Genomic DNA, 115,343 nt, shown 5'->3' with positions numbered 1-115,343 from the left:
TATGGAATCTACTCCTGACCTGACACTTACTATGCTGTCGGGGCGTAAAATCATTGTCAAAAATTCCCCAGAAGATCTAATTGAAAAAATTATAAAATACCGTAGAGATATTGGTATTGAAAGACAAGAGGTCTTGTAATGGATATAGCTACTATACTGGGTATTGTCGGCGGTGCAGCCATGATTGTCATGTCTGTATTGACATCAGGTGGTACATTGGGCGGAATTATCGATATCCCGTCTGTCTTCATGACTATCGGCGGTTCTTACTTTGCCATGTTCATTGCCGCTCCTTTGAAAAAGGCACTCGGTATGTTCAAGATTATGGGAAAGTCTTTTAAGGTTCCGGACTTCGGTGAAAAAAACATCGTAATCAACATGCAGGCCCTTTCTGAAAAGGCTCGCCGCGAAGGTATTCTTGCCCTTGAAGATGGTCTTGATGATCTTGAAGATCCTTTTATGAAAATGGGACTTCGTCTTGTAGTTGATGGTACCGACGGTAACATCATTCGTGCAATCATGGAAAATGAAATGACTCAGGTTGAAAACCGCCATATGGAATGGATTGGACTTATCAATGCCTGGGCTGGATTCGCACCAGGTTTCGGTATGATGGGTACCGTACTTGGTCTTATTGGTATGTTGAACAACCTTGAAGATAAATCTTCCCTCGGTCCTAACATGGCCGTTGCTTTGATTACAACTCTTTACGGATCTATGATGGCCAACTGGTTGATTACTCCGTTCTCTACAAAGCTTGCAGCGCACAATGCTCAGGAAATGCGTTCTAAGGAAATGATTATTGAAGGTGTACTTGCCATTCAGGCCGGTGAAAACCCTCGTATTATGGCTCAGAAGCTCCTTACTTATCTTGATCCTGTTTCAAGAAAAGCAATTGAAGCTGATGTTTTGAAGGATTAATTAGTTTAAGGAAGAATTAGGTAAAAATGGGAAAGAAAGCAAAACAGCCCGAAAAACCATCAACCGCCTGGCTTGGTACCTATGGTGACATGATTACACTCATGCTCTGCTTCTTCGTTATGCTTTATAATCCTTCGGAAGTAGATGTTACTCAGATGGCAACAATTACTCAAAGTCTACAGATGCAGGAAACAGAAACAACATCTGGTGGACTTTCTTTGTCTGCCGGACAGCTTTCAGATCTTGGTAATAATATAAACTCTCTTCCTTCTCTGGAAAAAGGTAAATCTCTTGGTCTCGCAAAGAAAAAAGCTGTCAGCCTTTTTGCGCCTGATGTAAAATCAAATAAAATTACAATTACAAGTGATGAACGCGGTCTTATAATCACACTTCTTTCTGATAACTTTTTTGAAGAGGGAAGTGCAGAATTAAATATCAATGACACACGAGAAACCCTGCTTCGCCTGGCAGACTTTTTCCGTTCGGATGAGTTGAAAGGCAGACGATTCCGTATAGAAGGGCATACAGACTCTACTCCTGTGGCAGAAAATTCAATTTTTCCTAGTAATTGGGAACTTTCTGCAACAAGAGCTGTTAATGTTCTTCATTATTTAGCCGATTATGGAGTAAGGGAAAATGATTTTTCTGTGGCCGGATATTCCGACACCAGACCAAAGTTTTCCAATGACACGGCAGAAGGTCGTGCTTACAACAGACGTGTGGATATTATAATTCTAGACGAAGGACACTTTTAGTGTTAGATTATTTAGTGTGCTGGAGGGGATATGGCAGACGATGATGAAATCAACCTCGAAGAGGGTGGTGCTGGCACTGCGCCAGAAAAAAAACGTGGTATAGGCGGACTTTTGTCTGGCCTTCTTAAATGGATAATTATCGGACTCGCTGCAATAATTGTTATTGTAGTAGTTGTTGTTGTAACTGTAAAAATTACAAGCAAGAACTCTACACAGGTAACTGCAATCCCAACTTCAGAAGAATATGTTTCCGGCCAGCGTGAAATTTATGACTGGTATACTTCTTTAGGAATAATCCAGACAACAACCTGCGATGAGCCTCCAGCAACTGTACGTGTAGACGTTGCACTTGCCTATAAAAAAGATGATAAAGCTACATCTACTGAAATTACACAGCGTACTGTAGAGCTTAAGGCTTTTCTGCGTCGTTACTTCAGCGGTAAAACAGCTGCTGAACTTAGAAATACGAATAATGAAGATGCTCTGGAAAATGAGATTAAGAATGGAATCAATGATAAAATTCTTTCAAGCTCACGAATCCGAGACGTTGTTTTCCAGCAGAAAGACGTTATAGAGCAGAATTAATAAAGGTGGAGTTGAATGAACGAAGTTCTATCACAGGACGAAATTGACCAGCTTCTTACAGCCATAAGCTCGGGCGATACCGAAGCAGATGACTTTAAGCCGGTCAACAGTGCCCGAAAAATAAAGATATATGACTTCAAGCGTCCTGATAAATTCTCAAAGGAACAGCTGCGTACAGTCTCGAACATGCACGAGACTTTTGCGCGTTTAACGACAACTTCGCTTTCTGCGCAGCTTCGTTCTCTTGTTCATGTACACGTTGCTTCTGTAGATCAGCTTACATACGAGGAATTTATCCGTTCCATTCCAACTCCAACAACTCTTGCGGTAATCAATATGGATCCTTTGAAAGGAAATGCCGTACTCGAAATTGACCCGGCAATTACCTTCTGTATGATTGACCGCCTTTTTGGTGGACGTGGTGCCACAACAGGAAATAAAAACCGCGACCTTACAGATATTGAACAGGAAGTAATGGAAACGGTTATTGTACGTATTCTTGCGAATATCCGCGAAGCCTGGACTCAGGTAATCGACCTTCGTCCTCGTTTTGCTCAGATAGAAACTAACCCTCAGTTTGCTCAGATTGTACCTCCAACAGAAATGGTTGTGCTTGTAACTCTGGAAACTAAGGTAGGTGATGAGGAAGGAATGATGAACTTCTGTATTCCTTACCTCGTTCTTGAACCGATTATCTCTAAACTTTCATCTCAGTTCTGGTTCTCTTCTGTACGTAAGTCTTCTACTACACAGTATCTGGGAACTATCAAACAGCAGCTTACTGCAGTTGATATGGATGTTGTTGCAGAAATCGGAACAATCAATTTACCAATTAGAGACGTTCTTTCGTTGCGTGTCGGCGATGTAGTACGTCTTTCAAGCGTTAAGGTAGGAGATCCTCTGACTCTTAGCGTAGGAAATAAGAAAAAGTTTTACTGTCAGCCAGGTGTTGTCGGTAAAAAAATGGCAGTTCAAATTACAGGAAAAATTGAAAGCGTTGAGTCAGACGAATTTGAAGAGCTTTCTGTAGAAGGAGACGAAACATATGAGTGATGGTGCTATCTCACAAGATGAAATTGATGCTTTGCTTTCAGGTGTTGCAATTGACGGATTGAATTCATCTGGACACGTAGGAAATGGTCCTACATATCATTTTGATATTCCGACTCTCCAGTCAATGGCAGACGCTCTCAAGCCAAAGCTGGAAGAAAACATTAATAAAACAACAAGTGTAACCTTTACCTGTGAAGCACCTGTTGTAGAACAGACAAACCGCGACCACGTGCTTTCTAAGTTACCTGAAGTTGTAATTGGAATTAATGCAGACTATAACGCTGGTGTAAAGGGAAGTCACCTTTATCTTATGGCTCCTGAATTTGCCCTTAAGATTTTCCAGCTTGTAAGCTCAGAAGAAGCAACTGAAGTTGATGATATGGTTCTTTCTGTTGTTTCAGAATTTATTGCAACTCATATCAGTGCAGAAATTACAGAGGTTGAAAGCAAGGGCAATACAAAGGGCCTGGGCTATGCTACTCCTGAAACTTTAAACGAATCTAAAGCAATGATTATGTTCCCTCAGGGAGACTTCGTTCTTTCAAGCTATCCTCTTACTTATGATGGAAATGCCTATACACTCTGGGAATGTATCGGCGGTGATGCTGCTGAAGGACTTACAAAGGCTCTCGGTGGTGGTGCTGCAGATGATTCTGCAGGTCTTACACCAATCGATCTTGGTGGAATGAATGCTGCTGCCGGTGGTGCTCCTATGGGAGGCGCCGCAATGGGAGCCGCTCCTATGGGTGGAATGCAACAGATGGGCGGTGCAATGCCAAATATGGGAATGGGAATGCAGCAGCCAATGGGCGGAATGCCTAATATGGGAATGGGAATGCCTATGGGTGGTATGGGTATGGGAATGCCACAGAATATGGGTGTTAACATGGGAATGAATGTTCCTAACGTTCAGCAGTTACAGTATCCTAACCTTCAGGCTGGCTTGAATGCAGGCGAACAGGGCAATATCAGTCTTATCATGGACGTATTCATGGAAATGACTGTAGAACTTGGTCGTACAAAGAAAACAATCAAGGATATTCTTGGAATGGGTGAAGGTACAATTATCGAGCTGGATAAACTTGCCGGTGAACCTGTAGATATTCTTGTAAACCATAAAAAGATTGCTAAGGGTGAGGTTGTAGTCATCGATGAAAACTTCGGTGTTCGTGTAACCGAAATCCTGTCTCCAATGGAGCGCGTATCAGAACTTAACTAACAGATGTCATTGCCGCACTTGATGCGGCAATCTAGATTATCGGGTCAAGCCCGATAATGACAATAAATATACCAATTTATATAAGGGTGGGATCTTAAATTGGCTTATAAAAAATTACTTGCGGCTGTAATTATTTTTATGGCCGCAATTTTTGCATTAAATTCTCAAAATAATTCTAATCAGAATAATACGACTCTCACAGAAGAGTCTATCGTAATTTCAGATGATACAGGCACTGATTCAACATCAGCTTCTCAAACTTACAAAGGTCCTTCAACCGTCGGAATGTTTGTACGAATGATTCTTGTACTCATTATTGTTGTTGGACTTATTTATGGAGTCCTCTGGTTCATTAAGAAAAAGACAAACGTTGTAAAAACTGATGACGATTATCTTCGCCGTGCGGCCTATATAAATATTGCACCCGGAAAAACAGTAGAAGTCATTACGCTTATTGATAAAGCTTATCTGATAGGTGTTACAGAAGATAATATTACATTGCTTGGTGAGATTCATGATGATGAACTTATTAAAGCCATGAATCTTTCTGCAGATAAAAAGAATAACACAAAAAAGCCTGCTACCTTTGCCGATGTACTCGATATGTTCCTTGTAAAAAAAGAAGGACAGAAAAATGTTTTCAGCGATTCTGAAAAGCAGGTAGAAAACATGTTTAATAACGGGGAAAATAATAATGAAGTTTAATAAGCTTAAAAAAGTTTTTTTTCTCTTTTTATTAATCATGCTAACTTTCGTTAGTCAACCTTTGTTTGCTCAGTCTAACAATTTTCCGCAGGGAGCTGCCCAGGGAACGACAGAGATGAATCCGAATATAAGAACCCCTGTTGTTCCAAATGTTGACGTACAGATTACACAACCACAGACAGGAAGGGAAATAGCCTTTAGTGTAAGACTTCTTCTTCTGCTTACAATACTAACCCTGGCGCCAAGTATATTAATTCTCGTTACCTGTTTTCTGCGCTTTTCAATTGTTCTGGACTTTATAAAAAGAGCCCTTTCATTACAGCAGGTTCCGCCAACTTCTGTATTGAATGGTATCGCTTTTTTTATGACAATTTTTGTAATGTGGCCGACCTTTACAAGAATCTATGATAATGCATATAAGCCGCTTTCAGAAAATGCAATAACGATTGAAGAAGCCTATCACGAAGCAGAAGCTCCTCTCAGAATGTTTATGTATGGCCAGATGGCTGATGATACAAGTTATATTAAAATGTTCATGGGAATGGCAAAGTTAGAAAAGCCTAACACTCTTGCAGATGTGCCAACTTATATTCTTGTTCCATCTTATATTCTTCATGAACTGACAGTTGCTTTTAAGATTGGTGTAATTCTGTATATTCCTTTTATAATTATTGATATGGTCGTGGCAAGTATTCTCATGGCTATGGGTATGATGATGCTGCCGCCTGTTCAGATTTCCATGCCGTTTAAACTCATTTTATTTGTTCTTGTAGATGGCTGGGGACTTTTAACACAGCAGCTTTTCAACTCTGTAATAAGGTAGGGGTAGTTTATGTCTATTGGAGTTGTAATTTCTTTAATGCGTGGTGCTGTTACACAGGTTATTTCAATGGTTGCACCTGTGCTTGGACTTGCTCTTCTTGTAGGTCTGGTTGTTGCAATCTTTCAGGCAACAACTTCTATTCAGGAGCAGACTCTTACTTTTCTGCCAAAGCTTATTGTGATACTTCTTGTTATAGCTCTGCTTGGAGGGGCAATGTTTACTTCTCTCGGGGAGTATACAATTGAATTATTCAGGCGAATCCCGGACTTCGCAAAATAGGTAAGCCATGCTGAATAGTATTGTAATTCAGGCGCCTTTATATCTCCTTGTTTTTGTGCGATGCTTTGCACTTATTATGACTCTGCCAATGTTTTCTATGCGGGCAGCTTCACGTGTTGCAAAGGTAGCAATTGCCGGTTATATGGCATTTTTTATTTTTGGCAGTCTGGATACAAGCCTTTATTCTCCTTACATCGGTTCCGAAGGATCTTCTTCAATGATTTATTTTCTCCTGCTTGTAGGCGAAGGATTAATCGGAATCATAATGGGATTTTTTATTTCCATAATTTTTGCAGCCTTTAGTGCCGCCGGACAGTTTCTTGCCTTTCAGATGGGACTTTCTGCAGCCTCTTCTTATGATGCACTTTCACAGGTAGAAAACCCTCTCATGGGACAGTTTTTTAATCTTGTTGCCATGCTGATTTTTATGCAGACCCACTGGTTTCAGCGCCTTTTCCTTGGTGGCCTGGTAACAAGTTTTTCTTCGCTTAATGCTTTAAGTATTGCAACCGTTAATGAAAAACTTGCACGTTTTATGATAAGCGGCCTTACAAGTCTTTTTTCAGATGCCCTGATAATTGCCCTTCCTGTAATGGGAACTTTGTTTTTAATAACCGTCTGTACAGGACTTCTTACAAAAGCCGCTCCACAGATGAACCTTCTTTCAGAAGGATTTCCAATTATGATTCTTGTGGCCTTTACAATAATTGCTTTTGCAATGCCTAGTATAATTGATTTCTTTGTAAGGTCATTTAATAACGGTTTTTCAGATCTGGAAAAACTCTTTACATCAATTTCGGGAGGTGCCTAGTCTATGGCAGCAGAAGATGAAGGCCGTACCGAACAACCTTCCGAATACAAACTCGAAAAAGCCCGCAAAGAAGGACGTGTTGCAAAAAGTCAGGAAATCAGTGGTGCGCTGGTTCTGCTGCTTTGTGTCGTTACAATTGTTTTTCTTTCAAAGTTTCTCTTTAATGAAATAATTACAATATTCAAATTTTACTTTACTCAGTGTTCAAAATATGATGTAAAAAATCCCGCCTTTTTACCTGCATTTTTTGATGTATTTATCAAATGTGTTCTTCCGGTTGGACTTATAAGTGCTGTATCTGCGGTAGCTGCTAACATCATACAGACCAAAGGTTTTATTTTCAGTCTTAAACCAATAGAACCTAAGTTTTCGAAAATAGTTCCAAAATTTGGGGAATATTTTAAGAAGACGATTTTTTCTGCAAAAGGTCTTTTTAATGTTGCAAAGTCCATAGGCAAAGTAGCCATAATCTGTTTTGTCGGTTATTTGTATATACGAAAAGATTTATTTGTATTGATTGATATTATTGATAACGGAAATGTTGCAGGTGCACTGGGGCAGGTTGCTAAAATGGCTGCCCAGATTCTGATTACTGTAGCAGTTCTTTTTCTTGTTCTTTCAATTCCTGATTATTTTATTCAGCGTCATGATTTCATGGAAGAAATGAAAATGACCAAACAGGAAGTAAAAGAAGAATACAAGGAAATGGAAGGTGACCCGGAAGTAAAGGCAAAGCTTCAGCAGATGCAGCGTCAGCTTCTTTCTCAAAATGTTCGTAAAGCAGTTGCAGAGTCAGATGTAGTAATTGCAAACCCGACTCACTTTGCAGTTGCCTTAAAATATGACCTTTCAATGGCAGATTCACCTCCAATGGTTAATGCAAAGGGAGAAGACAGTCAGGCGCTTTTAATACGAAGGATAGCAGAAGAAAACTCAATTCCTGTAGTTGAAAATCGTCCGGTGGCGCGAGATTTGTATACAAATCTTGAAATTGGTGATATAATACCAGGTAATTATATATCTATAATTGCAGAGATATATTCTCATTTGGAAAAGTTCAGATATATGAAAAAATAAGTAGATTGCTGGGTGGGGACTGATGGCAAACGAAAGTAGAGGGACAATTCTCAGTTTTATTACAGGTAATATTGTACCTGTCGCAGTTGTTTTAACTGTATTCCTCCTTTTTGTTCCAATTCCTAAATTTATTATTGACTTGAGTATGATTCTGAACCTTGCGTTCGCTATAATCATCCTTCTTGTTGTAGTTCGCATTCCACGTCCATCAGATTTTCAAACCTTCCCGCGTGTAATTCTTTTTCAGACACTCTTCAGCCTGGGTATAAATATATCTTCAACTAGACTTATCCTTACAGGAAAAATGCAGGGTGGGGCTCTGGCAAACCAGAGTGACATGGTAAAATCCTTTGCCCGTATTGTTGCGGGAAATAATCTGGTAGTCGGCTTTGTAATCTTTATCATTCTGATTGTTGTTCAGGTTCTCGTTGTTACCAAGGGTGCCGGTCGCGTTTCTGAAGTTGCTGCACGCTTCTCATTGGATTCCATGAACCAGAAACTTTTTGATATTGATAACCGTTTGAACTCCGGTGCTATAGATGAAGCTCAGGCAGAGTTGCTGAAAGATGCTGTTCGCCGTGATATAGACTTTTATTCTAATATGGACGGTTCCTCAAAGTTTGTAAGCGGAAACGTAAAGGCCGGAATTTTCATTACAGTTGTAAACCTTCTTGGCGGCTTCCTTGTTGGAATGATAATGAACAAAATGCCTTTTACAGAGGCTCTGAATACCTATTCAACTCTTACAATTGGTGACGGTCTTACTTCACAGCTGCCTTCTCTTATCATTTCTTTTGCAACCGGTTTGCTCGTTACTGGTACTAAGTCTGATGAATCTCTGGATCAGCAGCTTAAAACTGAATTTACCGGAGACGGTCATATTTATGAAATTGTCGGTGGTGTTCTTATTGTTGCGGGGCTTGCCCTTCGCGGCGGAACCCAGCTTCTGCTGCTTCCGGTCGGCATACTCGCAATTTTCATCGGCTATAACATGACCCGTAATAAAGAGAAAAAGGAAATTGCAGAACAACAGGAAAAGGCACAGAAAGCTTCAACTCAGGCAGCAACTACAGAAGGTGAGCCAATCGTTATGCTTGATCCTCTTTCCCTGGAACTTGGTTATGCACTTATTCCTCTTGTAGATAAAGAAAAAGGTGCCGAACTTCTTGAACGCATTTCACGAATAAGAACAGAAGCCCGTCATGATATAGGACTAGATATTCCAAAAATTCGTATTCAGGATAATATGACTCTTGAGCCTAACGATTACAGTTTCAAGATTGCAGGAATTGAAGCAGGACATTCATCAGTCCGGGTTGGATACGTAATGTGTCTGGATACAGGTGCAGTAACAGAAGCCCTTGAAGGAGAAAAAACAAAAGATCCGGCCTTTGGTATGGATGCTATATGGGTTCCTGAAGATCGAAGAAATGAGGCAGAAAATGCCGGATACGTTATTGTTGATCCGCCGACAATTATTTCTACACATATTACAGAAATCATAAAGAACAATGCTGCAGAGCTTCTTGACCGTCAGGCAGTTGATGTTATTCTTAATACAGTTAAGAAGAAAAATCCTGTTCTTATTTCGGATGTTCTCGATACAGCAAAAATTTCTTACGGTACCATCGAGAAGGTTTTCCAGAATCTTCTGGAAGAAAAAGTTTCAATACGAAATTATGTGCGTATTCTCGAAACAATGGCAAACTATTCTGCCGCAACAAGAAATAATCCTTGGAGCCTTACAGAAAAAGTTCGCGAAGCCTTAGGACTCCAGATCTGTATGCAGTATGCAGATGATAATAAAAAACTTCATGTAATGCGACTTTCTCAGGAATTGTCAGAGCTTATTGCTGAGCATGCTTTCTATCCTGAAGACGGATCAAAACCTTATGTAGCCTTTGATCCTGTAGACAGACGCAGATGGCTGAAAGCAATAAATACAGCTTCTGCTCAGGTAGCAAAGCTTGGCTATCAGCCAATTATAATTACAGTAAGTAGTGTTCGTCAGCTGGTTCATTCTTCTCTTGAAAGAGAGATGCCGGGAATAGTAGTAATTTCAGATATGGAAATGTATCAGGCCGGTTCAAGTATTTCTCCAGAAATTATTGCAGAAATTGCTGATGACGAAAACGAGTAAAAAAGGAAAAGAAAAATGGCGTATGAAGATGAGATAGAGCAGAAAATAACCGGTAGCACCTACGAAGAATGTAAGGAAAAACTCTTTGCTCAGTATGGAAAAAATTTCAGAATCATAAATAAAGTAACAGATTTCAGACCTGCAGGAATTTTTCATTTGAAAAAGAAGCCGGTAACGATTGTTACATATACTGTAAATCATCAGAAATCTTATTCTGTAGATGAACCCCGCACTTCATATCAAAGTTCATATTCATCTTACTCAGAAGAAGAACAGTTAAAGAAAAACCGTGAAGCAATATTGCAGATGCAGGGTTCTAACAATGTTATGGTAAGTAAAAAAATTGATGATATGACAAATTCAATTGAAGCGCTTAAAAAAGAAATGAGTCAGCAGATGCAGCAGCTTGCCGCTTCAACACAGGATAAACATGAATCAATTAAAAAAATAGAAGAAATGCTTGAGCAGAACGAGTTTTCATTTTCTTACATCAACATGATTGTAGAAAAAATAAGAAATGATTTTTCACTGGAACAGCTTGATAATTTCGACTTAGTTGAAAGAAGAGTTGTAGACTGGATTGGTGAATCAATTTCAGTTGTAAAAGAAATGACCTTCCGTCCACCTCATGTATTTATCATTGTAGGCCCAACTGGTGTCGGAAAAACTACAACACTTGTAAAGCTTGCGGCACAGTTTGTAAAAAATTACGCTTTGAATCATGAAGGACAGAGACCAGAAATCTGCTTTATCACAACAGATACAATGAGGGTTGGTGCTATGGAACAGCTGGAACGCTGGGGAAAGCATATGGGTTCAAGAGTTTATAAAGCAGAACGTGTAGAAGATCTCAAAACCCTCTACGATGATAATCGTGCCAATATGGATGCAATTTTTATTGATACTTCCGGCTTCAGCCCTAATGATGTAACTCATATTGCACAAATGAAATTACTGCTTGAAGTTCCCGGAATGAATCCTGATATTTATCTTGCATTAACCGCAGGTACAAAAGCCAGGGATCTTCAGAATATAATGCAGAATTATGAACCATTCGGTTATAAATCTGTAATCGTTACTAAATGTGACGAATCTGAACAATTCGGAAATGTGATTAGTGTTATGTATGAAAAACACAAATCTATTTCATATATTACTCACGGGCAGGTTGCTTCGAGAGATATTACAAAAGCAAATGTTGTTGATTTTCTAATCAGACTTGAAAATTTCAAAGTAGATAGAATTCATATCGAAGATAAATTTGGAGAATAACAAATGGAAGAACAGGCAGAAGGATTAAGTGAATTATTTAATGAAGGTAATGCTAATGCTGCAGAAAAAACATCATCTGCAGTAAAGCGCGACCATAACACAAGAATCATTGCAATTACCTCTGGTAAGGGTGGTGTAGGTAAGACTAACTTTGCCGTTAATATGGCAATTGCCTATGCTCAGCTTGGTAAAAAAGTTATTCTTATTGATGGTGACTTAGGAATGGCTAACGTAAATGTTCTTCTAAATATTGTTCCACAATATAACCTCATGCACGTAATCAATAAGAAAAAGACAATGAAAGAAATTATTATGGACACAGAGTTCGGAATTAAATTCATTGCCGGTGCAAATGGTTTTTCTAAAATTGCTAACTTGAGTGTAGAAGAACTTGAATATTTTGCAAATCAGTTTGCAACCCTTGGAAATGCAGATATCATCATTATTGATACCGGTGCTGGAATTGCAAATAATGTACTTCAGTTTGTTGCTGCCGCAGATGAAGTATTTGTAGTAACTACACCAGAGCCTACTGCAATTACTGATGCATACGGAATCATCAAAATTATTACAACAGAAATTGTAGACCGTACTGTTAATATTAAGCTTATTGTAAACCGTGTTCACTCACCGGACGAAGGTAAGCGTATTTCTGAACGTATCATTACAATAGTAGGTCAGTTCCTTGGTTATAAGATTGAATATCTGGGATGTATTCCGGAAGACCCTCTGGTACAGGCTTCTGTAATCAGACAAAAGCCATTTATAGTTGTAAATCCTACATCAAAACCTGCTGTTTACTTAAAACATATAGTTGGAAGAATTGAAAAAACGGAACCTGACTTCAATGAAGGAGTTTCAAGTTTCCTTAAAAAATTCTTGAGTAAGAAAAAATAGTGGTGTATAATATTAACGGGTAATTATTATTGGGAGGAAAAATGCGGAGTACAAAAAGTATCGGACTGTTTGCAGCTTGCGGATTCATTTTGTCCTTCGTATCAGGTCTTTTTTCCCATACTTCAATTTTATCCGTTTTAATAAAAGCACTGATTTTTGCCCTTATATTTGGATTACTTGGATTTGGAATCTCATTTATTTTTAATAAGTTCCTTTCTGATGGTTCAGGCGGTGATTTTCAGGGCGACTATAATACAGATTCTTCCGCTGCTGGAGCTAATAATTCTGCATTAGGACAAAATGTTGATATTACCATCCAGGACGAAGAGTTAAGACCGAGTGAAAGCGAAAATCATTTTGTGGTTGGCGATAATCACCAGATGCTGAATGATTCTGATGTTCGTAATTCGGGAGCTGCTGCAAATGAAACAAATTCTTCAAAGGGTTTTGTCCCATTAAGGAACTTTGAAACCGTTAAGAATTTTTCAGGTAAGGAAGCTGTTATTCCAGCAGAAGCAGTTGCAGCAGAAAATAAAACTGCAGAAAGTGCTGCACCGGCAACACCTGCAGATGTAGTTTCAAATTTTGAAACAAATAACGCAGATGGTGGAATTGACACTCTGCCGGATATGGAAAACTTTGTTTTCAGTGAAAGTTCAGGTTCTGCTTCAGATGACGAATCAGATGCCGGATCAGATTCAGAGTTTGTTTCTTCAGCAAGTTATCATAAAAAAAATGATGGACCTGCAGAAGTACAGGACGCAGCCCTTATGGCAAAGGCAATCAGTTCTGTATTATCAGATGAAAATTCTTAAAAAGAGGAAGAGTATAGATGCCAATTAATGACGAAAAAGAAGAAGATGATCTCTGGGAAGAATTCAAAAAAACTAAGTCTCCGGCCCTGAGAGATAAATTTATACGGCAGTATATGCCTCTTGTAAAATATGTAGCCGGTAAAGTTGCGGTAGGACTTCCAGCTTCTGTTGAATTTGATGACCTGGTTGGTTACGGCCAGTTTGGTCTTCTTGATGCAATTAACAAGTATGATACTGCTAAGGGTGTAAAATTTAAGACTTACGCAGTTACCCGAATCCGTGGAGCAATTTTCGATGAACTCCGCCAGATAGACTGGGTACCTCGTTCTGTAAGGCAAAAGTCACGTGAAATTGAAGATGCAATTGTTTCTCTTGAATCTCGCCTTGGCCGTACTGCAACAGATTCAGAAATTGCCGGTTCACTTAATATGAGTGAAGACGAATACCACAGAACTGTAATGAAGGTTTCTGGAACAAGCGTTCTTTCTTTGAATGACGTATGGTATGCGGGAGACGATAACGACAATATGTCTATTGGCAATAATATTGAGTCTCCTTCAAGCCTTAATCCCGATGTTATTGCTGAACGTGAAGAAATCAAAAAGGTTATTGCGCAGGCAATCAGCGAATTACCGGAAAAAGAGAAAATGGTAATTGTTCTTTACTATCACGAAGATCTTACATTTAAGGAAATTGGTGAAGTTCTGGAAGTAAGCGAATCTCGAATTTCTCAGCTGCATACAAAGGCTAACCTTCGTCTGCGTGCAAAGCTTACGAACCTCAGAAAAGGTATTATCTGATAAAATTAAAAGTATAGAAAAATGGTAACGCTGGATAAACTTCGCGAGGACATGAAAACTCTTCTTCAGGTAGACAAGAATCTTCACTTTGTGGAGGTTAATGCGGATACTATCGATGAAGCACTTGCCGATGCCGTTGTTCAGCTGGATACAAAACTTGCAAATCTCCATTACGAAGTTGTAGAAAAAGGCAGTGATGGAATTTTAGGTCTTGGAAAAAAGCCATGGAAAATTATGGTTTACCAGGATCCTAATACAGTTAAGAAGACTGCAAAACTTGCCTCTGAAGGACTCTTTGATCTTGATGAAGAAAGCGAGGAAGCAAAAATCGTCAACAGAGACGGTCTTTACTACATACGTCATTTCAAATCAGATATCATGCTCAAGGTTATTCTTCCAGTGGGAGAAGGCCTGCCAATCGAAATCAAAGATGTACTTGATGAAATCAAACGTCCGGATACAATTAATTACGATGAAGAACTGATAAAAAAATATATTAAAAACGGTACAGACAACGATTACTGTATTGTTGGAGCCTATAAACATGTTCCAGCCGGTGATGTTGTTATCGGTGTAGAAGTTACCAAGGATGAAATGAAAGGTTCAATCGTTGTTTCTCCTCCATCAATGAGTGGAAGTGAAGCTTCCTTTGATATGATCCGCCGTGCAATTTTACAGCAGGGCGTTGTTGAAGCCTGTATCAATGATGATAAAATCCGCGAGTTTGTAGATAATCCGGTTTATAATAATCCTTATGAAGTTGCAGCCGCAATTGAGCCTGTAGACGGACACGATGCATACATTTCCTATAACTTTGAAACAGATCCTAAAAAACTTAAGGCTCAGGTTGATGAAGAAGGAAAGGTTGACTACAAGAAGCTTAATAACATTCAGAACGTTATCGCAGACCAGCCTCTTGCACAGAAAATTCCGGCAGAAAGAGGAAAGGGCGGAAAGACTTTATTTGGCCGCTACCTCGAAGCAAAGAACGGAAAAGACATTCAGATTCAGCTTGGTGCAAATGTTAAACTCGACCGCGACGGCGTAACAATAAAGGCTGAAATAGACGGTGAAGTTATGCTGGTTAATGGTAAAGTAACCGTAGAGCCGGTTAAATACCTCGATGCAGTTAATGTTAAAACCGGTGATGTTAAGTTTGTCGGTACAGTCATTATCAAAGGAAACGTACAGGAAGGTTATAAGGTTGAAGCAACCAACATCGAAGTTAATGGTATCGTAGATAAGTCCCGCCTTGAAGCTACCGGAAATATTATTGTTCGTCAGGGTGTATTTGGTAAGGGTGAAGGTTACATTAAAGCCGGTAAATCTCTCTGGGCTAAATTCATTAATGATACAACCGTTGAAGTTGAAGAGAACGTTATTGTATCAGACTCAATCGTAAACTCAAATGTAACTGCCATGAAGAATATTGTCCTTCGCGGAAAAAAGGCTCAGATTATTGGTGGACACCTTATGGCTACAGAGGAAATTTGTGCCCGTAAGGTTGGATCTCCTGGTGGTGGTACTGAAACAATTCTTGAAGTTGGTGTAGACCCACGAGCTAAAAAGCGTCTGGAAGAACTGCAGAATATGCAGGCTAAGGCAACTAAAGAATACGAAAACTGTGATCTTGATATTCAAACCCTTGAGCAGCAGAAAAAACTTCGTAAAAAGCTTCCTCAGGAAAAGGAAGAAAAACTTAAAACTCTTAAAGAACGCTGTGAACAGATAACCGAAGAACTCGAAAAGATGACAGATGAAATCAACAAGATTCAGGAACACTTACGAGATCTTAAAGCAATCGGTAAGGTTAAGGTTGAAGGCGATGTTTACGCCGGGGTTAAGATTTATATCCGCGATGTACTTGATGAAGTTAAGATAGATACTAAGGGTGTAACTTTCTATTACGACAAAGCATTCAGTAAGCGTGGTGCTTATGAACCGCCATCTTTAAGCGAGGAGCAGCCAGATGGGTATTCAGCCGATTGATTTGCAAACCATGTATACACAGTTATCAAATGTCTCAAAAAGTATGGCAGGAGCTCAGCAGGCTCAGCTTACAGAGGCAATGCAGCAGCAGGGAAATATACAGCGTAGCATGGAAAATGCTGCAAAGGTTCAGCAGACATCAAATGAAAAAGCCGATACAAATAGTGTAAATCAGAACGGTTCAAATGGTTCCGGAGCTTATGGACAAAAAAAACAAGAGAAACATAATCAAAATACACAGGAAGAAAGTGGAGAAATCCGCCCTCCAAAAAGTGACCTTTCATATCTTGGAACTATAATTGATATTACGAGGTAAATATGGCCACTTATATTGCTCTATTTTTTTCACTCGTTAGTCTGATTTTAATGATTATAATTCTCATCCGATTCAAAAAACTGTTTTCTACAGATTCGATTATTGAAAAAACAAAAGCACAGATGAATCGCGTAATAATGGATGTAAATGCAAATGCAAACCGCGATATAGAGCTTATAAATGAAGCTTCAAGAAGGCTTCGTGCTTTATTAAATGAAGCTGATAAAAAAATGGAAAGCTTTAGAGAAGCAACCCAGCTCTTACAGAATACAATTGCCGAAGCAGAAAAATCCGGTAGACAGCATCATACTAATACAGCTTCTCGTACAACAATAGATCCAGATTCTACATATAGAGTTCGAACAGTACCTCCGGCAACAGGAGTTCAACAATCCTTATTTGATGAACTTGATAAGGAGCCTGAAAAGAAATCTATAATCAAAGATGAAACTATAGTTACCAATGATGGGGCTGCATATAAAGAAGTGCATGTAATTAATGCTGCAAGTTATGATGAAAAAATTGCAATAATAAAAAGACAAAAGGACGCAGAGGAAGAACAGAAACAAAAATCTGACAGAAGTCTAAAAGACAAAGTTGAGCGGCTTTTTAATCAGGGAATGAAGATTGAAGATATTGCTCAGGAATTATCTTGTCCAGTATCAGAAGTACAGTTTATAATTGATATGTTATAAGATAATCGTCATCCCGAACTTGTTTCGGGATCTATAATAAAGATGCTGAAACAAGTTCAGCATGACAAAGAGAATTAGGAGAATTAAAATGAAAGTTACTAAATCAAAATTCGGAATGCTTTGTGATGGAACAAAAGTTAATTTGTACACTGTAAAAAATGGAAAGATGTCTTTTTCTTGTACAGATTACGGATGTACAATTACCAGTATTGTTCTAAATGATGAAAATGGTAAAAAAACAGATGTTGTTCTTGGACATTCCACACTTGAAGGATATATCAATGGTACAGTATTCTTTGGAGCCATTGTAGGACGCTTTGCAAATCGTATTGGAAAGGCAGAGTTTGCTCTTGACGGTAAAAAATATCAGCTTGATAAAAATGACGGCCCGAACTGTCTGCACGGTGGTTTTGATTCTTATAATAAAATGATGTGGAAGGGAAAGGTAATTGATGACGGTAAGCTTTGCGGCGTTCGTTTTACAAGAACTTCCCCGGATGGAGAGCAGGGCTTCCCTGGGAATGTAAAACTTACAATCACATATCTGCTCGATGAAAATAATAATCTTACCTGTCTTTACAATGCAGAAACAGACAAGGCAACTCCAATCAATATTACAAACCATGCATACTTTAATCTTGCCGGTAACGGAAATGTTGGTGAACATACAATGGTTATGAATTCTACAAAACGTCTCGAAGTAAATGCAAAGCTTATTCCTACAGGAAAACTTCTTGATGTTAAGGGAACTCCATTTGATTTCACAAAAGAAAAGAAAATCGGAAAAGACATTAAAGCTGTTGGAGTAGGTTATGATCACTGCTATGTAACTGAAAAATACGATCCTTCAGATGTACACTGCGGACTCCCTCTTGAAGATAATGACCTTGTAGAATTCTGTACAGTAAAAGATCCTGCAAGTGGACATGAAATGTCTGTTTTTACAAATATGGAAGGCTGCCAGTTCTATACAGGAAACTATATCAAGGGCATCATCGGAAAGAATGGCCGTCTTTACGACAGACACGATGCTTTCTGTCTCGAAACGCAGTGCTTCCCGGATACTCCAAATCAAACCTCATTCCCAAGCTGTATTCTGGAGCCAGGTCAGAAGATGAAGGCTAAAACTGTATATTCCTTTACATTTTAATCCTAATCTGATATATTAGTTTAAGTGTTTAATAACTTAAACCTATTTGCTCTATAATAAAATTTACCCCAGATATGAAAGTTTTCATTGAAAAACGGCATATTTGGGGTATAATTATTATATTATTCTTGACTAGTATAAGTGAGGTACTTTGATGGATGTACAATTGCAAGAACTGATTGATAAAATCAAGAAGGACGGCGTTGCTGCTGCAGAAAAAGATGCTGCAAAAATCATTGCAGATTCGGAGAAGAAAGCAGAAGCAATTATCGAAGAAGCGCAGTCAAAAGCTGCTGAAATTATAAAAAGTGCTAAGTCAGAGACTAAGAAAATGGAGAAGGCAAGTGAGGAAGCCATTGTTCAGGCTGGCCGTAACATGCTTCTTTCTTTTAAGGATGCTCTGATTGCTGAGTTTGACGGTCTTATTCAGGATGGAACCGAAAAAGCTCTTTCAAAAGATGTTCTTACTAAGCTTGTACCTGATACGGTAAAAGCCTGGGCAAAGAATTCAGATGCATCGGAACTTTCTGTTCTTTTGAGCGAAAAAGATTTAAAGGCTCTCGAAAAATCTCTTAAAACTTCACTCAAAGCAGAAATCAAAAAAGGTCTTGAAATTAAACCTGACAAGACTCTTACAGCCGGCTTTAGAATTGGCGTAAAGAATGGTGCAGCCTTCTATGACTATTCGGCAGAAAGCCTTGCAGAAATGTTTGCAGCTTATCTCAATCCTAAGGTTGCAGCTCTTATGAAAGTTGCTGCGGAGGATGCAGAGTAGTGGCTTACTATTATTTGGTTTCACAGTTACCAAATATCTCAGCTTCAGAAGGAAAATCAGCACTGCCTTTAAATACGGAATCTTTCCGCGAACTGGCAAGCCGTTTTATTTCTGATGAAGAAAAAGCCGTGCTTCAGGCACTCTCTCTGGTTCCGCCAATGGAGCTTGTTTCCACTGGCTCAGACTTCCTGGATGTTTGGTATGAAAAAGAAAGAAACCTGCGTTGTGCGCTCGCTCAAATTCGTGCGCAAAAATTAAAGAAGGACAGCATTCCGCTTCCACCAGGTTGTACTGCAGATATTATTTCTGCGGCACGTACTGCTGTTGGAATGGACAGCCCTCTTTCTGCAGAGCAGTTTCTTTATGAATACAGGTTACGTCTGCTTGATGATTTGCGTCCACTGGATGGCTTTTCTATTGATGCGGTGTATGCCTATGGCCTTCGTCTTATGCTGGTTGAGCGTATGCGTAAGTTCGAGGTTGAAAACGGAAAAACATCTTATCATAAGATTTACGATACGATACTTGATGGAGATAAATAATGGCAAATACTACTAAAGCAAAAGTAGTCGGCATCAACGGAAACATGGTCACGATTGAATTCGATGGCGCTGTTTCCATGAATGAAGTTGGCTACGTTAATGTAGACGGAAAGAAGCTCCGTGGTGAAGTTATCCGTATTCGCGGAAACAAAGCCCAGATGCAGATTTTCGAAATGACACAGGGAATTAAAGCCGGCGATAAGGTAGACTTAGTCGGCGACCTTCTTTGTGCAGAACTTGGACCAGGACTTCTTGGTCAGACTTTCGATGGACTTCAGAACCCGCTTCCTCTTGTTGCAGAAAAAGCAGGCTTCTTCCTTGAACGTGGTGTTTATGTAGATTCACTTCCACGCGATAAAAAATGGGAATGGACTCCAAGCGTAAAGGTTGGTGACAAAGTTCTTCGTGGTGACCCAATCGGATCTGTTCCGGAAGGACCTTTTACACATAAAATTCTTGTTCCTTTTGATATGCTCGGCATGTATACAGTTACAAAGGTTACAAAGCCTGGTGACTATACAATCGAAGATACTGTTGCCGAAGTAAAAGATGAAAAGGGTAAGACCTTTAAGCTTAAGATGGCCTTCAAGTGGCCTGTAAAGCGTGCCGTAGACTGCTATGCTGAGCGTCTTGCTCCAAGCGAGCCAATGGTAACACAGGTTCGTCTTATCGATACCTTCTATCCGGTTTCTAAGGGAGGTACCTACTGTATCCCTGGACCTTTCGGTGCAGGTAAGACAGTACTTCAGCATACAACATCACGTAACGCCGACGTTGATATCGTAATCATCGCTGCCTGCGGTGAACGTGCCGGTGAAGTTGTAGAAACAATTAAAGAGTTCCCAGAATTGAAGGACCCTCGTACAGGCCGTTCTTTGATGGAACGAACAATCATCATCTGTAACACATCTTCTATGCCGGTTGCTTCCCGCGAAGCATCTGTATATACATCTGTTACACTTGCTGAATACTACCGCCAGATGGGCCTGCACGTTCTTCTTCTTGCAGACTCAACTTCACGCTGGGCACAGGCTCTCCGCGAAATGTCTGGTCGTCTTGAAGAGATTCCTGGAGAAGAGGCATTCCCTGCTTACCTCGAATCTTACATTGCAGCCTTCTACGAGCGCGCAGGTATCGTACGCCTCCGCGACGGCAACATAGGATCTGTAACAATTGGTGGTACAGTATCTCCTGCCGGCGGTAACTTTGAAGAGCCTGTAACTCAGGCAACACTTAAAGTAGTAGGTGCTTTCCACGGACTTTCACGTGAACGTTCAGATGCACGTAAGTATCCTGCAATTGACCCGATTATTTCATGGTCAAAATATAAATCAGTTATCCGCGAAGATTGGGTAGCTTATGCACGCAAGGTATTCCTTTCCGGCGTTGAAGTAAACCAGATGATGAAGGTAGTAGGTGAGGAAGGTACAACAACCGAAGACTACATCGAATACCTCAAGAGTGAATTCCTTGATGCAGTTTATATGCAGCAGAACTCATTTGATGAAATTGATTCGGCTGTAAGCGTTGAACGCCAGCAGTACACTTTCGCTAAGGTTCTCAAGGTTCTTGGTGCTGATTTTGAACTTGCCGATAAGGATGCAGCACGAAACTTCTTCAACCAGATGCGTCAGAAGTTTATCGACTGGAACTATTCTCTATGGAACAGTGACAAGTTCAAGAAGGCCGAAAAGGATGTAGATGCTCACTTTGCTTCTGCAAATGGAAAAGTACGCGACGAAGTAGCAGCAATGCTCAAGGATGGTAAATAATGAACAAAGTATATAGTAAAATTGAATCCATCGTCGGAAGCGTTATTACCGTAAAGGCAGACAATGTTGCATACGGTGAGCTTGCCGAAATCGAAACACGCTTTGGTAAGTCTCTTGCCGAAGTTAATAAAATCGAAGGTGATGTAGTATCGCTCCAGGTATTTGCCGGCGGACGCGGTATTTCAACCGGAGACCACATTAAATTCCTTGGACATCAGATGGAAGTTTCTTTCTCTGATGATCTTCTTGGACGTATCTTCAATGGATCTGCACAGCCTCGTGATAACGGACCGGCTCTTACAGACTGCCTCGTAACAATCGGAGGACCTTCTGTAAACCCTTCTAAACGTATCATGGCTCGCCGTATGATTCGTACCGGTATTCCGATGATTGATATGTTCAATACTCTGGTAGTTTCTCAAAAGCTTCCAATTTTCTCTATCTCTGGTGAACCTTACAACCAGCTGCTTGCCCGCATTGCCATGCAGGCCGAAGTTGATGTAATCATTCTTGGTGGTATGGGTCTGAAGTATGATGACTACCTCTATTTTAAGAAGACACTGGAAGACGGTGGTTCTTTGAGCAAGACTGTAATGTTCATGCATACAGCTGCCGACCCAACCGTAGAATGTCAGAAGATTCCTGACCTTTCACTTGCAGTTGCAGAACAGTTTGCCCTTAAGGGAAAGGACGTTCTCGTTCTTCTTACAGATATGACAAACTTTGCTGACTCAATGAAGGAAATTGCCATTACACAGGAGCAGGTTCCTTCTAATCGTGGTTACCCTGGAGATCTCTACTCACAGCTGGCAGCCCGCTACGAAAAAGCCGTAGACTTTGATAGCGCAGGCTCTGTAACAATCCTTGCTGTAACAACAATGCCTGGTGATGACGTTACTCACCCGGTTCCAGATAACACAGGTTACATTACAGAAGGACAGTACTACCTTAAGGGTGGCCGTATAGAGCCGTTTGGTTCTCTTTCACGTTTGAAGCAGAATGTAAACGGATCTACCCGTAACGACCACCGTGCTCTTATGGATGGTATGATTCGTCTTTATTCAAACTATAAAGATACCCTTGAAAAGAAATCAATGGGTTTCAATATGAGTAAATGGGATGAAAAGCTCCTTGTTTACGGAAAGATGTTTGAAGACGGTATGATGGACCTTTCAAAGAATATTTCTCTGGAAGATGCTCTGGATTTGGGATGGAAGATTCTTTCTGACTGCTTTGAGCCTGAGGAAACTGGTCTTAAATCATCTCTTATTGAAGAATACTGGCCTAAGAATAAGTCTAAGAAGTAGGAGTTCTGAATGGCAAAAATCAAGCTGACAAAAAATGAGCTCAAGATACAGAAAGATGCGCTTAAAATGTACAAGCGCTATCTTCCAACCCTTATGCTCAAAAAACAGCAGCTTCAGACAGAAATCCGCACTATAGATGCCAAGGCAAAAGAAGTCCGTGCCCAGCGCGTAGCCCTTGAAAAAGAGTTCGAACAGTGGATTTCCGTATTCGGTGAGCGAGAAGCCTTTACTCCGGATATGGTAACTGTAAAGAACATCAAAAAGGGTGTAGGCAACATTGCCGGTGTAACAATTCCGGTATATGAAGGTGCAGACTTTGGCCGTGGTGACTACGATCTTTATAAAACTCCGCTGTGGATTGATATGGCAGCAGACCGAATGGAAAAGGCCCTGTCACTCGATCTTGAAGCAGAGGTTCTGGATGAGCAGGTTCGCTTACTCAGTCAGGAACTCCGCACAACAACACAGCGTGTAAATCTGTTCGAAAAGGTTAAGATTCCTGAAACTAAGGCAAACATCAAAAAGATTACAGTTTACCTTGGTGATGAACAGGTTGCAGCCGTAGTACGCAGTAAGATTTCTAAGAAAAAGCTGCAGGCAAAAATTGATGAAGAACAGGAGGCTGGCAAATGATTGAACCAATGAAAAAAGTCTCTGTAGTCCTTCTCAATAAGGAAAAAGAAGAGGCTCTTAAAGCGCTGAGAAAGATTGGTCTTGTACATCTTGAAAAAATAGACGGTGCAAGCGAAAAACTTACGGCTTTTAAGGAATATTCAAATAATGCAATGCTTACCGAGTCAATTCTCGGTGAAATAAAACTTCCAAAGCAGAAGAAGGGTACAGAACCTAAGCTTTCTGATGAAAAGGTAATCGAGCTTTGTAAAGAAGTTGTTGCTAAATCAGAACGTAAAAAGCAGCTTATGGAAGAAATTTCTGCAGATACTACAGAACTCGACCGTTTTGCGGCCTGGGGTGATGTTAGTAATGAAGATTTAGACTTCCTTGCAGAAAAAGGCATTGCACTTAAACTTTACGAAATCAATGCGGAAAAATACAGCCTCATTGATCCTGACCTGGAAACAATTCTTGTTAATAACGACAAGAAAACTGTTCGTTTCTTAATTGTAAACGGCGGGGAAGGTCGTCCGGAAAAACTTCTGCCGGAAGCCTTTGAAGTACCATTACCACGTATTTCTACAAAGCTTCTTCAGAAAGAAATTCTTGCGGATGAAAAAGAACTGGATCAGATTCAGGCTTTCTATGTAGAGAATGCAAAATACGTTCCTGCAATTTCTGCCTATAAAAAGGCTTTGGAAAGCGACATTGAATTTGAAAATATCAATAGCGGTATGGGCTGTGATAAAGAAGGAAGTGAAAACGACCTTGCATGGCTTACAGGCTATGTTCCAGTTGCAGATATGGAAGATTTTAAGCGCTGCTGTTCTGCCAACGAATGGGCTCTTGCTTATGCAGACCCAGAGGACGAAGATACAGAGGTTCCGACAAAACTTAAGAACAATAAGCTTGTAAGCTTGATTTATCCGCTTACAGACTTCCTGGGTACTGTTCCCGGCTATCATGAATTTGATATCTCGGGCTGGTTCCTTTTGTTCTTTACAATCTTCTTTGCAATGATTTTTGGAGACGGCGGATACGGTGCTCTTGTTGCAGTATTAATTCTTTTCCTGATGATTAAAACTAAGCTTTCCGGAAAGAAGATACCTGCAGCCTTCGGACTCTTCCTGCTTGTTTCTCTGGCAACCGTCGTTTGGGGTGCCGTAACCTGTACCTGGTTTGGAATCCCGGCTGATATGCTGCCTGAATGGCTTGTAAACCTTTCTATTCCTTATATTTCAAGTGCTTACGAAGATACTCTTTGGAAAGTTCCTTGGGTAAGTGTAGTAAATGGTAAAGCTGTAGGACTTACGAAAGATCAAAATCTTCAGATATTCTGTTTCTCACTTGCTTTAATACAACTTAATGTAGCGCATATAAAAGCTGCCATAAGAAATATTAAGGAAAGAAAAGGACTTAAGGTATTAGGAGATTTAGGTTCTATGTTACAACTTATTGGAATGTTCTGGATCGTTCTTTCAATGGTTGTAAATGATAAAGTATTTGTAATGACTGGTTATATTGGAACAGTTCCTGTTGGATTAATAGAAATCTCTTTAATCGCAATAGGTTTTGCAATGAGTTTTGCCTTTTCAAATTACGAAGGAAGTATTATTGCTTCAATATTGGAAAGCTGCAAAAATATCATTTCTGTACTTCTTGGTGTTGTAAATGTATTCAGTGATATTGTTTCTTACATCCGTCTTTGGGCTGTTGGATTAGCAGGTGCAGCTATTTCAGGTACTGTAAATCAATTATCAGAACAAATATTTGGAATTGGTGCAGGAAATATTATTGGACATGCAATAATGTTTATATTAGTTATTGTTCTTCTCGTATTTGGACATGGTCTGAATATGATCCTGAACGTGCTTTCAGTAATTGTACATGGTGTACGATTGAATACATTGGAATTCTGTACACACATAGGTATGAGCTGGAGCGGAAAAAAGTATCAGCCGTTTGCTGATCGTAATAAGTAATAAGGCATAGACGTCATCCTGAACTTGTTTCAGGATCTATGCTTAAAAGATGCTGAAACAAGTTCAGCATGACAAATAATTAAATAACCGTTGAATCGGTTTATATAAGGAGAATAATTATGGAAATTTGGGGTTACATTGGTGCTGCTATTTGTATGGGTATTGCTGCTATTGGTTCAGCAATTGGTATTGGAATTGCCGGACAGGGAGCAATCGGAGCATGGAAACGTTGTTATATTAATAATAAACCTGCTCCATTTATTTTAACAGTATTTGCCGGTGCTCCTTTGACACAGACAATCTATGGTTTCCTTCTTATGAAGGTTACCCTTGTTCCAAAATTTACAAATGGAGATATGAAACCTGGTACAGCACTTGGTCTTGGTATCGCTTCAGGTCTTGCAATGTGTTTCTCTGCAATTGCACAGGGTAAAGCTGGTGCTGCAGGTTCAGATGCTCTCGGAGAAACTGGTAAAGGTTTCGCACAGTACATTATGGTAGTCGGTCTTTGTGAATCTGTTGCTTTGTTTGCAATGGTATTCTCAATGATTGCATAAGTAATACACTTAATATTTTACAGAAATTGTTCTAAAAATAAAAAACTGTGGGACGCAGGCAAAACGAATAAGGAGGACCCAGGGTATATAAAAATCAAGCGTAGCGAGATTTTTATGGGGACCCTGGTGGATTCCTTATTCGATTTTGCCGTCGCTGGGACCCGCAGTTTTTTTGTTTTTAGAAGTGATTTAATTGATTATAAGTGATATACTTTGCATATGACTACAAAAACTGTTTATCTTGGCGGAAAGGGTGTAACTAAACGTATTGCGATTGGTGGTGGAGCACCTGTTTCTGTTCAGACTATGTGGAAGGAAGGGATAACTGACCTCGCCACGGATAATGAAAAGCTGGACAGGATTTTACGCGAACTCAATGATCTTAGCATGATTGGCTGTGACATTGTGCGCTTTGCGGTACCGGATGTGGCGAGTGCTCAGGGGCTCTGCCTGCTTGCTGAGCGAACTTCTATGCCTCTTGTTGCAGATATTCACTTTGATTATAAGCTTGCACTTGAATGCCTTAAGGGTAACGTTGCTGCTATCCGTATCAATCCGGGAAACATAGGTTCTGTGGAAAATACCCGAACTGTAGTTGAAGCCTGTCGTGAAAACGGAGTTGCAATCCGCATTGGAATTAACAGTGGCTCTCTTCCTAAAGACTTACAGGAACAGATTGCTGCCGGGCAAATCAGTCGTGCTCAGGGCCTCTGTGAAACTTCTGCACGCGAAGCTGCCATTTTTGAAGATCTCAAGTTTGATCAGTATGTAGTTAGTATGAAGTCTTCGGATGTTAACGAAACTATACAGTGTAATAAGTTTTATGCAGAAAAATATAATAATCCCCTGCATCTTGGGGTTACAGAAGCAGGTCCACTCATCGGTGGTATTGTAAAATCAAGCATAGCTTTTTCAACTCTTCTCAATCAGGGAATAGGAGATACTATTCGTGTAAGCCTTTCATCATCTCCAGAAAACGAAGTTGTAGCCGGAATCAATATTCTTAAAGAATGCGGTAAGAGAGCTGGAGGCGTAAAACTTGTAAGCTGCCCTCGCTGCGGTCGTATTGGCTTTGATGTTCATGCCTTTGTAGACCGCTGGCAGAACCGACTTCTTGCAATGGATAAAGATATAACAGTGGCAGTTATGGGCTGTGTTGTAAATGGTCCAGGCGAAGGCCGTCACGCAGATCTTGGAATTGCAGGTACAAACGATAAAGCAATTATCTTCAAAAAAGGCAAAATAGTACGCACGATAGACGCAAAAGATGCCGATAAAGTATTTGAAGAGGAATTGAATTCTTTATGAAAAAGACTGTCTTATTTTTTATACTTGCTGGAATTTGTTTTACACTCTCTGCTGCAGATAAAAAAGCAAAATTGGACGAAAGTGTAGAAGCTTACCGCATGGCCATAGAAGCTATGGATGCCCAGGATTATGGTAAGGCATTAAAGTATTCTGAAGATGCAATTCTATACAGAAAACAGCGTATTGAAAATCAGATAAATAAATTAAAAAACTCACTTTCTGCAAAAAGAGTGCAGGCAGCAGGGGACCATCTGGATCCTGTTCTAAACGTACTTAATAACAGAAAAGAATACGAAACAGCTGGTATAATCGAATATTATATTAAGAAAAAGGGAAAAGATTATTTTGACAATTCAATTACAAAGCTTCTTGAATATCTTGAAGATTCAAAAGATTTTCCGGAAGCTCACAAAATAATCGGCGATATCTACAAATTAGAAGGTGAGTATACCTATGCAGAAGAATATTACATGATGGCTCTTGAGCGATCTGATGTTCTTGATATACCTGATGAAAAATACGAAATCCTTTACATGCTGGCGGATATAAGCCGTCTGGAAGGTGATCTTCCTAAAATGGAAACCCGGCTTTTGAATATTCTTACAGAAGATAAAAATTATCATGACACTGCCTTAAAACGTTCAATGAAGGGAACTATTGCATCAAATAAAAAAGATTCAATGGAAAAATTCTTCAACCTCTATCGTGCAGATTCTTATAACTGTATAAATGCCTATAATCAGCTGGCAGAATATTATCATAATGAAGGGAAACTTGATAAAGCTCTTGATTTTGCCTGTCTTGCAGCAATTACTTCTTTTTCAAGAATTATAGAAATTCTTTATTCAAGAAACTCTGTTTATGAATATGAAAATCTCGAAGGTTTTATGCAGGAAGCCTCTTTTTACGATGATATTATTGAATGGGGAAGCCGTAATTCTGCCTGGAAAAGCTTTAATATTCTTGCAGCATATTCAACCGAATGCGGTTATACAGAATTTTCAAAAGAACTGTTAAAAGTTATTGCAAGATTCACACCAGAAGTATACTGGCAGCGCGATGCTGTTCTTCAGCTTGAAAACTTGTAAGATTTAATAGTGAAGTCCAAAGCCAAAAGAGAATTCAAGTGCTGATACATCTTCCCGCCAGTCTGTATTAAGGCGGGATGCAAGGAACTTACGGCCAACATCAACACCAATGCTTCCTCTTACTGTAATTCCGCTCCATTTTAACGGATATACAATTGCTTCTAATCCGGCAGTATAAAATCCATCTTTCAAATCAAAAAAACTCTCTGTAACTTTATTATAACAAAGGGCAATATCGATAAATGGAGAAAGCTGGAAATCAAAGTTCAGATATCTGAGAAATGATTTTGTAAAGTTTGTTCTGAATATGTGAATCGGCATATCCAGGTTTAAAACAATGGCACTTGTAGGTTTTACAGACAGTACATTACTTCCTTCATAATACTGTTTATCTCTGATACCTCTTAAGTATTCTCCAATTTTTTTACCATCATTAGCAATATAAGGATCTTTCCTTGGATCTATAAAATAGGTAAATGAATGTAAGTCTGCTGAAATGCCAAAGCAGCGGAAAAAGTTTGAATCTTCAAATAAAGTAAAACTCTTGTGAACCTGAGCATTCAATTCTGCTACAGGATAGAATTTATTTCTCTGAAAGTTATAAGAGTAATAATTATCAATTAAGAACGAAAAGCCTGTTCTTAAATTATCATACCAGTCGTAACGACCGAACTCAAACTTATGTCCGGCTGTTAATATAGGGCTTGAAAGTTCTGAGTTATCTTTTGATATACCGTCAAGATCCCAGTTAACTTCTGGAATTATGTAAGGAGTATATATAAGTTTTCCAAAATATTTAACTTCTGCAAGAGTAACAGGAACTGAGAAACGGACATCATTTACAAAGTAAAGATTATCATCAAATTCCTTGAATTCAAAATCATTTACAAATTTCTGGTTTGTTTCAAGAACAAGGGAACATTTTTCAAAAGGAAGGGTAAAGCGAATACCGGTTCCTAAGTCCCACTCAGGCATATCGTTACCAAAAGTAAAAGAAAACTCGAAATCGTTCATCCATAATGCATCGAAAATACCGGCTTTGAATGGATAATCTATATCAATATTAAAACCTACTTCTGAGTGTGCATTGTCTGACTCTGATGTAGGAAGTACAAAAAAGATATCTGTGGAAAGTGAACTGAGTGAACCAAGGAAATTTGAATCAATAATTTTAAGCTTTAAGGTAAGACCTGAGTTTGAGTCATATTTTGGACCTGGAATTGCAAAAAGATGAAATGAGTCTTTTACGTAAACTTTAAGATAAACTTTGTTAATCTGCTCAGAATCTTCATTTTCATCAGAAGTTTCTTCTGTAATGAGAGGTTCAGTTTCTATCTGAATGGATTCAAAAGCCCTTAAGTTTGTCAGTTTCTTTTTATAATCTTCAAGATAAAAGTTAAATTCTTCTTCAGTTTCAAAAACTTTACTTGTATTTACCGGAACTTCTCTTGAGAGACTGTAATCTTGTGTTCTGCCGAATATGGCAGAGCCGCATCCTTCAATGTTATAAATAACATCCTCGATCTGAAACTTTTGTGCATAAGCTGCGGAAGTTGTAAGAATAAGAATAAGCAGGGCAAGAACCGCGTTTTTTTTCATTAGTATGCACCTCTACCTTTTAAAACAACATAAACTGTTTTTATAAGAATCCATATATCAAGCCAGATTGACCAGTTTTGAATATAGTACAAATCGAGGGCAATTCTTTCCTCATATTCTGTATCTGAGCGGCCGGAAGTCTGCCACATGCCCGAAAGACCTGGTGTTACAGAAAGTACATAATCTTTGAATTCTCCGTAACGTGCGAGTTCAGGTTCTGTAACAGGACGAGGGCCAACAAAACTCATCTGGCCTAAAAGAATATTAATAAGCTGAGGAAGTTCATCAAGACTTGTTTTTCTTAAGAACTTTCCAAATTTTGTTACTCTAGGATCATTCTGGAATTTTCTTTCTTTTTCCCATTCTTCCCGCATCTGAGGATTATTTGCAAGTATTTCATCCAGCATTTTGTCTGCATTTATGCACATGGAACGGAATTTCCAGCATTTTATTTCTTTTCCATACTGGCCAACTCTTTTATGACCATAGAAAATTGGTCCCTTTGAAGTGATTTTTGTAAGGAACATAAGAAGAATGAAAACAGGCAAAATTACAGGAGAGAAAAGAAGAATTACAAAAATATCAATACATCTTTTTAAGAAAAGGTTGCTCTTAAATGTAAGGTTATGAGTAGAAGAGAAACCTATAATTCCTGCAATATCTTTAATATGCTGGTCACAAGTGAATGAATTCTGTCTTTTTGAGACTGTCATTGTATAACGGTAGGATGTCATTACCTGTGAAAAGTCCCCGTGATAATCAGACATGATTGCAGTTTTTATATTAAATTCTTTAATTGCCTTAAGAATTTCATTAGTTTCAGGAAAAATCGGTATGTCTTCATAATAGTTATTACATACAGTCGCTTCGCCCTCTTTTGGCAGGGGGAGGGAAGAATCAATAATAACTGCAGGTCTGTATCCAAGATATGGATTTTCAAGAAGTCTTTTAATAATGAAGTCTGCACTGCTGTCTGTACAGTAAATTACGGCAGGAACACCCCACCATCTTTTATGACTTATACAATGCTTGGTAAATTCTCTGAAACTTGGTAAAAGGAAAGTTGCGAAAATAAAGGCGATTAAAAAGGCTATAAAAATTGCATAATCATTACTATCTTTAATAATATAATTAGAAATAGGAGTATCACCATTTGGAATAAAGACTGTAAGACCAATTGCTACAAAAGAAAAGAATGTAGCAGCAGAAAATTTCTTAACTTCCTCGGTATGAGGAATCATAATTCCAGGGTAAAGACCAATACAGCCGAAAATAATAACAATTATAGGAAGATAAATAGAATAGTTAATGAATGATTTAAAGTTAATATCGTGTTTAAAGAAGATGTTTACAATAAAGAAACCTAAACCAATACAGAACATCAGCACACAAATATCTACAAGAAAGAGAATAAAACCAGAAGTAAAAGATGAGGTATGAGGGAACTTTTTAGTCAAATATTCCTTAAACTTATTTATATCCATAATTAACCTATTATACTATATAATATTAAAAAAATCCATTTAAATATATAACACCTGATACAAATAAAAGGTACACTATAAATACATGCTATATTCACAATCCGGTGGATGTTTGTTATATTTATTATATGAAAAAGATAATTTTACTTCTATTGTCCACACTTTGTTTAATAAGCGTAGTAAATGCGAAATCAATAAATGATTCTAAAATTGTTCCACCAGATTCCCAGGTTTACAAAGATTTTCTTGAACTTCAAAAAGCAGAACGTATTCTGGCTTTTACAAATAATACGCCAATATCAGTTTCTGAGTTAAAATTTTATCTCGAACAGTTTGATTCGGAGTCTTTAAGCGGATATTCGGCTGCTTTATATCAAAAAATTTATGATTATTTATATGAAAAAGAAAACCTTTTTAATATACCGGGTTTTGAGCTTGCAGCACACCTTTCAATGAACCTTGAAGGTTATTATAAAACGACAGATGATATTCCCTGGTCTTTCAATTATCATTTCAAAGATAATCTGATTTCGATTCCACTTGATGTCGGCTTTGGTAACTGTTTTGCAATGGGCGCTGACTTTTTCTTAGGAAAAAACTACATTGCGGCTGCAGATAACGAAAACTTCTGGAACGTACCTGTTAATGTAAATAATATTTCGGATGATGGACTGCTTGAGTTTAATTTTCCAACTTTTGCATATGCCTCTATCGGTAAAAGTTTTAATAACTGGGGTGTAAATTTTCAGATAGGAAAGCAGGGAAAAAACATATATCAGACTCTTACAGGAAGTATAATTTATAACAATACATTCGAAACAGATGCTTATGTAGAATTTGATATTTATACAAGGGCTGTTAAATTTACAATGGATGTAGTGCAGGTAAGTTCAAACAGAATGGATAATATTCAAATGGACAATACAGAGCGATATCTTTATCTGCATCAATTTGATATACGTCCTTTTAAGAATTTTAAAGTCAGTCTTCTGGAAGGCTCTCTGGTTGCAAATCCATTTTCATTAAGATTCTTGAATCCTATTCCTTTTATGCATCAGTTTGGAGGCTGGACAAATTATATCTCAGAAGAAAATGAAGATATCTACCGCGAAACAAACTTCTGCGCAGATTTTGCCTTTATGTTTGAATATATACCGGTTAGTAATTTAAGACTTTATGGTATTTATAATCAGATAGAACTTCAGCTCCCATGGGAAAGAAACAATAGCTGGGGCCGTTATTATCCTAATACTATCGGCCTGCAGCTTGGAGCAGATTATTCCCTCATATTCTCTGACTTCTCAAAATTAAAAATTGAAGCTGAGTATATTTATAATTCTCCTTACATGTACATAAAGCAGACACCTTCTGCTTCACTTTATAGAGTACGTATGGACATGCAGACTCATGAAAATGTTTATTCATGGATAGGTTCTCCTTATGGACCAGACTGTATGGGTGGCGAGTTAAAACTCACATATGACAGAAATACAAAATGGAAAGTTGAACTTGGCTATGCATTCATTGCAAAGGGTGAACACGATTTTTCAATTTTCGAAAGAACTGTTTATGATCCAGATTCTGATGCTGAGTATTATAATTATTATCCTTCGGTAATTTATAAGCTTCAGGAGGATGAAATAAGCGATAAAGAATATACCAATGACCAGCTTTATGATATGGCAATGGACTTTGGAATGTCAGGAGTTAAACAGTATAATAATATAATTAATTTAAAAGCTTCCTATGAAATAAATGAACACTTTGAACTCACAGGACAAATACAGTATAATTATATTATCAATAATCTTCATATTGAAAATAAAAACGATGCCGGACTAGAAGTAGATCTGGCTGTAACTTATAACATTTTCTAATCAGAGGAGATAAATAATGTTTTATAAGAATTTAAAAAAAATTATTTTAAGTATGGCTTTTATTTCAAGTATTACGTTACTTGGAGCTCAATCAAATAATACAGTTGACATAACAGATGATGTTTATGATCTTTTAGCAACTGCAGAAGTTCAGGGACTATGTGAACCGCTTGCAACAAGCCGTCCCTATACAGAAAAATATATTAACGCAATGTTAGACCAGATTCTCGAAAACCTTGAAAAGCTGGAAAACGAAGGTGCCGGTGATAATAAATTTCAAAATTTCTGGAAACCTCGTCAGACTGCTTTACAGAAAGAAGTTGTAGAAAACTATAAAAGCAGATATGTTCGTCAGGATGGTCTCTTTCTTAAAAATATGGCTTATAGAGTGTCTGGAGAAAAGGCAAATATTCCTGTTAATCTGACATTTGATCTTTCTACCGAAAGTTTTATTTCTGGTGGTTTATATTCTGATTCAGACACAAACAGTATAGGTTATGAAATCTGGGAAAACATCCATTTTTATGGAGATTTAGGAAATAACATTTCATATCGTTCACTTGCTTATCTTGAAGTAACAAAAATGGATATGCAGAAACTTGGTGACTACGATATAGGCTGGTGGTGGTATGATTATTATGGTGATGAAGAAGACTTTGTAAGAGAAGAGCACTTCAGCGACAGAACAATAAGCACATACAGAAATTATTCAGTTCTTCCTTACAGTTATAAAAAACACTGGGACGGTTCTGTTTACTATGCAAAAGGCGGCATTAATTCCAACGGTCTTACAGGCTGGCCATTTAAAACATCTCTGGCCTTTGGTATGCAGGGAGAACTTCACGGTACTTTCTTAGATAATTTAATTGATATTGGAATCGGCCGTTTGAACAGAGAGTGGGGGGCAATGGATACAGGTTCAAGTCTTGTACTTAATGCAAATGCACATCCATTCTTTGGCTTAGATACTTCTGTAAAACCATTTAAGTGGCTTACATTCTCTGTAGTAACCGGTTTTCTTGAATTTCCTAATCAGAACTTCATAAATGGAAATGACTGGTATCCAAGTGATGAACACGGAAATAAAAATCAGAATCTGGAAAATCTGGATAAAGATGTAAAAGATTCTTTCTTCTTCCATAATCTTTTTGCAATGGCAAAACTTGATTTAGATTTGAAATATGTACATTTTGATTTTGGAAGTACTGTAGTATATCCAAACAGAGCTGAATTAGGATATTCCTTCCCGCTGGTTGACCGTGTTGTTTATCAGAACAATGTTGGTGATTATGATAATCTCGCCTTATATTTTAATTTAAAATTCCGTTATCCGGGCTTTGGAAGCATCTGGGGTTCTTTCTATATGGATGAAATTAATGCATTTAAGACAGATATCTTCCACAATACAAGATGTATGTTTGCTTACCAGGGAGGAACAAAAATTAATATTCCTTGGCTTCCATTTGCTTCATTATCTTTGCGTTATACAAAAATCGAACCATATTGCTATACTCATGAAGCATTGAATGCCGATTCTGAACAGCCTTATTTCTCACATTATATTTCGGAAAGTTATACAAACAATGGAGAATCACTCGGTTACTATCTGCCTCCTAATTCTGATGAATTGTATTTGAAACTTGAAACAAAACCTCTGCCTGCAAGTTCATTTGGTCTTAAATATCAGTTTATCAGACATGGCGTAGACTGGGGCAGTGAATCTAACATTTACAGTGGCTCTTCAATTTATTCAGAACTGCCTGCCGGTAAATACGGTCCTGGAAGAAATAATCTTCATAAGTATTTCTTAAGAGACGGTGTTTATGAATGGATGAATATTGTAACTCTTGAAGCAGCTTATGACTTTAATAAGTTCGGATTTCCCCTGCAGCTTTGCGGTTCTATCGGATATGTTCATAACTGGTTTACTTCAATCGGAAATGACAGCCCATCCGCAAGCACAGGCTATGCAAAATATGAAAGCGAAGAATATAAAGAAAATCGCGGCGTAGTAATTTCAATGTGGGTAAAAGCCTTCACATTCTGATAAAATTACTTCTGAAATTTTGTAGTTTCAATGGAATATTTTACTCCATCAGACTGGAGTAAAATATATCCAGGCCTTCTTCTGAATAAAACTGGTACATTCTGCCTTTCATATCTTTTACAAATAACCTGACAAATATACTGTGGATCTTCAACAACTACATAATCGGGTTTTACAGTTTTTATAAGAGCTCTTGAGTTTGCAGTATAAAATTCGCCATGATGTGGTGCTTTTAGAATAGTAGATTTTAATTTATCCGGATACTTTTGAATAAGAGCCTTGTCTACAGCTTTATACATATCTCCTGTGAATAAGAAAGAAAAATCCTTATAAATCAATTTAAAAACTAGCGATGTTGAGTTTGCCTTTTTTTCTGTATTACCAGGTTTACAATAAACATCATAAATCTCATCTTCTGTAAGTGATGGCCACAGAAGTTCTATGCGGCAATTTGAACCATCATCAGTAAGATTTACAATGTCTCCTTCTTTTAATACATTTATTTTAATATTATTCAAGTCTAAGAGGTCAAGAAATAAATCGCAGGTTGTAGAATCAAAAGGAACTCCATTAGAATAAAAAGTACCAATTTCAAAATTGTTAATAAGGGCTAACATTCCGCCAATATGATCGCGATGGTAATGACTGGCAATAAGATAATCAATTTTTGTAATGCCTAATGATTTAATAAAGGCAGATAAGTCTTTTCCTGCTTCATTTGAAAAAGCATCTACTACCATGCATTTATTGTCTGGAAGAATTACTATAGTACAGTCCCCGGCAACAATCTGTTTTTTTTGTGTTTTCTTATTGGTATATTCAAATTCCGGGCAATAGATTTTTAGTAATTCCTGATTATTGGCAAAGTCAGGTTGTTCAATATTAATAACGGATTCAGGAATCCTTGTAGACTGGCAGCCGATAAATAAAATTGTTAATAAAACAAAAGTAGATAATAAAATATTTCTTTTCATTGCTTTTTAATTATTTCTCCTAATCTCTGGCATGAATTTTTTTCAGGACTATTTAATTTCAAATTGAGTTCATGAATCTGTTTAATATAATCTTCCGGATTCTCTTTCATCTTTTTTAATTCTGTAATGAAGTCTTTTTGTGTAGATGGTTTTGGTCCCGGAGTATTTTCCATATAATCCATTACAAAACCAGTTGCTTTTTCTTCTTCTTCAAGATCATAAGGTAAAAAGAGTAAAGGTCTTTCCAGAGGCATGTAATCAATATAAATCGAAGAATAGTCTGTTATTAATGCATCAAAGTTATTTATGTAATCCATTACTTCTGTATATTCTTTTGCAGAGAATAAGGAAATATTTTTCATTTCGAGAATGTCTGCAGGTATGCTTTCTTCGTAAGCAGGATGGAAACGAACAAAAATATGAATGTTATTTTTTTCAAGAAATTCTTCAAGTTCTTTTTTATTAAAATCTTCAAAAGGAAAAAGCTTTACATCTGCGTGCTGTCTCCAGGTTGGAGCATAAAGAATATTGAATTGATTTTTGTCGATAATACTTACCTTTACAGGTTCTTTGAATAAAGCATCTGTATATGGCTGGCCGCAGATTACAGTTCTTTTTACTGAAGTACCCATAGATTTTGCTACAAGGTGTGACATGAATTCAGATGTTGCAAGAGAGCAGGTTATGTTACTTCTGTTTAAGAAATAATAAAGCTTCTTTATAAAGCGGCCGTCTTTTTCGGTAAAGCCAAGGCCTTTTAAGAGAATGCCGTGTCCAAGGTGTATTACGTAACGTCGGAAGCGGAGAAAGAGACCGCCAAGCGGCAGGTCCAGCCAGGAAACAACCCAGGTTGCTGCGTGTATTGCAATTTTCTTTCCTTCCTTTGTGCGGGTATCTATGAAATGATCTCCATACTGAGAAATAAGTGCAGCTCTTTTTTCATTATCATTAATTACAAACTTTACTGTGTAATCTGGTTCATTTTTAAGAAAATAGAGAAAGAGATGTTTTGAATTGGAAATGAAAGTATCACAGTGCATTGCGCAGAATACAATAAGCTTTTTATCGCGTTTACAGAAAAGCGAGGCAAATGCGTAAGGCAGACTGTTTATTATATGAGAAAGTCTAGATGATGTATAACGGTGTTTATTTTTTGCGGCATCCATTTGTTTACTCATAATTAATTTACTCCTGAGTTAGTAGATCTTAGTAATTTCCAAAATCAAGTTCTTCTATAGTATGATAATTATTTACTCTTTTGTTTTCTGGTGGCGGAGTCATATAGTCGCCATATTGTTCTGTGAGGAACTTATTATAATCCTTTGGAATAGGGTAGAGTTTTCCTTCAAACTCTGCAGTGGTAAGTTCTGTTACAGTTGAACGCAGGTGTCGTTCCTTCTTGTAAGAAGTTCCGCCGGCAATAAGGAAAACCCATTTTGAATCTGGATTCTGATATTTCAAATGATAATTGTCGACAATCTTAATCATTTTTTCCAGAGGAATGATTCTGGTGAAGAAGGCGGCGGTGTTAATAATGATTTTGCGGATTGTACTGTCCCCACCGTATCGGTACCCCATTCTTTGACCAACAGCTTTTTTTAAGAGTCGGAATGAATCTCCAAAAAGTCTGCAATGTAATTGATTGTCAGGCAAGTCGTCATAAGGAAAAACTTCAACGAATATTCCATCATGAATATTTAAATTCTTTCTGTGTGCTTCAACATATTTTGTGCCGTTTATTCGGATACGGGCAAGTTCAAAATCTGCGCTTCCTTTTTCGGTTGAAGGAGTCTGTAAGAAAAAATGTTCAGTATCAAGGTCAGTTTTGCAGTACTCAATAAATTTATCATAGTCACTGCGCATCATTCCAATATCAATATCATCATCCCAGGGAATAAAGCCCTTGTGTCTTATTGCACCAATGAGATTTCCTGCAATAAGAAAATATTTCAAATTATGAAGTTCGCAGATGCGCTTAACTTCATCGAGTGCTTTTAATTCTATAAGCTGGAGTTTTCGTAAAGTTTCGGGTGTAAAATGTTCTTGATTATCCGATTTCATATTATTATATTTTATATCATCAAAATGTCTTTTACAAGGTATTATTAAAATCCAGAAAGTATTAGTTATTCATTTGCAGTATTTTTTTTATTCTGAGTTTTAAACTAGAAATTGGAATAGAGTAGGTACCACCCCAGATTATGTATAAAGAAGTTCCAAAGCACTTCTTAAAATCATTAAGTCCTTTATATTTTCCTTTTCTAAGATAGGGATAAGCACCACCAGTTTCAAAGAGGCCAGTTTTCTCAAAACTATCTCGTATTAAATAGATAACTTTGAAAAGTAAATATTTATTAACTCCTATTTCTTTTTCATTTTTGGAATCGCCCCACCAGTAATAAGCTGTTTTTTTGTAAATAAGTATTGCAACTGAGGCTACTACATTTTTGGTTTCTTTATCAACTAAAAAAAATACTCTACATATTTTTTTAGGAATAAGAGTAAAAAACATGTGGTGATGATAGGAGTCTTCGATAATATCACTTTTTGCATTAGTTCGGGTATAAGTTTCTTTGTGCAATTTAATAAAAATATTACAGTCTTCTTCACATGCTTCTGCTTCTCTTATAATGTATTTATTTGAAGCATCAAGTTTTCTTATGGCCTGTCTTGTAGTTTCTTCACAATCTGCAAGAAGTCTGTCGTCTGGCTTTGAAAGATCTACAACATAGGTATAACGAATTGAAGGTTTAAAATTAAAAAAGATTAAGGGATTAATTGCTTTTATGTTATTAAGATTTGCATCAGTTAAAGGCGGAAGATTTATTTCAAATGATCTTATATGATGTTCTTGTATATATGAATCAATATGATTTTCAAAACATTCCTTTATAAGACGCAATTGTTTTTTAGGAAGATTATCTTTAATTACGAAGCCCCAGCGAGAAGATAATTTTTTTTCTTTAATAAGAAAAGCTTTTTTTATCGGTCGTTCTTCAAAATAATGAAGCTGCATTATAAAAAGAATTTCATTGTTATTTTCAATATCTACAATTGCAAAAGAAAGATTCTTATAAGTAGATTCTCGGTCAACACCAATCATATCGTATAAATAATATGCCCAACCCATCGAATTACTTAAAACAAAAGTATCCCATAAATTTGAATCAAGATCTGATTGTTGTAATACCTTGCACTGCATTAAATGCTCCTGAGATAAACAATTTTTTTACTAGTTAGGCCCTTTGGAGGAGTTTCATGATTGTTAATTTAAAACTGGAATATGGTTTTGTATATGAACCTGCCCAGATAGGCCAGAGAATGGTTCCAAAACATTTTTTGAAATCATTGAGACCTTTGTATTTCCCATTTCTTAAGAAAGGATAAGCTCCTCCAGTTTCGAAGTAACCTGTTTTTCCGAAACTTTCTCTTATTATACAAATTACTTTATACATAAGATACCTGTTTATTCCGTTTTCCTTTTCATTTTTAGAACCGCCCCACCAGTAATAGGCAGTATTGTGATAGATAAGAATTGCAAACTGGGCTACAATTTCCTGGCTTTCTTTTTCTTTAAGAAAAAAGACTCGGCAAATTCCTTTTGGAATTAAGTTAAAAAACATGTGATAGTGATATTCATCTGCAATAATACCAGTCTTATCATTCGTTCTTGTATAAGTTTCTTTATGAAGTTTTATAAAAGTTTTGCAGTCTTCTTCTGTTGCTTTACCTTCAATTATTTCATATTTATCAGAAGCTTCTATTTTTTTTACTGCTCGTCTTGTTGCTTCTTCACAATCTGCAAGCATCCTGTCATCAGGTTTAGAAAGATCTACAACATAAGTATAACGGAGTTGTGGTCTGAAATTTAAAAATACAAGAGGGTTTATTGAATTCTTGTTATTAATATTTGCTTGAGTAAGAGGAGGTAAACTGGATTCGAAAGATTTGATATGATGTTTATTCATATAATTATCAATGTATGTTTCAAAGCATTCTTTAACTTTATTAAAATGTTTTTTAGGCAACTCATCTTTCAATACGAATCCCCAGCGTGATTCAAGCTTATTCTCTTTAATTAAAAATGCTTTCTTAGGAGAACGATCTGCAAAATAATGTAATTGTTGAATCATCAGAATTTCATCATTATTGTCTTTATCAACAATTGCGAAAGAAATATTCTTAAAAGACGAGTTACGATCAACTCCAATCATTTCATATAAGAAATATGCCCAGCCCATTGAACTATTATGAACAAAATCATTCCATTTTTCAGCTTTTATTTCTGATTGTTGTACTACAAGACACTGCATGCTAAAACTCCAATAAATTATTCAAATGCTGATTTATTTTATAATATGTATATATTAAATACAAGATAAATACATTATTATTCTTTTTTTATAAATTTATTGAATAATTTACTAAATAATTGCAAATATTTAAGAATAGTTTTATTTCTGAAAAGTAAAAGTACAAGTAAATATATTAAAGAACCTGAAATAAAACCTGTTATACATTGAAGAATTGTGCCATGTATAATTTTAAGAACAAATATAATTGTAATAAACATGATAGAAGATGCTATTAAAGAATGCAGAAAATTGATGATTATAGTTTTACGGAAGAAATCTTTTCGTAAAAATATTACTTGTACAAGCATAACAGTTGATTCTGCAAGAATAGTTCCAAGAGCAGCTCCCATCGCATTAAAACGAGGAATAAATATAAGATTTGAGGTTACATTTACAACAGCACCAGCAATATAAGATGCTAATGAAACTTTTTCCTTATTCATGGCAGGTAATAATTTAGCCCCTGCCAAATTTGAAATTGAAATAAAAAAAATGACTGGAGAAATAATCTGCATTATAGGAATTGCCGGCTCATATAATTCGCCACAAACTAAAAGGATAATAGGTCTTGACAGAGCAATAAAACCAAATGTTAATGGAATCGAAAGAAGAATGATAATTTCAATTATAGAATCTTTAAGTTTTTCAAATTTTTCGGATTCACCATTTCCTTTGTAATATGAAAGGCGAGGTAGTATTACTGCAGTTACAGCAGAAAGTAAACCAAGCACAATATTATTAATCTTTATTCCTGCAGCATAATACCCAGTTTGTTCGTCATTTGAAAGAATGCCAATCATTGTTGTATCAAGCATTTCATATATACTTGTTACCAGAGTCATTCCAAAAAAAGTAAATATATATTTTATATGTTTTTTAATTTCCAGTTTAACTTTTACACGTAAATCAATAAAATGACGAGCATAAATTATATTACAAATATCATAACCTGTACTTAAAATTACTCCATAAATAGCATAGAGCCAAACATCTTCTTTTGAATGTACGGAAATAAAGAGAAAAGCAATTGCTGCACACTGAACAAAAAAGGATCTTATTGTTGTGTATTTAAACTCTTCTATACCATAAAAAAACCAGTTTATTCCAATTACATTAAAAAGAATTTTAGTACTACATATAAGAAGTATTGTTCTGTAGGCCTGAAATTTAGGAACAAATAATATGGTAATAAAAAACATTGAATATGCAAATAGCATAGAAATCAAGTTTATAATAAGCATTTCTTTGACAAATTTAGAGAGTGCAATTTTATCATCTTTTATGCGGGCAGTTTCTCTTTCTGCATAGGTTTCAATTCCTAAAAGGGCAAATAGATTGAAATATGATACTATTGAATTTGAAAAATTAACCTGACCAATTCCTTCTGGAGACAAAATTCTTGAAGCATATGGAAAAGTAATAAGAGGAAATATTAATTTTAATGCAGCTCTCATAAAAGAGTACATTGCATTTATTTTTACAGACTTTTCTTTTGCCATAGTATTATTAAAAAGTTTTCCAGGTTAGTAAACCTTTTCCTTTTGATGAAAAGATTACTACAATTTTATACAATTGTTTATTGCTCAAATTATAACGTGTTGTATATTCTTTTTCCTGAATTTGCTGAATAGCTTGTGTTATTGCTTTTTGTACATCAGGAATATCAAGTTTAAGTTCAAATATAAAGTTTGATGTTGCGGTACTAACAACAATATCACTTCTGCCATTTATAGACTGTAATTCAGAAATTGTGTAATATCCTGTTAATCTAAAAAGAACATGCATAATTGATTCATAATAATTTTCACAGGAATTCTTTTTCATAATTGTAGGAATGTCAGAAATTGCGGTTTTAATTATATTCATCATCATTTCAATATTATTCTCTGCAAGTGATGTTTTTAATTTGTCAATTGTAATTCCCAGTTCATTTTCTGTTATTGGTGTAAAGCGTGGAATAATGATATTAAATAAGCCATTTTCAACTTCTTTGTTAGGAATTTTTAATGTATATAGATTTGATTCTTCGTTATAGGATTTAATTGTAAGATAGCCACTTTGATATATTACTGGAAGCAGAGTATTAGTTTCTGGATCATAATTTGTAAAAATTGATTCATAAATTTTTGTTTCATTAACAAGTGAATAAAAATCAAAAGGATTTTTTTCTAAAACTTTAAGAAGTACACTTGGCGTACCTGTCTCAAACCAATAGGACCCAAATTTCTTTTCGTCAAAAGCTTTAAGTAAACTAAAAGGATTATAAAGTCCTTCGGTATCTGGACAAAAATGATAACCATCATACATTTCTTTTAGTTTTTCAAGTGTGTCATTTATGGATAAGTTTCTTCTTTCTCCTAATAATGTAATTTCTGGTGTGAAATTATTCTTAAGTTCGTCTTCTGTAAGTCCACAGATATATGCATATTTTTCATTCATGGTAATATCATCGAGCTGATTAAGACCACTAAAAATATTGATGTGGGCAATTTTGGTAATTCCTGTAATAAAAATAAAGCGTATATAATGATCAAGTTCTTTTAAAGGTCCATAAAAACCTTGTAATATTTCACGATTTTTATTTTCTGATGGTGTAAATAAAGCATCAAGAATTGGTTTATCATATTCATCAATAAGAATTACAACCTGTTTACCTGTGTCTTTATATATTTCTTTTATAAGCCTGTATAAACGTTCAGAAGGATCTTCGCTTTGTTTATTTATATTAAACTCAGATTCATATTCAGAAAGTAATGTATTTAATTTTTCAAGAAGTTTTTGAGATGAAGAATAATTATTTGAAGCAAAACCAATTTTAATAATTGGATAAGAAATCCAGTCTTTTTCTAGTTTTTCAATTTTTAGATCATGGAATAATTCTTTTTTTCCCTTAAAATAAGCCTCAAAAGTAGAAATTAAAAGACTTTTACCAAAGCGACGAGGACGGCTAATAAAGAATGGACGTTTTTCCTGTGCGAGATTATAAATGTAATCAGTTTTATCTACATAAATATATTTTTCTGTGCGAAGTTTCTCAAAATCCTGAATACCAATTGGTAATGGTCTATTTAATTCTGTCATAATTTAAAACTTTTCCCGGTAATCAATAATATCCTGGCCTTTATCTTTAAGATAAGCATTGATATCTTCAATTGAGTGAGCAATTCCTATATCATTAGGAAGTCTCATATAATCACCATAAATACACTGAAGGGCTCTTTCCGGGTTATTTGGTACATAAATATTAACCCCTTCAAACTTTGTTTCTTTGAGAGGGAAGAGTTCATCATATTTGAGAAAGCCTCGGAATTTGTATTCAATAAATGCAAAATTTCCTAGACCATCAGTTATTTTATTAGTTTTTTCTTTGCTGAAGACTGAATTTTCTGCATTCAATTCCTGCTCATAAAAATCAAATATTTTTTTAAGACCAAAATTTTTTAATTTTTGTATTTTCTTTTTAGATTTTTCTTTATAGTTATAATATTCTTCTTCTGTTACAGATTCCCTAACATAGTCATATGGAAAGATTTCTACATTTACAGCATCTTTTAAGGATGTTCCTTTAAAAATGTGAATACAAGTTGTTGAAAGTACTACAGCAATTTTACCAGGATTTTCTGTAATAATTTTATCATATATTGATGAAAATGGATGTTTCAAATCTGTAAGACTATTCATCTCAAAGAAAAGCATTTCATTTTTCATAATTTTAAGGAGTCTGTCGAAATCTTGTCTCATAAGTCCTAGATCAATATCATCATCCCAAGGAACAAAGCCTTTATGTCTGCAATAACCTAAGAGACAACCGCCATCAAAAAATGGGGTAATGTTATATTGTTTCAGAAGCTTCATAACTTCATCAAGAAATTTTAATTCTGCTAACTGATATTCACGTAAAATGCCAGTAGCAGGTTTAATATTGTCTGGATTTATATGATTTTTAAGATAGTTTAATTGATATTTTAATTCTTCATTTTCGGCTTTAAGAATCTTCTTACTGGTTAGAATTTTATATAATGGACGAAATATCTTTCTAAATGCTTTTTTAACAATATATAAATTCATATAGCCCCCAATTACTATGCTGCTTGTTTCATAATAACATATAATGAATTGTAAAACAATTCATAAAAAAATTCTTTAAAATAAAAGGTATAATTCTGGTTATTGCTGTCCATAAAGTATTTATGTTATAATTTAATATACTATAAAATTTATTTGGAAGTTATTATGTATTATGTAAATCCTATAATTAAAGATTTTTTAAGAACAAATCAGCCAGAAGATAGAGGTTCGTATATCCGCCTTGATCAAAATGAAAATCCAGACGGATTACCAAAATGGCTTTTTAAGAAAGCAATGAAAAAAATTACACCTTCCTATCTTTCTTTATATCCAGAAGAAATTCGTTTTACTACAAAATATGCAAAATTACTTGGACTTGAATATGAAAATGTTACTCTCACAGACGGTTCTGTAGTAGCAATGGGATATGCATTAAAAGTTTTTGGTGAACCAGGTAAAAAGCTTTTGTGTGTAACACCAACCTTTGGAATGTATAAAGTATATGCAGATATGCAGCAGATGGAAACAGAGTTTATTCATTATGAAGATGATTTTACTTTTGATATTAATAAGCTCATTGATAAGATTGATAATCAAACCGGTTTAGTTTCTTTGGTAAATCCAAGCATGCCTATTGGTAATGTTTATGAACAAGCAGATATTGTGAGAGTTGTTGAAAAAGCAAAGTCTGTAGATGCTGTTGTAATTATTGATGAAGCATATCATTATTTCTATGAAAAAGGATCATTAGATTTACTTAAAAAATACGATAATGTTGTAATACTTAGAACTTTCTCTAAATTCCTTTCTATACCAGGTCTTAGAATGGGAGCTGTAATTTCTACAAAAGAAAATGTTCAATATATAAAGAATTATAAGCCTCATTATACAGTAAACAATGTTGCTCTTGCTTTTGGTGAGACAATCGTAGATAACTTTGATAGACTCTATTCTGATTTACAGGCAACCTTTAAGGGAGGAAAAGAATATCTCTTGAATGCACTTGATAAAGAAGAATATTCATACATTCCAACAGAAGGATGTTTTATCTGTATCAGACCAAAATACAAAACACCAGAAGTAATTACCGAGGAATTGAAAAAACATAATATCCTGATATTCTGCGGAAAAGGTGACAGTGCAGGCTTCCTTCGTGTAACAATCTGGGATAAAAAATATATGAAAATTTTCATGGATGCATTAAAAGTAATTGATGTAAAGGAATAAAATTGATGAAGAACCATGTAATTATTCTTGCCGGAGGTATTGGTTCACGAGTTGGTGGACCAATGCCCAAACAGTTTCTTTCACTAAATGATAAACCGGTTATAGTTCATACACTTGAAAATTTCGAAAGAAATCCACAAATTACAGGAATAACAATCGTTTGTGTAAAAGAATGGATTGAATATCTTAAAGAAATGTTAATTGAATATAAAATCGAGAAGGTAACGGAAATTATTGAAGGTGGAGAAACTGGACATGATTCAACCCGAAACGGTATTTTTTCTCTGCGTTCAAAACTTTCAGCTGATGATTTTGTAATTATTCATGATGCTGCCAGACCAATATTACCTCAGGCTGCAATTAACAATATGCTTGAAGTTGCACATGAAAAGGGTAATGCATCTCTGGCTATCCCTTGTTATGAGACTGTTATCTATACTGATGACGGAAAATGCGGCGATAAGCAGCTTGATAGAAGTTCAATAATGAGAATACAGACTCCTCAGGCTTACAACTATTCATCAATTTTGAAATTATATGAAATGGCAGAAAAAGAAAATAAACATGATTTTGTATATGCAGATTTAGTACTGATTTATTATGGTCAGACTGTTTATTTTTCTAAAGGCTTCCCGAATAACATCAAAATCACCAGAAAGGAAGATATTCCTTTATGTAAAGCTTTAATGCATTTTTCTGAGGAGGAATTATATTCATGAAAATAGCAATTGGTTGCGATCATGCAGGTTTTGAATATAAGGAAAAATTAAAGGAATGGCTTATTCAAAATAATTACGAAGTTGATGATGCCGGCACATATACTGCAGATGCTGTTGATTATCCTGTATATGCAAAAGCAGTTTGTAATAAAGTATTAAATAAAGAAGTTGATTATGGAATTCTCTTCTGTGGAACCGGAATTGGAATGAGTATTGCGGCTAATAAAATAAAAGGAATTAGAGCTGCTTTATGCTCAGATATAAAATCTGCAGAACTGACAAGACAACATAACGATGCAAATGTTCTTTGTATGGGAGCTCAAATCATTGGTTTTGTTACTGCAAGAGAAATTACAAAAACATTTTTATCTAACCCCTTTGTGGGCGGTAAACACAAAGTACGTGTTGATATGTTAGAATAAAAATGTTTTGATAATCGTATCTTTAGATACTATATTTTATCCTTAATTGGATCTGGAAATTATGATATAAAACCGGATCCATATAGTATTCTTCTTCTTCATTTGGCTTTTTAGGATTATAATATGGATTAATAATCATATTATAAACAAGGCCGGAGAAGATTGATAAATCTTTTGTTACAAAATAATTTGTATTTATACCAATATTAAAATTTGCTTTATATGCAACATAGTAGCGATGATATACTTCTGCATCGCTGGAACTAGTTGTTATAGTCTGCTTATAAATAAAGTTGTTATCAGGATTATTTCTCCAGATAAATAATAAAGTATTACCTTTAGGGTAGATAATATTAAATTCAAGAATCTGACTGTTACCACCATAGCCGTAACCTGAACCAAGCCATTGTCCCTTATTTGTATAACCTTGTGTTATGTTATGATGAAAACCGAAGTTATAAGGCCATTCAAACTGGAAATCCTGAGACATTTCTGTATTATTCCATTCAAAAAGAAGTTCTCCATAAAGATTCTTTTTTTCTGATATTGTTACAGACTTCTTAAATCCAAATGTATAGGTCATAGTATGAAATGGATTTCTTATTGCACTAAGGAGAGGCATGTCATGATGATATCCTACAATATAATCATCAATTCCTAATTCTCCATAAAAATCAAAACCAGCTTTTGGTAATATCCAGTTAAATGAGATGGACATTTTCTGATCTTCGTTATAATTAGTGTCGTATAATGGATTAAAATATTTTAAATAATTATCTGTGGTAGTTTTAATTAAACAGACTTTTGTAAAGCCAAGTGAAAGTCCCGGCAGGAATGAAGGAGCATAATAAAAACTCCATCCACTAATATAATTATGGTCATTCTCATCATTAGAATCAAAGAAATCACTTTCTGTTGTTTTTCCAACCCATAAGCGTGTTTCTATATCGCCAAGATTCCAGTCAAGGAAAGGAATTCTTACATTTGTTTTTCTTAATCCAAAATCAAGTTTTGGATAGCTTGGAGCGTTGTTTGAGTGTAAAAGAGAATTAAGCCATGCAGGACCAATCCATGGACTCTGAGTTCCATAACCGATTGTGAATGAATGCCAGCTCCAGCGAATTTCTGAATCACCCCAATCAAAGGCAGTAAAAGCTTTGTCACCAAAACGCTGAGGAGCATCAGCCCCAATGTCTCCTCCATAGCCCCAGATATACGCGTATTTGTTTGAGTAATACTGGGAATTATCCATCAGTTCAAAATCTTTGTTTTGTGAAAAGTTGAAGTTTGGTTTTAAGGTTAATTCAAATCCGTAGGCTTCGAGACGTGCACCGGTACTTATAGAAGTATTATAACCACGGCCCTGCCAGAGAGCGCCGTCATTTTGTCCATAAGGGGCAAGAGTATTATAACTGTTGTACCATTCAGGTCCATAGAATTTTAGAGTTAAATTTTGATTAATTCCTTTGAAGAAAAAATTATCAAACTGAGTTTCAGGTTCCCACAAAGTTTTAGTAGTTCCCAGATTGTTATTTTTCCAGACGTGCGATGTATCTTCTGGAATCTCCCATACAGAATCACTTAGTGTTCTGTAGCCAAGAGTAGGGGGAGTTACGATTCCGGAAAGAGAAAGAAAGTCGTAATATTCTTCTTCTGTGCTTTTTAAGGCTTCCTGACCAAATGTAAAAAATGATAAAGAAAATAAAATAATGATATAGGAAAATAATTTTTTCATGATTTATTTTTTATCCCTTACATCAGTATCATTTGAAAAGTGGCTGTCGGCTTTTTTCTTCATCTGTTCGTAGTTTTCGTAGATGCGCTGCTTGAGGTTTGTTGAACTTACACCAGCTCCGTAAGGGAAGTATACTACATCTACTCCTAATTCCTTGAGGTAGTCATATTTTCCAGCCCAGTCGTCGCCAACAACGAAAACATCAAAGTTGAGCTTTTTTACTTTGTCGGTATGATCAAGAGAATGCTGTGGAATAACAATATCAGGATATTTAAGTGCTTTTACAAGTGCAATTCTTTCATCAAAAGGAATGATTGGCTGGCTTTTGTAAGATTCAACTAACTCATCTGTGTTTACACCAACAATAAGAATGTCGCCGAGTGAGCGGGCATATTCAATCATTTTAATATGATTTGCATGCAGCATATCAAAAGTACCGCTTGTATATACAACTGTTTTTCCTGCTATCATAAAAGTTCTCCTCTCTACAAAAGATTGCGTTTCTGCAAATCTTTAAATGCTTTTACAAGTTTATCAATTTCTTTATTAGTGATATTTCCGATGTGACCAACACGGAAAACTTTTTCTGCCATGTCGCCGCCGTTTGGACAAATCCACATATCATATTCATCTTTTATAATTTCAAAAATCTTATGTGCGTTTACACCAGGCTTTGTAGGGCACAATGCTGTTACACAATTAGATGAATCTTTTGCGTCTGAAAAAAGCTTGAATGGTAAGTCTTTGATTTTGTTTCTGAAGTATTGAGCTCTTTCTTTTGCAAGTTCATTCTGATGTTTAATTCCGCCTGTCTTTTCAATTCTTTTAAGTTTTTCGTTAAGCATAAGAAGAGTTGCAACTGCCGGAGTAAAAGGTGTTTGACCGCGTTCTCCATCTTTAAGATACATAGGATAATTAAAATAAAGGCTTTTTACATTTATTTTCTGGGCTCTGGCAATTGCAGTTTCATCCATAACAGTAAAAGACATTGAAGGAGGCAGGGCCAGGGCTTTCTGACTTCCTGTAATTGCGGCATTTACATGCATATTTTTCATAGAAAACTCATCAGCCATAAAACCGCTTACAGCATCTACAAAAAGGAAAATATTATTGCGTTTACAAAAGTCACCTATTAAGTTCATATCATAAAGAACGCCGGTTGAAGTTTCACACAATTGAAGTGCAAAGCCTGTATAACCAGCATTTTCAAACTGGGCAAGGCCTTCTGCTGTCAGTGGTTTTCCATAATCAAGTTTAATTTCTGTATAAGGAATATCATGAATCTGACAGATTTCAACCAGACGATGTCCAAAGCTTCCACCGTTTACAACAAGAACCTTGTCTTCGCTGGTAAAGAAATTCATTATACCGCCTTCCATACTGGAAGTTCCGCTGCCTGTCATAAAAATAACTCTTGAATTTTCAGGGGCATCAAAAAAACTACAGAGAAGTTTTTCATTTTCCTTCATAATTGCGGAAAATTCTGGAGTTCTGAAATATGGAATTTCTTCCATTCCGATTTTTCTGGTTTCTTTGTCCATCTGAACTGGACCAACTGTAAAGTTAATCATTTAATACCTTCTATATCAGATTAAATCTATCATTCTTAATAAATTTTTCCAGACTGTTCTGCCATTCTGGAATTTTGATTTTAAGAGCCTTAGCAATTTTTTCCTTGCTCAAAACAGAGTAAGCAGGGCGCTGAACATTAGCTCCATATTCTTCAGTAGTACAAGAATTTACCTGACATTCCTGTGTAATTCTTCCATATTTACGACCAAGTCTATAAATCTCTTTTGCAAACTCATGCCAGTTTGTCTGACCTTCGTTTGTAAAATGATAAATACCGTAAGCTGGAGCACTGTTCTTGCCAAAGAAAGATTTTGCATTGTCACTTTTTTCAACAAAGCGAAGAATAGCAGAAGCCAGATCAGGTGCGTAAGTAGGTGTTCCAAGCTGATCATTTACAACACGAATCTGATCGTGGCTGTTCATAAGCTTTGTCATTGTATATACAAAGTTGCGGCCATCAAAACCGTAAAGCCATGCAGTGCGGATAATGTAATAAGTATTCATTTCTTTCATTATTGCATCTTCGCCGGCTGCTTTTGTACGACCGTATACTCCAAGAGGTGCTTTAGGCATATCTTCTGTATATGGCTGATTTCCATTTCCACCAAAAACATAGTCAGTTGAAATATGAATCAGTTTGGCTCCAATTGAGCGGGCCGTGCGGGCAATGTTAAGTGGGCCTTCTGCATTAAGTTTTTCGGCAAGCTCTGTTTCTTCCTCTGCCTTATCTACGTTGGTATAGGCAGAGCAGTTAATTATCCATTTGATTTTTCGATCGCTTTTTGGTAAATCAGAAGGAAAGTATGCGGCTGTCTCAATTTTATTTGTAAAATCCAAAAGTGCCTGAGGGTTGGTAATATCAACTTCCTTATCAGTTCCAACCCATGGCAATTTTTTTTCATCAAGCTGCTTTGCTACTTCACTTCCAAGCATTCCCTTGCAACCGATTAACCAGATCATAGTTTTTCCCCTTAAAACTTCTTAAATATGAATGAACAGAAGGTTTGAATTCTGTTTATAAATGATGTTTGAATACGTTCTGTAAAGAATGGTACACGAGGTGCATTAACTCCACCAATACCATAAAGAATCCAGTTATCACCATCTCGTAACAAAAGAATATTAATCTTCATTTTTCTTGGCCATACACAGTCAAATTTATCAAGATAACGAAGTTTGTTTGTGTTAACTGCAGTATAGAGAATAGAATCCTGATCTCTTGTAAGCTCAATATCTTCTTTTACGAGCTCAAATGGTTCCATGTACAAATTTGCTTTAAGACTTTTTCCATTTTCATTGTCTACAGTTTCAATAATTTCTGCAGAATCATACAGATTATACCACTTGGCAGAGTGAACTGAATAATATGGAATACCTGCATACTCAGGAACATTATTTAACAAAGTCTCAAGACGCTGAGGAAGATCTTCATTTCCGGCATAAGGCTTAATCTGAATAACTTCTGCCAGATATTTTGGATTTAAATCGTGAATTTCGCCTATAAGTTTATCACCTAAAACTGATTCACCTTTTTTAAGGCACATAAATTTTTCATAATTGATATTTTTGATAAGAAGCTCACCAGTTGCAATGGTATCTCTTTCTTCTGAAGTGAGTTTGCTGTTAAAAGGGTCGGCAAACAATGCAAAGCTAAGAGAAAGTAAAACAATAATAGAAACAATAATTCTTTTCATAATTTGTCCTCCTATTATATTCTAAAACACCTAACTATTCAATTAATTACACTTTAAATATCATCTTTGTGAGCCGCAGATAAAGCAATGTGTTTTGCAAGTAAACGTAATGTGTGGTATAATATTTAATTATGATTTCAAAGAAAGTTAAAGATATAGTAGAAAGTCCTTCGAACGGTGTAATCCGCAAGATGTTTGAAGAAGGCGCCATTCTTAAACAGAAATATGGTGCAGATAAAGTTTATGATTTTAGTATCGGTAATCCCGACCTTGATCCCCCTCAGAAAGTAGTAGATGCAGTTCGTGAGGTTGCAGCTGATACCACACACCTCCGCCACGGTTACATGCCTAATGCAGGTTACCCGGAAACTCGTGCCGCAATGGCCGCAAAAACAAGCCGCGAGCAGGGCGTCGAAGTTACTGCCGACTGCGTTGTTATGGAAGTAGGTGCGGGTGGTGCACTCAATGTTGTATTGAAGTCTCTTCTTAATGCCGGTGAAGAAATTATTATTCCTTGCCCATATTTTGCTGAATATAACAATTATGTTCATAATCATGACGGTGAAGTAGTGCCTGTAAAGACAAAAGCTGATTTTTCTCTTGATGTTGATGCTATAAAGGCTGCTCTTGGTCCAAAAACTGCTGCTGTCCTCATCAATTCACCAAACAATCCAAGCGGCCGTATTTATGATGATGCTGATATTATCGCCCTTACAGATGCTCTTAAAGAGTTCGGTGCAAAAACAGGCCGTTATCCTTACCTGATTTGCGATGAGCCTTACCGCGACATTACTTACGGCAAGAAGGTTGCTACCGTTTTTGATAAGTATGAATATGCTGTAATAGCCACTTCTTTTGCTAAGAACCTTAGTGTTCCTGGCGAGCGTGTAGGTTATGTGTGTGTAAATCCTGCCTGCCCTGAAAAAGCTGATTTTATTGCGGCTGCAATTTTCTGTACCCGTGTTCTTGGTTTCGTAAACTGCCCGGCCTTTTTCCAGAAGGTTATTGCAAAAAGCTGGGATGCTGAATGCGATTTTTCTACTTACGAAAAGCGCATGAAGGAAATCAGCGAGGTTATGGATTATGCCGGTCTGCAGTATGCAAAGCCTGAAGGCGCCTTCTATCTCTGGGTAAAGTGCCCGGATAAATGGAATGATGATGATATGGCTTTTACAAATCATCTTAAAAAATACAATATACTCTGTGCACCGGGAAGCGGCTTTGCCGGCAAAGGCTGGTTCAGAATCGCTTACTGCTGTTCAGAGCAGTCAATATTGAATAGTAAAGAAGCCTTCTACAAGGCCGTACATGAAAACTAACAAAAAACGTGGTTTCGATACGATAGGTGCTTTAGCACCGTACTACTCAACCACCGGTGAACATATTACGGTGGTTGAGTAGGCCGTAGGCCGTATCGAAACCACCATTCAGGAGATCTCTATGAAAATCTTAATGGTAACTTCGGAAACAGTTCCTTTTGCAAAAACAGGCGGACTCGCAGATGCAGTTTCTGCCCTCGCAATAAATCTTAGAAAACAGGGCCACGACGTTCGCATTGTAATGCCGCGTTATTATAAAATTGACCGCAGTAAACTTAAGGCAATAGAGGCCCCTCTGGCTGTAGCCGCTGGTACCATTGAGACCTGGGTAAAGGTATATGAAGCTCCTCTACCAGGAAGTGATGTGCCTGTTTATTTTATTGATCACGAACAGTGCTTTGGCCGCGACGGTATTTACGGTACCAAGGCTGAACCTGATTTCCACGATAACCCATACCGTTCGGCAGTTTTGTGTCACGGTGCCTTCCAGCTCTGTCGCCTCTTAGGCTGGTATCCTGATATTATGCATGCCCACGACTGGTTCTGCTGTCTGGTTCCTGTTCTTCTTAAGCATGTTTGTCGTAACGGCTATTTTGCCCACACAGCAAGCGTTCTAACAATTCATAACCTTGGATATCAGGGCTGGTATGGAAAAGACAACTTCCCGGCTCTGGGCGTAGACTGGAATCTATACCATGGTGCAGGCTTTGAGCGTAATGGCAGCATAAACCTCCTTCAGGCTGGTATTTCCTGCGCAGATATGATTACAACTGTTTCTCCTACCTACGCCGGCGAAATGCAGAGCGTAGAAGGCGGCTTTGGTCTTGACGGGCTCCTGCGTGTACGAAGCGATGTCGTTCGCGGAGTTCTCAATGGCTGCGACCTTGAAACCTGGAATCCTGAAACAGATAAGCTGCTTCCTGCCAACTTCAGCTATAAAGACCTTGCCAACAAAGCAAAGTGTAAGGCAGAACTGCAGAAACGTATGGGCCTGCCTGTAAAAAAGGATGTGCCTGTAATTGGAATTGTTACCCGACTTGCAGACCAGAAGGGTATAGCAGAGGTATTTGCTCCTGGATATGGCAGCATTTATTCAATGTGCGCTAATATGGACCTTCAGTTTGCAATTCTTGGTTCCGGCGAAAAGTGGTGTGAAGATGAAATTAATGCCCTTCAGTCAAAGCTGCCGAATCTGCGTGCTTACATCGGCTATGACGAAAGTCTCAGTCATCTTATTGAAGCTGGTTCAGACTTCTTCCTTATGCCTTCGCGCTATGAGCCATGCGGCTTAAATCAGATGTATTCAATGCTTTACGGAACTCTGCCAATCGTTCGCCGTACAGGTGGCCTTGCAGATACAGTAGAGCAGTATAATCAGGATAATGGGGACGGAACAGGCTTCTTATTTGATGCACTTACCCCAGGAGCTGTTTACGACACTGTCGGCTGGGCTGTATGGGCTTACTACAATAAGAAAGATCACATCAAAAAGATGCAGCTGCGAGGTATGCAGAAAAATTTCAGCTGGGATACAAGTGCCCAGAATTATGTTGGAGTTTATTCAGATGCCCTCTGGCGTGGCTGCGGAATCAACACCGCAGACTGGAAATAATGTGATTTCGATACGGTAGGTGCTTTAGCACCGTACTACTCTAATCACCGGACCTGCGAACAGACGGTGGTTGAGTAGCACATAGTGCGTATCGAAACCACCTTAGAACTCGTACCAGTTATCATCCTTGGTCAAATACCAGTCGCCAAGAAGTTTTGAATCTGCTGTACCACACCAGGAAATACTTCCGTTAGAGTTCAAAATAACTGCTCTTCCGCTGTTCATACAAAGAGTTTTTGGAATGGAAGCAGAGCGGTTATATGCAAATCTCTTTTTAGTAGAAAGGTTGTAGCAGTAAACTTTGTTGCGGCCAATATTTGTAAACAAATTATTTCCATTCAAATAAGTAAAGGCCTCAGCATCTTCTTCTGCAAACTTAAGGATGTTTGTCATCTGCTTTGTATAAATATTGAATGAGAATACGTATGTATTGCGTCCTGTTTCATCAGAAATAATATTAAGACCGTAAATTGTTTTTCCGTCGGTGCTCAAAGCATAAGTAACGTTTCCTTTTATGCTTAATGGAACAGTTTCCATTGTTTCAGGATTAACTGTAAGCAGAGGAGTTTGTGGATTCGTGGCAGCGGATTTTGCAATATATATAAGTTTATTGTTCATATATACTGCATCCTGAATACCGGTTCCAGAATATATTTCACGGAAAGTACCAGTCTGCAAATCATAAAGATTTACAAGAGAATTACTTTCTATTTCAACAAGATAATCTTTATCTTCTACAGTGCAAAGTCTGACTTTTTGAAGGGTAGTCTTTGGAGTAAAAAGAATGCTGGAAGATTTACGGTCAAGGTTCAAAAGTTTTACTGGTGTTTTTTCCGACTGGCTCCAGAGAATAACAGAATTATCTTTATAAGATATTATGTTAGTTTCTCCTTCTGTTGAAATCAGCTTAGAAATAACTCCGGTATCATAAGATGTAGAGTAAACTGCATTTGTAGTAAGAAAATAAAAATCTGAATCAGCAGGAGCTACATCATAAATTTTTGAATAAGTATTATCTGTAAGCTCATACATTGTGTTTGTTGTAATTGTTGCTTCAACTTCACTTTTATAAACCGAACCGTTTTTACCGCCAAAATAAATGTTTACGGCATCTTTTCTTGCAGCTGTAATAATTCCGGATCCTCGCGGTCCTTTGAGAATTTTTACAAGTCTTGGATTAGAAACCTTGTTTTCTTCCTGGCTTTCAATCATTTTTACTTCGTAGTTACCACGACCATCTGTTTCAAGATAGTAAAGGTTGTAATCTGCTTCTGTAGAAATAATCAGAGGATTGTTAGCAGGAATAGATGCAATTGTTTTTCCGGAAGCTGTAATGTAAATTGAGTTATCTCTGACTCCGGCAAAAAAACGGTTTTCATCATACATTACTGTCTGTGAAAGTCCTTTTAAAATCTGCATTTTCTGTTTGAGCTTTCCAGTCATAAAATCATAAAAGGAAAGTGATCCGGAAGGTGAATAGAAAACACATGTTTTTTCCGTATTGCTTGTATGAATATAACTTACAATTCCGGTATTGGCTTTAATTTTATCTACAATCTGCCAGCCCTGAGTTCTTATGAATACTGCTCCATCAACTGTAGCAGTTCCTGCAATAAGATAAGTTCCTTTAGAAGAGTAAGAAAGTGATGTAATAGAATCTGAAAACTTTTTAAGATATTTTCTTGTGAGGGTTTTCCAGTCCCATACGGTAATTCTGTTAATTGAACCTCCGTCTGTTTCATACAGGGCAATTTCGCTGCCATTAGGTGAAACAGCAATCAGTTTTATTGAAACATCAGAAAACTGGTAGTGTTCGCCTTGACCATCAAAAGTCCATTTAATTACAAATCCATCATCAGAAACTGTATAATAAGAACCGTCTGTTCCACGGGCGGAAACAGGTGCAACTTGAGTTACCTGTGCCTGGTGAGACTGAGTTGAAATGTGAGACTGAGCAGAAAGTGAAACTGCCAGCAAAGCTGCCGCAAAAAGGCCAATGTATTTTTTCATCATTTACCTCTGTTTAGAAAATAAAAAATATCACCTTTAATTCCAATGATAAATATAAAAGCAATAAATGCCAAGCCTATGAACTGAACATAGTATTGAAAACGAGGACTAAGCCGTCTTCGAATAATAATTTCAATCAATGCAATAAGAATCAGACCGCCGTCCAAAACTGGTATGGGAAGAAGATTCATTATAAAAAGTGAAATACTGATAATTGAAAGAAGACTCATGAGACTTACAAAGCCAACTCTAAATCCTGCAGAAAACCCGTCTTTTACAGTAGAACCCAGCATTTCAGTAACACGGGCAGGACCAGAAACTGCATTGTTCAGGTCAACGCCCTTAAAAAGAATTCCAATGCTTTTAAGTGTAAGACCTACGGATTTTACAGCATCAATAAAGCCATGTCCTATTGCTTCAAAAAATCCATATCGTGGAGATTCTTTTTCAAGTATTTCAGAAGTGTCCGCAGCTACACCAATCTTCCCGCTTCCTGTAGATTTATCGAGTTCTGTATGCAGTGGAAATGAAATAATTTCGCCGGCACGATCAATTGTAACGATTATATCTTCATCCGGGCGTACAGAAATTTCTTCCAGTAAATCGGAAAAATCAGAAATCTCTTTTTCATTAATTTTTATGATTTTATCCCCGGATTGTATTCCTGCATCTCTGGCTGCAGAATTTTTAATTTCGTCTGTAATTAAAATCTTATTTGAATATGTGTAATAAGTATAACCTATGCCGTTTATAAAAGCACATGCTATTACTGCAAAAATAAAATTAAAAAAAGGACCGGCAAATCCTATTAAAGCACGTTTTAATGGATGTATTCCATAAAGAGAGTCTGCTTCGCCTTTAATTTCCGGCAGTTTTTCTTCAATTGCTTTTTGAAAATCTTTTTCACCTTTCATTCCGCAGTAGCCGCCGAGAGGGAAAAGAGAAAGTCTGTAATCTGTTCCCTTTATTGTGCGATGCAGCAGAACAGGTCCAAAGCCAATAGAAAAACTTTCGACTTTTACACCAAAAAGTTTTGCTGCAAGAAAGTGTCCGAATTCATGAAATAAAATTAAAAAAAAGAGACAGAGAATACCGTAAAGCCATTTCATCAGATAAGCTCCGAAGCATATTCGCGGGCCTTTTTGTCGGCTTCGAAAACAGTTTCAAAAGAATCAAGATATTTATTCCAGTCACGGTCAAGTACGGCTCGAACAATTCTGGAAATTGAAGGGTATGTTATTTTCCCGTCAATAAAGGCATGAACTGCAACTTCATTGGCTGCATTAAATGCTATAGGATAACACTTGCCGAATTTTACACATTCAAAGGCATAAGAAAGAAGAGGAAAGTCATTCATGCGTGGACGGAAAAAGCTCATCGTCTTATCAAACAAATCAAACTGCTCCATGTAACAAGCTTTATTTTCCGGCCAGTTAAGGGCACATAAAATAGGATGCTTCATATCCGGTTCACTGATCTGCGCATAAAGTTCACCGTCGTTAGTTCGAACTAATGAATGAATAAGGCTTTGAGGATGTACAACAACTTCAATCTGATCTGCCTTTACATCAAAAAGAAAAGCGGCTTCAATTACTTCAAGACCTTTATTTGCAAGGGTAGAAGAATCTATGGTGATTTTCTTTCCCATATTCCAGGTTGGATGTTTAAGTGCCTGCTCAAGAGTAACGTTTTCAAGTTCTTCTTTGGAATAGGTTCTAAATGGTCCACCACTAGCTGTAATAACAATTTTTGAAATGTTTTTCATTCCAATTCTTTGAGTGAGATTGAAAATCGCTGAATGTTCTGAATCAACAGGAAGAAGAGCTGCTCCCTTATCTTTTGCAAGGTCCTTGATGAGGGGGCCTGCCATTACGATTGTTTCTTTATTAGCTAAGGCTAAATCAATTCCGTTTTCAAGAACAATTTTTGAAGGAAGAAGACCTGCGGCACCTGCAATTCCATTTACAACAATATCAGGTTTTGATTCATCAATAAGTTTTTGAAAAGCCTGGGCTGAATTATCCTCGCTTGAAAGAAGAGATGGACATTTAAAATCTGCTGCAAGCTTTGAAAGTTTATCTTTGTTAGAATGAGCCTGAAGACCGCAAACAGAAAAATCTTCAGGTGTATTATTAATAATATCAAGTGTGCTGCTGCCAATTGAACCTGTGCAGCCAAGAACTAAAACCTTTTTCATATTAAAACAGAAAATTATATCCGATATAAAAAACTGGAGCGGCAATTATAATTGAGTCGATTGAATCAAGAATGCCGCCACGACCAGGAATTAAATGTCCGCTGTCTTTTACGTCACAAGAACGTTTAAAAACGGATTCAACTAAATCTCCGATAATTGCTGCAAGTGCAGTAATAAAACCTAAAATTACAAGGTGAGAGTTTGAAATTGAAATTTCATTTGGGAAGAAATACTTAAAAAGAAAACCGCAGCCGATAGAACAGATAGTTCCGCCTGCAAAACCAACAAGACTTTTGTTTGGACTTGCAGCTACATAACCTCGTGTTGATTTACCAAAAAGGATTCCAAAGAACCATGCGAAAGAATCACACATAAAAACAAAAATAAGGAAAAGACTGATTACATATCTTGAATCAGGAAGAATAGTCATTCTTGAAATAAAGGTTAAAAGAAATCCTGTATAGAATAATGTAAGGCTTGTATATGCAATTTTGGAACAGGAATTTTCAAAGGTTTTTGCAGTAAAGCTTTCAAAGCCTAACATTAAAATTATAAGACAGATATAAAGCCATGGAGTAATGTCCAGGGAAAGACCTGAAAGAATAAATATATAACATGCAAAAGGTAAAAGTGCAGTACCGATTAAAACAATTTCTCTGGTAAAAAGAATGCATCCTTTTTTGCTCAGCATGTTGTAAAATTCATTAGCGCCAAGAACGGCAAATATTCCAATTACAATCTGTAAAGGAAGATGATTCAGATAATCACAGAATACAATTGCGAGTACAAGAGGTATTCCGATAAAGAATGTGAATAATCTTTTTATAACTTTACTCATTTTATTTTCCTTTTTTTACGGCCGGTTTTTCAGCACCAAAACGTCTGTTTCTATGTTGAAATGCTTCTATATGAGAATAAAATTCATCATTAGAATAATCAGGCCATAATGTATCAGTATATATCTGTTCGGCATAAGCAACATGCCATAAAAGATAATTGCTAAGTCTTTGTTCTCCGCCTGTTCTTATAAGAAGGTCTACATCAGGACATTCTGGCATATCAAGATAAGTAGAAAAAGTTTTTTCATCAATCTTATCTTCAGGAACTTTTTCATTAATGATTTTTTTAATACCGCGTATGATTTCGTCACGACCACCGTAATTTATTGCCAGATTTACTGTCATTCCAGTAAAATCTTTTGTGTCGTCGATTGCTTCCTGAATATCTGCGCGGATTTGAGGGGGAAGGGCGTCAAAGTTTCCTATATGGCGGACTCGTATGCCATTTTCTTTATAAAAGGCAAGTTCGCCGCAAAGATGTGTATGAATAAGGTTCATAAGGAAACCGACTTCCTGTTCTGCACGTTTCCAGTTTTCAGTTGAAAAAACATAAAGTGTAAGATATTTGATACCAAGGTCACTTGCTGCTTTTACAATTCTTTTTGCAGTACGAAGGCCTTCATCGTGGCCAGAAGTTCGGGGGAGTTTTCTTTCTTGTGCCCATCTTCCGTTGCCGTCCATTGTAATGGCAACATGCAGCGGAAGATTTTCCTTATCTACATCAACAGCCATAATGCCTTTAGTTCTGCATGATGTCCTTTTCTTTTGCATCGTAAATCTTGTTGATTTCGTCGATGTATTTATCTGTAAGCTTCTGAAGCTTGTCTGTTTCTGTTTTAAGTCCGTCCTCTGTGAGTGTACCGTCTTTCTGCTGTTTCTTGAGGTCGTCGTTTCCGTCGCGGCGGATGTTGCGGATTGCTGTTCTTGAGTTTTCTGCAACTGTCTTAGCCTGTTTTACAAGCTCCTTGCGGCGGTCTGCTGTGAGGGCAGGAATTGCAATGCGGATTACCTTACCATCGTTTGATGGGTTTAATCCGAGGTCTGCCATCTGAATTGCTTTTTCAATTTCAGAAATAAGTGATTTGTCAAAAGGAGTGATGATGACAGAACGAGCTTCAGGAATTGCAATTGTTGCAACCTGATTCAAAGGTGATTTTGTTCCGTAATAATCAACACGAACCTTATCAAAAATTGCGGCATTAGCGCGTCCAGTTCTGATTGTATTGAATGAATCCTTTAAAGAATCGATAGTTTTAGTCATTCTTTCTTCGATATCTGCCATTTCTAACTCCTAATTAAAACGTGTAATGTCCAGTGGTTTCGATAAACCGCTTCGCGGCACTCAACCACCGGACACATTTTATGATGGTGGTTGAGTAGCCCAAAGGGCGTATCGAAACCACCTTATTAAACTACTTGCCCAAAACGAACAATTTAGCTGTAGCGAAGCTCAAAGTAGCACCAGCTTCCTTTCCAACTTCTGCAAGTTTAGCTGTTACAGTTTTCTTGTCGTCCTTTACGAACATCTGGTCTTCGAAACAGATTTCTGCAAGGTGCTTGTTAATCTTACCCTGGAGAATTCCTTCCTTAACGTTCTCAGGCTTACCAGCCATCTTTTCGTCCTGATCCATCTGTGCCTTGAAGATTTCTTTCTGTTCAGCAATATAAGATTCTGGAACATCTTTCTTTGAAAGATAAGATGGTGTGAAAGCTGCAATGTGGAGACAGCAGTCATAAGCAAAAGTCTTAACTGCATCTGCAGTAGAACCCTTAACTACAACTACAGCACCAGTTTTCTTGTCTGAGTGAACGTAGAATGAAGCAACTGCATCAGCTGGTACATCAATTACCTCAACCTTTGCAACCTTCATGTTTTCACGGATAGATACCTTGAGTGGTTCAAGAATAGCTTCGTGATCAGCTTCAACCTTTGTGTAACCCTTTTCGAAAGTTACGTCGAGGAGCTTTTCACCTACAGCGATAAAGTCTGCGTTGTTTGCTACGAAGTCTGTTTCACAAGTAAGCTCAACAACTGCAATTTTATTGCCGTTCTGGCGGATGAAAAGACGACCTTCAGTTGTAGCACGCTCAGCGCGTTTTGCCATAGCTGCAAGTCCCTTTTCCTTAAGATATTTTTCTGCTTCTGCCATGTCGCCGTTACATTCTGTAAGGGCTTTTTTGCATTCCATCATGCCGGCACCAGTGGCTTCGCGAAGTGCCTTTACGTCAGCTGCTGTAATTGCCATATATTAGTCCTTATAAATTTTGTCTTCGTCAACGTCGTCAGCAAGGCTTTCTTTTTCGTCTGCTTCAACATCTTCTTCTTTTGGTTCAGTTGGCTGATAGTTAGAGTAATCAACGATTTCCTGATCTTCTGTTTTTGTAGAAGCATCAGTCTGAACATCTTCTTCGTCGTTAAGGTTCTCAAGAATCTTAAGACCAGCTTCATTGTCAGATTCAATTACAGCGTTAGCAATAATAGAAGTAAACAAAGAAATAGCGCGGATAGCGTCATCGTTACCTGGAATAGGGTAGTCGATTCCTTCTGGGTTACAGTTTGTATCAACAACAGCGATGATTGGGATACCCATTCTGCGTGCTTCTGCAACTGCAAGCTGTTCCTTGTGTGTATCGATTACGAAGAGAGCTCCTGGGAGTTCCTTCATCTCTTTAATACCACCGAGGTTCTTTTCGAGTTTTGCCTTTTCCTTCTGGAGGGCAGCTACTTCTTTCTTTGTAAGATTATCGAATGTGCCGTCAATTTCCATCTTTTCGATTTTCTTGAGGCGCTGAAGTGATTTTTTGATTGTAGCGAAGTTTGTAAGCATACCACCAAGCCAGCGGTTGTTTACATAGAACATACCACAGCGTTCAGCTTCTTTCTGTACAGCCTGCTGTGCCTGTTTTTTAGTTCCTACGAAGAGGATTGATTTGCCAGATGCAGTAACTCTGCGTACTTCATCATAGCCGTCTTTGATTGCAGCAATTGTCTTCTGCAAGTCGATAATGTGGATACCATTGCGTTCTGCGAAGATGTACTTCTTCATACGTGGATCCCAGCGTTTTACCTGATGTCCGAAGTGTACTCCAGATTCCAACAGGTTCTTCATGGTTACTACTGCCATGATTAACTCCTTCACTGCGTATTTTTCCTTCGGAAAAATACTACCAAACTCTATTTCTCGTACCCATACGGGCCGGAAGATAGTAATTATTACGTCATTCCGAACTTGTTTCGGAATCTATTACAAGATGCTGAAACAAGTTCAGCATGACTAAAATAATTACATTATTCAAGGATAGAATATCCCTGTTCTTTTAATATATCGTAAAGCTCAAAAATAGGCAAGCCGACGGCTCCTGAATATGAACCTTCAATATTAGATATAAAACATGACGCAAGACTCTGGATTCTGTATCCACCTGCAGCCCCATGCCATTCTCCTGTTTCTACATACCATTCAATTTCTTCGTTAGTCATTGGAGCAAAAGTTACCTTTGTCTTGCAAAGACGTGAAACTGTCTTTTTTTCACGGCCGTTGTAAAGTACAATAGCAGTAAGTACAGTATGAGTTTTTCCCTGAAGGGCAGAAAGGTATTCAATTGCCTGGTCGTGATTTTCAGGTTTTCCAATAATTTTATCTTCAAAAAGAATTACAGTATCAGCACCCAAAACCCACTGAATCTCCTGTCCTGCCGGAAGAGAGCGGATTACAGCTGCTACTTTTTCGCTGGCAAGTAATTCCGGAATCTGTTCCTTTTCTACTGCGGAAGAAAGTGTTTCATCAATATTTGGAATGATTACTCTGAAAGGAATCTTAAGCATTTTTAAGATTTCCTGTCTGCGGGGTGATGAAGATGCAAGTATTATAGGTTCCATATCTGCTCCAACGTTATCGTGATTTTCTTTGAGCGCTAAAAAAGGGCTGCCTTACGGAAGCCCTTTTTTACAAAATTATTGTTTTATAAAATTATTTTGCGTCAGCTTCTGATTTTTTCTTATTGCTGCTGTCACTTGAACTTGAAAGTTTTTTCAAGAGCTTGTAAGCCTTCTGTCTAACAGGAGTTACGTAGTGGTAGTCTGTAGAAATGCGGGCTACAGCATCAATCATTGTCTTTTTATTTTCAGTTGAATCAGCAAGGAGTTCAAAAGCATTGAGAACTTCAAGTGCAAGAGAACTTGTTGGATTCAAAACCTGATTTCTGCGGTTAGCAAATGCAATTGCATCTACAGCTTCGTCATTTTCGTTAATTCCGATTTCACCAAGAGATTTACATGCAGCGGCAATTACCATTGGTTCATTATCTGCTACAGCAATAGAAATAAGCATATTTTTAGAATGTTCAGTAGGAACCTTAGCCATAAGCTTACATGCTTCGCGGCGGATTTCTGGGAAGTTGTTCATAAGACGTCCGTTTGTTCGGTTCTGTGTTGTAAGACCATCACCGGCAAGGCGGTCGAGTGCCTGAATTACAGCATCTGAAGTGTTTCCGTCTTCAAGAGCTGCCTGAAGATACTGAATGGCAACAAGTTTATTATCATATTCATCAGATTCTGCAAGTGTCATAATGATGTCGCCATCAACATCGTTAAGATATTCACTTTCAACAGATGATTCTTTTTCCTGAGCAAAAGCAAATCCGGCTAAAAGCATCAGTGCAGATGCAGCAAAAACTTTTCTTGAAAGTTTCATCAAAATTCCTCCGTGTAAGGTTCTAGACCTATCTTTATAATTATAGAATATACTTGATAAAAAATCAACGGAAATTAAACACGGTCAAGTTGAACGTACCACTTACCGTTTACCTTAATAAACTGATAATATCTTGTAATACTGTGGTCTTCATTTACCTGAACGGCTTTAGTATTTGTTTTAGAAATATATCTGATTTCGGTAATTTCACGATTCTTTCTTGATGGAATGAATACATACTTAAAATAGTCGCCGATTCCATTCAAAACAATAGCCTTGTTAGGAAGCTTTTTCTGAACCTTACGGATATTTGCCGGGTTAGAATAGAAATTTTTAGAATCTTTATCTACATATTTTAGCCAGTCTTCCACATCTTCCTTTTCCATAACCTTCTGAAGTTCTTTGATGATTCTGAGAATTTCAGCTTTATCTTCAGCAAATTCATCTTTGGTTACTAATTCTTCTGCAGAAAGAGCTTGTGTTGAACGAAGATATTCTTCATCATCTTCTTCCTGTTTTACTTCTTCATTTATAAGTTCAACTTCATCTTCTACATCCTGAACTTCATCTATATCCTGAACCTGTTCTTCGCTTTTAGGTGCTTCAACTTTCGGAGCTTCAGGTTGTGAACTTTCTGCTTCAGGTTTACTTCCACATGAAATCAAACAAACTCCGAGAATAACTGTGAATATTAGGTATATCTTTTTCATAACAAGTAATTTTACATCTATTGCTCGTTTTCGTCAAATAAGATAAATTATTTATATATGGTAAAAGCAGTATTTGCCGGATCTTTTGATCCTCCTACAAATGGTCATCTTGATATTATAAAAAGAGCTTCCGGACTTTTTGAAAGTGTAGATGTTGTCGTGTCTGTAAATCCGGAAAAAAAGACTATGTTTACAGAGGAAGAAAGAGTTGAATTCTTAAAGGAACTTATAAAGCCTTTCAAAAACGTATCTGTACACTCATATAAAGGAATTATTGTAAACTACGCAAAAGAAGTAGGTGCAAAAGTTCTTGTAAGGGGAGTGCGTTCTGCAAATGACTTTGGCTATGAGTTTGAACTGGCCCTTATGAATCAGAACCTTAATCCGGAAATAGAAACTGTATTTTTGCAGTCAAAAGAAAAATATGCAATTGTAAAATCTTCGTCGATTAAGCAGCTGGCTCAGTTCGGTGGTGATATTTCCCGTATGGTACCTCCGTCTGTCGCTGACGCATTAAAGATAAAATATAACAGTTAGTTTTTAAATGACAAAAATCGATTTTTTGTTTGACAAAGACTGTTAATTTGGTATAATAGATTGACATTCAGATTGGAATTGTTGTATATTAAACTTCAGTTATATCTGATAAATTATAGTGAGGTTACATATATGGCAGTACCAAGAAGTAAAACATCAAAGGCCGTAACAAAAAGACGTCAGACAATCAATATGAAGCTTAAGGCTCCACAGCTTGTTGAATGCAACAACTGCGGAAACCTTGTACAGTCTCATCACGTTTGTCCAAAATGTGGTTTCTACCGCGGACGCCAGGTTATCACACCTGAAGTTAATGGCTAATTCTTAGGAGTAAAAGAATGGACGAATTGTTCGAAAAAATCCAGAAGCTTATTGCTGACAAATTGGAAATCGATGAAGGAAAGATTACATTGGATTCTTCTTTCAGAAACGATCTTGGAGCTGATAGCCTTGATACTTATGAATTGGTATACGCTATCGAAGAAGAATTGGGAGTTAGCATCCCAGATGAAAAAGCAAACGAATTCGAAACTGTTCGCGATGCTTATGACTTCATCAAATCTGAACAGGGCAAATAAGTCTTATAACTAAGATAAAGAGCAAAAGCACAAGATTAAGTCTTGTGCTTTTTTTTTGTGGTTTCGATACGCTTTCTTACGAAAGCTACTCAACCAACGGTGGTCGAGTGCCGCGAAGCGGTGTATCGAGACCACCTTTACGAGGAATTATGGAATTAACAAAAAAACGTAAAAAACAACTGTCTGAATTTTGTGACAGAGTGAGAATAAGTTTTAATAATTTAGAACATTTAGACCAGGCCTTTCATCATCGTTCACTTACAAACGAAGCGCACGGAGTGAAAAATAATGAACGGCTTGAGTTCCTGGGAGATTCAGTACTTGGAATGGTCACTGCATCTTATCTGTATACAAAATTAGACAATCCGGAAGGAGACCTTGCAAAAATTAAATCAGTTGTAGTTTCAGAAAAGGCACTGGCCCCTGTAGCACTTAAGTTTGGAATCGACAAGCTTTTGCTTCTTGGACATGGTGAAGAGATGAGTGGGGGACGTACAAAGCCTGCAATTCTTGCGGACTGTATGGAAGCAATTATAGGAGCCTATTATCTGGAAGCAGGCTATAAAGCTGCCGAAAAATATGTACTTTCTTTTATAGCGCCTGCTGTAAACGAAGTAGTTTCAAACGGCGTTAAAGATTTTAAAACCCAGCTTCAGGAGAAATTCCAGAAAAAGACAAAGATGTGTCCTGCATATGAACTTATTGCAAAAACAGGACCAGACCACGACCAGACCTTTAAGGTAAGTGTGCACCTTGGCGATAAAACCTTTGGCCCTGTATCAGCAAAATCAAAGAAGGAAGCAGAGCAGCTTGCCGCAAAACTCGCACTGGACAAGTATAGTTTTTAATTCTTTTTACTTATTTATATATATCTGATATAATAAATTTATGAAGAATAAAAACATATTTATCAGCTTTATAATTAAAATAATTGTTTTTCTTGTATTCGGAGTTTTATTTTATTCAGGTATATTTGCTAAATTAGACTTCCGTCTTTACGATTCTCTTCTTGGACGCAGAAAAGAACCTGCTGCAGATAAAAATATCATGCTTGTAAAAATAGATGACCCTTCAATCAAAGAACTTGGTGAATGGCCATGGAGTCGTGATATTTATGCAGATGCACTGCTTCGAATGAAAGAGCTTGGTGCTGCCTGTGCCATATTCGATATTGAATATATTTCACCTACTAAAAACGGTATTGCGCCCTCTGCAGAAGATAAAATCTATAAAGAAGTTTATGCAACAGAAGATACGGTAAATCAGTTAATAGGTCAGCTTTCTTCTGCAATTGATGCAGGCTATATCCGGGCATCTGAAGTGCCAGCCCTTGTAAATGAAATGATTTCTGAAAACATAGAACCTACCTTTGAAAATCTTCAGAATTATATTGCAGACAATATGTCGCGTGATAACGACGAATACTTTGCCCGTTGTATTCAGTTTTTTGGTCATACCTATCTTACTATAAATCATGATGACCTTGGCTATGATATTACACCGGAAGAAAACAACTACATCTTGAGCCGTATTCTTACAGACAAGGTTACAGATGCTTCTAACCTTGTTCAGATTGGAAACGACTATACTTCTTACACAACCGGAGAATCACGGGGCTTTAATCCTGCAATGCACAAGCTTATGACCAGAGCTTATGGTGCTAACTATACTAACTCTGTAGTTGATGAAGATGGAATCCGCCGAAGAATGCAGCTGCTTGTAAAGTATGGAGATAAATATATCAATCAGCTGGCTTTTGGACCATTCCTGGATCTGGTAGATTCAAAAGAACTGATTCGTGAAAAAGATTATCTTATTGTAAAAAATGCAAAAAATCCTTATTCCGGAGAAAGAAAGGATTTAAAAATCCCGCTTGATCCTTATGGCCGTCTTCTTATTAATTACCGTCATGGTTCCAGCGATGCTTCTTTTAAGAATGATTCAATTATAAATCTTATAAGACTCGATTCTTTTGAAGAACAGATTGTTGCCATGCTTAATTATATTGCTATGCATGCAGTGGCAGAAGATGATGGTTCTGAAATGGAATATACTGCTCAGGCCTGGGCTTTGCTTGATGAATATGATGCTATAAGTCAGATGAAAGAAGAGCTGCTTGCAAAGTGTACAGGCTATAATTCTGACGGTTCTGTTATTGATGGTGTAAGTGATGAAGAATATAGAGAATATTTTGATTTAAGAAATCTCTTTTATTCGGATGTAGCGCAATACTGTAATGCAGGTTATCTGGAAAGTGTAAACTCAAGACTCGACGAACTTATGGCAAGATTCAATGATCCTGCCCTTGAAGAAATGCGTTCTTATCTTGAAGAAGATTTTGACAACCTGAAATATTTTTCTGATGCCTTTAATGATTTTATGCAGGAACTCAAGCCTCTTTATAAAAATGCCTACTGTATTATTGGAAATACTGCTACATCTACAACTGATATTGGTGCTACTCCTTACGAAACAAAGTTTATGAACGTAGGTATTCACGCTAACGTTTTGAATACACTTCTTAAAGAAGATTTTATCTGTACAATAAAATGGCAGTGGGGCTTTTTGCTTGCACTCCTTCTTTCTTTATTAACTCTTCTTTTGATAAAGGCTTCAAATACAAAACAGAACATTATAGGCTTTGCTGCATATTTCGTTTATTGTCTTGTATGGGGAGGACTCTTTGTTTTCAGCAAGTATTACATTCAGTTTGTAGGAACAATTCTTTATCTTTTTGTTGATTTGATTGCAGGCATTGGCTTCCGTTTCTATTTAAGTACAAAAGAAAAACAGTTCATTACTCAGATTGCTTCTTCTTTTGCAAACAAAGATACTGTAAATGAGCTCCGCAAAAATCCGGATGCCTTTAAGACAGAAGGTCAGAAAAAGACAATTACAGCCTTGTTCTCAGATATTCAGAAATTCTCAACTCTCAGCGAAAGTATCGGTAAGCTTTATGGTGATGAAGGACCAAACAAACTGATTGAGATTTTGAATGAATATCTTGGTCAGATGTCTAATGAAATTCTTCGTAACAGCGGAAACATAGATAAATACGAAGGCGATGCAATTATCTCTATGTTCGGTGCCCCGGATCCAATGAATTCCCACACACCGGAAGAATGGGCTTATCTTTGTCTTGATTCTGCAATCCGCATGAAAAAGGTTGAAGTTGAGTTTAACAAAACTCATGCAGATTTGTTTGAACCTAAAGAGATCACACATGAAGACGGCAGCAAAGAAACAATTCAGCTTAAGCCTCTGCAGACTCGTATCGGTGTAAACTCAGGAGAAGCCTTTGTAGGTCTTATGGGAAGTAAAACAGATACCTTCAGTAAATTGAATTACACTATGATTGGTGATACAGTAAACCTTGCCAGCCGTCTGGAAGGCGTAAACAAGGCTTACGGTTCATGGATTATGTGTTCTGATGATACCTGGAACATGGCAGATTCTGGAGTACATAAAGGAGCCATTGCCGCAAAGAGACTGGATCAGGTTCGCGTAGTAGGCCGTTCAACACCGGTTCAATTGTACAGCATTGTCGGCTTTACAAATGAACTTACAAGAGAACAGAGTGAAGAAATTGATATTTTCCACGCCGCCCTGGACAAATACTTAAACCGCGATTTTGTAAATGCCGGCAAACTTTTTATGCAGGCTAACTCAATGGGCGCCGGCGATCCGATTGCCCTTGTATTCGCAGACCGCTGCAAAAACTTTATAGAAAATGGTGTCGCCGACGACTGGGACGGCGTAATTAATATGACATCGAAGTAAGGAGAAAAGTTATGAAGAAACTGAGTTTATTATTTATTACAGTATTTCTATTTTCTGTAACATCCTGTTTTTTTGGAAGTTCATATACAAGTTATGATTTTCCAGATAACACATATTATTATACAATTCCTCAAGATGCTGAAAAGATTTATTTTTCTGATTTTCATGATGGCAAGAAATGTTATTTAATTTATTCTAATGAAACAAATCAAAATCTTTATAGCTCAGAAGATACTATTGATTTTAATTTTCTAAATAAAGGCGAGTCTCGTTCTGCAGTGTCAGATTCTAATATTATAATTGATAAACATGTGGTTAAACTTGATAATGGAATTTATAGGGATGAAGTTCGGTTCAAAAAGCCTGAAATTAAAATAAATAATTCTTCAAGAAGTGCGGTTTCTGGATTCTCCAGAAATTATAATTCTTTATTAACTCAAAATCTGACAACTGGTGACCAAGGCCAGTTCTTTGGAATAACAGGTGCAAATGATTCAATTACTTCAAATACATATACATTAAAAGCAATAGGTAGCCACTGCCGGATATGGTACTATCATAATTCCAACTTAGTTTCTATACCAGATCAGAAATTTGTTGATCTTGCACAAACACTAGATAGTGTATTTGTTGAAGAAACAAGTATTTTTGGTTCAAATATAATCAGTCCGCAAGTAGCGAGAAATGAAGCGATTACGGCAGATTCAAATACAAAACTTGAAGTACTTGTTTATGATTTATTTGGTGATGCAACTTCAAATCAGACTAGTGGTGTATTTGGATTTTTTAATCCGACTGATATTTTCTTAAATTCTGCTCTTGCTTCACAAAGGTATAGTCAAACAAGTAATGAATGTGAAGTTATTCATGTTGATTCTTATTTCCTTCAAAAAGATTTAGAGGGATATACAGCAAATGGCAGAAATATTCAAACTTATTATGTAGAATCAACTTTAATACATGAATTCCAGCATCTCTTAAATTTCTGTAATAAATATGGTCAGTATGAAACCTGGTTTACAGAAATGCTTTCAATGTGTGCAGAAGATGTATTTAAATTGGACGATTTATCTGCTCCTAAATCAAGATTTGATATTTATTTTGATAAACCATACCAGGGATTTGGAAACTGGCCGGATGATGATAATGATACTGTATTATACTCATATGCAAATGCCTATGCTTTTGGTGCCTACCTTATGAGAAATTATGGTGGCATAAATCTCATAAATAAAATTGCAACAAATAATTATACCAATGAAGGGGCAATTACAAAGGCCTTGCAGGATTTAGGATATAATGAAACTTTTTACACAGTGTTTGAAAAATTCGGAAGTGTATATGCTTGCACTGATAGTTCAGGATTATCTTTAAATAAATCAATTACATCATCTGTAAATGGCATTAGTAAAACTCTAGAAGCTATAAATCTAACAGATTATGCATTTCATGAATATTCAAGCTTATATGCCTTGAAATCAGATGTAAATAATAAATTGTATTATGATATTAATAATTTAGGCTGGTTTGAAACTTCTGATAAAACAAAATTTTACCTTCGTGGCCCTAGAATATTTAATAATGAATATGAATTTTCTGAAGCAATTCAACCTTATGGTTTTATAGTTCACTATGTAGGAAGGGTATCTTCTGGAGATTATGTAATAATTGATCGGGAATCTGAATTAAATGTAACTCTTGTCTTAAAGGATTAATATATGAAAAAAAGAATTAATAAGATTATTTTTATTTTTTCAATTTTAAGTATTTCTATGATTTTGTGTTCATACAGTAAGAATAACCAGAAAACTATAAAAGGTTATATTCATGTTTATGGAAATGAACCTTTTACTTATATTGGTATAAAAACAAAAGAGAATAAAGAATATTCAATAGCAGCAGAAGAGAAAATCTATAAAGAATTAAAAAGTACCCAGGGAAAAGAAGTTGAACTTTCAGGAATAATTATTCTCCCCGAAAAAGATGGTCTTGAACCTGGAATGCTTAAAGACGGCAAAATAGAAGTAATAGAATGGAAGTTTGTTAAATAAAAAATGGTGGTTTCGATACGATTTGCTTCGCAAATCACTCAACCACCATTTTAACTGTCTTTAGACTATCGGAAGATAATAATCAGGAACTGAGAAACAAGAACAACTGCTACAAGGGCAATCGGGTAAGTAGAAGCGTATGCGCCTGCTACTTTTTCTGTTCCTGCAGTACCAATCAAAGTTCCAAGAGCTGGAGTTGATGTCATACCACCACAGATAGAACCAAGGTTGTTCAAAAGATTCAATTTAAGAACAAACTTAGCAAAGATATATCCGATAATCATTGGAAGCAGAGTCATGATGATTCCGTAGATGAAGTAAACCCATTCAAAGTATTTAACAAATGAAGCACCACCAGCAACACCGGCACCAATCAAGAAGAGCATAAGTCCAAGCTCGCGGAATACCTTAAGAGTTGCTTCCTGCGGCATAATGCTTACTTTTCCAAGCTTCTGGAAGTGACCGAAAATCAAAGAAAGAATAAGACAACCACCTGTTGTTGTAAGAGAGAAGTTTCCAAACTTGAATGAACCAAAGAATACACCAAGAACAGCTACAAGAGAGAAGGCACAGAATCCAAATGGATCAAGGTCAAGTTCTGAACCTGTAAGCTTTGAAGGAGCTTCTGGAGCAGATTCAGAAAGTTTTGCACGTTCTACATCCATATCAGCCTTAGCAAACTTTGGAACAAGCTGTACAAAAAGTACAACACCAACTACACCAAAAAGGTAAGCAATTCCGTGACCTACAGCAACGATTGCTTCATAGTCAATTGCTCCGCCCTGTGTTACAGTTGCTTTTGCAGCAGAGAAGGCTGGAGTAGAAGTAAGGGAACCAGAAAGAAGACCTACGAGCATTGCGGCAACTTCTTCAAGATCGCGGCCGTAAACCTTGTTATCAAAAATGATACAGCCGGCACAAGAAAGCCCACCTACGAGGATGATAATTACACCAAGCAGAATGTAAGACTTAAAGTTCTTCTTCAAATCACCAAAGAAACTTGGACCAGCAATAAATCCAACAGATGTAACAAACAAAATCAAACCAAGATTTTCTACAATCTTGAGGGCGTTTGAAACGTATGTTGATCCACCAACTTTAAGCTGATTTGCCAGTGGTGTGTACAAAAAAGCACCAAAAAGAAGAGCTACGATAAATACACCCGCAGTTCCCAAAGAAACACCTTTAATTGTGATTCTACCAAGCAGGTATCCTAATCCGGCAATAACGAATACACAGAATACCAAAAAACTGATTGTCTTAATTGATAAGATTCCACCAAAAAGAACCATTGTAATACCTCTATATACAGTATAATGAAAAAGCAGGCATTGTTCAAATACCTGCTTTTTAGATGCTTTTTTAGATTGTCGGGTCAAGCCCGACAATGACAATAGTGTCATCCTCCGGCTTGACCGGAGGATCTAATATTAAAGTGTAGCTCCAGGGATTGCCTTGTCGAACTCTGGGTTACCGTGGTGGTAAGTTGGGAGTATCTTTGGAGAAACAGCGTTGCCCTTAATCTTGGCAGCAGCTCTTTCCTTTTCAAAGTCCTTTACGTGCTGGAGAGAAAGCTCTTTTGCAAGCTTAATCTTCTTGAACATCTTACCAGCTTCGATTCCTGCTTCACGTCCGAATACAACTACATCGAGGAGTGAGTTACCCATCAAGCGGTTTGTGCCGTGAACACCACCAGATGCTTCACCTGCAACGAGGAGGTTAGCAACATTAGTGTGACAGGTCTTGTCAATCTCAATACCACCATTCTGATAGTGGAGTGTAGGGTAAACAAGAATTGGTTCCTTGCGGATATCGATTCCGTACTTAATGAACATGTTGTACATAGCAGGAATTGACTTAAGGATTGTTCCTTCTCCGTGAATCATATCGATCATTGGAGTGTCGAGCCATACAGCATCCTGTACGTCGTTATGAACACCACGGCCTTCACGTACTTCGCGGATAATACCAGAAGCGTTTACGTCGCGTGTCTCAAGTGGGTGAATGTAAACTTCACCGTCTTTATTGATAAGTTTAGCTCCAAGAGAGCGAACCTTTTCTGTTACGAGCTTACCAAGGATCTGTGTTGGGTATGCAGCTCCAGTTGGGTGATACTGCAATGAATCCTGATAAAGAAGCTTTGCACCAGCGCGGTATGCAATTACAAGACCGTCTGCTGTAGCACCGTAGTGGTTAGAAGTTGGGAATCCCTGATAATGCATACGTCCGGCACCACCAGTTGCAATGATTACAACCTTAGCCTTAGCAATGCGGATTTCTCCAGTTTCGATGTTCATAAGAACTGCACCGGCAGCTTCGCCTTTTTCGTTCTTGATGATTTCGATAGCTGCAGTAAAGTCTACTACAGTAATCTGGTCTGCGCGGTTGAAAGTTTCATCGCGGAGTGTACGCATGATTTCAGCACCAGAATAGTCCTTACATGCATGCATACGCTTGCGGCTTGTTCCACCACCGTGAGTTGTTACCATTGTACCGTCTGGCATCTTGTCGAATTCAACACCAAGGTCGTTAAGCCATTTGATTACGCTTGGCGCCTTATTTACGAGTGTATATACGAGCTCTGGTTTTCCGTCAAAGTGTCCGCCACCAAAAGCGTCGAGGTAGTGCTGAGCAGGTGAGTCGTTTGGCTTATCTGCAGCCTGAATACCACCTTCAGCCATCATTGTGTTAGCATCACCAACGCGGAGCTTTGTTACGAGGAGTACTTTAGCTCCAGCTTCAGAAGCCATGATTGCAGCTGATGTACCAGCTCCACCACCACCAATTACGAGAACGTCTGTCTCATAGTCAATGTGGTTAAGGTCAATCTTTTCTGGCTCGAGGCGTGGTTTTGCCTGAAGCATTTCTGCGAGCTCAATAGGAGCCTTCTGTCCCTTGTTAGGACCAATCTTGAGTTCTGTGAACTGCTTCTTAATGCGGTCCGGATGGAACTTCAAGAGCAAATCGTCTTTTTCTTCTGCAGTAAGACGAGCATGTTCAAATTTGAGGTTTTCTTCGCGTTTTTCAGCTACGATTTTCGCAGCGTCGTCAAGGTAATTTCCGTACATATTCGTCTTTCTCCTTATTTCTCGATTTCGCGTGTGTTATAAAGTTCCTTGATTTTGTCAAGGTTCTTAGTAGACATAGTTACAAAGTTCTTGATGTCCTTTTCGCACTTGCCTTCCTCAATTTCCTTAACACGGTCGATGAGGTGCTGGCTCTGTGGCTGAATGTATTTACCATTCAAGCGGCGTGCAAGCTCTGCAACCTGTGGGTGAGAGATTCCAGCTGGACAGCGTGAAGAACAGCATCCGCACATTACACAGTCGAATGAAAGGTCTGCACACTTTGCAAAGTCGCCGCGCTGAGCGTAAGCGATGTACTGCATTGTCTGCAGGCTCTGAGGGCAGGCACGAGTACATGCGTTACAGCCTACACAAGAGTAAATCTCCGGGTAGAGCTGCATCATAATCTGCTGCTCAGGTTTGATTTTATTGATATCGTAAATCTGCTTTACGAGTGGGAAGAATGGAAGAGTAGCGATATACATATCGTTCTCAACCTTCTTAGAACAAGCAAGACAAGTCTGAAGCTGGTTCTGTCCCTTAATGCGGTAGATTGTAGCACAAGCACCACAGAAACCGTTACGGCATCCGCAGCCTCTCTTGAGCTGGTATCCGGCATATTCCATTGCATTCATAATGGTAAGTTCAGCCGGAACATCATATTTTTTACCAAAAATGTAAATAGTTGCCATTTCTTTTTCTGACATTATTTTCTCCTTAATATGTCATTCCGAACTTGTTTCGGAATCTTTTTAATTAGATCCTGAAACAAGTTCAGGATGACATTTGACTTAGTACTCTGGAGGTAATTCTCCTAACTGGTCAAAGCTAAATACCGGACCGTCTTTACAAACGAATTTATCACCGATATTACATCTTCCACACTTTCCAATACCGCACTTCATGCGCATTTCCATTGTGGTGAAAATCTGTTCGTCCTTGAAACCAAGGTCTTTAAGAATTCCAAGAGACATATGGATAAGGATTGGAGGTCCACACATGATTACTGTCATGCCGGCATCTGGTTTAAGCTCAGTGATGAAAGGTGGAACGAATCCAACGTGTCCATCCCAGCCTTCTTCTGCACGGTCGATTGTGATGTCGATAGAGCAGTTTGGCTGTTTCTTCCATACGTTCTGCATCTCGTCCAGACGAACGAGGTCTGCCTTTGAGCGGGCACCATAAATTACCTGGATTTTACCGTAGTTTTCGCGGTGATCCATCATGTAATTTACTACAGAGTGTACAGGAGCAATACCAATACCTCCGGCAATTACGAGGATATCTTTTCCTTTAAGAGCACCTTCAACAGGGAATCCGTTTCCGATTGGTCCGCGGAGACAAATCTGCTGACCAACTTCTGCGTTATGAAGCCATTCAGTTACACAACCACATTTTTTGATTGAGAATTCCATGTGAGATTCGAGGGTAGGTGAAGAAGTGATGGAAATCATAGATTCACCAACGCCCGGTACAATGAGCATAGCACACTGTCCAGGAATGTGGTTAAACAATTTCTTTCCGTCAAGACCAACTACGCTGAAAGTCTTAACATCAGGAGTTTCCTGTTTAATGTCAATAATTTTTCCTACATAAGGAATGAATGATTCTTTTGTTTCCATTAGAGTTCACCCGCCTCCTGTATCATTTTAATAACTTTTACGATGTTCATGTTTACAGGGCAGCTGGTCAGACAGCGTCCACAACCTACACAAGAGAAGAGACCTTCGTGTGCCATCGGGTAGTAAACAAGCTTGTGCATAAAGCGCTGGCGGCTTCTTTCTTTCTGAGTGTGGCGTGGGTTTTCTGCAGCCATCTGAGTGAAGTCGTTATACATACATGAATCCCAGCAGCGTACCTGACGGATTCCCTTGTCTGTTCCTGTAGCAAAGTCGCGAACATCGAAACACATACAGGTTGGACAAACGTAAGTACAGGTTCCACAACCAAGACAAGCTTCTGAAGCCTTTTCCCAGATCTTTGTTTTGTTGTCTTTATCAAAAATCTTGTTCATCTGCTCTGGGGTAACTTTTCCGAGCTTAGAAAGGTCAAGGTGAGCAAATGGAAGTTTTTCAATCTTTTCAGAAATTGATTTCTTTGTTGCTTCTACGGCTTTGTCGTCTGAATCTTTCAATACAGATTTAGCAGCTTCGAGGAACTTTTTACCCTTGTCTGTATTTGCAGCAAAGTAGAAAGTACCGTCTGCGCACCAGCTAGAAACGTCTCCGCTTGCCTTAGCAAGTGAAGCGTCGATTCCGTAAGTTGAACAGAAACATTCTTTTGCCGGTTCGTTGCAGGCAAGTGTAATTACAGTTCCGTGTTCGCGGCGGTTTGTATAGTAAGAATCCTGAGGATTCATATGCATATAAACATTGTCAATGCATTCAAAACCTTTTGCATCGCAGGCACGAACACCAAAAATTACAAAGTCTTCTACATCTTTTCTTGGGTCTTCAACTTCAATTTCCTTACCAGAAACCTTATATGAAACCATATGCTCAGTTTTTGGGAAGAAGAAGTCTTTTGCAGAGCGAACAGTTTTAAGGGCAGAAGAAAGCTTTGTGCCTTTTTCCCACTTCTTAAAATCAGCCTTGCCGGAGTTGTTGTCTACAGGCAGGTAAAGAGGCTGCTTTGAACCGATAAGCTCAAACAATGAATCAATTTTATCAGCACTGATACTAAGCATTATTCAGCCTCCTTGTCGTGTGAGCGGTCGTAAACGATAGTTGTTTCAGGATCGCCTTCTGCATTAAATGTAAGCATTGCAGGCTTTGTTTCCATGTCGCTTCCAGCCTGATATTCGCCGTAAATCTCGTTGATATCTTTGATGAACTTGCGGTTCAAAAGATACAATGGTATGTGCTGAGGACAAACGCGTGAACATTCACCACAGTCTGTACAGCGGCCGGCAACGTGCCATGCACGGATAATATGGAAGAGGCTTTCTTCAAAGTTAGTTTCTGCAACCTTCTGTGAAGTGTAGAGCTTGTTGTTGTCGAATACACACTTTTCGCAGGTACAAGCCGGACAGATGTCGCGGCAGGCATTACAGCGGAGACAACGGCTGAACTCGTTCTTCCAGAAGGCGTCGCGCTCGTCTGCAGTCATAGCTTCAAGTTTTGAAACTTCAGCCATGCGTGTAGATTCAACTGGCTCTACATCAGCTTCAATTCCGATTAATTCGTCGCAAGAAACAGGCTTTTTGTTTTTACAGTTATCACAAACTTCTCCACCGTCGAGAGTGTCCTGACAAGGAACTCCGATTGCATATACGTCGCCGCGGGTAATGCGGTTTTCTTTAAGAAGCTGTGTGAATGAATATGTATCACTTGGCTTAAGGAATACGAGAACAGTTGCCTGTGGAATAGGTTTATCCTGGGCATTAGGATCTCTCTGCTTAGCCATTGTGTTGTTCATTCTTGTTGTGCTCTTGGCAACTTCAATTTCTCTTGTGATTTTTACAAGATACTTAGAAAGGTTAGCCTTACAGAACTTGTTGAATACAAAGTCTTTGTCGAGTTCTTCTGCAGAGTTGAATACTGCAGGAGTAATATCATCTTCAAAAAGACCTTTCTTCCATCCAACTACTTTCTGAACTTTTCCTTCTGCAAGGAGTTCTTTTGCACGTGCGATTAATTTGTCTTGCATCTTACATCCTCCAGCTTTTTACATTCGCCAAGCTCAGTAATCTGCTTTACGAAATCGTTCATAATTCCTGCAAAGCGAACACCTTCTGCAGCAGAACACCATTCAACACGTGTGCGGCCTTTTTCAATTCCCAAGAAGTCGAGCATAGAGAAGAGAAGGGTCATACGACGACGTGCGAAGTAGTTACCTGTAGAATAGTGACAGTCACCAGGGTGGCAGCCACACAAAATAACTCCGTCAGCTCCGCGCTGGAATGCACGCAAAATAAAGAGCGGATTCAAGCGGCAGGAACATGGGATACGAATAATCTTTACATTTCCAGGATACTCGAGACGGTTGTTACCAGCCAGGTCGGCACCTGCATAAGAACACCAGTTACAGCAGAATGCTACAATCTTTGGCGTCCAGTTTTTGTTTTCACTCATAATCAATTTTTAGTGAGTATGTAACGATGGTGGTTTCGATACGCCCTTCGGGCTACTCAACCACCGTGGCTACTTACAGTACACTATCTACCTCCGCCAAGATTTGTTTGTTGCTGAAGCCCTTAAGATCCATAGCTCCGGAAGGACAAGCAACTGTACAAGCACCACAACCGTGACACATAGCGCTGTTTACCTGCGATACGTGACGTGTAATTGTAGTTCTGTTTGGACCACGGAAATCCTTATCAACATAAGAAATAGCTCCGTAAGGACAAACGTTTGCACACTGTCCACAACCGTTACAAGCATTTTCATCAGGCTGTGCAGTACAAGGGTCGTTCTTGAGCTTGTCTTTTACGAGTAAGCAGATTGCCTTTGCAGCGGCACCAGATGACTGAGCAACAGTTTCCGGAATATCTTTTGGTCCCTGACAGCAACCTGCAAGGAAGATACCTGCAGTTGGAGATTCAACAGGACGAAGTTTAGCATGAGCTTCGAGGAAGAAGTCGTTGTTGTCCATAGAAGTTGTAAGCATTGTAGCAAGCGGGCGGGCAGATTTGTCTGCTTCGATAGATGCTGCAAGTACAACCATGTCGGCATTGATATGAACCTGTTTGTTCAAAATCAAATCGCTTCCCTGAACATCAAGAGTTCCATCGCTCTGAGGAGTAACTTTTCCTACCTGACCTTTGATGTAGTGTACACCATACTGTTCAACGGCACGGCGGTAGAACTCATCAAAGAGCTTACCAGGAGTACGAACGTCAATATAGAATACATAACAGTTTGTATCAGGATAGTGGTCACGTGTAAGGATTGCGTGCTTAGCAGTATACATACAGCAGATCTTTGAGCAGTACTCGTGACCTTTTGTAGAATCAGCTGAACAGCGCGAACCAACACACTGAACGAATACGATAGTCTTTGGTTCTTTTCCGTCTGATGGGCGGAGGAGGTGACCGTTTGTAGGACCAGAAGCGTTGCAGAGACGTTCGAACTCAAGAGATGAAACAACGTCCGGGCTCTGGTTGTAAGCGTATTCATCAAATTTTTCAAGAGAAATAGGATTGTAACCTGTTGCTACAATGATTGCACCATACTTCTCTGTAATGATTTCTTCTTTCTGGTCAAACTTGATGGCTCCTGCAGCACATGCTTTTTCACAGAATCCACAAACGTTATCTTTACCGTTTGCAAGTCCCTTCATGTGGAGACAGTAGTTAGCATCAATATTTGCAACCTTTGGAACAGCCTGAGCAAAAGGAATATCAATTGCCTTGCGGTTATTCAAGCCAAGGTTGAAGGCGTTTGGAACCTTCTTGTTAGGACACTTTTCGATACAAGCACCACAACCTGTACACTTTGTTTCATCAACATAGCGTGGGTGACGTTTGATATCGATTTCGAAGTTTCCGATATATCCTGAAACTCTGCAAACTTCAGAAGCTGAAAGAATGCGGATGTTAGGATTCTGGCTTACTTCTGTCATCTTTGGAGTTACGATACAAGATGCACAGTCCAAAGTAGGGAAGGTTTTATCCAATTTTGCCATCTTACCGCCGACAGTGTAGTCTTTTTCTACAATATCAACCGGGAAACCGGCATCTGCAATGTCGAGGGCAGCTGTAATTCCGGCAATACCACCACCAATTACCAGAGCGCGCTTTGTCATTGGAGTTTCACCTGCGATAAGAGGTGTGTCAAGGATTGTCTTTGCAATGGCAGCCTTACCAAGAGCAATGGCCTTTTCTGTAGCCTGCTCCATATCTTTCATTACCCATGAAGTCTGTTCACGGATATTTGCAACTTCAACTTTGAATGGGTTGAGACCAGCACGTTCTGCACATGAACGGAAGGTTTTTTCGTGCATACGTGGAGAACATGAACAAAGAACAACACCAGTAAGCTTGTCGTTCTTGATATGGTCTTCAATCATCTGCTGACCGGCAGAAGAACACATATAAGTGTAGTGGGTTGAGTAAACAACTCCGTCTACCTTTCCAAGCTCTTCTGCAACTTTAGCTACGTCTACTGTTCCGGCAATGTTAGTACCACAGTGACATACAAATACACCAATTCTTTCCATTTTCTATGTCACTCCTTAGCGTTTATATTTTCTGAAGGCACTAACGATAGCCTGCTGTGGCATATCGTCATCCAGATGCTCTGGAACCTGAACAGGGTCGAGACGGTGAGGACCGCGCTGACCTTCAACATATGCTCTTACACCGTCAATCAGTTTTGCAGGTTCTACCTGGCGTGGACAACGTTCAAGGCAGGCAAAGCATGAAAGACATGCATAAATTGATTTAGACTGCAAAAGCGGCTCAATGTCGCCGTTTTCTACCATCTGTACAAACTGATGTGGATGATATTCCATGGCATCGTAGTTAGGGCAGGTAGCAGAACACTTTCCGCAGACCATACATTTCTTAGGATTTACGCCGCTTTTTTGAAGGATGATTTCTTTTACAAGTTCATTGTTTTCCATTACTTTTCCTCCTTCAAGCCGAGGGCTTCTGCAAGCAGTTCTGTAAAGTAAATTACATCGAGCTTTGAATCGCCCTTATTCTTAATAAGATTATAGCGGCAGAGAGGACATGAGGTTACAAGGAAATCAGCTCCCATATCTTCTGCATTTGAAAGAATCTTCTTAGTTCTGTTTTTTGGGATAGACTCATCTTCAAACATTGTGTAGGCACCGCAGCACTCGTTTCTCTGAGCATAGATAACTGGAGTTGCACCGATTGCCTTGATAAAGTCTTCGATAAGCTGTGGATTTTCAGGATCATCCAGCTGAAGAACTTTGCCAGGTCTCAAAAGAAGACATCCGTAATAAGCACCAATCTTTTTGCCGGTAAATGGCTTTTTAACTGCTGCTTTTACTTTGTCCCAGCCTACAACATCGCGCAGGATTTCGAGATAGTGAAGAACCTTTGCTTCACCATGATACTCAATCTCGTCCTGTTTGAGATAATTATTCACCTTGAAAGCTACTGTCTCGTCTGTTGCAACATCGTTATTAACCTGTTTAAGAACGTTGTAGCAGGCAGAACAGAGAGTAACAAGATCTTTTCCAGAATCGCGGGCATTTGCCAATGCTCTTACAGATGAAAGCTTTGATGCAATTTCATCCTTTGCCATAGGGTATTCACCACCACAGCACTGCCATTCAGGAATTTCTTCAAGTGTGAATCCTAACGCTTCCGCAGACTTACGAGCCCAGATATCAAGGTCAGTTGCCTTATTCTTGAGCGTACAGCCTGGAAAATAAGAATATGTCATACTTGCTCCCATATAAATATATACATTTATAGAAACTAAAGAAAAAATTGTTAAACGATTTTTCCCCTAATTATCCAAAAAGTATACTCTCTTTTCGTGTTTTTGTGAAGATTAAAAATTGAGTTAATTAGTCTTTAAAGGCCCGGTTCTTAAAGAAATCTTCTACGGCTGCCTTTATTTCATCAGGAGTTTTACTCTTAAGAATGTAGCCATCGGGCTTATACTGCATTGCGGTTATAACACTCTGACGGTCGTTGTTGGCAGTAAGGAAAATTACCGGAAGGTCTTTGAGTCTGTAGCTTGAACGGATTGCTTCGAGAACTTTTGGTCCGTCCATTGTCGGCATTTTATAGTCAAGAAGAACCAGATCTACAAGATGGGTATCAAGGAATTCAAGGGCAGTTTCACCGGAATTCACAAGGAAGAGGTCGAACTCGTTATCCAGCCAGATTTTAATGCTTCTGAGAATTATAGGTTCATCATCTACAACAAGAATGCGTTTTCTTGTGCAGTTATATGTATTCATAAGCGTTAAAAGTTTTTCTACATCAACTGTATAAGATTCAAGTTTGACTGAAGGAATTTTTTTAAAGAAATTATCATCTTCGAGAGAAAGGTTTGCTATACGACCAATAAAGCAGATGTTGTAATTATAGTGAGCCTGCATACTGGCAATTTTTTTTATTACAAGAAATTCAATGTCTTCGGAAAGGAGAACGAGAAGTTTTATTGATTCTCCCGGTAATTTATCTATTTCATCAACCAGAGGAGGATATACATTTAAGCGGCAGTCCGTTTTAATTAATTGTAGAATCAGATTTTTTACTACCATTCGTGACTGATCACCAATAATATAAAGTTCATTACTCATTATTTACTGCTCCCTTCGGTTAATAAATTACGTAATTCCTTAAAATCAACTTTTTCTACACTTATGCGAATTTTATCAAATTTATCTGAAAAATCAAGCGGGAGTTTTACCGATTGTAATTCTTTTATCAGGTTATCAAGTCCATCAATATCAAATGAATCTGCATATTCCTGAATAAGTTTTATTTTTTCGGATAAAGCTTCCTTTGAGATTTCGGGTTTTTCGATATAATTATTTTCATGGATAAGAGGTTCGAGAGTATGCTTCAGACTTAAAAAGGTATCCATAAGGGTTTTATGTTTTTCATTAATCTCATCTATTGTCTGATTATTTGCACACTCTTCTAAATGTTCTGCAAGTTTTGAAAGCTTTAATGCACCTATGAGGCGGGAAGTGCTTTTAAGGGCATGAACTTTAATTTCGTAGTTTTTCCAGTCCTCAGCTTCGAAGAAGTTCTGGAGTTCAAGAGCTTTTTCATCAATTGAATTGTAATACTGTCTGATTGTTGAAAAAAGAAGTTCTTCTGAGCCGCAGTTTTTCAGGGCCGACTCTGCATCAAGTTCATCAATCTTATATAAGTTATTTAGGAAGTCAGAATATTCATCAGCTTTAATATTGTCAGAAGTTTCATCGCCGGGAACTTCTTCAATATATTCTTGCGGCAAATATTGTTTTATAAGTTCTTCGAGTTTTGCCGGATTTACAGGTTTTGAAATATAATCATCAAAACCTTCGTTGAGATACATTTTTCTTACACCGCTGATTGCATTTGCTGTGAGTGCAATACAAGGTTTTCCTGCAGAAAGATTATCTTTCATTTCTTTCATTGCATGAAGGGTTTCTATACCATCCATTTCCGGCATGCGGTGATCTATAAAGAGAATATCGTAGGTATTATGTTTTACTGCTTCAAGAGCTTCTTTTCCGCTAAGAGCAGTGTCAATTTTAATTCCTGTATTTTTAAGAAGGCCTTTTATTACATCGAGGTTCATTGCTGTGTCATCAACAAAAAGAAGATGTGCACGAGGGGCGTGAAGCTTCTCTTTATAATTGGCCATTTGCTTTACACTTTCAATATAGGCTTCGTTTAAGTCTCCGGCTGGTGTCCAGTCTATAACCTTCTGTTTTATCTGGAAAGAAAAGTCAGAACCTTTACCGTATGTACTTTGAACTTCAAGCGTACTTTCCATCATACGCAGAAGCTTGCGTACAATGCTGATACCAAGACCAGAGCCTTCAATTGTTCTGTTTTTACCTTCTTCGATGCGTTCAAAAGGTGCAAAGAGTTTTTCCATATCTTCGCTTTTAATTCCGCAGCCTGTATCAATTACGTGCACTTTTAATAAAAGTTCATCATTGTTTAATTTATCAAAATTGATTGTGAAGGTGATTGAGCCTTCTTTTGTGTATTTGATTGCATTTGTAAGAAGATTTAATATGCACTGTTTTATACGTATGCTGTCGCCGAATAAGGTTTTAGGAAAGTCGGGAGAAACATTAAGTTCATATTTAAGCCCCTTGTTATGAGCTCGTTCGCGGGTCATGTTCATTAAATCAATAATAAGAGATGACATTTCGTAATTGTCAGAAATAAGTTCCATTTTACCTGCTTCAATTTTAGAAAAATCGAGGATGTCATTTACAATTGAGAGCAGGTTAGTGCCCGCCGTTTTGATGTTTGCTGAATATCCGAGAATCGTTTTATCTTTTGCTTCACGAAGAATCATTTCGTTCATGCCAAGAACGGCATTGATAGGGGTTCTGATTTCGTGGCTCATGTTGGCAAGGAAAGTAGACTTAGCCTGAGAAGCCGCAGCGTTTATCTGACTTTCTGTAAGAGCTGCTTCTTTTGCTTCCCTTTCTTTTTTTGTCTGTTCGCTTATATATTCAATATATTCTTTAAGCTGAGTCGTCATTAAACGGATATTGTTAGCAAGGGTTCCGATTTCATTTTCAGACTGATAAGGAATATCAACAAATAATTCTCCACGAGCAAGCCTGTTTGTTGTTCTTGTAATGATTTTTATAGGCCGGATTATTTTTGTGTTAATAAAGAAAATTAAAACTATGGTTAAAAGACTTACCATAAAAAACGCAAGTATAAGTAAAACAATCTGACCATAAAGATTTTTGAACAATTCGTTTTGTGAAATTGCCGTAATATATGACATTCCATTGTCTAGTTTTGAAAGGTTTCCGTAATATTTATTTCCTTCCCAGGTAAATTTCTGAAGTGCATTATTTTCTGAATTCTGGAACTGCTCAAGAATAATGGAAAGCTCGGCAGAACGTTCTACAGCCTTTGTAAGTTCATAACGGGTGTTGATGTGAATAAGGTTATTTTCTTCGCCTAACAAGATTCCTTTAGAACCTTCCAGTTGAAGAGAGTTTACCATATCTTCAATCATTGCAAGATTCAATTCAATTCCAACTACGCCTAAAAGATTTCCATTTTTATAAAGGGGAATGGAGTAAGAAATCATTTTCTGACTGATATTTGTTTTATTATATGGAGAAGTCCATGCCGGTGCTTTTTTCCATATCGGTAAATAATACCAGCCGACATTTTCTGTGTCGGTAGGGGAGTATTTTGAAAGATTTGTCGTTCGTGTGATTACAAAACTTTTCTGGTAGCCGCCTGTAATATAAACGCCTCTTGAAGGTCCATACTTTGAATTCTCCATTCGGAAAAAAGCACCTACTGCTCCCTTTTGAAAAACAGCAAGAGAAGACATTACCTTAGACAAGTTTTCCATGTATTGTGCTTCATATTCGGCATCGTTAAGAATTCTGTCTTCCTCAATTGTGCCCATAATATAGGCTTGAAATTCTTTTACAATATTTTCTGATGAATTAAAAAAAGTATTTAATTCAATTATTTTCTTTTCGGTAGCAAGCGAAATTGTTTTGTTCTGATTATCACGGGTGAGATTACTGAAATAAAAATAAATTACAAAGGCTGATAAAAAATATACAAAAGCCATTGTTGATGCGATATATAAAATTGTCTGTTTTTTTAAGATGTTTGTAGACCTGTTTTTCATCTTATTCCTACGCCATTACCGCCTGCTTCTTTTCTTGCATAACAGGCCTGAACGGCACGATAGTAATTTGTTTTTATTGAAACGGACAAGTCAACTTTTACAAGACCTGCAGAAATCGTTACATCAAAATTTTCTTTTGCTTCTTTACAGAAAGTCTTAAACCTTTCTTCAGTTTCAGCAAGATCCATTTCAATAAAAAGAACAAACTCATCTCCGGAATAGCGGAACATTATTCCTTTTTCATCAAGAGCTTTTTTTGCAAGCTCTACAATTCCAAGAATAATTTCATCACCGTTACGTCCTTCATTTACCGTTTTAAAATGGTCAATGTCAAAAACTGCGAGAGTTTTGTAACGGGTTGTGTTAAAGACTCCAAGTTCTCCATAAGCTTCTTTTATGTAATTGCGGTTAGGAAGTCCTGTTAATTCATCTTCCGGTAAAGAAGATTTTATAAAATCATGACGAAGCTTTTTTTTATGTTCAAGAAGTAAAAGAATTAGTGAAGTTATTAGAAAAATATTTATAAGGATGATTATCAGGGTACCTTCAAATTCCGCTTCAATTACATTGCTTCCCTGAATTACCAGAAACCATTTTAAGCTGGTAAGATATCTGGTCATTCTAAAGCCGTTTCTGCCTTTTTCAGTATGAGTAAAGCCATGTGCATTAGTAGAGTCAGAAAGAGCATCAGATATATAGGCGTTCTGGATATTATTGTAATCTGTATCAACCTGAACAAGCCCCTGAGAATCTATAAGATTAATTTTAACCTTGTATTCTTTTTCAACCGACAAAAGCATTTTCTGCCAGTCATCCATTGGAAGAGCTATGCCACAAACTCCTTCAATCTTACCCTCTGTATTTCTAATTTTTCCAGTTACAAAAATACTCCAGCGATAATCAAATTGCTGATCACGATAAGTTTCTACATTAATGTTATCTGCAGTATCAAGAAGAATAGGATACCAGTTGTCATAAGGATCTACCTGAGGGTTTACAATTTTAGCAATGCCATTTGAAGTGTAAAATCTTTTGCTATTTTCTGAAATTACAAATACAGACTCATAACCAAATTGATTTTTTACAGCTGTAAGAAAAGAAGACATCATGTTTTCCATTTCTTTTTCATTTGTCTTTTCTTCACGTTCAAGAGCCTGAATAAGAAATTCGTCAGAACTTAAACCGCTTGTAATTCCTATTGGACGTTCAATATTTCCTGCAATGAGTCCGTGAATGTGAGAGGCAACTAACTGGTTATTTGAGATTTCGTGTGATTTGTTATGTAAATAAGATGGGGTAATTACTGCTAAAAGAATAAGAGAAACAGTAATTAAAATAAATATAGGGAATTTCTGTTTCAATAAATAATCCTGAAATATTACAAGGATGACAGGCATAGCCTGCCATCCTTATATGCATTAACGAGGGAAAGCCATTGCTTCTGGTTTGAATACCTTGTCAAACTCTGCAGCTGTGAGGAAGCCGAGTCCTACGCAGGCATCTTTGAGCGAGATATTTTCATCAAAAGCTTTGTGTGCTGTTTTAGCTGCGTTTTCATAACCAATATATGGATTTAATGCTGTTACAAGCATCAAAGAGTTGTAAAGGTTATGGTGCATTTTGTCTTTGTTTGCTTTGATACCAACCGCACAGTTCTTATTGAAGCTGAGCATAGCCTCTGCGAGGAGGCGGGCAGACTGGATAAAGTTGTATGCGATTACAGGCATAAATACGTTCAGTTCAAAGTTACCCTGGGAAGCAGCAAAGCCGATTGCAGCGTCGTTACCCATTACCTGAACAGCAACCATAGTTACAGCTTCGCACTGAGTTGGGTTTACCTTTCCTGGCATGATTGATGAACCTGGTTCATTTTCAGGAATGTGGATTTCTCCAAGACCGTCACGAGGACCGCTTGCTAACCAGCGAACATCGTTGGCAATCTTCATCATATCTGCGGCCAGAGCCTTGATTGCACCGTGGGCATATACAAGTTCGTCCTTGCTTGTAAGGGCATGGAACTTGTTAGGTGCAGTTACGAACTTCTTTCCTGTGAGTTCAGAAACGCATTCAGCAACTTTCTTGTCAAAGCCCTTTGGTGTGTTGAGTCCGGTTCCTACAGCAGTACCACCAAGAGCGAGCTGCTTAAGGAATGGAAGTGAAGACTGGAGCATCTTTTTATCCTGCTCGAGAGATGTTCTCCAGCCGGAAATTTCCTGACCGAAAGAAATAGGTACAGCGTCCTGAAGGTGAGTACGTCCAGACTTAACAATCTTCATATTTTCTTTTTCGAGCTTTTTGAAGGTCTCTACAAGAGTATCGATTGCTGGGAAGAGCTTGTCTTCGATTGCATATACTGCCGAAATATGAAGGGCAGTAGGGAAGGTGTCGTTAGAAGACTGGCTCATGTTGATGTCGTCGTTTGGATGGCAAAGTTTTTTACCTGCAATTTCGTTAGCGCGGTTAGCGATAACTTCGTTAGCATTCATGTTGCTCTGTGTACCAGAACCTGTCTGCCATACAACGAGAGGGAAGTGATCGTTGAGTTTTCCGGCGATTACTTCGTCACAAGCCTTTTTGATTGCGCTAAGCTTTTCTTTTGTCATCTTCTCAGGCTTGAGGGCATTGTTAGCCATTGCAGCTGCCTTTTTGAGGTAACCGAAAGCCTTTGTAATTTCACGAGGCATTGTTTCAATGCCTACACCAATTTCAAAATTTTCGTGGCTGCGTTCTGTCTGGGCCCCCCAGTATTTATCTGCAGGAACCTTTACTTCGCCCATTGAGTCATGTTCAATTTTGTATTCCATTCTCTGCTCCTAGAAATTTACCTGTTTAATAACCTCTTTGAGGCAGTCTGCACTGTGGCGGAGAGAAGCAATTTCTGTATCTGTAAGAGGTGCTTCAATTCTGCCCTTAATTCCGTTACCACCTATAACAGTTGGAATAGAAAGACATACGTCTTTGATTCCGTATTCACCATCGAGCATTGTAGAAATTGTAAGAACTGAATCTGTATCGTAGTTCAAAGCTTCACAGAGAGTAGCTGTTGTTACACCAATTGCGTAGTTTGTGCACTTCTTTGCAGCAATGATGATTCCGCCTGACTTGCGGATATAGTCTTCAACATCATTTTTATCGAAATCTGGAAGTTTTTCTCCGCGGTAAGATTTAGCAAAATCATCAACAGGAATAGAACCGATGTTAGCGAGAGACCAAGGTACGAAAGAAGAATCTCCGTGTTCACCGAATACATAACCGTGAACATTTTCCTGAGCTACCTTGTAGTTTTCTGCAATGCGGGCACGGAAGCGTGCAGTATCAAGCATTGTACCTGTACCGAAAATGCGGTTTGCAGGAATACCAGAAGTCTTTACAAACTGATATGTAAGAATATCAACTGGGTTAGCAACGATAACATAAAGTGCATTAGGAGCAGCCTTTGTAATCTGAGGAATTACAGATTTTGTGATATCAACATTTGTCTGTGTAAGGTCAAGACGTGACTGTCCAGGCTTGCGTCCAACACCTGAAGTAAATACAACGATATCAGAGCCTTTTGCATCCTCATAATCACCGTCGTGAACATAAACAGGGCCGATAAATGGAGTACCCTGGCGGATATCCATTGCCTCTCCCATAGCCTTTTCTTTAATGATATCGATGATAACGATTTCTGAAGCAATCTGCTTCAAGGTAAGGGCATAGGCAACAGTAGAACCAACCTGTCCTGCACCGATGATTGTAATTTTTCTTGACATATTTCTGTCTCCTAAAATAAATATTCTGTGAAAATTATGTAAGGATTTTTTTTGACGAAAATCCCCTGATTATCTTATCAATTATAATCTATTAAACGTTTTTTGTTAATACAAAAGTACTTTTTAAAATCATCTTTTATACATAAAATTTATAAACAAAAAAGGCTGCCAAAGGTGTCCGTCTCTGGCAGCCAAAAAAATAATAAGAGGAAATAAAACTTATTCTTTTACACCGCCGGCAGTTGTTCCGCCAATGATGTAACGAGAAAGGGTAAGGTACATAACCATAAGAGGAACAATTGCGAGTGTCATAAGCATGTAGTTAATACCCTGGTCTCGGTTCATGTAGTCTGCATTTCGTGCAGCTGCAATTACAATTGGAACAGTCCACTTAATCTTGTCAGTAATAACAAGAGCTGGGACAAAGTAGTTGTTCCATGATGAAACGAAAGCAAAAATAATCTGAACTGCAAATGCAGGCTTCATCATAGGAACTACAATCTGATTGAAGGTTCTGAACTCTGGACAACCGTCTACACGTGCTGCTTCTACGATAGAGTATGGAAGGGTTGCTTCCATTGACTGATACATATAGAAGAATACGATAGGGGCCGCAATAGAAGGAACTATAAGACCTACGAAACTGTTCATAAGATGCATTTTCTCAAGAAGTCTTATAAAACCAAGAGTTGAAACCTGAGTTGGAACCATCATGATTGCCATAATGAAACGGAATGAAAACTTCTTAAGTTTGAAGTTATACATATAAATTCCGTAAGATGTCATTGCAGAGAAGTAAGTAGTGAAGAGAGCTGTTAAAGCTGCAATGAAAAGTGAGTTTAACATACCACGAAGAACAGGATAGTTTTCTGCGTAGTTACCCTTATCTGCAATTTCATATTTCTGAATCAAAGACTGCCAGAAACCACTTGTTGTCTCTTTGTTGATTGCAAGGTTTGTAAAGTTCTTGCCAAATGCTGAACCTGGCAGGAATGAGAAGCCCTGCTGAATCTGTGAATGCAATCTTGTACAGTTTATAAGCATAGTATAAAGAGGAAAAAGAGAAATGATTGCAAGAAGAATTAATACGATGTAACAGATTATTCTCTTAACTCCAACATTTCTGCTCTGACTTGCTATTTTTTCCATAATATTATTTCTCCTGTATTCCTAGCGTTTATTTGTGTATTTCTGCATTGTTGTTTTATATACAATGCCGCTAAGTACACCTGTAATTGCAAAAATAAGGATAGAGGTAATACCTGCAGGTCCGTAGTTTTTACTGAACAAGTGGTTATTCAACTTCATGATAATTGTCATGGTAGTTCTGTTAGGTGTACCTTTACCATTTGTCAAAATCTGAGGTACATCGAACATCTGGATACCACCAATTAAAGAAGTAATAAGTACGTAAACAAAAATAGGAAGCAGAAGTGGAAGTGTAATTTTGAAGAAAGTCTTGAAAGGACCAGCACCATCAATACGGGCTGCTTCAAAAATACTTGTGTCAATTCCCATTACACCAGCCATAAGCATGATTGTTGTGTTTCCATACCACATAAGGAAGTTCATTGTTGCAACAAGACCTCGTGTCCAGCCTGTAGAAGAGAAGAATCTGATTGGTTCAAATTCAGCTCCGGTTGCAGCAGTGTTAGACATGCTTGCGTAGAACCTTGCAATAAGACCGTTTACAGGACCCGATGGAGAGAACATAGCATAGAAAAGCATTGAGAATGCTGCAGCCATGATAAGGTTTGGCATGTAAATTACAGTTTTAAAGAATCTCTGGAATTTTAGATTCAATTCTGTGTTTGTAAACCATACAGCAAGCAAAAGGGAAATTAAAATCTGTGGAACGAATCCCATAATCCACATAATCATTGTATTTAAGAAATAGCGTCCCATGTTGTCATTTTTATTGAAAACAACAGAGATGTTTTTCTTAAAAGCAGAAATTTCTTTTGTGATGAGAGCTTTTGCATCTTCTGCAAAGGCCTCTACTGATTTACCGTTTTCGATATCTTTTTCGAGCAGCTTTACAAGGTCTTTTTCATAAGCATCGTAATCGATTGTGCCGTCAACCTCATAAAGTGCATCCATGATTTCGTCTTTTATATCGAGAGTGAGTGTGTCGCCTTCATATTCTGCAACGAAGGTGTCGAGAGCCAAAGGAAGTTCTTCGAGTTCCCACTCAAAATCTTCTTTGTTACCATCAAAATATCTATAAACTTTAGCATAAGGTCCTACTGTATCAAGACCAATGCGGTAATTTTCAAAAAAACTATAAACAAAAGTTGTTAAAAGGGGAATTAATGAAAAAACTAAATAAACAAGGAAGAAGGGAGCAATGAAAAAATAACCCCATCTATCATATTGTACTGAATGTTTTTTTTTGTTCTTTTTTGTTGAAACATTAGTGTCCATAACACCGTCCTCTTATGTATTTTTTTTACTAAAAAAAGGGGGAAGTGCAGAGCAATTCCCCCTTTTGAAGGTTAGTTATAAACTATCTCTTCAAGTTTGGATACAATTCAATTACTGATGTATAGAAGTTGTCCCAAGCTTCTTCAAGAGTTACTTTTCCTTCATAGTAATCTTTCATTGCAGCCTGAATGTTTTCAGACATACCCTGATCGTACTTAGAAATAGTATTCTTGTTGATAGACTGTGCGTTCTTCAAGAGAAGAGCATATGGGTTCTGTCCACCAAGTACTGAGTTGTGGAATGACTTGTCGTTAGCCAAAGCTGTCATAGCAGGAACGTTGTTAGCGAAGTCGCCTGTTTCCTTAGCAAGTTTTGTCATGTTAGCCTGATCACATGTAAGAGTCTTCATGATGTCTTTGATCAACTCAATGTTGTCTGTTCCGTTAGCAGCACAGATCCATGTTCCACCCCAAGAGAAGCCCTGTGGACCTTCACAGAATCCCCAGTCTCCAGCGTTAGCAGCAGAAGCAGGATCGTCTTTAGCCATACAGAAGTCGATGAGCCAGCCTGGTCCGAAGTAAGCGAATACTTTTCCGTCCTTCATCATACCAGAAGACCATTCAGAAGCCCAGAGAGAAGTCTTGTTGTTATATCCCTTGTCTGTGAATTCTTTAGTCTGTGAAATCCATGTGTTGATAGCTGGATCAACTACAATCTTGTTACCCTTTACCCAAGCTGACTTTCTGTTGTCATCGAAGATACGGTATGTATCATCATAACCAGATACCATGTAGTATCCCTTTGCCTTAGCCTGTGCAGCAACAGCGTTGAACTTAGCCCAGTCAGCAACCTTTTCCTGTACCTTTGCTGGATCATCTGTTCCGAACAAAGCCTTAGCATATGAACGGCGGTAGATCATTCCAGCAGGACAAGCCTGCCAAGATACACCACGGAGAACTTTCTTAGAGTCTGTTACAACATCTTTTGTGTACTGGTACTGATTTGCGAGATCTTTCTTTGTAAGACCGATATCTTTAATTACATCAAGAGCATATCCCTCTTTTGTAAATTTAACAGCATAGTCTGCTTCAACGAGGAAGAGGTCAACACGATCATTAACCTTTACTTCTTCATTCTTAAGAAGAGCAAGAGTAAGCTTATCCTGATAAGCAGAACCCTGGTTTGGAGTCTGGATGAAGTTTACAGTTACGCCTTCCAAAGCCTTAGGATTCTTAGCCTTGTAGTAGTCGTTAAAGCGTGATGCAAACTCATCGTTCCAACAATAAACATTAAGAACTTTTCCCTCTGCGAACAATGAAGTTGCAGCGAGAGCCAACATAGCAGCACCAATAATAAATTTTTTCATTATGGTTTCTCCTTCTTGTTTTGCCTTATGGCAAGTTTTTTTTATTTACAACGTTTTCGTAAAACACTACAACGTTGTCGTAATTTATAATAACATATTAATATTTATTGTCAAGTTTTTTTTTTTAATATTTAAAGGCCTCATTATTAAAAAAAATTTTTAACAAAGGGCTCCGGAAATTTTTGCTGCTACAATTTCATTTGCTGAGGCATTGCTGTCGATTTCTGCAATTGCGTCTCTAATGTTTGAAAGAAGTCCTTCCAGGCTGCTTACCTTCTGCTGAAGTTCTTCTGTTCCGTTTGAAATATTCTGCAGGGCAGAGTTCTGCTGAATAATTTCTCCGGCAACACCTTCGGCAAGTTGGGTATTTACATTTGCATCGTCTACAATCTGGGTAAGGGCATTCATTACATCCCTGGTTCCTGTATCAATTTCGGAAACTCCGGTAAGAATTTCTTCCATTACGCTGATTGTTTTTCTAAGTTCATCTGTAATTGTTTTTGTATATTCTGAAAAGGATGTTACTGATTCTGAAGTTGTATTTACAATTGCTTCATTTTCTTCGAGTGTATCTGTAATCTTCTGGGCATTCTTTGTTGTTTCTTCTGAAAGTTTTCTGATTTCTGAAGCAATGACGGAAAAGCCTTTTCCTAAAGTTCCGGCATGGGCCGCTTCGATTGAAGCATTCATGGCAAGAAGACCTGTCTGGGCAGAAATCTTATTAACTGCTTCAACAAAAGTAGATACCTTATCAGAAGACTCTTTTACCTTCATCATATCATCTACAAGGTCGTGAAGAAGCTTCATCTGAGAGTCAAGATTGCTTACAAGTTTACTCATTCCGGCCCGCTGATTATTTGCAATGCTGCTGATATTTGTAAGACTTGCAGACATTTCGTTAAGGGCTGCAGAGGTAGAAGTAATTGCATTACTCTGGTTTTGAACGCTCTGCTTCATCTGATTAGCTTTATCATTTATCTGGAAACTGGAATCTTTAATTGTAACTGCTTCAGAGCTAAGAGATGTTGTTTCATTGTTAATAAAATTATACAGTTCGTTAATTTCTTCTACACTGTTTGCCGCTTTTGCGGTTGATGCAGAAAGCTGCTGACCAATATTAAGTCCTTCAGCTGTTTCTATAATTACGTTTGAAATTTTATTAAGGGCAAGCGAAGATTTTTTTTCATTTTCATCTGCAAGGGTAATTACACGGTTTGTAAAATTATTAAAAAGAAGAATACAAATATTTGTAGTTACAATTCCAAGTGTACAAATAATTACATTCATAGAAGCAGTAGAAGGATTAGCCTTGTAGAGAGGCTGATAAAGTAAAGCATTTGATGCTAACCATATTAAAAGGCCGCCAATTAAAAAGCCATAAAGCTGTTTTCTGCGAAGACTGACTACATAATTACAAACCGCCATTACACATATAAAACAACAGTCTCTGTATGGCAAATAGTTTGAAACTGCAAAAGGTCCGCCATAACATTCAACAGCACATATAATAAGAATCGCTATAGTTGTTGTCCATGCACCGAAATGAATATGACATTTTTTTATCAGAATTAAAGAAGTTATAAAGAAGGCAAGAAGAATTAATCCTCCAATTCCTATTATATAATATTTGAAAGAAAAAAGAGTAATTCCGAAAATTGCGAAGAGAATCATGAATACAAGATTTGATCCTACAACTAAAGAAAGTTGTTCCTGTTCACGGATAGGAAGATTTCGGAAATAATCTTTTGGAGGAAAAAATTTTGATTTAATAGAATTAAGCATACAAATATTTTAGATGATGTTTTTAATTATAGCAAACAAATTTAAATTACAGTATTATTAAAAATCATGAATATAAATAATAATGCTTCGAATGTAAAACGTGAACTTCTGGTACGAATTGCAAAACTTCAACTGGAAGGAGAACTCGACAGCCGTAAAATAAATAAAATCCCAACAGAAATGAGACCCGCTAACAGTCAGCCTATTGGCTGTTGTATTTATCATGATCGCGAGCTTTTAAGAATGCGTATTCTTGCCCGCATGGGTATTTCTGTTGAAAACTATAATGATATTAATGACCTTGATGATTATGCAAGAGAAGCATTGGCTCGAGAGAAGCCAACGTGGCCAATGATTACAGTTTTACATGAAGCCTGTAATGGATGTGTTAAACAGAATTTTATGGTTACAAATGCCTGTCAGGGCTGCTTTGCAAGACCTTGTATGGTGAACTGTCCTAAGAAGGCTATCCATATTATTCACCATGCACATATTGATGCATCTAAATGTATCCACTGTGGTATTTGTGAGCAGAACTGTCCTTATCATGCAATCATCAAAATTACAGTACCTTGTGAGGCAGCCTGTCCTGTTGGTGCCATTTCTAAAGGTGAAGATGGTCACGAAGTTATTGATTTTCATAAGTGCATTTACTGCGGTAAATGTATGCAGGAATGTCCTTTTGGTGCCATGATGGATAAGAGCCAGCTGGTAGATGTAATTAAACACATTATGAAGGGAAGCAGGGTAAGTGTAATGTATGCGCCTTCTATTGCATCACAGTTTAAATGTAGTTCCGGTCAGCTTGAGAAAGGCTTGGAACAATTAGGCTTTGCTAACATTTATGAAGTTGCCCAGGGAGCTGATATTTGTGCTGAAAAAGAAGCTGCAGAGTTTTCTGAGCGAATGAAGCGGGGAGATAAGTTAATGACGACATCCTGCTGTTCAGCTTATGTAAGGGCTGTACATATTCATGTTCCGGACCTGGATCCTTGTGTCAGTGAAACCCGCAGTCCAATGCATTATTCTGCAGAGCTGGCTAAAAAAGATGACCCTTCATGTGTAACGGTTTTTGTCGGCCCTTGTCTTGCAAAGAGACGTGAAGGTTTTGATGATGATTTAGTTGATTATGTAATTACAGCAGAAGAACTTTCGGCCTTTTTTGAAGCAAAAGGAATTGAGGTTAGTAAACTTGACGCAGTTAAGAAAGATGTAGTACCTAGTTCCAGTGGCCGCAATTTTGCAAGAAGCGGCGGTGTGGCAGAAGCTGTTCGCTGCAGACTTGCTGACCCTTCAATTTTAAAGTTAGACGTAATTAACGGACTTGATAAAGAAGGTATGAAAAAACTTCGCTACTATGGCGAGATAAATGCAGGACGTGTGCAGGCTAAAGAAGGTGATGGAAATCTTGTTGAGGTAATGAGCTGTCCTGGTGGTTGTGTAGCAGGTCCTTGTGTTGTTCAAAAAGTGAATATCGCAAATGTTCAGCTGGATAAATATGTGAAGGAAGGGGCAGCAAAGTAAGTGGCCTCTTCCGTTATCTGTACAACCTTATTAATTGAAAAGTCTCCGCAGGCATTGCCATTTGGGGCTGCCTGTATTGCTTCGGCTATTAAACATTTTGATGAGTTGAAGGGACTTGTTAATGTAAGCCTCAAAGCTTTTTGCCTGGAGGATAAAGATTTTCCGAAAGATAAAAATGCTGCGGCACAATATATTGCGGAAAAACTAAGTAGAGAGGCTGCCAGAAGTTCCGGTCAGGCTATTATTTGTTTTTCATGTTTTGTCTGGAATATAGAGATTTTGAAAACTGCCTCAGATATTTTAAGATCTCAGGGAATCATTACAATTGCCGGTGGTCCGGAAATTACAGCACATCCTTCCTTTTATAAAAGTTTTGATTATACTGTCAGCGGAGAAGGAGAAGTTTCTGTACCTTCTTTGATTACAAAAATAATCAATAAGTCTGAAAAATCAGACAAAGTAATAATTTCTCAATCTCCAGATTTATCTCTCATACATTCACCATATCTTGATGGAATAATAGATCCCGCAGAATATGAAGGCGCCTTATGGGAACTGGCAAGAGGCTGTCCTTTTAAATGCGCTTATTGCTATGAGTCTAAAGGACAAAAGACTGTGCGAATGTTTCCCATGGAGCGTATTAAAGCTGAGCTTGACTTATTTGCCAAAAAGAAAGTCCCCCAGGTTTTTGTGTTAGATCCTACTTACAATGTAAATAAAAAAAGAGCTGTGGAGTTACTGCGACTGATTGCTTCTAAAACTCCAGATACCTTTTACTATTTTGAAGCAAGGGCAGAACTGATTGACCGTGAGCTTGCTCATGAGTTTACAAAGATTCCCTGTGCATTGCAGATTGGTTTACAAAGTGCTAATGAGGAAACCTTACGTCTTGTGAACAGACCTTTTGATAAAAAAAAGTTTGTACGAGGCCTTTCAATTTTAAATGAAGAAGGTGTTACTTTTGGACTTGATTTGATATATGGCTTACCTGGTGAAACCTTTGGCTCCTTCCGAGAGGGAATTGATTTTGCAATTTCTCAGTATCCGAATAATTTGGAAATTTTCTGTCTGTCAGTATTGCCGGGAACTGATTTGTTTGACCGGGCTGATGGACTTGGACTTGTTTATGAAAAAGAACCGCCATATCATGTTATAAAAACAAAAGAACTTTTAGTTGATGATATGAAGAGGGCAGAAAAGCTTTCTATGGCTTGTACATCTTTTTATAATTCTGGACGTGCAGTTCCGTGGTTTAATTCTGTCTGCAGACTGCTTAAGTATAAGCCTTCTAAAGTTTTTGAATTGTTTTATGAAAAATATACAGATTTCTGCCAGCAGATTTGCGGTCAGTGCGGACATGAAAATCATTTAGAAATTGAAAAGCTTCAACTGGATTTTTTGAAGGAAGAATGTAAACTTAAAAATCTTCAGAGATATTTTCCGGCAATTGAGGATATTGTAAGATTTTATGGGGCAATATCAAGAACAACTGATACTGGAAAAGAAGAATGCCTCTCGCTGAATTACGATGCAGAATATGTAGCCTCTGACTATGCAAGCGATATCAGATATTTTGTTGAAAACCTGAAACCTAAAAAATGCAGAATCCAGACTTTTATGAATAAAGGTGAAGCTGATTTTCGTTTTATTAAATAACATAAGGAAAACGGCTATCTACACATAGTTGAACTCTTAACTCGAAACGGATGAAGGGCAATTTGCGTTAAAAAATTGCGAGCAGCAATTTTAGCAAATTGGGCGCGAGATTAATCTCGCGGCCGTACCCCTTGGGGTTCGACTCCCCAAACAAAAATTATTATTAGTTAAATGAAAAAAGCTTCCCTAATCAGGAAGCTTTAATTAGAGCGGATGAAGGGAGTCGAACCCTCGTCATCAGCTTGGAAGGCTGAGATAATAAGCCGTTATATGACATCCGCAAGTGATGTATTAAATATATATTTTTGAGCTAAAAGTGTCAATATATAAAATAGGCATTTTAAAAAAAATTATAAGTATTTTCAAAAAAATATTTTTTTACTATACTTTTACTATGTTAATTCCAATTATTCTTTCAGGTGGAGCCGGTACTCGTCTCTGGCCTCTTTCATGGGGCGATCATCCAAAACAGTTTTTACCCCTTATTTCAAATAAAACAATGATTCAGGAAACTTTGCTTCGTCTTAAGGGACTTGAGCTGGGAGCGCCTGTAATTTCATGCGGAGAAGGCCACCGCTTTATGGTTGCACAGCAGATTGGTGAGGTTAGTGATGTAAAGCCTGCTATTATTCTCGAACCTATGGCAAAAAATACAGCTCCTGCAATTGCCGCAGCCTGCTGTGCAGCAATGAAACAGGATAAAGACGCTGTTGTAGTAGTACTTCCAAGCGACCATGTTATTGCCGATGTTGAAGCTTTTCAGAAGGCAGTAAAAGCTGCGGCTGCAAATGCAGAAAAAGGTTATCTTGTTACCTTTGGAATTGTTCCAACTTTCCCAGCCACTGGTTATGGTTATGTAAAGGCGAGTGGAGATGAAAGTGACGGTGCTTACAGACTTGAAAAATTTGTAGAAAAACCTTGTCTTGAAAAAGCACAGGAATATCTTGCCAGCGGCGAATATTCATGGAACTCTGGTATGTTCGTATTTAAGGCAGCCACATTCTTAGAAGAACTTAAATTATATAATCCTGAAATGGCAGAGCTTTCGATAGAAGCTTTTGAGAAGGCAAGTATTGATACAGATTTCATCCGTCTTAATACCGAGGCCTTTGGTAAAATTAAGGGCGATTCAATTGACTATGCCGTTATGGAAAAAACAAGAAAAGGCCGGGTTGTAAAACTCAATGCCGGCTGGGATGATGTTGGATCCTGGTCTGCTCTTTATGACATTAGTAAAAAAGATGAAAATCAGAATGTTATCAAGGGTTATGATGTAATTACTCTGGATACAACCTCTTCATACATAAGAGGCGGAAAACGAACTATTGCAACAATTGGCCTTGATGATGTCGTAATTGTTGATAGTGATGATGCACTTCTTGTTGCGGCAAAAGGAAAAATTCAGGACGTTAAAAAGATTGCCGAACAGATTAAAAGCAGAGGTTAATCTATAACCAGGCTACCGTCATCAAGCTTAGCTTCAAAGTCTGCTCTTGAAATAGGCTTGCTGAAAAGGTAGCCCTGAAGTTTTTCACATCCAATTTCACGCAGAAAGTCATATTGCTCCTGAGTTTCGACACCTTCTGTAAGAGTCTGCATTCCAAGATCTTTTGCCAGATTAATTACATTTTTGAGAATCTGTCTGGATTTTTGATTTACTTCGAAATTGGAAAGGAATTTCATATCAATCTTAATCAAATCAAAATCATATTCTTTAAGAACATTTAAGCCTGAATATCCGGAACCAAAGTCATCCAGCCAGAGGGCGTATCCATGAGAGCGGAAGCTTTTTAATTCTGCCTTTAATTTTTCATCATCTTCAGAAAGGGTACTTTCGGTAATTTCAATGTGAATCTCTGTTTTATCGATATTGTATTTTTCAAGGCAATCAGCAACTTCCTGGGCAAGATTAAGAGAATCAAAATCAAGTCGCGAAAAGTTTAGAGATGTAGGAATGATTTTTCGTCCCTTTTGTTTTGCATCTTTAATATCACGGCATACACGTTCTACAACAAACATATCAAGACGGTGAATTAAATGATATTCTTCAAGTGTTTCAATAAAGTCTGCAGGGGAGAGAAAACCGAATTGCGGATCCTGCCAGCGGGCAAGAGCTTCAAGACCAAAAAGCTTTCCTGTTGAAGCATTTACTACCGGTTGATAATAAACCTTGATATATTCATTTTTTATTGCCTGATCAAAATTATTTATGATATGCTGCTTTTTCTGAAAGCGCAGAGACATATCCTTATCGTATATACAATAGGTAAGATTATAATACTTTTTGATTGAATTGCAGGCATATCGGGCATGATCGCAGGCCATCAAAGGAAGAACTTCTTTGTTTTCCGGTTTATAAGCACCAACCTTTAGACCAAGCTTAATGTCATATTTATATTCAGTAAGTTTTTTACAGATTTGCATTATTTTATCTTTAATTTTTTCATCTTTTGTAAGAACAACAAAATTATCATTTGAAAAATGAGCAATAATTGAATTTTCAAAAATTACTCCGAGAAAATCTGCAAATTCTTTTAAGAATGTATTTCCTTCCCAAAATCCATATTTCTGATTCAACATCTTAAAATTTTCAATATCAAAATAAAGATAGATAAAATCAGATGGAATTACATCAGCTTTATTCATAAGTTCAAAGGCCTGGCCACGGAAGTAATTCATGTTAGCGACACCAGTTACTTCATCACTTATAGAAAGCTTTAAGAGAATATCATGAGCCTGTTCCAGCCTTTCATCTTTCTGGGCTTCGCTGAGCTTTTGCCTGTAAGCATTAATTGCACTTAAAAGAATGATAATCATTACTATAGTAAGATTAACTTTTGTAGCATAAGTTGTAGGCATACTGTTATGACATAAAATAAAGAAGAGTGTATAAGAGCCGGTTAGAAGCAGAATTGAATATAAAGGTCTCCACACCGTAAAACAGAAGACAATAATTGTCATTGTCATAAGTGTGATAAACTGTTCACCTTTTAAATAATCGAGATAGGAAATATATATTCCAAAGCATAAAGATATAATTGAGAAAACAAGTCGTATTGCAAACCATTCTTTTTTTCGTTTTATGATTTTTTTTACATGCAGCAGTGAATAAATTAAAAGAGTAAGTGCTGAAATTAAAAGAAGCCCGTAGCTGGTAAGATGTGTTATAAGCCAGATTTTTGAACGGTTAAGATTTCCAAAGAACTGAAAAAAGAGGGTACTTATAATCATCCATAATTCAAGCAAAACAACTACGGAAGATACATATAAACTGGAACGGATATTGGAACGGTCAAAATAATCGCCTGTATATTTTGTATAGCGTTCAATTCCCAAAATTTTTTTTATGGAATCAATTTTACCCATATTAAAAGTATAAATCCATTCTTGAAAAAAAGGAAAATAATTTTTTAATAAAAATTGTTATGAATATTAAAAGCAAAAATGTTATTTATACTAAAATCAAAATATTGCAAGTTACCTTTTCTCAGTTTATAATAGAAGAATTATGAGAGCAAAAACATTTAAGGGTGGAATCCATCCTAAAGAGTACAAGGAACTGAGTAATCAGTGTCCTATAACTCCGGTTTTTCCTGCGTCTAAAACTGTAACAATTCCCGTTACAATGGGTGGCGCACCAAATCAGCCGGTGGTTAATGTGGGAGAGGAGGTTTCTAAAGGCCAGGTAATTGCTAATGGCGATGGCTTTATGAATTGCCCTGTTCATTCTTCCGTTTCTGGAAAAGTTAAGAAAATACAGAACTGTCTTGTAACTGGCAACGGTACTGCGCCTTGTATTATCATTGAAGCTGATGATGCAGAAAGAGAAAGTCTCCTGCCAGTTATTGATCCTTTTGAATGCAGCAAAGAAGATGCCCTTAAGCGTGTTCGCGAAGCGGGTATTGTAGGTATGGGTGGAGCATCCTTTCCGGCTCATGTAAAGCTGAATCCTCCTGCAGATAAAATAATTGATTATGTTTTGATTAATGCCGCTGAATGCGAGCCATATTTGACATGTGATGAGCGTACAATTCTTGAACAGCCGTCTAAACTTGTAGACGGTCTTGCAATTATTCTTCACATAGTAAATGGTGGAAAAGGTGGCCCTTCGACAGGCTCAGAGACCGGTCACGCAAAGGGAGTAATTGTTCTTGAAGATAATAAAGAATATCTTATTCCGGTGCTTGAAAAAGCAATTTCAGATGCGGGCCGAAGCAATTCAATTTCTATCTGCCTTGTAAAGACAAAATATCCTCAGGGTGCAGAAAAGTTTATTGTATCTGCAGCTACCGGCCGCGAGATTCCTTCTGCTAAATTGCCCGCAGACGCAGGCTGTGTAATTTCAAATGTTGGAACTGCCTGTGCAATCAGCGATGCTTTCCGCCTTGGAATGCCGCTTATTGAGCGTTCACTTACAATAAGCGGTGGGGCTGTTGAAAAGCCTGTAAACATTCGTGTTCCTGTTGGAACTATTGTAAGCGACCTTATGCCGGATGTTTTCAAATTAAAAGATGCAGAAAGCAGTGAGGCTACTCCTGATTCTGCTGTAAAAATAATCAGCGGTGGTCCTATGATGGGCTTTGCCATGATGTCTGCAGATTTCCCGATTGCTAAAGGAACCAGCGGAGTTACCTTCCTTACAGAAAAGGAAACCTTCCTCGAAGAAGAAAGTCAGTGTATTTCATGCGGTTCCTGCGTTGCAAAGTGTGCCATGAGATTAAGCCCGGCTCTGATTGTCCGCGAGCTGAAAGCCGGAAATCTTGATAAGGCAAAAAGCTTTGGTCTTATGGATTGTATCGAATGCGGCTGCTGTGCCTTTGTCTGTCCTGCCAAAGTAAATCTTATTCAGAGAATCCGACTTGGAAAAGGACTTGTCCGCCAGAAGATGGCAGAAGAAAAAGCTAAAGCTCAGGCCCAGGCCGCAAAGGCGGCAGCAGAAAAAGCCGCAAGCGAAGGAGGCAGGTAATGGACAAAAAAATCTACGTTTCTTCAAGCCCTCATTTCAATTTTAAGTGTAATACCACAATGATTATGGGAAGCGTTTTAATTGCGCTTTTGCCAGAAGTCATTATGGGAATTGTTTTATTTGGACTTGCAGCGCTGATTCGTATACTCGTTTCAGTTGCTTCCTGCGTACTCTTTGAATTTGTTTTCCAGAAAGTCACAAAACAGAAGGTTGTCATTAATAATCTTTCTGCCTGTGTAACAGGCGTTATGATGGCCCTGGTTAGCCCTGCAACTGCTCCTGTCTGGATTTTTGTTGTTGGCGCTGCTGTTGCAATGATTGTTGCAAAGGGACTTTTTGGCGGAATTGGTTCTAATGTATTTAATCCTGCTTTGACAGGCCGTGCCTTTATGTTCTTAAGCTTCCCGGCTGCCATGGGCGCTTCCTGGATGGCTCCAAAGGCACTTGGCGGTATGGATGCAATTTCCTCTGCAACAACTTTATCTGCTATTAAGGCCGGAACTTTTGTAATAGAAGACGGAACTTACTGGCAGTATTTCATTGGAAACAGAGCAGGTTGTATCGGTGAAACTTCAACACTTTTGATTTTGATTTCCTTTGCTTTCCTGCTGCTGGCTCACATTATCGACTGGCGCGCACCTGTGGCAATGGTTGGCACTGTAGCAATCTGTTCTTTGATTGCAGGTGAAAATCTTCCAATGAGTCTTATGACCGGTGGTCTTTTATTTGGTGCAACCTTTATGGTAACTGATTATGCTACTGCTCCTCTTACTAAAAAAGGCCGCCTTGTATTCGGCTTTGGCTGTGGTCTTATTACCTTCCTGATTCGCCGCTTTGGTGGATATCCGGAAGGTGTTATGTTCTCAATCCTTATTATGAACAGCATTGCTCCTTTCCTTAATAATCTTACAGCCCGCAAGTACGGTTACGGCAAAAAGGCCGGAAGACCTGCTAATGCAGATTCAAATACAAAGGAGGCAAAGTAATGGCAGAAGTAGCTAAAAAAGAAAATGCCTGGAGCATGATTAAGCTTGGCCTCGTTCTTTGTGCCTATGCAGTTGTTGCCTGTACTCTGCTTGCTCTGGTAAATAATTTTACCGCTCCAAAAATTGCAGATAATCAGGCAAAAAAGGTCAGTGCCGCAATGCAGGAATTTTTCCCTGATGCCGGCCTTACTTTTGAAACTGTAAATGATTATAAAGCTCCAGTTGTAGGTGCAATTACAGTTGATGAAATTTATGTTGCCAAAAAAGACGGCAAGATTGTTGGTGGTGCGGCTCAGGTTACAGGTCCTACTTATGACCAGGGTTCAATCCTTATCGGTATGAAAACTGATGGTAATGTTACCGGTTTGAAATTCCTCAAGCTTACAGATTCGCCGGGCTTTGGTCTTAAGGCAAATGATTCTACCTTTAAGCTTCCAAACGGCAAAACCTTTTACGGTCAGTTTGAAGGAAAAAATGCAAAAGATGGATTTACTGCGGGCAAAAACTTCGATGCAATTTCCGGTGCAACAATTACCAGCGTTGCGGTTTCTTCTTTAATTAATGAAGGAACAAAAAATCTTTTTGATTATTTCAAACAGAAGGGGGTTGAGAAATAGCAATCGTTGTCATTCCGAACTTATTTCGGGATCTTCTATGAAAGATGCTGAAACAAGTTCAGCATGACACGAGTATTTCAAATTATTATGAATAATAAACTTAAAACTTTTACCAAAGGTTTCTTTATTGAAAATCCTCTTCTTGTTTTAAACATTGGCTTGTGTTCATCGCTTGGTGTTACTACAAGTATTTTCAATGGACTTGGAATGGGCTTAGGAATGACCTTCGTTCTGGTTATGAGCGAAATCGTAATCTCTATTTTCAGAAAACTGATTCCTTCGGCAATCCGACTTCCGGTTTTCATTACTGTAATTGCGGCCTTTACTACAATCGTTCAGCTGGTTTTGAATGCCTATGTTGAATCCCTTTACAATGCTCTTGGAGTTTTCATTCCGCTTATCGTTGTAAACTGTATCATCATGGGCCGTGTAGAAGCCTTTGCTTCTAAGAACTCGGTTGGAGCATCTATACTTGATGCCTTTGGAATGGGTATCGGCTATACAATAGTTCTCTTTGGAATTTCACTGATTCGTGAGCTTCTCGGTGGCGGAACTCTTTTTGCTGGAACTGCCCTTAAAATTGAAGTAATTCCAGAAGCTTACCGCATTGGAATCTTCAACTCTGCACCGGGCGGCTTCCTTGTATTTGGTATTCTTGCTGCCTGCCTTCAGGCCTGGAAACAATCAAAAGGAGAGAAATAATGGAAACAATTAAACTTTTTATAAAATCTGCCCTTATAGATAATGTTGTATTCATTCAGTATCTTGCTATCTGTCCTTTTATCGGAATGACAAACGATACAGAAAAAGCAACTGGAATGGGCTTAGCCACAACTTTTGTAATCATGCTGGCAACTGCTGTAACCTGGCCTCTTTATAAACTGGTTATGGTTCCTCTTGGACTCGAGTTCTTACAGACTCTTTTCTTCATTCTTGTAATTGCATCTCTTGTTCAGCTTGTTGAATTCTTCCTCAAGAAAATGTCTCCTGGACTTTATAATGCAATGGGTGTCTACCTTGCTTTGATTACAACAAACTGTGCCGTGCTTGGAATCACAATTAACTGCATCAGCAAGAACTACAACTATGTTCAGAGTCTTGTTTATGCCTTTGGTTCTGCAATGGGCTTTTTAATTTCTATGATAATCATGAGTGGTGTACGCAGTCGTGTAAAGATTGCAAATGTACCAAAGGCTTTTGCCGGTACACCAATTCTTTACGTTTGTGCAAGCCTTTTGAGTCTGGCCTTCTTAGGCTTCAAAGGTCTTATTAAATGAGTAAGGCCGCTGGCGGCCGGTGATAAATAGAAAAGCGTTAAAAAAATTGCGAAAGCAATTTTTAGCTTTACCATATAGAGGTGAAAATGAATACAATTCTTTATACAATAATCGTAGCAGCCATCATCGCCCTTCTGCTTGGAATTCTTCTTGGCCTTTTTAAAAAGATTTTCCATGTTGATACAGATCCTAAAGTTCAGCTGGTTCGCGATGCCCTCAGCGGTGCTAACTGCGGCGGCTGTGGACTTGCCGGTTGTGATGCCTTTGCCTCTGCGGTTGTAAAAGGTGATGCTCCGTCTAACGGTTGTGTTGCAGGTGGTGCTGACTGTGCCGCAAAGGTTGCTGCAATTCTTGGTCAGGCTGGGATAGAGGTAAAGCCTAAGGTTGCCTTTCTTGCCTGTGCCGGTACAAAAGAATGTGCTGCAGACAAAGCAGAATATATCGGTATCAAAACCTGTAAGGCAGCCCAGCTGACTCTCAATGGAACAAAAAAATGTGCTTTTGGCTGCATCGGCTTTGGTGACTGTGTAAAAGTTTGTCCATTTGGTGCCCTCAGAATGGGAGATGACGGACTTCCAAAAGTTGATAAATCAAAATGTGTAGCATGTGGAAAGTGTGCATCAGCCTGTCCAAAGCACCTTTTCAAAATGATTGATGCTGACACTAAGGGCGCTATTGCAGTATGCTCTAATAAGAGTGATAACAAAGTCCAGATTAAAAAGGATTGTTCCCGCGGCTGCTTTAAGTGCGGTATGTGTGCAAGAAAATGTCCGGAGCAGGCAATTGACTGCAGCTCAGGACTTCCTGTTATTGACTACACAAAATGTACCAGCTGCGGCACCTGCGTAAGTGCATGTGTCGATAAAGTTCTGGTCATGCTTTAATTTGTAAATCCATAAGGAGGATATATATTTATGGAAAAGTTTTTTAAGTTACAGGAAAGAAACACCACAATTTCTAAGGAAATTATTGGTGGTATCACAACTTTCCTTGCAATGGCTTACATTCTTGCTGTTAACCCTGGAATTCTTTCAGGTGCAGGAATGAACTGGAATGCTGTATTTACTGCTACTGCATTGTCAGCAGCAATTGCAACTCTTGTAATGGCATTCTGTGCAAACCTTCCTGTTGCACTTGCACCAGGTCTTGGTCTTAACGCATTCTTCACATACACAGTAGTTCTGGGTATGGGATGTTCTTTCCAGCTTGCACTTACTGCAGTTCTTCTTGAAGGTGTGCTTTTTATCATACTTTCTCTCTGCGGTGTTCGTGAAGCAATCATCAAATCAATTCCTGAAGGTCTTAAAAAGGCTGTTGCTGTAGGTATTGGTCTTTTCATTGCTATCATTGGTCTTGCAAATGCTGGTATTGTTTCTACAGAAACTGGAACTCTCATCGGTTTTGTAAACTTTACAATGGCTAACAAGGCTGCTCTCGTTGCAGTTATTGGTCTTATCCTTACAATCGTTTTGTATACTTTGAAAGTACCAGGAGCAATCCTTATTGGTATTATCATTACTACAATCATTGGTATTCCATTTGGTGTTACAACAATTCCTGAAAACTTCAAGCCTTTCTCTACACCAGCTGCTCCACATTTCTTTGCATTTGATTTCAAGGGAATCGTTTGTACTCCAGCCGGCAAGTTCTCATTTGCTGTTCTTGGTCAGTTCTTTGTAATCTTCTTTACATTTCTCTTTACAGACCTCTTTGATACAATCGGAACACTTCTTGGTGTAGCAGAGCAGGGTAATCTTAAAGATGAAAACGGTGAAGTTGCAAATGTAAAGGGAGCTCTTATGGCTGATGCTGTTGGTACAGTTGTTGGTGCTTGTCTTGGTACTTCAACTGTAACATCATTCGTAGAATCTTCTTCAGGTGTTGCAGCAGGTGCACGCACAGGTCTTGCTTCTGTAACAACTGCAGTTCTCTTCCTTGTATCACTCTTCTTAAGTCCACTCTTCTTCCTTATTCCATCAGCAGCTACAGCTCCTGCATTGATTTTTGTAGGCTATCTGATGATGAAATCAGTTGTAGACATTAAGTTTGATGATCCTACAGAAGGTATTCCGGCATTTATCACAATCATGACAATGCCATTCTCTTACTCAATTGCTAAGGGTATTCAGTGGGGTATCATTTCTTACGTAATCGCTAAGTGCGCTGGTAAGAAAGCAAAAGAGATTCCTGTTGTTACATGGATTCTCGCAGTAATCTTCCTTGCTGATATTATTTTTGAAGCTTGTAAATAGTTAGACCTTTAAAATTACAAAGCCCGGTGGTTTCGATACGATGCTTCGCATCACTCAACCACCGGGCTTTTTTTATTTATTGTATAACGGTGGTTGAGTAGGCTGAAAGCCGTATCGAAACCACCATTTATAAATTACTTAGCAAACAAAGCCTTCTCAGCATCATCCACATTAAACTGATAGCTTTTTGAAAGACTTCCTGCAATCAGTTTTACCTTAGCAGTTCCATCATCATTTAAAACTACTTTACATTCTGTATCTTTATCACCGAAAGTGCGGAACATATCTGCAAGAGATTTACGGTCAATTTCAATTGCCATAAGATCATTTGCAAACATATCTTTACGGAAAGCTTTTGCAAAAGTAGGAGCAACAACAGTATTAATGCCGTTTACTTCAAGAGCCCATGGTGCATGTTCACTTTCAGCACCGCAGCCAAAATTTTCTTTTGTAATGATTACCTTTTTACCGGCAATGTCACTTTTAGGATTAAAACCGTCAATTTTGAGATTCTCAAAAAGGTGGGAAGTAAGCTCCTGTTTAGGAAGTTCTGTAAGCAGATTAGAAGCAATGATTTCGTCAGTGTTAATATCTGACCTATCAAGGAAAAGAACAGGACCAGCAAATGTCTTCATTTTAATTTTTCTCCAAATTTTTTTTAGGGCAAATTTACCCTTTTATAGCAGATGTATTTACATCTATTTAAAATATAACATTTAAACAAGTAAAAGGATAGTCTTATTTTCATTATTTAAGAAAAATAGAAATATACAGTAAATATCCGATGTTTTTACAGTGCAATTTCGGTAAAGAATGTTATACTAATAATATATTAAATAATCAGGAAGGACTATATGTTTTTAGAAGCAAAAAATGCTCTTGTATTCAAAAAAGGTAATGAAACATTAATGATAGAAGCATGGGGAAAAGATTCTTTCCGTGTTCGCTCAACTTTAGAAGCTGCATTCATTGACCGTGATGTAGCACTTACTGAAAAAATCAATCACGGAAGTGCAAAAATCAGTGTAAGTGAAAATTCTGCTTCTATTAAAAACGGAATGCTTGAAGCACGCCTAAACTATAATGGAGTAATTTCTTTTTATAAAAATGATAAACTGATTTTACAGGAATACTACCGCCAGTATGATCCGACTGCAACAAAAGAAAGCTGCTGTACTAAAATTATCAGCCGACAGTTCCAGGGAATCATTGGAGGTGATTATTCTCTTACTGTCCGCTTTAATCCTAATGATGATGAAAAACTCTTTGGTATGGGCCAGTATCCAACTCCATATCTTGATATGAAGGGCTGTACTCTTGAACTTGCTCAGAGAAACAGTCAGGTTTCTATTCCATTTGCTTTATCAAATCTTGGCTATGGCTTCCTCTGGAATAATCCGGCTGTTGGTAAAGTAACCTTTGGTAAAAACATTACTGAATGGCATGCAGAAAGTACAAAGGAAATGGATTATTGGATTACCGCCGGTGATACACCTGCTGAAATCATGGAAAAATATACAGCCGCAGTTGGTCGTGCTCCGGCCCTCACTGAAGATTATCTTGGCTTCTGGCAGTGTAAGCTCCGCTACCGAACTCAGGAAGAAATATTAACTGTAGCCCGCCGCTACAAGGAAATGGGTATTCATCTTGATGTAATTGTAATTGACTTCTTCCACTGGCCTCGTCAGGGAGACTGGTTCTTTGATAAGGAATACTGGCCGGATCCTAAGGCTATGTGCGACGAGCTTCACGCAATGGGTACAAAGGTTATGGTTTCCGTTTGGCCAAACGTAGACAAAAAATCTACCCACTTTGCAGAAATGCAGGAGAAGGGCTATCTGATTCGTTCTGACCGTGGTTCAAACCAGAGCTTTGACTGGCAGGGTGACTGTCTTGCTATTGATGCAACTAATCCTGAGGCTCGAGAATATCTTTGGAAGATCTGTAAGAAAAACTATGCAGATTACGGAATCGACATGTTCTGGCTGGATAACTCTGAACCTGACCTTAATGTTTATGATTTTGGTAACTACAGATATCAGGCAGGTCCTGGACTTCAGGTCGCAAATATTTATCCTCAGATGTACAGTCGCGCTTTCTATGAAGGCCAGAAGGCTATGGGACAGAAGAGTATTGTAAACCTTGAACGCTGTGCCTGGGTTGGAAGTCAGAAATATAATCAGATTATCTGGAATGGAGACGTTCAGTCTACCTGGGAGTGCTTCAGAACTTCTGTTTGTGAAGGTTTGAATATGGGTATTGCTGGTATTCCATGGTGGACAACTGATATCGGCGGCTTTATGTATGGTGATGTCCGAACTGAAGAGTTTAAGGAACTTCTTATCCGCTGGTTTGAATGGGCTGTATTTACTCCAATTTTGCGACTCCATGGCGACCGCGATCCTCACGATATTCCATTACTGGACAAAGACCCGCAGCGTGGCTACGGCGGCGGTCACCTCTTTACCGGCCGCGACAACGAAATCTGGAGCTATGGAGAAGGTCCTCAGAAAATCATGGAAGAACAGATTAAGCTCCGTGAAAAAATCAAGCCTTATGTAACAAAGGTTATGAAAGAAGCCAGTGAGAACGGAAGCCCAGCCTTGCGTACAATGTTCTATGAGTTTCCTGAAGACGAAAAATGCTGGAACCTCAAAGACCAGTACATGTTCGGCCCAGAATATCTTGTAGCACCTGTTATGACTCCACAGACTTTCAAGCGTGACGTATATCTTCCTGCCGGAAAGTGGGAAAACATTCACGATGGCAAAGTATATGAGGGTGGACAGACTGTAACAGTAGACGCTCCACTCGAGGCTATTCCTGTTTTTAAACGTTTTTAAAATTATGGATTGCCACGTCGCCCAGTAGGGCTCCTCGCAATGACAAATAACTCGTCATTGCGAGCGAAGCGAAGCAATCTATTGCAACTGCTTGCGAACATAATAGTATAAGTCTATAATGAGCCATATGAATAGAGAAAAGATCATTATTAAAACCAGCATCATTGGCATTGCATCAAATATATTTCTTTCAGCATTTAAGGCTGCAGTAGGTTTCTTCACAAACTCTATCGCCATCATTATGGACTCTGTAAACAACCTTAGTGATGCACTGTCTTCGGTAATTACAATTGTAGGAACAAAGCTCGCTGGAAAACCTGCAGATAAAAAGCATCCCTTTGGTCACGGACGGGCAGAGTATCTGACAGCTCTCGTAATTGCGGTGATTATTCTTTATGCCGGTTTTACTGCCTGTATAGAATCTGTAAAGAAAATCATACATCCTATTACTCCGGAATATAATACAGCTTCTCTTATAATTATTATTGTAGCAGTTCTAGTTAAAATTTTTCTCGGCCTTTATGTTAAGGCAAATGGAAAGAAAGTCAATTCTGATTCCCTTATTGCAAGCGGTCAGGATGCACTTATGGATTCAATTATTTCTGCTTCTACAATTCTTGCAGCGGCAATTTTCTTAATCTGGCACATTTCTCTTGAAGCTTATCTTGGAGTTTTGATTTCCTTTGCAATCGTCAAGGCTGGTATAGAAGTACTCCGCGAAACTATCAGCAAGATTCTCGGTGAACGTATTGATTCACATCTTTCAAAGGAAATCAAAAGAACAATTGTTTCCTGCGATAAGGAAATTCTTGGAGCTTATGATTTAGTTCTCAACAATTACGGCCCTGATATGCATGTCGGTTCTGCCCACATTGAAGTTCCTGATACCTGGTCTGCAGATAAGATTGATTCTATGTCCAGAAAAATTGCCAACGAAGTTTATATGAAGCATGGCGTTGCAATGAGCGCAATCGGAATCTATTCTGTAAATACTAAGGAAAACTCAGCTGCCCAAATTCGTGAACGTGTAAGTAAAATTGTTATGGAACACAAAGAGATTTTGCAGATGCACGGCTTTTTTGTTGATGAGAAAACAAAGCAGATGCGTTTTGATATTATAGTTTCATTCGATTCTTTAAGTATGAAGGAAATGTTCAACCATGTAGTACAGGATGTAAAAGACGCCTTCCCAGACTACGATGTTCAGGTTCAGTTTGATGTTGATATCAGCGATTAGGCTAAATTATTTGTCACCCCGAACTTGTTTCGGGGTCTTGCTTATAGATGCTGAAACAAGTTCAGCATGACACCACATTAATCGGCTTACCCGCCAGCCAGGCCTTAAGGTTTTCTTCCGCAATTCCCTGAAGTCTCTTACGGGTTTCACGCGGAGCCCAGGCAATGTGTGGGGTTATCACGCAGTTTTTAGCTTTAAGTAAAGGACAATCTTCGGCCATAGGTTCCTGCAAAAGAACATCTGCGGCATAACCTGCAATTCCACCATTATTCAGAAAATCAGCTAAATCCTTTTCTACGACAAAACCTCCCCGGGCTGTGTTGATAAGGAAAGCAGACTTCTTCATCAAAGCAAGGCTTTCTTTATTTATAATATTTTTTGTCTGCTCTGTAAGAGGTGCGTGAAGTGTCAAAAAATCTGAACGCTTTAATAATTCTTCAAAACTTACTGCTTCTGGCATTCCTTCTTTAGGAGTTCTTGTGCAGCAGATAATCTTCATGCCAAAGGCTTTAGCAATTTCTGCAACCTTTTTTCCTATATTTCCATAACCGAAAATGCCCAGTGTTTTGCCGGAAAGTTCAGTGAGACTTCCATTCCAGAAACAAAAATCGCGGCATTTTACCCAGTCCCCAGCCATAACAGAAGCTGAATGCTGAGCAACCTGATTTGTAAAATAAAGAATAAAAGAAAATACATGCTGGGCTACAGAATCTGTAGAGTAGGCCGGAATATTAGTAACAGTTACTCCATGAGCACGTGCAGCTTCTAAGTCAATTACATTATAACCGGTGGCAAGAACGCCAATGTATTTGAGTTTAGGACAAGCTTCGAAAATTTCTTTCGTAATCTGGATTTTGTTAAGAAAAACGGCATCTGAATTACCGATACGTTTAATTACTTCTTCCTGGGAAGTTCTTTCGTATACCTTGTAATCAACAATGCCGTCTAAAAAGGTCCATGGAAGGTCACCCGGATTTACCGCATGACCATCTAGAATAGTAAGCTTTATCATAAGATATTAGCCGAGTACATCTACACCGCAGCCAGAAATTGCAGCATTAATAGCAGCTTCTGCACCTGCATCATCGTAGTCTACAAGTACCTGAGATTTTTCACAGTTAGCTACACAGTTAGTAACTCCAGCAACAGCTGAAACTGCAGCCTGAACTTTACCTGCTGTTCCATCATCAAACATACCAACTACATATATCTTTTTCTGCATAAGAAAACCTCATAAAATATAATTAACTCTCATTTTTTACTGAAACAAATATAAAATAATTATATAGTTTGTTCAATATAAATCCATAAGGGATTTTACTAAAATACTAGAACTTTAGCGAAATGTACAATATTTGTACAAACTAAAACGATGTAGTAAAAATCTATTTTACCTGAATTTTTTGAATGCCATAGGAATAAGGTGCAACTGAATATGGTTCAAACCATGCAAAAACCTTACTTCCATCAACTGTGAACAATTCAAAATTCCCTGCCTGAGGAAAGGCTCCTGTATTAATCATTTCTCTTAAGGAATCTTCTTCTGCCGGAGCCATTTTTTTATTATTATCAATCAGCTTTTTATATAAAGTATTACGAGTTACAGAAGATATTTCGTTATAAGACATTGAAGTAGCATCAAGAATATTTATAAACTTTCCCGTCTTTGTGTCATAAGTGAAGGTAACAAGATTTGTATTACCGTGGGCTCCTCCGCTAAAAATATATGTATTTAAGAGAACGCTTATAATATCTTTATTTCCAGTTACTTCATAAGTTACAAGATATTCAAAGGATGGAAGCTTTGCTGAACCTCTATTATTTAAGGCAACAATTTCATCCCATTCTGATTTTGAATATGATTTAAAGTTTTTCCAGTTGCTGTTTACTGTATTCGAAATACGTTTGTTAAGATCCGGAAGTTTTTCAAATTCCGGATACTTAATGTTTGTAGAAAGATAATTCTGATTTT

105 protein-coding genes and 1 tRNA gene (2 of these 106 cut by a window edge) are annotated in these 115,343 nt (G+C 37.8%); 55 read left to right on the top strand and 51 right to left on the bottom strand.

The window, feature by feature from the left end; genetic code table 11:
• From G626_RS0103945 to G626_RS0103805, 29 genes are all read left to right on the top strand, one after another.
• Positions 1 to 139: the 3' portion of a flagellar FlbD family protein gene (locus G626_RS0103945; RefSeq protein ID WP_022931497.1), read on the top strand. It extends 62 nt beyond the left edge of the window; 139 of the gene's 201 nt are visible here — the last part of the coding sequence; its start codon lies beyond the left edge, outside the window; the stop codon is at positions 137 to 139.
• On the top strand, positions 139 to 921 hold the full coding sequence (locus tag G626_RS0103940; RefSeq protein WP_022931496.1) for a motility protein A: 783 nt from the start codon (positions 139 to 141) through the stop codon (positions 919 to 921). The genes G626_RS0103945 and G626_RS0103940 overlap by 1 nt, the downstream gene beginning before the upstream one ends.
• Positions 922 to 947: 26 nt before the next feature.
• Positions 948 to 1,676 (top strand): flagellar motor protein MotB, encoded by a 729-nt coding sequence (gene motB / locus G626_RS0103935; protein ID WP_022931495.1) that lies wholly within the window; start codon positions 948 to 950, stop codon positions 1,674 to 1,676.
• Positions 1,677 to 1,706: 30 nt separating this feature from the next.
• Positions 1,707 to 2,261, top strand: a complete 555-nt coding sequence (locus G626_RS0103930; RefSeq protein WP_022931494.1) for a flagellar basal body-associated FliL family protein — start codon at positions 1,707 to 1,709, stop codon at positions 2,259 to 2,261.
• Between the two features lie 15 nt (positions 2,262 to 2,276).
• Positions 2,277 to 3,314, top strand: coding sequence for a flagellar motor switch protein FliM (fliM, locus tag G626_RS0103925; RefSeq protein WP_022931493.1), 1,038 nt, complete (start codon positions 2,277 to 2,279; stop codon positions 3,312 to 3,314).
• Positions 3,307 to 4,533 carry a flagellar motor switch protein FliN gene (fliN, locus tag G626_RS0103920; protein ID WP_022931492.1) on the top strand — a complete coding sequence of 409 codons (1,227 nt, stop codon included), beginning with the start codon at positions 3,307 to 3,309 and terminating at the stop codon, positions 4,531 to 4,533. The genes fliM and fliN overlap by 8 nt, the downstream gene beginning before the upstream one ends.
• A 99-nt stretch (positions 4,534 to 4,632) precedes the next feature.
• Positions 4,633 to 5,238, top strand: a complete 606-nt coding sequence (locus tag G626_RS17250; protein WP_022931491.1) for a FliO/MopB family protein — start codon at positions 4,633 to 4,635, stop codon at positions 5,236 to 5,238.
• Positions 5,228 to 6,061, top strand: coding sequence for a flagellar type III secretion system pore protein FliP (gene fliP, locus G626_RS0103910; protein WP_022931490.1), 834 nt, complete (start codon positions 5,228 to 5,230; stop codon positions 6,059 to 6,061). The genes G626_RS17250 and fliP overlap by 11 nt, the downstream gene beginning before the upstream one ends.
• A 9-nt stretch (positions 6,062 to 6,070) precedes the next feature.
• Positions 6,071 to 6,340, top strand: a complete 270-nt coding sequence (fliQ, locus tag G626_RS0103905) for a flagellar biosynthesis protein FliQ (protein WP_022931489.1) — start codon at positions 6,071 to 6,073, stop codon at positions 6,338 to 6,340.
• A gap of 7 nt (positions 6,341 to 6,347) precedes the next feature.
• Complete coding sequence (gene fliR, locus G626_RS0103900; protein ID WP_022931488.1) at positions 6,348 to 7,151, top strand: flagellar biosynthetic protein FliR; 804 nt, start codon at positions 6,348 to 6,350, stop codon at positions 7,149 to 7,151.
• 3 nt (positions 7,152 to 7,154) lie between these two features.
• Positions 7,155 to 8,228, top strand: a complete 1,074-nt coding sequence (locus G626_RS0103895; protein ID WP_022931487.1) for an EscU/YscU/HrcU family type III secretion system export apparatus switch protein — start codon at positions 7,155 to 7,157, stop codon at positions 8,226 to 8,228.
• 22 nt (positions 8,229 to 8,250) lie between these two features.
• A complete protein-coding gene (locus G626_RS0103890; protein ID WP_022931486.1) occupies positions 8,251 to 10,368 on the top strand; it encodes a flagellar biosynthesis protein FlhA in 2,118 nt (705 codons plus the stop codon).
• A 15-nt stretch (positions 10,369 to 10,383) separates the two neighbouring features.
• Complete coding sequence (locus G626_RS17245; RefSeq protein WP_022931485.1) at positions 10,384 to 11,640, top strand: flagellar biosynthesis protein FlhF; 1,257 nt, start codon at positions 10,384 to 10,386, stop codon at positions 11,638 to 11,640.
• 3 nt (positions 11,641 to 11,643) lie between these two features.
• A complete protein-coding gene (locus G626_RS0103880) occupies positions 11,644 to 12,537 on the top strand; it encodes a MinD/ParA family protein (protein ID WP_022931484.1) in 894 nt (297 codons plus the stop codon).
• Positions 12,538 to 12,578: 41 nt separating this feature from the next.
• Positions 12,579 to 13,352, top strand: coding sequence for a hypothetical protein (locus G626_RS0103875; RefSeq protein ID WP_022931483.1), 774 nt, complete (start codon positions 12,579 to 12,581; stop codon positions 13,350 to 13,352).
• A gap of 17 nt (positions 13,353 to 13,369) precedes the next feature.
• On the top strand, positions 13,370 to 14,152 hold the full coding sequence (whiG, locus tag G626_RS0103870) for an RNA polymerase sigma factor WhiG (protein WP_022931482.1): 783 nt from the start codon (positions 13,370 to 13,372) through the stop codon (positions 14,150 to 14,152).
• A 21-nt stretch (positions 14,153 to 14,173) separates the two neighbouring features.
• Positions 14,174 to 16,141, top strand: coding sequence for a FapA family protein (locus G626_RS0103865; protein ID WP_022931481.1), 1,968 nt, complete (start codon positions 14,174 to 14,176; stop codon positions 16,139 to 16,141).
• Positions 16,122 to 16,457: a hypothetical protein gene (locus G626_RS0103860; RefSeq protein WP_022931480.1), complete on the top strand. Its 336-nt coding sequence runs from the start codon at positions 16,122 to 16,124 to the stop codon at positions 16,455 to 16,457. The genes G626_RS0103865 and G626_RS0103860 overlap by 20 nt, the downstream gene beginning before the upstream one ends.
• A gap of 2 nt (positions 16,458 to 16,459) precedes the next feature.
• The gene (locus G626_RS0103855; RefSeq protein WP_022931479.1) at positions 16,460 to 17,152 is read left to right on the top strand and encodes a DUF6115 domain-containing protein; all 693 of its coding nucleotides are present in this window, start codon (positions 16,460 to 16,462) and stop codon (positions 17,150 to 17,152) included.
• Between the two features lie 88 nt (positions 17,153 to 17,240).
• A complete protein-coding gene (locus G626_RS0103850) occupies positions 17,241 to 18,302 on the top strand; it encodes an aldose epimerase family protein (protein ID WP_022931478.1) in 1,062 nt (353 codons plus the stop codon).
• 154 nt (positions 18,303 to 18,456) lie between these two features.
• Positions 18,457 to 19,077, top strand: coding sequence for an ATP synthase subunit E (locus G626_RS0103845; protein ID WP_022931477.1), 621 nt, complete (start codon positions 18,457 to 18,459; stop codon positions 19,075 to 19,077).
• Positions 19,077 to 19,619, top strand: coding sequence for a DUF2764 family protein (locus tag G626_RS0103840; protein WP_022931476.1), 543 nt, complete (start codon positions 19,077 to 19,079; stop codon positions 19,617 to 19,619). The genes G626_RS0103845 and G626_RS0103840 overlap by 1 nt, the downstream gene beginning before the upstream one ends.
• Positions 19,619 to 21,391 carry a V-type ATP synthase subunit A gene (locus tag G626_RS0103835; protein ID WP_022931475.1) on the top strand — a complete coding sequence of 591 codons (1,773 nt, stop codon included), beginning with the start codon at positions 19,619 to 19,621 and terminating at the stop codon, positions 21,389 to 21,391. Before G626_RS0103840 ends, G626_RS0103835 begins: the two co-directional genes overlap by 1 nt.
• Positions 21,391 to 22,698 carry a V-type ATP synthase subunit B gene (locus G626_RS0103830; RefSeq protein WP_022931474.1) on the top strand — a complete coding sequence of 436 codons (1,308 nt, stop codon included), beginning with the start codon at positions 21,391 to 21,393 and terminating at the stop codon, positions 22,696 to 22,698. Before G626_RS0103835 ends, G626_RS0103830 begins: the two co-directional genes overlap by 1 nt.
• 9 nt (positions 22,699 to 22,707) lie before the next feature.
• The gene (locus tag G626_RS0103825) at positions 22,708 to 23,331 is read left to right on the top strand and encodes a V-type ATP synthase subunit D (protein WP_022931473.1); all 624 of its coding nucleotides are present in this window, start codon (positions 22,708 to 22,710) and stop codon (positions 23,329 to 23,331) included.
• The gene (locus G626_RS0103820) at positions 23,328 to 25,295 is read left to right on the top strand and encodes a V-type ATP synthase subunit I (protein ID WP_022931472.1); all 1,968 of its coding nucleotides are present in this window, start codon (positions 23,328 to 23,330) and stop codon (positions 25,293 to 25,295) included. Before G626_RS0103825 ends, G626_RS0103820 begins: the two co-directional genes overlap by 4 nt.
• A gap of 119 nt (positions 25,296 to 25,414) precedes the next feature.
• A complete protein-coding gene (locus tag G626_RS0103815) occupies positions 25,415 to 25,852 on the top strand; it encodes an ATP synthase subunit K (RefSeq protein WP_022931471.1) in 438 nt (145 codons plus the stop codon).
• 219 nt (positions 25,853 to 26,071) lie between these two features.
• Complete coding sequence (gene ispG / locus G626_RS0103810; protein WP_022931470.1) at positions 26,072 to 27,160, top strand: flavodoxin-dependent (E)-4-hydroxy-3-methylbut-2-enyl-diphosphate synthase; 1,089 nt, start codon at positions 26,072 to 26,074, stop codon at positions 27,158 to 27,160.
• Positions 27,157 to 28,248, top strand: coding sequence for a tetratricopeptide repeat protein (locus G626_RS0103805; protein ID WP_022931469.1), 1,092 nt, complete (start codon positions 27,157 to 27,159; stop codon positions 28,246 to 28,248). Before ispG ends, G626_RS0103805 begins: the two co-directional genes overlap by 4 nt.
• A 3-nt stretch (positions 28,249 to 28,251) precedes the next feature.
• Here the strand turns inward: G626_RS0103805 and G626_RS0103800 are convergent, their stop codons facing one another.
• Complete coding sequence (locus G626_RS0103800; RefSeq protein WP_022931468.1) at positions 28,252 to 29,847, bottom strand: hypothetical protein; 1,596 nt, start codon at positions 29,845 to 29,847, stop codon at positions 28,252 to 28,254.
• Positions 29,847 to 31,331, bottom strand: a complete 1,485-nt coding sequence (gene wbaP, locus G626_RS0103795; protein ID WP_022931467.1) for an undecaprenyl-phosphate galactose phosphotransferase WbaP — start codon at positions 31,329 to 31,331, stop codon at positions 29,847 to 29,849. Before wbaP ends, G626_RS0103800 begins: the two co-directional genes overlap by 1 nt.
• Before the next feature lie 128 nt (positions 31,332 to 31,459).
• Here wbaP and G626_RS0103790 point away from each other — a divergent pair, with 128 nt between their 5' ends.
• Both G626_RS0103790 and G626_RS0103785 read left to right on the top strand, forming a co-directional pair.
• Positions 31,460 to 33,208 carry a hypothetical protein gene (locus tag G626_RS0103790; protein ID WP_022931466.1) on the top strand — a complete coding sequence of 583 codons (1,749 nt, stop codon included), beginning with the start codon at positions 31,460 to 31,462 and terminating at the stop codon, positions 33,206 to 33,208.
• A gap of 16 nt (positions 33,209 to 33,224) precedes the next feature.
• Positions 33,225 to 35,255 (top strand): hypothetical protein, encoded by a 2,031-nt coding sequence (locus G626_RS0103785; protein ID WP_022931465.1) that lies wholly within the window; start codon positions 33,225 to 33,227, stop codon positions 35,253 to 35,255.
• 5 nt (positions 35,256 to 35,260) lie between these two features.
• Here the strand turns inward: G626_RS0103785 and G626_RS0103780 are convergent, their stop codons facing one another.
• From G626_RS0103780 to G626_RS0103745, 8 genes are all read right to left on the bottom strand, one after another.
• Positions 35,261 to 36,229, bottom strand: coding sequence for a ComEC/Rec2 family competence protein (locus G626_RS0103780; RefSeq protein WP_022931464.1), 969 nt, complete (start codon positions 36,227 to 36,229; stop codon positions 35,261 to 35,263).
• Positions 36,226 to 37,407, bottom strand: coding sequence for a CDP-glycerol glycerophosphotransferase family protein (locus tag G626_RS0103775; RefSeq protein ID WP_081647482.1), 1,182 nt, complete (start codon positions 37,405 to 37,407; stop codon positions 36,226 to 36,228). The genes G626_RS0103780 and G626_RS0103775 overlap by 4 nt, the downstream gene beginning before the upstream one ends.
• A 28-nt stretch (positions 37,408 to 37,435) precedes the next feature.
• Positions 37,436 to 38,290 (bottom strand): LicD family protein, encoded by an 855-nt coding sequence (locus G626_RS0103770; RefSeq protein WP_022931462.1) that lies wholly within the window; start codon positions 38,288 to 38,290, stop codon positions 37,436 to 37,438.
• Positions 38,291 to 38,351: 61 nt separating this feature from the next.
• Entirely contained in the window at positions 38,352 to 39,431 is a 1,080-nt protein-coding gene (locus G626_RS0103765) for a GNAT family N-acetyltransferase (protein WP_022931461.1), read from the bottom strand.
• Between the two features lie 34 nt (positions 39,432 to 39,465).
• Positions 39,466 to 40,542 carry a GNAT family N-acetyltransferase gene (locus G626_RS0103760; RefSeq protein WP_022931460.1) on the bottom strand — a complete coding sequence of 359 codons (1,077 nt, stop codon included), beginning with the start codon at positions 40,540 to 40,542 and terminating at the stop codon, positions 39,466 to 39,468.
• Between the two features lie 77 nt (positions 40,543 to 40,619).
• Positions 40,620 to 42,083, bottom strand: a complete 1,464-nt coding sequence (locus G626_RS0103755) for a flippase (RefSeq protein WP_022931459.1) — start codon at positions 42,081 to 42,083, stop codon at positions 40,620 to 40,622.
• Between the two features lie 7 nt (positions 42,084 to 42,090).
• Positions 42,091 to 43,665 carry an ATP-binding protein gene (locus G626_RS0103750; protein ID WP_022931458.1) on the bottom strand — a complete coding sequence of 525 codons (1,575 nt, stop codon included), beginning with the start codon at positions 43,663 to 43,665 and terminating at the stop codon, positions 42,091 to 42,093.
• Positions 43,666 to 43,668: 3 nt separating this feature from the next.
• Positions 43,669 to 44,652, bottom strand: coding sequence for a LicD family protein (locus G626_RS0103745; protein ID WP_022931457.1), 984 nt, complete (start codon positions 44,650 to 44,652; stop codon positions 43,669 to 43,671).
• Positions 44,653 to 44,805: 153 nt separating this feature from the next.
• Between G626_RS0103745 and G626_RS0103740 the strand changes: the two genes are divergently transcribed.
• Genes G626_RS0103740 through rpiB form a run of 3 tightly spaced genes read left to right on the top strand, consistent with a single transcriptional unit; the run spans position 44,806 to position 47,020 of the window.
• Positions 44,806 to 45,879, top strand: coding sequence for a pyridoxal phosphate-dependent aminotransferase (locus G626_RS0103740; RefSeq protein ID WP_231365097.1), 1,074 nt, complete (start codon positions 44,806 to 44,808; stop codon positions 45,877 to 45,879).
• Between the two features lie 5 nt (positions 45,880 to 45,884).
• Positions 45,885 to 46,598: an IspD/TarI family cytidylyltransferase gene (locus tag G626_RS0103735; RefSeq protein ID WP_022931455.1), complete on the top strand. Its 714-nt coding sequence runs from the start codon at positions 45,885 to 45,887 to the stop codon at positions 46,596 to 46,598.
• Complete coding sequence (rpiB, locus tag G626_RS0103730; protein ID WP_027726963.1) at positions 46,595 to 47,020, top strand: ribose 5-phosphate isomerase B; 426 nt, start codon at positions 46,595 to 46,597, stop codon at positions 47,018 to 47,020. Before G626_RS0103735 ends, rpiB begins: the two co-directional genes overlap by 4 nt.
• Before the next feature lie 22 nt (positions 47,021 to 47,042).
• Here the strand turns inward: rpiB and G626_RS0103725 are convergent, their stop codons facing one another.
• Genes G626_RS0103725 through G626_RS0103705 form a run of 5 tightly spaced genes read right to left on the bottom strand, consistent with a single transcriptional unit; the run spans position 47,043 to position 52,021 of the window.
• Positions 47,043 to 48,755 carry a capsule assembly Wzi family protein gene (locus G626_RS0103725; protein ID WP_022931454.1) on the bottom strand — a complete coding sequence of 571 codons (1,713 nt, stop codon included), beginning with the start codon at positions 48,753 to 48,755 and terminating at the stop codon, positions 47,043 to 47,045.
• Between the two features lie 3 nt (positions 48,756 to 48,758).
• The gene (locus G626_RS0103720) at positions 48,759 to 49,226 is read right to left on the bottom strand and encodes an adenylyltransferase/cytidyltransferase family protein (protein WP_022931453.1); all 468 of its coding nucleotides are present in this window, start codon (positions 49,224 to 49,226) and stop codon (positions 48,759 to 48,761) included.
• Between the two features lie 14 nt (positions 49,227 to 49,240).
• Positions 49,241 to 50,326, bottom strand: a complete 1,086-nt coding sequence (locus G626_RS0103715; protein WP_022931452.1) for a pyridoxal-phosphate-dependent aminotransferase family protein — start codon at positions 50,324 to 50,326, stop codon at positions 49,241 to 49,243.
• A 10-nt stretch (positions 50,327 to 50,336) separates the two neighbouring features.
• Positions 50,337 to 51,287 carry a dTDP-4-dehydrorhamnose reductase gene (gene rfbD / locus G626_RS0103710; RefSeq protein WP_022931451.1) on the bottom strand — a complete coding sequence of 317 codons (951 nt, stop codon included), beginning with the start codon at positions 51,285 to 51,287 and terminating at the stop codon, positions 50,337 to 50,339.
• Positions 51,288 to 51,298: 11 nt separating this feature from the next.
• The gene (locus tag G626_RS0103705) at positions 51,299 to 52,021 is read right to left on the bottom strand and encodes a DUF6675 family protein (protein WP_022931450.1); all 723 of its coding nucleotides are present in this window, start codon (positions 52,019 to 52,021) and stop codon (positions 51,299 to 51,301) included.
• Positions 52,022 to 52,152: 131 nt separating this feature from the next.
• Between G626_RS0103705 and G626_RS0103700 the strand changes: the two genes are divergently transcribed.
• Together G626_RS0103700 and G626_RS0103695 are read left to right on the top strand one after the other, a co-directional pair.
• On the top strand, positions 52,153 to 53,340 hold the full coding sequence (locus G626_RS0103700; protein ID WP_022931449.1) for a pyridoxal phosphate-dependent aminotransferase: 1,188 nt from the start codon (positions 52,153 to 52,155) through the stop codon (positions 53,338 to 53,340).
• A gap of 121 nt (positions 53,341 to 53,461) precedes the next feature.
• Positions 53,462 to 54,952: a glycogen synthase gene (locus G626_RS0103695; RefSeq protein WP_022931448.1), complete on the top strand. Its 1,491-nt coding sequence runs from the start codon at positions 53,462 to 53,464 to the stop codon at positions 54,950 to 54,952.
• Between the two features lie 102 nt (positions 54,953 to 55,054).
• On the opposite strand, the gene G626_RS0103690 is transcribed toward G626_RS0103695, so the two are convergent.
• The 11 genes from G626_RS0103690 to G626_RS15315 all read right to left on the bottom strand — a co-directional run bounded on the left by G626_RS0103690 (position 55,055) and on the right by G626_RS15315 (position 65,402).
• Positions 55,055 to 56,962 (bottom strand): WD40 repeat domain-containing protein, encoded by a 1,908-nt coding sequence (locus tag G626_RS0103690; protein WP_022931447.1) that lies wholly within the window; start codon positions 56,960 to 56,962, stop codon positions 55,055 to 55,057.
• Positions 56,962 to 58,071 (bottom strand): M50 family metallopeptidase, encoded by a 1,110-nt coding sequence (locus tag G626_RS0103685; RefSeq protein WP_022931446.1) that lies wholly within the window; start codon positions 58,069 to 58,071, stop codon positions 56,962 to 56,964. Before G626_RS0103685 ends, G626_RS0103690 begins: the two co-directional genes overlap by 1 nt.
• On the bottom strand, positions 58,071 to 59,159 hold the full coding sequence (dxr, locus tag G626_RS0103680; RefSeq protein WP_027726960.1) for a 1-deoxy-D-xylulose-5-phosphate reductoisomerase: 1,089 nt from the start codon (positions 59,157 to 59,159) through the stop codon (positions 58,071 to 58,073). Before dxr ends, G626_RS0103685 begins: the two co-directional genes overlap by 1 nt.
• A 1-nt stretch (position 59,160) precedes the next feature.
• Entirely contained in the window at positions 59,161 to 59,997 is an 837-nt protein-coding gene (locus G626_RS0103675) for a phosphatidate cytidylyltransferase (RefSeq protein ID WP_022931444.1), read from the bottom strand.
• Position 59,998: 1 nt separating this feature from the next.
• On the bottom strand, positions 59,999 to 60,730 hold the full coding sequence (gene uppS / locus G626_RS0103670) for a polyprenyl diphosphate synthase (protein ID WP_022931443.1): 732 nt from the start codon (positions 60,728 to 60,730) through the stop codon (positions 59,999 to 60,001).
• A gap of 7 nt (positions 60,731 to 60,737) precedes the next feature.
• Complete coding sequence (frr, locus tag G626_RS0103665) at positions 60,738 to 61,280, bottom strand: ribosome recycling factor (protein WP_022931442.1); 543 nt, start codon at positions 61,278 to 61,280, stop codon at positions 60,738 to 60,740.
• Positions 61,281 to 61,410: 130 nt separating this feature from the next.
• Positions 61,411 to 62,244, bottom strand: a complete 834-nt coding sequence (tsf, locus tag G626_RS0103660; RefSeq protein WP_022931441.1) for a translation elongation factor Ts — start codon at positions 62,242 to 62,244, stop codon at positions 61,411 to 61,413.
• 3 nt (positions 62,245 to 62,247) lie between these two features.
• The gene (gene rpsB / locus G626_RS0103655; RefSeq protein ID WP_022931440.1) at positions 62,248 to 63,123 is read right to left on the bottom strand and encodes a 30S ribosomal protein S2; all 876 of its coding nucleotides are present in this window, start codon (positions 63,121 to 63,123) and stop codon (positions 62,248 to 62,250) included.
• 164 nt (positions 63,124 to 63,287) lie between these two features.
• On the bottom strand, positions 63,288 to 63,878 hold the full coding sequence (locus G626_RS0103650; RefSeq protein ID WP_022931439.1) for a Maf family protein: 591 nt from the start codon (positions 63,876 to 63,878) through the stop codon (positions 63,288 to 63,290).
• Between the two features lie 91 nt (positions 63,879 to 63,969).
• Positions 63,970 to 64,692 carry a HEAT repeat domain-containing protein gene (locus G626_RS0103645; protein ID WP_022931438.1) on the bottom strand — a complete coding sequence of 241 codons (723 nt, stop codon included), beginning with the start codon at positions 64,690 to 64,692 and terminating at the stop codon, positions 63,970 to 63,972.
• Positions 64,693 to 64,766: 74 nt separating this feature from the next.
• Positions 64,767 to 65,402 (bottom strand): hypothetical protein, encoded by a 636-nt coding sequence (locus G626_RS15315; RefSeq protein WP_156003160.1) that lies wholly within the window; start codon positions 65,400 to 65,402, stop codon positions 64,767 to 64,769.
• A gap of 57 nt (positions 65,403 to 65,459) precedes the next feature.
• Between G626_RS15315 and coaD the strand changes: the two genes are divergently transcribed.
• The 7 genes from coaD to G626_RS0103605 all read left to right on the top strand — a co-directional run bounded on the left by coaD (position 65,460) and on the right by G626_RS0103605 (position 72,348).
• On the top strand, positions 65,460 to 65,939 hold the full coding sequence (gene coaD / locus G626_RS0103635; RefSeq protein WP_022931436.1) for a pantetheine-phosphate adenylyltransferase: 480 nt from the start codon (positions 65,460 to 65,462) through the stop codon (positions 65,937 to 65,939).
• Between the two features lie 132 nt (positions 65,940 to 66,071).
• Positions 66,072 to 66,260, top strand: coding sequence for a 50S ribosomal protein L32 (gene rpmF, locus G626_RS0103630; protein WP_022931435.1), 189 nt, complete (start codon positions 66,072 to 66,074; stop codon positions 66,258 to 66,260).
• 17 nt (positions 66,261 to 66,277) lie between these two features.
• Positions 66,278 to 66,517: an acyl carrier protein gene (acpP, locus tag G626_RS0103625; RefSeq protein ID WP_027726958.1), complete on the top strand. Its 240-nt coding sequence runs from the start codon at positions 66,278 to 66,280 to the stop codon at positions 66,515 to 66,517.
• A gap of 149 nt (positions 66,518 to 66,666) precedes the next feature.
• Entirely contained in the window at positions 66,667 to 67,365 is a 699-nt protein-coding gene (rnc, locus tag G626_RS0103620; RefSeq protein ID WP_022931434.1) for a ribonuclease III, read from the top strand.
• Between the two features lie 40 nt (positions 67,366 to 67,405).
• Positions 67,406 to 70,297, top strand: a complete 2,892-nt coding sequence (locus G626_RS0103615; RefSeq protein ID WP_022931433.1) for a CHASE2 domain-containing protein — start codon at positions 67,406 to 67,408, stop codon at positions 70,295 to 70,297.
• An 11-nt stretch (positions 70,298 to 70,308) separates the two neighbouring features.
• The gene (locus G626_RS0103610) at positions 70,309 to 72,012 is read left to right on the top strand and encodes a hypothetical protein (RefSeq protein ID WP_022931432.1); all 1,704 of its coding nucleotides are present in this window, start codon (positions 70,309 to 70,311) and stop codon (positions 72,010 to 72,012) included.
• A gap of 3 nt (positions 72,013 to 72,015) precedes the next feature.
• Positions 72,016 to 72,348, top strand: coding sequence for a hypothetical protein (locus G626_RS0103605; RefSeq protein ID WP_022931431.1), 333 nt, complete (start codon positions 72,016 to 72,018; stop codon positions 72,346 to 72,348).
• Positions 72,349 to 72,413: 65 nt separating this feature from the next.
• Here G626_RS0103605 and G626_RS0103600 read toward each other — a convergent pair whose 3' ends face one another.
• The 19 genes from G626_RS0103600 to G626_RS0103510 all read right to left on the bottom strand — a co-directional run bounded on the left by G626_RS0103600 (position 72,414) and on the right by G626_RS0103510 (position 96,013).
• Positions 72,414 to 73,751 carry an aspartate-alanine antiporter-like transporter gene (locus G626_RS0103600; RefSeq protein ID WP_231365095.1) on the bottom strand — a complete coding sequence of 446 codons (1,338 nt, stop codon included), beginning with the start codon at positions 73,749 to 73,751 and terminating at the stop codon, positions 72,414 to 72,416.
• Positions 73,752 to 73,778: 27 nt separating this feature from the next.
• Positions 73,779 to 75,416, bottom strand: coding sequence for an FAD-dependent oxidoreductase (locus G626_RS0103595; protein WP_022931429.1), 1,638 nt, complete (start codon positions 75,414 to 75,416; stop codon positions 73,779 to 73,781).
• Between the two features lie 14 nt (positions 75,417 to 75,430).
• Entirely contained in the window at positions 75,431 to 76,120 is a 690-nt protein-coding gene (locus tag G626_RS0103590) for a 4Fe-4S dicluster domain-containing protein (RefSeq protein ID WP_022931428.1), read from the bottom strand.
• 84 nt (positions 76,121 to 76,204) lie between these two features.
• The gene (locus G626_RS0103585) at positions 76,205 to 77,035 is read right to left on the bottom strand and encodes an FAD/NAD(P)-binding protein (protein ID WP_022931427.1); all 831 of its coding nucleotides are present in this window, start codon (positions 77,033 to 77,035) and stop codon (positions 76,205 to 76,207) included.
• Entirely contained in the window at positions 77,035 to 78,099 is a 1,065-nt protein-coding gene (locus G626_RS0103580) for a 4Fe-4S dicluster domain-containing protein (RefSeq protein ID WP_022931426.1), read from the bottom strand. Before G626_RS0103580 ends, G626_RS0103585 begins: the two co-directional genes overlap by 1 nt.
• Entirely contained in the window at positions 78,099 to 79,061 is a 963-nt protein-coding gene (locus G626_RS0103575; RefSeq protein ID WP_022931425.1) for a 4Fe-4S dicluster domain-containing protein, read from the bottom strand. The genes G626_RS0103580 and G626_RS0103575 overlap by 1 nt, the downstream gene beginning before the upstream one ends.
• Positions 79,046 to 79,486: a hydrogenase iron-sulfur subunit gene (locus G626_RS0103570; RefSeq protein WP_196800457.1), complete on the bottom strand. Its 441-nt coding sequence runs from the start codon at positions 79,484 to 79,486 to the stop codon at positions 79,046 to 79,048. The genes G626_RS0103575 and G626_RS0103570 overlap by 16 nt, the downstream gene beginning before the upstream one ends.
• A 73-nt stretch (positions 79,487 to 79,559) precedes the next feature.
• Complete coding sequence (locus tag G626_RS0103565) at positions 79,560 to 81,572, bottom strand: CoB--CoM heterodisulfide reductase iron-sulfur subunit A family protein (protein WP_022931423.1); 2,013 nt, start codon at positions 81,570 to 81,572, stop codon at positions 79,560 to 79,562.
• Between the two features lie 15 nt (positions 81,573 to 81,587).
• On the bottom strand, positions 81,588 to 81,977 hold the full coding sequence (locus G626_RS0103560; protein WP_022931422.1) for a 4Fe-4S dicluster domain-containing protein: 390 nt from the start codon (positions 81,975 to 81,977) through the stop codon (positions 81,588 to 81,590).
• Positions 81,977 to 82,771 carry a CoB--CoM heterodisulfide reductase iron-sulfur subunit B family protein gene (locus G626_RS0103555; protein ID WP_022931421.1) on the bottom strand — a complete coding sequence of 265 codons (795 nt, stop codon included), beginning with the start codon at positions 82,769 to 82,771 and terminating at the stop codon, positions 81,977 to 81,979. Before G626_RS0103555 ends, G626_RS0103560 begins: the two co-directional genes overlap by 1 nt.
• A gap of 127 nt (positions 82,772 to 82,898) precedes the next feature.
• Complete coding sequence (locus G626_RS17240; RefSeq protein ID WP_022931420.1) at positions 82,899 to 83,642, bottom strand: response regulator; 744 nt, start codon at positions 83,640 to 83,642, stop codon at positions 82,899 to 82,901.
• Positions 83,642 to 86,686, bottom strand: coding sequence for a hybrid sensor histidine kinase/response regulator (locus G626_RS17235; RefSeq protein WP_022931419.1), 3,045 nt, complete (start codon positions 86,684 to 86,686; stop codon positions 83,642 to 83,644). Before G626_RS17235 ends, G626_RS17240 begins: the two co-directional genes overlap by 1 nt.
• Complete coding sequence (locus tag G626_RS0103540) at positions 86,683 to 88,047, bottom strand: sensor domain-containing diguanylate cyclase (protein WP_196800456.1); 1,365 nt, start codon at positions 88,045 to 88,047, stop codon at positions 86,683 to 86,685. The genes G626_RS17235 and G626_RS0103540 overlap by 4 nt, the downstream gene beginning before the upstream one ends.
• Before the next feature lie 57 nt (positions 88,048 to 88,104).
• The gene (fumC, locus tag G626_RS0103535; protein ID WP_022931417.1) at positions 88,105 to 89,490 is read right to left on the bottom strand and encodes a class II fumarate hydratase; all 1,386 of its coding nucleotides are present in this window, start codon (positions 89,488 to 89,490) and stop codon (positions 88,105 to 88,107) included.
• 9 nt (positions 89,491 to 89,499) lie between these two features.
• Entirely contained in the window at positions 89,500 to 90,441 is a 942-nt protein-coding gene (locus G626_RS0103530; protein WP_022931416.1) for an L-lactate dehydrogenase, read from the bottom strand.
• Between the two features lie 219 nt (positions 90,442 to 90,660).
• Positions 90,661 to 91,590 carry a carbohydrate ABC transporter permease gene (locus G626_RS0103525; protein WP_022931415.1) on the bottom strand — a complete coding sequence of 310 codons (930 nt, stop codon included), beginning with the start codon at positions 91,588 to 91,590 and terminating at the stop codon, positions 90,661 to 90,663.
• A 21-nt stretch (positions 91,591 to 91,611) separates the two neighbouring features.
• Positions 91,612 to 92,865 carry a carbohydrate ABC transporter permease gene (locus G626_RS15300; RefSeq protein ID WP_022931414.1) on the bottom strand — a complete coding sequence of 418 codons (1,254 nt, stop codon included), beginning with the start codon at positions 92,863 to 92,865 and terminating at the stop codon, positions 91,612 to 91,614.
• Between the two features lie 82 nt (positions 92,866 to 92,947).
• Positions 92,948 to 94,231, bottom strand: a complete 1,284-nt coding sequence (locus G626_RS0103515) for a type 2 periplasmic-binding domain-containing protein (RefSeq protein WP_022931413.1) — start codon at positions 94,229 to 94,231, stop codon at positions 92,948 to 92,950.
• Between the two features lie 159 nt (positions 94,232 to 94,390).
• On the bottom strand, positions 94,391 to 96,013 hold the full coding sequence (locus G626_RS0103510; RefSeq protein ID WP_022931412.1) for a methyl-accepting chemotaxis protein: 1,623 nt from the start codon (positions 96,011 to 96,013) through the stop codon (positions 94,391 to 94,393).
• 63 nt (positions 96,014 to 96,076) lie between these two features.
• On the opposite strand from G626_RS0103510, the gene G626_RS0103505 reads away from it, so the two are divergent.
• Positions 96,077 to 97,537, top strand: a complete 1,461-nt coding sequence (locus G626_RS0103505) for a monomeric [FeFe] hydrogenase (RefSeq protein ID WP_027726956.1) — start codon at positions 96,077 to 96,079, stop codon at positions 97,535 to 97,537.
• Positions 97,538 to 99,193 (top strand): B12-binding domain-containing radical SAM protein, encoded by a 1,656-nt coding sequence (locus tag G626_RS15295; RefSeq protein WP_022931410.1) that lies wholly within the window; start codon positions 97,538 to 97,540, stop codon positions 99,191 to 99,193. It begins immediately after the preceding gene.
• Positions 99,194 to 99,401: 208 nt separating this feature from the next.
• On the opposite strand, the gene G626_RS0103495 is transcribed toward G626_RS15295, so the two are convergent.
• Positions 99,402 to 99,474: transfer RNA gene (locus G626_RS0103495), tRNA-Gly, on the bottom strand.
• A gap of 113 nt (positions 99,475 to 99,587) precedes the next feature.
• Between G626_RS0103495 and G626_RS15290 the strand changes: the two genes are divergently transcribed.
• Positions 99,588 to 100,640 carry a mannose-1-phosphate guanylyltransferase/mannose-6-phosphate isomerase gene (locus tag G626_RS15290; RefSeq protein WP_081647486.1) on the top strand — a complete coding sequence of 351 codons (1,053 nt, stop codon included), beginning with the start codon at positions 99,588 to 99,590 and terminating at the stop codon, positions 100,638 to 100,640.
• Here G626_RS15290 and G626_RS15285 read toward each other — a convergent pair.
• Positions 100,637 to 102,559, bottom strand: a complete 1,923-nt coding sequence (locus tag G626_RS15285) for a putative bifunctional diguanylate cyclase/phosphodiesterase (protein ID WP_022931408.1) — start codon at positions 102,557 to 102,559, stop codon at positions 100,637 to 100,639. The two genes, G626_RS15290 and G626_RS15285, sit on opposite strands and share 4 nt — an antisense overlap.
• A gap of 142 nt (positions 102,560 to 102,701) precedes the next feature.
• Between G626_RS15285 and rsxC the strand changes: the two genes are divergently transcribed.
• The 7 genes from rsxC (at position 102,702) to G626_RS0103450 (ending at position 109,291) form a co-directional block, all read left to right on the top strand.
• Positions 102,702 to 104,159: an electron transport complex subunit RsxC gene (gene rsxC, locus G626_RS0103480; RefSeq protein WP_022931407.1), complete on the top strand. Its 1,458-nt coding sequence runs from the start codon at positions 102,702 to 102,704 to the stop codon at positions 104,157 to 104,159.
• On the top strand, positions 104,159 to 105,145 hold the full coding sequence (locus G626_RS0103475; protein WP_022931406.1) for an RnfABCDGE type electron transport complex subunit D: 987 nt from the start codon (positions 104,159 to 104,161) through the stop codon (positions 105,143 to 105,145). The genes rsxC and G626_RS0103475 overlap by 1 nt, the downstream gene beginning before the upstream one ends.
• A complete protein-coding gene (locus G626_RS0103470; protein WP_022931405.1) occupies positions 105,145 to 105,762 on the top strand; it encodes an FMN-binding protein in 618 nt (205 codons plus the stop codon). The genes G626_RS0103475 and G626_RS0103470 overlap by 1 nt, the downstream gene beginning before the upstream one ends.
• A gap of 87 nt (positions 105,763 to 105,849) precedes the next feature.
• Positions 105,850 to 106,464, top strand: a complete 615-nt coding sequence (gene rsxE / locus G626_RS0103465) for an electron transport complex subunit RsxE (RefSeq protein WP_027726953.1) — start codon at positions 105,850 to 105,852, stop codon at positions 106,462 to 106,464.
• Complete coding sequence (locus G626_RS0103460) at positions 106,464 to 107,039, top strand: electron transport complex protein RnfA (protein WP_022931624.1); 576 nt, start codon at positions 106,464 to 106,466, stop codon at positions 107,037 to 107,039. Before rsxE ends, G626_RS0103460 begins: the two co-directional genes overlap by 1 nt.
• 86 nt (positions 107,040 to 107,125) lie before the next feature.
• Positions 107,126 to 107,923 (top strand): RnfABCDGE type electron transport complex subunit B, encoded by a 798-nt coding sequence (locus G626_RS0103455; RefSeq protein ID WP_022931404.1) that lies wholly within the window; start codon positions 107,126 to 107,128, stop codon positions 107,921 to 107,923.
• Positions 107,924 to 107,953: 30 nt separating this feature from the next.
• Complete coding sequence (locus G626_RS0103450; protein ID WP_022931403.1) at positions 107,954 to 109,291, top strand: NCS2 family permease; 1,338 nt, start codon at positions 107,954 to 107,956, stop codon at positions 109,289 to 109,291.
• A gap of 134 nt (positions 109,292 to 109,425) precedes the next feature.
• On the opposite strand, the gene G626_RS0103445 is transcribed toward G626_RS0103450, so the two are convergent.
• Positions 109,426 to 109,926, bottom strand: a complete 501-nt coding sequence (locus G626_RS0103445) for a 3-isopropylmalate dehydratase small subunit (RefSeq protein ID WP_022931402.1) — start codon at positions 109,924 to 109,926, stop codon at positions 109,426 to 109,428.
• Between the two features lie 219 nt (positions 109,927 to 110,145).
• Between G626_RS0103445 and G626_RS0103440 the strand changes: the two genes are divergently transcribed.
• Positions 110,146 to 112,134 carry a glycoside hydrolase family 31 protein gene (locus G626_RS0103440; RefSeq protein WP_022931401.1) on the top strand — a complete coding sequence of 663 codons (1,989 nt, stop codon included), beginning with the start codon at positions 110,146 to 110,148 and terminating at the stop codon, positions 112,132 to 112,134.
• A 127-nt stretch (positions 112,135 to 112,261) separates the two neighbouring features.
• Positions 112,262 to 113,371 (top strand): cation diffusion facilitator family transporter, encoded by a 1,110-nt coding sequence (locus G626_RS0103435; RefSeq protein WP_022931400.1) that lies wholly within the window; start codon positions 112,262 to 112,264, stop codon positions 113,369 to 113,371.
• A 61-nt stretch (positions 113,372 to 113,432) separates the two neighbouring features.
• Here the strand turns inward: G626_RS0103435 and G626_RS0103430 are convergent, their stop codons facing one another.
• The 3 genes from G626_RS0103430 to G626_RS0103420 form a co-directional block, all read right to left on the bottom strand.
• Positions 113,433 to 114,383: a D-2-hydroxyacid dehydrogenase gene (locus tag G626_RS0103430; protein WP_022931399.1), complete on the bottom strand. Its 951-nt coding sequence runs from the start codon at positions 114,381 to 114,383 to the stop codon at positions 113,433 to 113,435.
• Positions 114,384 to 114,389: 6 nt separating this feature from the next.
• Positions 114,390 to 114,593 carry a heavy-metal-associated domain-containing protein gene (locus G626_RS0103425; protein WP_022931398.1) on the bottom strand — a complete coding sequence of 68 codons (204 nt, stop codon included), beginning with the start codon at positions 114,591 to 114,593 and terminating at the stop codon, positions 114,390 to 114,392.
• A 163-nt stretch (positions 114,594 to 114,756) separates the two neighbouring features.
• A protein-coding gene (locus G626_RS0103420) for a DUF4163 domain-containing protein (protein WP_022931397.1) crosses the window boundary here: on the bottom strand, positions 114,757 to 115,343 show its 3' portion. Its footprint extends 130 nt past the window's final position; the window shows 587 of its 717 coding nt (coding positions 131–717); the start codon falls outside the window, past its right edge; it ends in the stop codon at positions 114,757 to 114,759.

The organism is Treponema bryantii NK4A124 (assembly GCF_000421345.1).
GTDB lineage: Bacteria > Spirochaetota > Spirochaetia > Treponematales > Treponemataceae > Treponema_D > Treponema_D bryantii_B.
The sequence above is the reverse complement of the archived record's forward strand: the minus strand, read 5'-3'. Positions and strand labels throughout refer to the sequence as shown.

Excerpts from the sequence above, each read along its gene's own strand:
- G626_RS0103820 (WP_022931472.1), top strand. The coding sequence starts at position 23,328 with ATGATTGAACCAATGAAAAAAGTCTCTGTAGTCCTTCTCAATAAGGAA.
- dxr (WP_027726960.1), bottom strand. The coding sequence starts at position 59,159 with ATGAAAAAGGTTTTAGTTCTTGGCTGCACAGGTTCAATTGGCAGCAGC.
- G626_RS0103880 (WP_022931484.1), top strand. The coding sequence starts at position 11,644 with ATGGAAGAACAGGCAGAAGGATTAAGTGAATTATTTAATGAAGGTAAT.
- G626_RS0103675 (WP_022931444.1), bottom strand. The coding sequence starts at position 59,997 with ATGAGTAAAGTTATAAAAAGATTATTCACATTCTTTATCGGAATACCT.
- G626_RS0103570 (WP_196800457.1), bottom strand. The coding sequence starts at position 79,486 with ATGAGTGAAAACAAAAACTGGACGCCAAAGATTGTAGCATTCTGCTGT.
- G626_RS0103830 (WP_022931474.1), top strand. The coding sequence starts at position 21,391 with ATGAACAAAGTATATAGTAAAATTGAATCCATCGTCGGAAGCGTTATT.
- rsxE (WP_027726953.1), top strand. The coding sequence starts at position 105,850 with ATGAATAATAAACTTAAAACTTTTACCAAAGGTTTCTTTATTGAAAAT.
- G626_RS0103445 (WP_022931402.1), bottom strand. The coding sequence starts at position 109,926 with ATGAAGACATTTGCTGGTCCTGTTCTTTTCCTTGATAGGTCAGATATT.
- G626_RS0103580 (WP_022931426.1), bottom strand. The coding sequence starts at position 78,099 with ATGCTTAGTATCAGTGCTGATAAAATTGATTCATTGTTTGAGCTTATC.
- rpmF (WP_022931435.1), top strand. The coding sequence starts at position 66,072 with ATGGCAGTACCAAGAAGTAAAACATCAAAGGCCGTAACAAAAAGACGT.
- G626_RS0103575 (WP_022931425.1), bottom strand. The coding sequence starts at position 79,061 with ATGCAAGACAAATTAATCGCACGTGCAAAAGAACTCCTTGCAGAAGGA.
- G626_RS0103690 (WP_022931447.1), bottom strand. The coding sequence starts at position 56,962 with ATGAAAAAATACATTGGCCTTTTTGCGGCAGCTTTGCTGGCAGTTTCA.
- G626_RS0103585 (WP_022931427.1), bottom strand. The coding sequence starts at position 77,035 with ATGGAAACAAAAGAATCATTCATTCCTTATGTAGGAAAAATTATTGAC.
- G626_RS0103890 (WP_022931486.1), top strand. The coding sequence starts at position 8,251 with ATGGCAAACGAAAGTAGAGGGACAATTCTCAGTTTTATTACAGGTAAT.
- G626_RS0103615 (WP_022931433.1), top strand. The coding sequence starts at position 67,406 with ATGAAGAATAAAAACATATTTATCAGCTTTATAATTAAAATAATTGTT.
- G626_RS0103470 (WP_022931405.1), top strand. The coding sequence starts at position 105,145 with ATGGCAGAAGTAGCTAAAAAAGAAAATGCCTGGAGCATGATTAAGCTT.
- G626_RS0103460 (WP_022931624.1), top strand. The coding sequence starts at position 106,464 with ATGGAAACAATTAAACTTTTTATAAAATCTGCCCTTATAGATAATGTT.
- G626_RS0103755 (WP_022931459.1), bottom strand. The coding sequence starts at position 42,083 with ATGGCAAAAGAAAAGTCTGTAAAAATAAATGCAATGTACTCTTTTATG.
- G626_RS0103785 (WP_022931465.1), top strand. The coding sequence starts at position 33,225 with ATGTTTTATAAGAATTTAAAAAAAATTATTTTAAGTATGGCTTTTATT.
- G626_RS0103825 (WP_022931473.1), top strand. The coding sequence starts at position 22,708 with ATGGCAAAAATCAAGCTGACAAAAAATGAGCTCAAGATACAGAAAGAT.
- tsf (WP_022931441.1), bottom strand. The coding sequence starts at position 62,244 with ATGGCAATTACAGCAGCTGACGTAAAGGCACTTCGCGAAGCCACTGGT.
- G626_RS0103610 (WP_022931432.1), top strand. The coding sequence starts at position 70,309 with ATGAAGAAACTGAGTTTATTATTTATTACAGTATTTCTATTTTCTGTA.
- whiG (WP_022931482.1), top strand. The coding sequence starts at position 13,370 with ATGCCAATTAATGACGAAAAAGAAGAAGATGATCTCTGGGAAGAATTC.
- motB (WP_022931495.1), top strand. The coding sequence starts at position 948 with ATGGGAAAGAAAGCAAAACAGCCCGAAAAACCATCAACCGCCTGGCTT.
- fliN (WP_022931492.1), top strand. The coding sequence starts at position 3,307 with ATGAGTGATGGTGCTATCTCACAAGATGAAATTGATGCTTTGCTTTCA.
- fliR (WP_022931488.1), top strand. The coding sequence starts at position 6,348 with ATGCTGAATAGTATTGTAATTCAGGCGCCTTTATATCTCCTTGTTTTT.
- G626_RS0103780 (WP_022931464.1), bottom strand. The coding sequence starts at position 36,229 with ATGAAAAGAAATATTTTATTATCTACTTTTGTTTTATTAACAATTTTA.
- G626_RS0103650 (WP_022931439.1), bottom strand. The coding sequence starts at position 63,878 with ATGGAACCTATAATACTTGCATCTTCATCACCCCGCAGACAGGAAATC.
- G626_RS0103930 (WP_022931494.1), top strand. The coding sequence starts at position 1,707 with ATGGCAGACGATGATGAAATCAACCTCGAAGAGGGTGGTGCTGGCACT.
- G626_RS0103560 (WP_022931422.1), bottom strand. The coding sequence starts at position 81,977 with ATGGAAAACAATGAACTTGTAAAAGAAATCATCCTTCAAAAAAGCGGC.
- G626_RS15315 (WP_156003160.1), bottom strand. The coding sequence starts at position 65,402 with ATGAAAAAGATATACCTAATATTCACAGTTATTCTCGGAGTTTGTTTG.
- G626_RS0103430 (WP_022931399.1), bottom strand. The coding sequence starts at position 114,383 with ATGATAAAGCTTACTATTCTAGATGGTCATGCGGTAAATCCGGGTGAC.
- G626_RS0103565 (WP_022931423.1), bottom strand. The coding sequence starts at position 81,572 with ATGGAAAGAATTGGTGTATTTGTATGTCACTGTGGTACTAACATTGCC.
- rpsB (WP_022931440.1), bottom strand. The coding sequence starts at position 63,123 with ATGGCAGTAGTAACCATGAAGAACCTGTTGGAATCTGGAGTACACTTC.
- ispG (WP_022931470.1), top strand. The coding sequence starts at position 26,072 with ATGACTACAAAAACTGTTTATCTTGGCGGAAAGGGTGTAACTAAACGT.
- fliM (WP_022931493.1), top strand. The coding sequence starts at position 2,277 with ATGAACGAAGTTCTATCACAGGACGAAATTGACCAGCTTCTTACAGCC.
- G626_RS0103800 (WP_022931468.1), bottom strand. The coding sequence starts at position 29,847 with ATGAAAAAAAACGCGGTTCTTGCCCTGCTTATTCTTATTCTTACAACT.
- G626_RS17235 (WP_022931419.1), bottom strand. The coding sequence starts at position 86,686 with ATGAAAAACAGGTCTACAAACATCTTAAAAAAACAGACAATTTTATAT.
- G626_RS0103425 (WP_022931398.1), bottom strand. The coding sequence starts at position 114,593 with ATGCAGAAAAAGATATATGTAGTTGGTATGTTTGATGATGGAACAGCA.
- G626_RS0103745 (WP_022931457.1), bottom strand. The coding sequence starts at position 44,652 with ATGAATTTATATATTGTTAAAAAAGCATTTAGAAAGATATTTCGTCCA.
- G626_RS15290 (WP_081647486.1), top strand. The coding sequence starts at position 99,588 with ATGTTAATTCCAATTATTCTTTCAGGTGGAGCCGGTACTCGTCTCTGG.
- G626_RS0103455 (WP_022931404.1), top strand. The coding sequence starts at position 107,126 with ATGAATACAATTCTTTATACAATAATCGTAGCAGCCATCATCGCCCTT.
- G626_RS0103835 (WP_022931475.1), top strand. The coding sequence starts at position 19,619 with ATGGCAAATACTACTAAAGCAAAAGTAGTCGGCATCAACGGAAACATG.
- G626_RS15285 (WP_022931408.1), bottom strand. The coding sequence starts at position 102,559 with ATGGGTAAAATTGATTCCATAAAAAAAATTTTGGGAATTGAACGCTAT.
- frr (WP_022931442.1), bottom strand. The coding sequence starts at position 61,280 with ATGGCAGATATCGAAGAAAGAATGACTAAAACTATCGATTCTTTAAAG.
- G626_RS0103475 (WP_022931406.1), top strand. The coding sequence starts at position 104,159 with ATGGACAAAAAAATCTACGTTTCTTCAAGCCCTCATTTCAATTTTAAG.
- fliQ (WP_022931489.1), top strand. The coding sequence starts at position 6,071 with ATGTCTATTGGAGTTGTAATTTCTTTAATGCGTGGTGCTGTTACACAG.
- G626_RS15300 (WP_022931414.1), bottom strand. The coding sequence starts at position 92,865 with ATGGACACTAATGTTTCAACAAAAAAGAACAAAAAAAAACATTCAGTA.
- G626_RS0103600 (WP_231365095.1), bottom strand. The coding sequence starts at position 73,751 with ATGACACTATTGTCATTGTCGGGCTTGACCCGACAATCTAAAAAAGCA.
- G626_RS0103845 (WP_022931477.1), top strand. The coding sequence starts at position 18,457 with ATGGATGTACAATTGCAAGAACTGATTGATAAAATCAAGAAGGACGGC.
- G626_RS0103440 (WP_022931401.1), top strand. The coding sequence starts at position 110,146 with ATGTTTTTAGAAGCAAAAAATGCTCTTGTATTCAAAAAAGGTAATGAA.
- G626_RS0103700 (WP_022931449.1), top strand. The coding sequence starts at position 52,153 with ATGATTTCAAAGAAAGTTAAAGATATAGTAGAAAGTCCTTCGAACGGT.
- G626_RS0103645 (WP_022931438.1), bottom strand. The coding sequence starts at position 64,692 with ATGAAACTTTCAAGAAAAGTTTTTGCTGCATCTGCACTGATGCTTTTA.
- G626_RS0103765 (WP_022931461.1), bottom strand. The coding sequence starts at position 39,431 with ATGCAGTGCAAGGTATTACAACAATCAGATCTTGATTCAAATTTATGG.
- G626_RS0103855 (WP_022931479.1), top strand. The coding sequence starts at position 16,460 with ATGGCCACTTATATTGCTCTATTTTTTTCACTCGTTAGTCTGATTTTA.
- G626_RS0103815 (WP_022931471.1), top strand. The coding sequence starts at position 25,415 with ATGGAAATTTGGGGTTACATTGGTGCTGCTATTTGTATGGGTATTGCT.
- G626_RS0103805 (WP_022931469.1), top strand. The coding sequence starts at position 27,157 with ATGAAAAAGACTGTCTTATTTTTTATACTTGCTGGAATTTGTTTTACA.
- fumC (WP_022931417.1), bottom strand. The coding sequence starts at position 89,490 with ATGGAATACAAAATTGAACATGACTCAATGGGCGAAGTAAAGGTTCCT.
- G626_RS0103705 (WP_022931450.1), bottom strand. The coding sequence starts at position 52,021 with ATGAAAAGAATTATTGTTTCTATTATTGTTTTACTTTCTCTTAGCTTT.
- G626_RS0103525 (WP_022931415.1), bottom strand. The coding sequence starts at position 91,590 with ATGGAAAAAATAGCAAGTCAGAGCAGAAATGTTGGAGTTAAGAGAATA.
- rsxC (WP_022931407.1), top strand. The coding sequence starts at position 102,702 with ATGAGAGCAAAAACATTTAAGGGTGGAATCCATCCTAAAGAGTACAAG.
- G626_RS0103605 (WP_022931431.1), top strand. The coding sequence starts at position 72,016 with ATGAAAAAAAGAATTAATAAGATTATTTTTATTTTTTCAATTTTAAGT.
- G626_RS0103850 (WP_022931478.1), top strand. The coding sequence starts at position 17,241 with ATGAAAGTTACTAAATCAAAATTCGGAATGCTTTGTGATGGAACAAAA.
- G626_RS0103775 (WP_081647482.1), bottom strand. The coding sequence starts at position 37,407 with ATGAGTAAACAAATGGATGCCGCAAAAAATAAACACCGTTATACATCA.
- G626_RS0103695 (WP_022931448.1), top strand. The coding sequence starts at position 53,462 with ATGAAAATCTTAATGGTAACTTCGGAAACAGTTCCTTTTGCAAAAACA.
- G626_RS17240 (WP_022931420.1), bottom strand. The coding sequence starts at position 83,642 with ATGAGTAATGAACTTTATATTATTGGTGATCAGTCACGAATGGTAGTA.
- G626_RS17245 (WP_022931485.1), top strand. The coding sequence starts at position 10,384 with ATGGCGTATGAAGATGAGATAGAGCAGAAAATAACCGGTAGCACCTAC.
- G626_RS0103895 (WP_022931487.1), top strand. The coding sequence starts at position 7,155 with ATGGCAGCAGAAGATGAAGGCCGTACCGAACAACCTTCCGAATACAAA.
- G626_RS0103940 (WP_022931496.1), top strand. The coding sequence starts at position 139 with ATGGATATAGCTACTATACTGGGTATTGTCGGCGGTGCAGCCATGATT.
- rfbD (WP_022931451.1), bottom strand. The coding sequence starts at position 51,287 with ATGATCTGGTTAATCGGTTGCAAGGGAATGCTTGGAAGTGAAGTAGCA.
- wbaP (WP_022931467.1), bottom strand. The coding sequence starts at position 31,331 with ATGGATATAAATAAGTTTAAGGAATATTTGACTAAAAAGTTCCCTCAT.
- G626_RS0103515 (WP_022931413.1), bottom strand. The coding sequence starts at position 94,231 with ATGAAAAAATTTATTATTGGTGCTGCTATGTTGGCTCTCGCTGCAACT.
- G626_RS0103530 (WP_022931416.1), bottom strand. The coding sequence starts at position 90,441 with ATGTCAAGAAAAATTACAATCATCGGTGCAGGACAGGTTGGTTCTACT.
- fliP (WP_022931490.1), top strand. The coding sequence starts at position 5,228 with ATGAAGTTTAATAAGCTTAAAAAAGTTTTTTTTCTCTTTTTATTAATC.
- G626_RS0103760 (WP_022931460.1), bottom strand. The coding sequence starts at position 40,542 with ATGCAGTGTCTTGTAGTACAACAATCAGAAATAAAAGCTGAAAAATGG.
- G626_RS0103685 (WP_022931446.1), bottom strand. The coding sequence starts at position 58,071 with ATGAAATGGCTTTACGGTATTCTCTGTCTCTTTTTTTTAATTTTATTT.
- G626_RS0103510 (WP_022931412.1), bottom strand. The coding sequence starts at position 96,013 with ATGCTTAATTCTATTAAATCAAAATTTTTTCCTCCAAAAGATTATTTC.
- G626_RS0103770 (WP_022931462.1), bottom strand. The coding sequence starts at position 38,290 with ATGAAATCGGATAATCAAGAACATTTTACACCCGAAACTTTACGAAAA.
- G626_RS0103555 (WP_022931421.1), bottom strand. The coding sequence starts at position 82,771 with ATGACATATTCTTATTTTCCAGGCTGTACGCTCAAGAATAAGGCAACT.
- G626_RS0103735 (WP_022931455.1), top strand. The coding sequence starts at position 45,885 with ATGAAGAACCATGTAATTATTCTTGCCGGAGGTATTGGTTCACGAGTT.
- G626_RS0103750 (WP_022931458.1), bottom strand. The coding sequence starts at position 43,665 with ATGACAGAATTAAATAGACCATTACCAATTGGTATTCAGGATTTTGAG.
- coaD (WP_022931436.1), top strand. The coding sequence starts at position 65,460 with ATGGTAAAAGCAGTATTTGCCGGATCTTTTGATCCTCCTACAAATGGT.
- G626_RS0103435 (WP_022931400.1), top strand. The coding sequence starts at position 112,262 with ATGAATAGAGAAAAGATCATTATTAAAACCAGCATCATTGGCATTGCA.
- G626_RS0103720 (WP_022931453.1), bottom strand. The coding sequence starts at position 49,226 with ATGATAGCAGGAAAAACAGTTGTATATACAAGCGGTACTTTTGATATG.
- G626_RS0103790 (WP_022931466.1), top strand. The coding sequence starts at position 31,460 with ATGAAAAAGATAATTTTACTTCTATTGTCCACACTTTGTTTAATAAGC.
- G626_RS0103860 (WP_022931480.1), top strand. The coding sequence starts at position 16,122 with ATGGGTATTCAGCCGATTGATTTGCAAACCATGTATACACAGTTATCA.
- acpP (WP_027726958.1), top strand. The coding sequence starts at position 66,278 with ATGGACGAATTGTTCGAAAAAATCCAGAAGCTTATTGCTGACAAATTG.
- G626_RS0103725 (WP_022931454.1), bottom strand. The coding sequence starts at position 48,755 with ATGAAAAAATTATTTTCCTATATCATTATTTTATTTTCTTTATCATTT.
- G626_RS0103865 (WP_022931481.1), top strand. The coding sequence starts at position 14,174 with ATGGTAACGCTGGATAAACTTCGCGAGGACATGAAAACTCTTCTTCAG.
- G626_RS0103715 (WP_022931452.1), bottom strand. The coding sequence starts at position 50,326 with ATGATTAACTTTACAGTTGGTCCAGTTCAGATGGACAAAGAAACCAGA.
- G626_RS0103595 (WP_022931429.1), bottom strand. The coding sequence starts at position 75,416 with ATGTACGGAAATTACCTTGACGACGCTGCGAAAATCGTAGCTGAAAAA.
- G626_RS0103875 (WP_022931483.1), top strand. The coding sequence starts at position 12,579 with ATGCGGAGTACAAAAAGTATCGGACTGTTTGCAGCTTGCGGATTCATT.
- rnc (WP_022931434.1), top strand. The coding sequence starts at position 66,667 with ATGGAATTAACAAAAAAACGTAAAAAACAACTGTCTGAATTTTGTGAC.
- G626_RS0103590 (WP_022931428.1), bottom strand. The coding sequence starts at position 76,120 with ATGTCAGAAAAAGAAATGGCAACTATTTACATTTTTGGTAAAAAATAT.
- uppS (WP_022931443.1), bottom strand. The coding sequence starts at position 60,730 with ATGGCTGTTGATGTAGATAAGGAAAATCTTCCGCTGCATGTTGCCATT.
- rpiB (WP_027726963.1), top strand. The coding sequence starts at position 46,595 with ATGAAAATAGCAATTGGTTGCGATCATGCAGGTTTTGAATATAAGGAA.
- G626_RS0103450 (WP_022931403.1), top strand. The coding sequence starts at position 107,954 with ATGGAAAAGTTTTTTAAGTTACAGGAAAGAAACACCACAATTTCTAAG.